The 112791-nt window shown below is 71.9% G+C and carries 106 protein-coding genes, 1 pseudogene and 1 riboswitch (1 of these 108 only partly in view); of the genes and pseudogenes, 49 read left to right on the top strand and 58 right to left on the bottom strand.

Annotation, left to right across the window (positions count from 1 at the left end; genetic code table 11):
- Together ACFHWE_RS08280 and ACFHWE_RS08275 are read left to right on the top strand one after the other, a co-directional pair.
- Positions 1-762, top strand: partial view of a hypothetical protein gene (locus ACFHWE_RS08280; protein WP_416600023.1) — the 3' portion only. Its footprint begins 150 nt before the window's first position; only the last 762 of its 912 coding nucleotides appear in the window; its start codon lies beyond the left edge, outside the window; the stop codon is at positions 760-762.
- 22 nt (positions 763-784) lie between these two features.
- Positions 785-1237 (top strand): hypothetical protein, encoded by a 453-nt coding sequence (locus tag ACFHWE_RS08275; RefSeq protein WP_416600022.1) that lies wholly within the window; start codon positions 785-787, stop codon positions 1235-1237.
- Between the two features lie 171 nt (positions 1238-1408).
- Here the strand turns inward: ACFHWE_RS08275 and ACFHWE_RS08270 are convergent, their stop codons facing one another.
- Positions 1409-1768, bottom strand: a complete 360-nt coding sequence (locus tag ACFHWE_RS08270; protein ID WP_416600021.1) for an Rv2175c family DNA-binding protein — start codon at positions 1766-1768, stop codon at positions 1409-1411.
- 126 nt (positions 1769-1894) lie between these two features.
- A riboswitch (TPP riboswitch) is annotated at positions 1895-2006 on the top strand.
- On the opposite strand from ACFHWE_RS08270, the gene thiO reads away from it, so the two are divergent.
- From thiO to thiI, 7 genes are all read left to right on the top strand, one after another.
- Complete coding sequence (gene thiO, locus ACFHWE_RS08265) at positions 2004-3182, top strand: glycine oxidase ThiO (RefSeq protein ID WP_416600020.1); 1179 nt, start codon at positions 2004-2006, stop codon at positions 3180-3182. (Overlaps the previous riboswitch by 3 nt.)
- A complete protein-coding gene (thiS, locus tag ACFHWE_RS08260; protein ID WP_416600019.1) occupies positions 3173-3388 on the top strand; it encodes a sulfur carrier protein ThiS in 216 nt (71 codons plus the stop codon). Before thiO ends, thiS begins: the two co-directional genes overlap by 10 nt.
- Positions 3389-3390: 2 nt before the next feature.
- Positions 3391-4161 carry a thiazole synthase gene (locus ACFHWE_RS08255; protein ID WP_416600018.1) on the top strand — a complete coding sequence of 257 codons (771 nt, stop codon included), beginning with the start codon at positions 3391-3393 and terminating at the stop codon, positions 4159-4161.
- A 241-nt stretch (positions 4162-4402) separates the two neighbouring features.
- Positions 4403-6376, top strand: coding sequence for a Stk1 family PASTA domain-containing Ser/Thr kinase (gene pknB / locus ACFHWE_RS08250; RefSeq protein WP_416600017.1), 1974 nt, complete (start codon positions 4403-4405; stop codon positions 6374-6376).
- A 17-nt stretch (positions 6377-6393) separates the two neighbouring features.
- Positions 6394-7062 carry a response regulator gene (locus ACFHWE_RS08245; RefSeq protein ID WP_416600016.1) on the top strand — a complete coding sequence of 223 codons (669 nt, stop codon included), beginning with the start codon at positions 6394-6396 and terminating at the stop codon, positions 7060-7062.
- A gap of 103 nt (positions 7063-7165) precedes the next feature.
- Complete coding sequence (locus tag ACFHWE_RS08240) at positions 7166-8191, top strand: 6-phosphofructokinase (protein ID WP_416600015.1); 1026 nt, start codon at positions 7166-7168, stop codon at positions 8189-8191.
- Between the two features lie 107 nt (positions 8192-8298).
- On the top strand, positions 8299-9570 hold the full coding sequence (gene thiI / locus ACFHWE_RS08235; RefSeq protein WP_416600014.1) for a tRNA uracil 4-sulfurtransferase ThiI: 1272 nt from the start codon (positions 8299-8301) through the stop codon (positions 9568-9570).
- A 24-nt stretch (positions 9571-9594) separates the two neighbouring features.
- Here thiI and aroF read toward each other — a convergent pair whose 3' ends face one another.
- A complete protein-coding gene (gene aroF, locus ACFHWE_RS08230) occupies positions 9595-10641 on the bottom strand; it encodes a 3-deoxy-7-phosphoheptulonate synthase (RefSeq protein ID WP_416600013.1) in 1047 nt (348 codons plus the stop codon).
- A 402-nt stretch (positions 10642-11043) separates the two neighbouring features.
- Between aroF and ACFHWE_RS08225 the strand changes: the two genes are divergently transcribed.
- On the top strand, positions 11044-11589 hold the full coding sequence (locus ACFHWE_RS08225) for a molybdopterin-dependent oxidoreductase (RefSeq protein ID WP_416600072.1): 546 nt from the start codon (positions 11044-11046) through the stop codon (positions 11587-11589).
- 5 nt (positions 11590-11594) lie between these two features.
- Here ACFHWE_RS08225 and macS read toward each other — a convergent pair whose 3' ends face one another.
- From macS to ACFHWE_RS08210, 3 genes are read right to left on the bottom strand one after another with little or no spacing between them, the layout of a single operon-like run.
- Positions 11595-12674 (bottom strand): MacS family sensor histidine kinase, encoded by a 1080-nt coding sequence (gene macS / locus ACFHWE_RS08220; RefSeq protein WP_416600070.1) that lies wholly within the window; start codon positions 12672-12674, stop codon positions 11595-11597.
- A gap of 57 nt (positions 12675-12731) precedes the next feature.
- A complete protein-coding gene (locus tag ACFHWE_RS08215; protein WP_416600012.1) occupies positions 12732-13544 on the bottom strand; it encodes a hypothetical protein in 813 nt (270 codons plus the stop codon).
- Positions 13541-14338 carry an alpha/beta hydrolase gene (locus ACFHWE_RS08210; protein ID WP_416600011.1) on the bottom strand — a complete coding sequence of 266 codons (798 nt, stop codon included), beginning with the start codon at positions 14336-14338 and terminating at the stop codon, positions 13541-13543. Before ACFHWE_RS08210 ends, ACFHWE_RS08215 begins: the two co-directional genes overlap by 4 nt.
- Before the next feature lie 316 nt (positions 14339-14654).
- Here ACFHWE_RS08210 and ACFHWE_RS08205 point away from each other — a divergent pair, with 316 nt between their 5' ends.
- Positions 14655-15464, top strand: a complete 810-nt coding sequence (locus ACFHWE_RS08205; RefSeq protein ID WP_416600010.1) for a lysophospholipid acyltransferase family protein — start codon at positions 14655-14657, stop codon at positions 15462-15464.
- 2 nt (positions 15465-15466) lie between these two features.
- Here ACFHWE_RS08205 and ACFHWE_RS08200 read toward each other — a convergent pair whose 3' ends face one another.
- Both ACFHWE_RS08200 and ACFHWE_RS08195 read right to left on the bottom strand, forming a co-directional pair.
- Entirely contained in the window at positions 15467-16405 is a 939-nt protein-coding gene (locus ACFHWE_RS08200) for an ROK family glucokinase (protein ID WP_416600009.1), read from the bottom strand.
- A gap of 123 nt (positions 16406-16528) precedes the next feature.
- Positions 16529-16840 (bottom strand): annotated as a pseudogene (locus ACFHWE_RS08195) (hypothetical protein); the annotation flags it as partial.
- A 323-nt stretch (positions 16841-17163) separates the two neighbouring features.
- Between ACFHWE_RS08195 and ACFHWE_RS08190 the strand changes: the two are divergent.
- Positions 17164-18954 carry an AMP-dependent synthetase/ligase gene (locus tag ACFHWE_RS08190; RefSeq protein ID WP_416600008.1) on the top strand — a complete coding sequence of 597 codons (1791 nt, stop codon included), beginning with the start codon at positions 17164-17166 and terminating at the stop codon, positions 18952-18954.
- Positions 18955-19118: 164 nt separating this feature from the next.
- Here ACFHWE_RS08190 and ACFHWE_RS08185 read toward each other — a convergent pair whose 3' ends face one another.
- The 4 genes from ACFHWE_RS08185 to ACFHWE_RS08170 form a co-directional block, all read right to left on the bottom strand.
- A complete protein-coding gene (locus tag ACFHWE_RS08185) occupies positions 19119-20759 on the bottom strand; it encodes a cytochrome b (protein ID WP_416600007.1) in 1641 nt (546 codons plus the stop codon).
- Between the two features lie 3 nt (positions 20760-20762).
- Positions 20763-21902: a Rieske 2Fe-2S domain-containing protein gene (locus tag ACFHWE_RS08180; protein ID WP_416600006.1), complete on the bottom strand. Its 1140-nt coding sequence runs from the start codon at positions 21900-21902 to the stop codon at positions 20763-20765.
- A complete protein-coding gene (locus ACFHWE_RS08175; RefSeq protein ID WP_416600068.1) occupies positions 21895-22788 on the bottom strand; it encodes a cytochrome c in 894 nt (297 codons plus the stop codon). The genes ACFHWE_RS08180 and ACFHWE_RS08175 overlap by 8 nt, the downstream gene beginning before the upstream one ends.
- A 95-nt stretch (positions 22789-22883) precedes the next feature.
- Positions 22884-23438 carry a cytochrome c oxidase subunit 3 gene (locus tag ACFHWE_RS08170; RefSeq protein WP_416600005.1) on the bottom strand — a complete coding sequence of 185 codons (555 nt, stop codon included), beginning with the start codon at positions 23436-23438 and terminating at the stop codon, positions 22884-22886.
- 534 nt (positions 23439-23972) lie between these two features.
- Here ACFHWE_RS08170 and ACFHWE_RS08165 point away from each other — a divergent pair.
- Both ACFHWE_RS08165 and trpD read left to right on the top strand, forming a co-directional pair.
- Positions 23973-24410: a hypothetical protein gene (locus tag ACFHWE_RS08165; RefSeq protein WP_416600004.1), complete on the top strand. Its 438-nt coding sequence runs from the start codon at positions 23973-23975 to the stop codon at positions 24408-24410.
- An 80-nt stretch (positions 24411-24490) separates the two neighbouring features.
- On the top strand, positions 24491-25567 hold the full coding sequence (gene trpD, locus ACFHWE_RS08160; protein ID WP_416600003.1) for an anthranilate phosphoribosyltransferase: 1077 nt from the start codon (positions 24491-24493) through the stop codon (positions 25565-25567).
- Between the two features lie 246 nt (positions 25568-25813).
- Here the strand turns inward: trpD and ACFHWE_RS08155 are convergent, their stop codons facing one another.
- Genes ACFHWE_RS08155 through ACFHWE_RS08145 form a run of 3 tightly spaced genes read right to left on the bottom strand, consistent with a single transcriptional unit; the run spans position 25814 to position 28673 of the window.
- A complete protein-coding gene (locus ACFHWE_RS08155) occupies positions 25814-26089 on the bottom strand; it encodes an Lrp/AsnC family transcriptional regulator (protein ID WP_416600066.1) in 276 nt (91 codons plus the stop codon).
- 54 nt (positions 26090-26143) lie between these two features.
- Positions 26144-26908: a rhomboid family intramembrane serine protease gene (locus ACFHWE_RS08150; RefSeq protein WP_416600002.1), complete on the bottom strand. Its 765-nt coding sequence runs from the start codon at positions 26906-26908 to the stop codon at positions 26144-26146.
- Complete coding sequence (locus tag ACFHWE_RS08145) at positions 26886-28673, bottom strand: DEDD exonuclease domain-containing protein (protein WP_416600001.1); 1788 nt, start codon at positions 28671-28673, stop codon at positions 26886-26888. Before ACFHWE_RS08145 ends, ACFHWE_RS08150 begins: the two co-directional genes overlap by 23 nt.
- A 69-nt stretch (positions 28674-28742) precedes the next feature.
- Here ACFHWE_RS08145 and ACFHWE_RS08140 point away from each other — a divergent pair, with 69 nt between their 5' ends.
- The 5 genes from ACFHWE_RS08140 to ACFHWE_RS08120 all read left to right on the top strand — a co-directional run bounded on the left by ACFHWE_RS08140 (position 28743) and on the right by ACFHWE_RS08120 (position 34315).
- Positions 28743-29024, top strand: coding sequence for a hypothetical protein (locus tag ACFHWE_RS08140; protein WP_416600000.1), 282 nt, complete (start codon positions 28743-28745; stop codon positions 29022-29024).
- Positions 29021-30388, top strand: a complete 1368-nt coding sequence (locus ACFHWE_RS08135) for an NYN domain-containing protein (protein ID WP_416599999.1) — start codon at positions 29021-29023, stop codon at positions 30386-30388. The genes ACFHWE_RS08140 and ACFHWE_RS08135 overlap by 4 nt, the downstream gene beginning before the upstream one ends.
- Positions 30389-30682: 294 nt before the next feature.
- A complete protein-coding gene (locus ACFHWE_RS08130) occupies positions 30683-31684 on the top strand; it encodes an NlpC/P60 family protein (RefSeq protein WP_416599998.1) in 1002 nt (333 codons plus the stop codon).
- A 333-nt stretch (positions 31685-32017) separates the two neighbouring features.
- Entirely contained in the window at positions 32018-33040 is a 1023-nt protein-coding gene (locus ACFHWE_RS08125) for an NlpC/P60 family protein (RefSeq protein WP_416599997.1), read from the top strand.
- A gap of 141 nt (positions 33041-33181) precedes the next feature.
- A complete protein-coding gene (locus ACFHWE_RS08120; protein WP_416599996.1) occupies positions 33182-34315 on the top strand; it encodes a glycosyltransferase family 4 protein in 1134 nt (377 codons plus the stop codon).
- A 110-nt stretch (positions 34316-34425) separates the two neighbouring features.
- On the opposite strand, the gene ACFHWE_RS08115 is transcribed toward ACFHWE_RS08120, so the two are convergent.
- From ACFHWE_RS08115 to coxB, 3 genes are read right to left on the bottom strand one after another with little or no spacing between them, the layout of a single operon-like run.
- Positions 34426-34851, bottom strand: a complete 426-nt coding sequence (locus ACFHWE_RS08115; RefSeq protein ID WP_028649665.1) for a cytochrome c oxidase subunit 4 — start codon at positions 34849-34851, stop codon at positions 34426-34428.
- A gap of 12 nt (positions 34852-34863) precedes the next feature.
- A complete protein-coding gene (gene ctaD / locus ACFHWE_RS08110) occupies positions 34864-36537 on the bottom strand; it encodes a cytochrome c oxidase subunit I (protein WP_416599995.1) in 1674 nt (557 codons plus the stop codon).
- Positions 36537-37265 (bottom strand): cytochrome c oxidase subunit II, encoded by a 729-nt coding sequence (gene coxB / locus ACFHWE_RS08105; protein WP_416600064.1) that lies wholly within the window; start codon positions 37263-37265, stop codon positions 36537-36539. Before coxB ends, ctaD begins: the two co-directional genes overlap by 1 nt.
- Before the next feature lie 550 nt (positions 37266-37815).
- Between coxB and ACFHWE_RS08100 the strand changes: the two genes are divergently transcribed.
- Positions 37816-38064 carry a sulfurtransferase TusA family protein gene (locus tag ACFHWE_RS08100; RefSeq protein WP_416599994.1) on the top strand — a complete coding sequence of 83 codons (249 nt, stop codon included), beginning with the start codon at positions 37816-37818 and terminating at the stop codon, positions 38062-38064.
- Between the two features lie 126 nt (positions 38065-38190).
- Here ACFHWE_RS08100 and rpsD read toward each other — a convergent pair whose 3' ends face one another.
- From rpsD to ACFHWE_RS08065, 7 genes are all read right to left on the bottom strand, one after another.
- A complete protein-coding gene (gene rpsD, locus ACFHWE_RS08095; protein ID WP_028649668.1) occupies positions 38191-38802 on the bottom strand; it encodes a 30S ribosomal protein S4 in 612 nt (203 codons plus the stop codon).
- 325 nt (positions 38803-39127) lie between these two features.
- Positions 39128-40099: a carbohydrate kinase family protein gene (locus ACFHWE_RS08090; RefSeq protein ID WP_416599993.1), complete on the bottom strand. Its 972-nt coding sequence runs from the start codon at positions 40097-40099 to the stop codon at positions 39128-39130.
- Positions 40100-40304: 205 nt separating this feature from the next.
- A complete protein-coding gene (locus ACFHWE_RS08085; RefSeq protein ID WP_028649670.1) occupies positions 40305-40652 on the bottom strand; it encodes a HesB/IscA family protein in 348 nt (115 codons plus the stop codon).
- Positions 40653-40909: 257 nt separating this feature from the next.
- A complete protein-coding gene (gene pspAB / locus ACFHWE_RS08080; RefSeq protein ID WP_416600062.1) occupies positions 40910-41503 on the bottom strand; it encodes a PspA-associated protein PspAB in 594 nt (197 codons plus the stop codon).
- Positions 41504-41527: 24 nt separating this feature from the next.
- Positions 41528-42454, bottom strand: a complete 927-nt coding sequence (htpX, locus tag ACFHWE_RS08075) for a zinc metalloprotease HtpX (RefSeq protein WP_416599992.1) — start codon at positions 42452-42454, stop codon at positions 41528-41530.
- Between the two features lie 135 nt (positions 42455-42589).
- Complete coding sequence (gene pspAA, locus ACFHWE_RS08070; RefSeq protein WP_028649673.1) at positions 42590-42868, bottom strand: PspA-associated protein PspAA; 279 nt, start codon at positions 42866-42868, stop codon at positions 42590-42592.
- Positions 42865-43620 carry a PspA/IM30 family protein gene (locus ACFHWE_RS08065; protein WP_416599991.1) on the bottom strand — a complete coding sequence of 252 codons (756 nt, stop codon included), beginning with the start codon at positions 43618-43620 and terminating at the stop codon, positions 42865-42867. The genes pspAA and ACFHWE_RS08065 overlap by 4 nt, the downstream gene beginning before the upstream one ends.
- A gap of 117 nt (positions 43621-43737) precedes the next feature.
- On the opposite strand from ACFHWE_RS08065, the gene ACFHWE_RS08060 reads away from it, so the two are divergent.
- Together ACFHWE_RS08060 and ACFHWE_RS08055 are read left to right on the top strand one after the other, a co-directional pair.
- Positions 43738-44397, top strand: a complete 660-nt coding sequence (locus tag ACFHWE_RS08060) for a DUF3043 domain-containing protein (protein ID WP_416599990.1) — start codon at positions 43738-43740, stop codon at positions 44395-44397.
- 123 nt (positions 44398-44520) lie between these two features.
- Positions 44521-45528: an aldo/keto reductase family protein gene (locus tag ACFHWE_RS08055; protein ID WP_416599989.1), complete on the top strand. Its 1008-nt coding sequence runs from the start codon at positions 44521-44523 to the stop codon at positions 45526-45528.
- 42 nt (positions 45529-45570) lie between these two features.
- Here the strand turns inward: ACFHWE_RS08055 and ACFHWE_RS08050 are convergent, their stop codons facing one another.
- Complete coding sequence (locus ACFHWE_RS08050) at positions 45571-45777, bottom strand: hypothetical protein (RefSeq protein WP_416599988.1); 207 nt, start codon at positions 45775-45777, stop codon at positions 45571-45573.
- A 206-nt stretch (positions 45778-45983) separates the two neighbouring features.
- Here ACFHWE_RS08050 and ACFHWE_RS08045 point away from each other — a divergent pair, with 206 nt between their 5' ends.
- The 8 genes from ACFHWE_RS08045 to ACFHWE_RS08010 all read left to right on the top strand — a co-directional run bounded on the left by ACFHWE_RS08045 (position 45984) and on the right by ACFHWE_RS08010 (position 56055).
- Entirely contained in the window at positions 45984-46979 is a 996-nt protein-coding gene (locus ACFHWE_RS08045; RefSeq protein ID WP_416600061.1) for a bifunctional adenosylcobinamide kinase/adenosylcobinamide-phosphate guanylyltransferase, read from the top strand.
- Positions 46980-47005: 26 nt separating this feature from the next.
- The gene (locus ACFHWE_RS08040) at positions 47006-47764 is read left to right on the top strand and encodes an adenosylcobinamide-GDP ribazoletransferase (RefSeq protein ID WP_416600060.1); all 759 of its coding nucleotides are present in this window, start codon (positions 47006-47008) and stop codon (positions 47762-47764) included.
- Positions 47765-48057: 293 nt separating this feature from the next.
- Positions 48058-49572, top strand: coding sequence for a leucyl aminopeptidase (locus tag ACFHWE_RS08035; RefSeq protein ID WP_416599987.1), 1515 nt, complete (start codon positions 48058-48060; stop codon positions 49570-49572).
- A 143-nt stretch (positions 49573-49715) separates the two neighbouring features.
- Positions 49716-51092 (top strand): dihydrolipoyl dehydrogenase, encoded by a 1377-nt coding sequence (lpdA, locus tag ACFHWE_RS08030; RefSeq protein WP_416599986.1) that lies wholly within the window; start codon positions 49716-49718, stop codon positions 51090-51092.
- 105 nt (positions 51093-51197) lie between these two features.
- On the top strand, positions 51198-52949 hold the full coding sequence (gene sucB, locus ACFHWE_RS08025; protein WP_416599985.1) for a 2-oxoglutarate dehydrogenase, E2 component, dihydrolipoamide succinyltransferase: 1752 nt from the start codon (positions 51198-51200) through the stop codon (positions 52947-52949).
- Between the two features lie 433 nt (positions 52950-53382).
- Complete coding sequence (gene lipB / locus ACFHWE_RS08020; protein WP_416599984.1) at positions 53383-54081, top strand: lipoyl(octanoyl) transferase LipB; 699 nt, start codon at positions 53383-53385, stop codon at positions 54079-54081.
- A 102-nt stretch (positions 54082-54183) separates the two neighbouring features.
- The gene (gene lipA, locus ACFHWE_RS08015) at positions 54184-55140 is read left to right on the top strand and encodes a lipoyl synthase (protein WP_416599983.1); all 957 of its coding nucleotides are present in this window, start codon (positions 54184-54186) and stop codon (positions 55138-55140) included.
- Positions 55141-55353: 213 nt separating this feature from the next.
- Complete coding sequence (locus ACFHWE_RS08010) at positions 55354-56055, top strand: DUF4191 domain-containing protein (RefSeq protein ID WP_416599982.1); 702 nt, start codon at positions 55354-55356, stop codon at positions 56053-56055.
- 69 nt (positions 56056-56124) lie between these two features.
- On the opposite strand, the gene ACFHWE_RS08005 is transcribed toward ACFHWE_RS08010, so the two are convergent.
- From ACFHWE_RS08005 to ACFHWE_RS07990, 4 genes are all read right to left on the bottom strand, one after another.
- On the bottom strand, positions 56125-57261 hold the full coding sequence (locus ACFHWE_RS08005; protein ID WP_416599981.1) for an LCP family protein: 1137 nt from the start codon (positions 57259-57261) through the stop codon (positions 56125-56127).
- Positions 57262-57496: 235 nt separating this feature from the next.
- Entirely contained in the window at positions 57497-58672 is a 1176-nt protein-coding gene (locus tag ACFHWE_RS08000; RefSeq protein ID WP_416599980.1) for a macrolide family glycosyltransferase, read from the bottom strand.
- Between the two features lie 252 nt (positions 58673-58924).
- Entirely contained in the window at positions 58925-60340 is a 1416-nt protein-coding gene (locus ACFHWE_RS07995) for an LCP family protein (RefSeq protein WP_416599979.1), read from the bottom strand.
- Positions 60341-60490: 150 nt separating this feature from the next.
- Positions 60491-60967 (bottom strand): RDD family protein, encoded by a 477-nt coding sequence (locus tag ACFHWE_RS07990; protein WP_416599978.1) that lies wholly within the window; start codon positions 60965-60967, stop codon positions 60491-60493.
- Positions 60968-61303: 336 nt separating this feature from the next.
- Here ACFHWE_RS07990 and glnA point away from each other — a divergent pair, with 336 nt between their 5' ends.
- Together glnA and ACFHWE_RS07980 are read left to right on the top strand one after the other, a co-directional pair.
- The gene (gene glnA / locus ACFHWE_RS07985) at positions 61304-62728 is read left to right on the top strand and encodes a type I glutamate--ammonia ligase (RefSeq protein WP_416599977.1); all 1425 of its coding nucleotides are present in this window, start codon (positions 61304-61306) and stop codon (positions 62726-62728) included.
- 240 nt (positions 62729-62968) lie between these two features.
- Positions 62969-66022 carry a bifunctional [glutamine synthetase] adenylyltransferase/[glutamine synthetase]-adenylyl-L-tyrosine phosphorylase gene (locus ACFHWE_RS07980; protein ID WP_416599976.1) on the top strand — a complete coding sequence of 1018 codons (3054 nt, stop codon included), beginning with the start codon at positions 62969-62971 and terminating at the stop codon, positions 66020-66022.
- A gap of 110 nt (positions 66023-66132) precedes the next feature.
- On the opposite strand, the gene ACFHWE_RS07975 is transcribed toward ACFHWE_RS07980, so the two are convergent.
- The 4 genes from ACFHWE_RS07975 to ACFHWE_RS07960 form a co-directional block, all read right to left on the bottom strand.
- The gene (locus tag ACFHWE_RS07975) at positions 66133-68265 is read right to left on the bottom strand and encodes a carbohydrate-binding module family 20 domain-containing protein (RefSeq protein ID WP_416599975.1); all 2133 of its coding nucleotides are present in this window, start codon (positions 68263-68265) and stop codon (positions 66133-66135) included.
- A gap of 388 nt (positions 68266-68653) precedes the next feature.
- Positions 68654-68992, bottom strand: a complete 339-nt coding sequence (locus ACFHWE_RS07970) for a hypothetical protein (RefSeq protein ID WP_416599974.1) — start codon at positions 68990-68992, stop codon at positions 68654-68656.
- Between the two features lie 78 nt (positions 68993-69070).
- A complete protein-coding gene (locus tag ACFHWE_RS07965; RefSeq protein WP_416599973.1) occupies positions 69071-69676 on the bottom strand; it encodes a hypothetical protein in 606 nt (201 codons plus the stop codon).
- Between the two features lie 115 nt (positions 69677-69791).
- The gene (locus tag ACFHWE_RS07960) at positions 69792-70370 is read right to left on the bottom strand and encodes a TetR/AcrR family transcriptional regulator (RefSeq protein WP_416599972.1); all 579 of its coding nucleotides are present in this window, start codon (positions 70368-70370) and stop codon (positions 69792-69794) included.
- Between the two features lie 101 nt (positions 70371-70471).
- Between ACFHWE_RS07960 and ACFHWE_RS07955 the strand changes: the two genes are divergently transcribed.
- Complete coding sequence (locus tag ACFHWE_RS07955; protein WP_416599971.1) at positions 70472-71056, top strand: dihydrofolate reductase family protein; 585 nt, start codon at positions 70472-70474, stop codon at positions 71054-71056.
- Between the two features lie 36 nt (positions 71057-71092).
- On the opposite strand, the gene ACFHWE_RS07950 is transcribed toward ACFHWE_RS07955, so the two are convergent.
- Entirely contained in the window at positions 71093-72877 is a 1785-nt protein-coding gene (locus tag ACFHWE_RS07950; protein WP_416599970.1) for an NAD+ synthase, read from the bottom strand.
- A gap of 218 nt (positions 72878-73095) precedes the next feature.
- Here ACFHWE_RS07950 and ACFHWE_RS07945 point away from each other — a divergent pair, with 218 nt between their 5' ends.
- The 4 genes from ACFHWE_RS07945 (at position 73096) to ACFHWE_RS07930 (ending at position 77250) form a co-directional block, all read left to right on the top strand.
- The gene (locus tag ACFHWE_RS07945; protein WP_416599969.1) at positions 73096-74457 is read left to right on the top strand and encodes a glutamine synthetase family protein; all 1362 of its coding nucleotides are present in this window, start codon (positions 73096-73098) and stop codon (positions 74455-74457) included.
- A 166-nt stretch (positions 74458-74623) separates the two neighbouring features.
- Positions 74624-74875 carry a metal-sensitive transcriptional regulator gene (locus tag ACFHWE_RS07940; RefSeq protein WP_416600058.1) on the top strand — a complete coding sequence of 84 codons (252 nt, stop codon included), beginning with the start codon at positions 74624-74626 and terminating at the stop codon, positions 74873-74875.
- Between the two features lie 317 nt (positions 74876-75192).
- Positions 75193-76047, top strand: coding sequence for a 3-methyl-2-oxobutanoate hydroxymethyltransferase (panB, locus tag ACFHWE_RS07935; protein ID WP_416599968.1), 855 nt, complete (start codon positions 75193-75195; stop codon positions 76045-76047).
- Between the two features lie 162 nt (positions 76048-76209).
- On the top strand, positions 76210-77250 hold the full coding sequence (locus ACFHWE_RS07930) for an LLM class F420-dependent oxidoreductase (protein WP_416599967.1): 1041 nt from the start codon (positions 76210-76212) through the stop codon (positions 77248-77250).
- Between the two features lie 42 nt (positions 77251-77292).
- Here the strand turns inward: ACFHWE_RS07930 and npdG are convergent, their stop codons facing one another.
- Both npdG and ACFHWE_RS07920 read right to left on the bottom strand, forming a co-directional pair.
- A complete protein-coding gene (gene npdG / locus ACFHWE_RS07925; protein WP_416599966.1) occupies positions 77293-77988 on the bottom strand; it encodes an NADPH-dependent F420 reductase in 696 nt (231 codons plus the stop codon).
- A gap of 66 nt (positions 77989-78054) precedes the next feature.
- Entirely contained in the window at positions 78055-78237 is a 183-nt protein-coding gene (locus tag ACFHWE_RS07920) for a hypothetical protein (RefSeq protein ID WP_416600080.1), read from the bottom strand.
- Positions 78238-78360: 123 nt separating this feature from the next.
- Here ACFHWE_RS07920 and map point away from each other — a divergent pair, with 123 nt between their 5' ends.
- The 4 genes from map to ACFHWE_RS07900 all read left to right on the top strand — a co-directional run bounded on the left by map (position 78361) and on the right by ACFHWE_RS07900 (position 81606).
- Positions 78361-79212 carry a type I methionyl aminopeptidase gene (gene map, locus ACFHWE_RS07915; RefSeq protein ID WP_416599965.1) on the top strand — a complete coding sequence of 284 codons (852 nt, stop codon included), beginning with the start codon at positions 78361-78363 and terminating at the stop codon, positions 79210-79212.
- A 230-nt stretch (positions 79213-79442) separates the two neighbouring features.
- The gene (locus ACFHWE_RS07910; RefSeq protein WP_416599964.1) at positions 79443-79727 is read left to right on the top strand and encodes a hypothetical protein; all 285 of its coding nucleotides are present in this window, start codon (positions 79443-79445) and stop codon (positions 79725-79727) included.
- Positions 79728-80057: 330 nt separating this feature from the next.
- The gene (locus tag ACFHWE_RS07905) at positions 80058-80309 is read left to right on the top strand and encodes a hypothetical protein (RefSeq protein WP_416599963.1); all 252 of its coding nucleotides are present in this window, start codon (positions 80058-80060) and stop codon (positions 80307-80309) included.
- A gap of 307 nt (positions 80310-80616) precedes the next feature.
- Positions 80617-81606, top strand: a complete 990-nt coding sequence (locus tag ACFHWE_RS07900) for a S66 peptidase family protein (RefSeq protein WP_416599962.1) — start codon at positions 80617-80619, stop codon at positions 81604-81606.
- A 37-nt stretch (positions 81607-81643) separates the two neighbouring features.
- Here ACFHWE_RS07900 and ACFHWE_RS07895 read toward each other — a convergent pair whose 3' ends face one another.
- Together ACFHWE_RS07895 and ACFHWE_RS07890 are read right to left on the bottom strand one after the other, a co-directional pair.
- Positions 81644-82039, bottom strand: coding sequence for a type II toxin-antitoxin system VapC family toxin (locus tag ACFHWE_RS07895; protein WP_416599961.1), 396 nt, complete (start codon positions 82037-82039; stop codon positions 81644-81646).
- The gene (locus ACFHWE_RS07890; protein ID WP_416599960.1) at positions 82039-82311 is read right to left on the bottom strand and encodes a hypothetical protein; all 273 of its coding nucleotides are present in this window, start codon (positions 82309-82311) and stop codon (positions 82039-82041) included. The genes ACFHWE_RS07895 and ACFHWE_RS07890 overlap by 1 nt, the downstream gene beginning before the upstream one ends.
- 161 nt (positions 82312-82472) lie before the next feature.
- Here ACFHWE_RS07890 and ACFHWE_RS07885 point away from each other — a divergent pair, with 161 nt between their 5' ends.
- On the top strand, positions 82473-84443 hold the full coding sequence (locus tag ACFHWE_RS07885) for an acyl-CoA dehydrogenase (protein ID WP_416599959.1): 1971 nt from the start codon (positions 82473-82475) through the stop codon (positions 84441-84443).
- A 108-nt stretch (positions 84444-84551) separates the two neighbouring features.
- On the opposite strand, the gene ACFHWE_RS07880 is transcribed toward ACFHWE_RS07885, so the two are convergent.
- A complete protein-coding gene (locus ACFHWE_RS07880) occupies positions 84552-85106 on the bottom strand; it encodes a hypothetical protein (RefSeq protein WP_416599958.1) in 555 nt (184 codons plus the stop codon).
- 219 nt (positions 85107-85325) lie between these two features.
- Here ACFHWE_RS07880 and ACFHWE_RS07875 point away from each other — a divergent pair, with 219 nt between their 5' ends.
- The gene (locus ACFHWE_RS07875; RefSeq protein ID WP_416599957.1) at positions 85326-85793 is read left to right on the top strand and encodes a hypothetical protein; all 468 of its coding nucleotides are present in this window, start codon (positions 85326-85328) and stop codon (positions 85791-85793) included.
- 201 nt (positions 85794-85994) lie between these two features.
- Here ACFHWE_RS07875 and ACFHWE_RS07870 read toward each other — a convergent pair whose 3' ends face one another.
- Positions 85995-86597, bottom strand: coding sequence for a TetR/AcrR family transcriptional regulator (locus ACFHWE_RS07870; RefSeq protein ID WP_416599956.1), 603 nt, complete (start codon positions 86595-86597; stop codon positions 85995-85997).
- A gap of 392 nt (positions 86598-86989) precedes the next feature.
- Complete coding sequence (locus tag ACFHWE_RS07865; RefSeq protein WP_416599955.1) at positions 86990-87754, bottom strand: MBL fold metallo-hydrolase; 765 nt, start codon at positions 87752-87754, stop codon at positions 86990-86992.
- Positions 87755-87976: 222 nt separating this feature from the next.
- Between ACFHWE_RS07865 and ACFHWE_RS07860 the strand changes: the two genes are divergently transcribed.
- A complete protein-coding gene (locus tag ACFHWE_RS07860) occupies positions 87977-88252 on the top strand; it encodes a type II toxin-antitoxin system Phd/YefM family antitoxin (RefSeq protein WP_416599954.1) in 276 nt (91 codons plus the stop codon).
- Positions 88253-88609: 357 nt separating this feature from the next.
- Here ACFHWE_RS07860 and ACFHWE_RS07855 read toward each other — a convergent pair whose 3' ends face one another.
- The 6 genes from ACFHWE_RS07855 to ACFHWE_RS07830 all read right to left on the bottom strand — a co-directional run bounded on the left by ACFHWE_RS07855 (position 88610) and on the right by ACFHWE_RS07830 (position 95959).
- A complete protein-coding gene (locus ACFHWE_RS07855; protein WP_416599953.1) occupies positions 88610-89899 on the bottom strand; it encodes a thymidine phosphorylase in 1290 nt (429 codons plus the stop codon).
- 59 nt (positions 89900-89958) lie between these two features.
- Positions 89959-90369: a cytidine deaminase gene (locus ACFHWE_RS07850; RefSeq protein WP_416599952.1), complete on the bottom strand. Its 411-nt coding sequence runs from the start codon at positions 90367-90369 to the stop codon at positions 89959-89961.
- Positions 90351-91610, bottom strand: a complete 1260-nt coding sequence (locus tag ACFHWE_RS07845; protein ID WP_416599951.1) for an ABC transporter permease — start codon at positions 91608-91610, stop codon at positions 90351-90353. Before ACFHWE_RS07845 ends, ACFHWE_RS07850 begins: the two co-directional genes overlap by 19 nt.
- The gene (locus tag ACFHWE_RS07840; protein ID WP_416599950.1) at positions 91607-93163 is read right to left on the bottom strand and encodes an ABC transporter permease; all 1557 of its coding nucleotides are present in this window, start codon (positions 93161-93163) and stop codon (positions 91607-91609) included. Before ACFHWE_RS07840 ends, ACFHWE_RS07845 begins: the two co-directional genes overlap by 4 nt.
- On the bottom strand, positions 93160-94746 hold the full coding sequence (locus ACFHWE_RS07835) for an ABC transporter ATP-binding protein (RefSeq protein WP_416599949.1): 1587 nt from the start codon (positions 94744-94746) through the stop codon (positions 93160-93162). Before ACFHWE_RS07835 ends, ACFHWE_RS07840 begins: the two co-directional genes overlap by 4 nt.
- A 157-nt stretch (positions 94747-94903) precedes the next feature.
- The gene (locus ACFHWE_RS07830) at positions 94904-95959 is read right to left on the bottom strand and encodes a BMP family lipoprotein (RefSeq protein WP_416599948.1); all 1056 of its coding nucleotides are present in this window, start codon (positions 95957-95959) and stop codon (positions 94904-94906) included.
- Positions 95960-96639: 680 nt separating this feature from the next.
- On the opposite strand from ACFHWE_RS07830, the gene ACFHWE_RS07825 reads away from it, so the two are divergent.
- Complete coding sequence (locus ACFHWE_RS07825) at positions 96640-97131, top strand: Lrp/AsnC family transcriptional regulator (RefSeq protein ID WP_416599947.1); 492 nt, start codon at positions 96640-96642, stop codon at positions 97129-97131.
- A gap of 13 nt (positions 97132-97144) precedes the next feature.
- On the opposite strand, the gene ACFHWE_RS07820 is transcribed toward ACFHWE_RS07825, so the two are convergent.
- The 6 genes from ACFHWE_RS07820 to deoC all read right to left on the bottom strand — a co-directional run bounded on the left by ACFHWE_RS07820 (position 97145) and on the right by deoC (position 103615).
- Complete coding sequence (locus tag ACFHWE_RS07820; RefSeq protein WP_416599946.1) at positions 97145-98818, bottom strand: phospho-sugar mutase; 1674 nt, start codon at positions 98816-98818, stop codon at positions 97145-97147.
- An 11-nt stretch (positions 98819-98829) separates the two neighbouring features.
- Positions 98830-99627: a purine-nucleoside phosphorylase gene (locus ACFHWE_RS07815; protein WP_416599945.1), complete on the bottom strand. Its 798-nt coding sequence runs from the start codon at positions 99625-99627 to the stop codon at positions 98830-98832.
- Entirely contained in the window at positions 99624-100244 is a 621-nt protein-coding gene (locus ACFHWE_RS07810) for a GNAT family N-acetyltransferase (protein ID WP_416599944.1), read from the bottom strand. Before ACFHWE_RS07810 ends, ACFHWE_RS07815 begins: the two co-directional genes overlap by 4 nt.
- A 7-nt stretch (positions 100245-100251) precedes the next feature.
- Positions 100252-101157, bottom strand: a complete 906-nt coding sequence (locus ACFHWE_RS07805) for an aldehyde dehydrogenase family protein (protein ID WP_416600057.1) — start codon at positions 101155-101157, stop codon at positions 100252-100254.
- Between the two features lie 73 nt (positions 101158-101230).
- Positions 101231-102661, bottom strand: coding sequence for an aldehyde dehydrogenase family protein (locus tag ACFHWE_RS07800; protein WP_416599943.1), 1431 nt, complete (start codon positions 102659-102661; stop codon positions 101231-101233).
- Positions 102662-102667: 6 nt separating this feature from the next.
- Positions 102668-103615, bottom strand: coding sequence for a deoxyribose-phosphate aldolase (gene deoC, locus ACFHWE_RS07795; protein ID WP_416599942.1), 948 nt, complete (start codon positions 103613-103615; stop codon positions 102668-102670).
- A gap of 299 nt (positions 103616-103914) precedes the next feature.
- Here deoC and ACFHWE_RS07790 point away from each other — a divergent pair, with 299 nt between their 5' ends.
- On the top strand, positions 103915-104601 hold the full coding sequence (locus ACFHWE_RS07790; RefSeq protein ID WP_416599941.1) for a hypothetical protein: 687 nt from the start codon (positions 103915-103917) through the stop codon (positions 104599-104601).
- A 47-nt stretch (positions 104602-104648) separates the two neighbouring features.
- On the opposite strand, the gene ACFHWE_RS07785 is transcribed toward ACFHWE_RS07790, so the two are convergent.
- The 4 genes from ACFHWE_RS07785 to ACFHWE_RS07770 all read right to left on the bottom strand — a co-directional run bounded on the left by ACFHWE_RS07785 (position 104649) and on the right by ACFHWE_RS07770 (position 109479).
- The gene (locus ACFHWE_RS07785) at positions 104649-105911 is read right to left on the bottom strand and encodes a heparan-alpha-glucosaminide N-acetyltransferase domain-containing protein (protein ID WP_416599940.1); all 1263 of its coding nucleotides are present in this window, start codon (positions 105909-105911) and stop codon (positions 104649-104651) included.
- A 79-nt stretch (positions 105912-105990) separates the two neighbouring features.
- Positions 105991-108027 (bottom strand): acetoacetate--CoA ligase, encoded by a 2037-nt coding sequence (locus tag ACFHWE_RS07780; protein ID WP_416599939.1) that lies wholly within the window; start codon positions 108025-108027, stop codon positions 105991-105993.
- Between the two features lie 88 nt (positions 108028-108115).
- The gene (locus tag ACFHWE_RS07775) at positions 108116-108793 is read right to left on the bottom strand and encodes an HAD family hydrolase (RefSeq protein WP_416599938.1); all 678 of its coding nucleotides are present in this window, start codon (positions 108791-108793) and stop codon (positions 108116-108118) included.
- Between the two features lie 53 nt (positions 108794-108846).
- Positions 108847-109479 (bottom strand): DUF4126 domain-containing protein, encoded by a 633-nt coding sequence (locus tag ACFHWE_RS07770; RefSeq protein WP_416599937.1) that lies wholly within the window; start codon positions 109477-109479, stop codon positions 108847-108849.
- A 263-nt stretch (positions 109480-109742) separates the two neighbouring features.
- On the opposite strand from ACFHWE_RS07770, the gene ACFHWE_RS07765 reads away from it, so the two are divergent.
- Positions 109743-110069 carry a metal-sensitive transcriptional regulator gene (locus ACFHWE_RS07765; RefSeq protein ID WP_416599936.1) on the top strand — a complete coding sequence of 109 codons (327 nt, stop codon included), beginning with the start codon at positions 109743-109745 and terminating at the stop codon, positions 110067-110069.
- Positions 110070-110120: 51 nt separating this feature from the next.
- Positions 110121-110807 (top strand): metal-sensitive transcriptional repressor family protein, encoded by a 687-nt coding sequence (locus ACFHWE_RS07760; RefSeq protein WP_416599935.1) that lies wholly within the window; start codon positions 110121-110123, stop codon positions 110805-110807.
- Here ACFHWE_RS07760 and ACFHWE_RS07755 read toward each other — a convergent pair.
- Positions 110792-112168 carry an NAD(P)/FAD-dependent oxidoreductase gene (locus ACFHWE_RS07755; RefSeq protein WP_416599934.1) on the bottom strand — a complete coding sequence of 459 codons (1377 nt, stop codon included), beginning with the start codon at positions 112166-112168 and terminating at the stop codon, positions 110792-110794. The genes ACFHWE_RS07760 and ACFHWE_RS07755 overlap by 16 nt on opposite strands.
- A gap of 264 nt (positions 112169-112432) precedes the next feature.
- Here ACFHWE_RS07755 and ACFHWE_RS07750 point away from each other — a divergent pair.
- Positions 112433-112791 (top strand): hypothetical protein (locus ACFHWE_RS07750; RefSeq protein ID WP_416599933.1); only part of this gene is annotated, 359 nt, incomplete at its 3' end.

Here is a 112791-nt window from a genome sequence, read left to right as displayed (position 1 = left end):
GCTAGCGAGCCGTTCACCCGTGAGGCCGACCACCTGCACTGCGCCCACCGCGCCGGGATACGTGTTCCTCGCCTCCTGGGTGTCGTGCACGAGGCGTCAACGGTGGGGATGCTCCAGAAGGATCTGGGGCCGGGGGTGCGCGAACCCACCGACGCGGACGGGATCGCGGCAGCGCTGGCCCTGCACACCGCGTCCGTGCCCGGCCACCTTGAGGAAGGCGGTAGCGCGTGGCTCACCTGCCTGCCACAGCGAGCTCTGGACACCGTCGGTGCACTGCGCGAGCGGGGCAGGTGGGGAGACACCGAGCGGATCGCCGACCTTCTGCGCCTGGTCTCGGACGCCGCTCCGGCACGCGCCCAGGGTGCGGAACTGGCCCCCTACGGGTGGGTGCACTCAGAGTTCCACCCCACCAGTCTGATCGTCACCGGCGAAGGCGTGTCCGTCCTCGACCTGGCGCGCACCTTCCACGGGCCGGGCCTGATGGACCTGGCGTCCTGGCACGGCACCGTCGACCCCGCGGACCCAGACCTGTTGGCCGGTTTCCTGGACTCCTATGTCGAGGCGGGCGGGCCCGCACAGACCCTGAGCCGCCGGGGCGGACTGGACGCGGCCCGGTGGGCGCTGGGCTGGCACCGTGTATGGATCGTGGAGTGGTACCTGTCCCAGGCCGCCCGGTGGATGGACAACCCCGAGACCGACCCCCTGTACATCCGCGTGGTGGGCACCCATCTGGAGGAAGCCACCGCTCTGCTCGACCTTTGACAGACCGATGAGGAGCCCCGTGATGGCCGTACCAGCCCAAATCCACCCCTTCGAGCAGATGACCACCCCTGGGGGTGTGCAGGTACCCGTCGATGAGGACCTCGTCCCACTCCTGGAGCGCTTGTGGGCGCTGGGAATGCGCACGAAATCGAGTTGTCAGGACTACGGGGCCCTGCTGGCGATGTCCGCCCCCGGTCTGCCCGCAGGAGACCAGAGGTGGGTCGACTTCCACGCCGACCGCTGCTGGGTGGAGATGGACGCCGCCGATGCTGAGGAACTGGTGGGCCTGCTGTCCCGAGACGGCGAGTTGCGGATGGCCGTGTCCCAGTGGGGAACGGCCCGGTCATGGCTGTGCGTGCGCCCCCTCCTACCGGCTTTGGAGAAGACCAGCGGCCACACCGCTTCCAGCGCCCACCTGTTCTTTCCCCGGGAGCACCTGGACCGGGTACTGCACGTACTCTCTGCCGTGAGCTGAGGGCTTCCCGTACCGCACCACGCACCCGAAGCGCAGCCGGGAGGGATCACGCCGCAGGCGGCCTCTGAGAGCGGCGTCAGGCGCGGCCGTCCCGCCCCGCGGTCGAAGTTCTCCCCGGAACGAGAATCGACGCCCGTCCTCGCCGCAGAGCGCATCTCGGCCCCATGGCGACTAGAACGCCATCCCCTGGGCCCTTCGGCGCACCTCGGTCCCGCGGTTCTCGCGCATGGCCTGGATGGGGGTGCCCGGCAGCGAGTCGTCGGGGGTGAACAGCCAGCGCAGCGCCTCCTCGGTGGAGAAGCCCGCGTCGGTGAGCAGCACCAGCGTGCCCGGTAGACCCTTGACGAGGTCGGTGCCGTCGATGAACGCCGCGGGTATGGACAGTTCACCGCCCCGGACCAGCCCCATCATCCGCTTCTCACGGATCAGCGTCTTGATCCGGTTGGGGCTCACGCCCAGCGGCCCGGCCGCCTCCTTGAGCGTCAGCCACTCGCCGATCAGTGCGTCGATGTCGGGTTCGCTTCGTGTCACCCCTCCAATCTGCCACACGCGCCGCGAAGGCGCGCACCTTCGCGCCCCGGGGCGGACGTTCGCGGGGGGTGAACCGCCTCTCAGTGGTGCTCCACGGCGTGTCGACTACGATGAGGTGGCAGAACACGAACGTCCCGCGGGAGCCGGGTGGAGCCGGCTGAGAGGGAGGCCGGTCCGCCTCCGACCGCATGAACCTGATCCGGGTCATACCGGCGAAGGGAGTGGCACCGAAGCCATGCCCACCTCCGATTCCGGCGTGGTCGTGGTCGGCGGCGGCCTCATCGGGCGCGTCACGGCCTGGCGCGCCGCGCAGCGGGGCCTGCCGGTCACCGTCGTCCAGCCCGCGGCCTCCGACGCGGGCGCCGCCTCCACGGTCGCGGCGGGCATGCTCACTCCGGCCACCGAGGCGGCCTTCGGCGAGGAGCCGCTCATGGAGCTGGGCCTCCGGTCGGCGGGTCTGTACGCGGACTTCGTCGCCGAGCTGGAGGCCGCCTCGGGTGTGGAGGTGGGCTACCGCACCAGCGGGACCCTGCTGGTCGCCTTCGACCGCGACGACCTGGCCGCCCTCGCCGACCTGCACGGCCTCCAGGAGCGCCTGGGCGTGGCGGGTGAGCGCCTGACCGGCCGCGAGTGCCGCCGGCTGGAGCCGATGCTGGCGCCCTCGGTGCGCGGCGGCCTGCTCTGCCCCGATGACCACTCCGTGGACCCCCGGCGCCTGCTGCGGGCCCTGTCGGCGGCGGGCGGGCGCGCCGGTGTGTCCGAGGTGTCCGACCGCGCCGTGGGGGTCCTCTCCCCCGGCCCGGGCGGAGCCCGGCTGGGTGTGCGCCTGTCCGGGGGGCGGACCCTGCCCGCGGACCAGGTGGTCCTGGCCGCCGGGTGCTGGGGCGAACGGATCGCCGTCCCCGAACCGGTGGTGCCGGCGCTGCGCCCGGTCAAGGGCCAACTGCTGCGCATGCGCGGTCCGGAGGGGGAGCCGCCGATCGTCGGGCGGACCGTCCGGGGCCTGGTCCGGGGGTTCCCCGTCTACTTCGTCCCGCGCGAGGACGGGGAGGTGGTGGTCGGCGCCACTCAGGAGGAGCTGGGGCACGACACCGCGCTCACCGCCGGGGGACTGTGGCAGGTGCTCAGGGACGCGCGCGAACTCGTGCCCGGGGTGAGCGAGCTGGAGGTCACCGAGACGTGCGTGGGGCTGCGCCCGGGTTCGCCGGACAACGAACCGCTGCTGGGCCCCACCCGGGTCCCGGGGCTGCACCTAGCCGCCGGGCACTTCCGCCACGGCGTCCTGCTGACGCCGGTGACGGGGGAGGCGATGGCCGAGGTGCTCACCGACGGGGCGCTGCCCGGCTACGCGCGCCGGTTCGCCGCGGACCGTGTGGACGCCGGGGCTTCGACAGGGGAGGGACAGTGGAACTGATCGTCAACGGGGACCGGAGCGAGGTCCCCGAGGGTACGACCGTCGCGGACGTCGTGCGGGGCCTGACCGCCCCCGGCGGGGGCGAGGTCCCGGGCGGTATCGCCGCGGCCGTCAACGACGAGGTGGTCCGCCGGGCGGTGTGGGGGTCGACCCCGCTGTCGCCCGACGACCGCGTGGACGTGCTGACCGCCGTACAGGGGGGTTGAGGATGACCGACACGTTCGACGACCCGCTGGTGATCGCGGGCACCGCCTTCGGCTCCAGGCTGATCACCGGCACCGGCGGCGCTCCGTCGCTGGAGGTGCTGGAGGAGGCGCTCACCGTCTCCGGTACGGAGCTGACGACCGTGGCGATGCGCCGGGTCTCCCCCGGCACCCGCGGTTCGGTCTGGGACGTGCTGGAGCGCAACAAGATCCGGCCCCTGCCCAACACCGCGGGCTGTTTCACCGCGGCCGACGCAGTGCGCACGGCCCGGCTGGGCCGGGAGGCGCTGGGCACCGACTGGGTCAAGCTGGAGGTGGTGGCGGACGAGCACACTCTGCTGCCGGACCCCGTGGAGCTGCTGGAGGCCGCCGAGCTCCTGGTGGACGAGGGCTTCACCGTGCTGCCCTACACCAACGACGACCCGGTCCTGGCCCGGCGGCTGGAGCAGGCCGGGTGCGCGGCGGTGATGCCGCTGGCGGCGCCGATCGGCTCCGGCCTGGGCATCCGCAACCCGCACAACCTGGAGCTGATCGTGGAGGGCGCGGGGGTCCCGGTGATCGTGGACGCCGGGATCGGTACCGCCAGTGACGCCGCGCTGGCGATGGAGCTGGGCTGCGACGCCGTGCTGCTCGCCACCGCCGTGACCCGCGCCCAGGACCCGGTCCTAATGGCGGCGGCGATGCGTGACGCGGTCCGCGCGGGCCGGGCCGCACGCCTGGCGGGGCGGATTCCGGTGCGCCGCCACGCGCGGGCCTCCTCGCCGGCGGTGGACTGACGCCCGGCGCCTTGCGCCCGTCCTCTACCGTGGGTGGGGCGTGCGCCGCCTCGGCGGCGCACGCCCGATGACAACCCAGGCGCGAGCGCCTTCCACGAGCGTGGTTCGGGCGACGCGACCGTGATCCGCGGGGCGGACGGGTACGTGCTTTCCGCTATCGTGTCCGTTCGACACCCGGTGTCGTGTACGCGCCTTCGGGACGCGACCGCCCGTGCTCCCCGCAACAAGGACACTCTCCGCCGTGGACATGACGACTTCCGATCCCCTCGTAGGCGCGACGCTGGACCGACGCTACTTCGTCGAGTCCAGGATCGCCGGTGGCGGGATGGCGACCGTCTACGTCGCCCACGACCTGAGGCTCGACCGGCGACTGGCGCTGAAGGTCATGCACGCGTCGCTCGCCCAGGATCCGACGTTCGTCCAGCGCTTCATCAACGAGGCGCACTCCGTCGCCAAGCTCTCCCACCCCAACGTCGTCCAGGTCTTCGACCAGGGTGAGGACCGGGGGCACGTCTTCCTGGCCATGGAGTACGTTCCGGGACTGACCCTGCGCGAGCACCTGAGGTCGCGCGGCCGCCTGCCGGCGCGCGAGGCGCTCCAGGTGATGGCCCCGGTGCTGGCGGCCCTGGGCGCCGCCCACCAGGCCGGGATGATCCACCGCGACGTCAAGCCGGAGAACGTGCTCATCACCGAGGACGGCCGGGTGAAGGTGGCCGACTTCGGTCTGGCCCGCGCGGTGGAGCAGTCGCAGCAGGGCCTCACCCGCACCGGCACCCTGATGGGCACGGCCGCCTACCTTGCGCCCGAGCAGATCGAACAGGGTGTGGCCGACGCGCGCACCGACGTCTACTCCGCGGGCATCATGCTCTACGAGCTGCTCACCGGTACGCAGCCGCACACCGGTGAGACGCCGATCGCCATCGCCTACCAGCACGTGAACGAGGACGTCCCGCGCCCGTCGCAGTACCTGCCACGACTGTCGCCGGACGTCGACGACCTGGTGACCAAGGGCACCGAGCGCGATCCGCGGTACCGGCCGAGCAACGCGGGCCAGTACCTGGCCAAGCTCCTAGAGGTGCTCGGCCGCATGCCGGAGCGGTCCGAGCCCGCCGCGGGCCCGATGCCGCCGGTGGGCCGGGCCGGGGCGACGGGGTCCTCGATCACCGCGCCCGAGCTGATCGCGGGAGGTGCCGGGCCCGGTACGGAGAACGCCACGATGGTGGTGGACATGGGCGCGGTCCCCCCTTCCGACGACTACGGCGACGGCTACGACGAGGAGGCCGACGAGAGCCTGCGGCGGCGGCGCAACCTCCTGCTCGGTATCGGCGGCGCGATCGTGGCGATCGTGGTGTTCGTCGCCGGGTGGTGGCTGTTCCTCGGCCGCTTCGAGCAGGTCCCGGACGTGACGGGGTCGACGCTCAACTCCGCGCGGGAGCAGGTCCGCACCGAGGGCCTGGTGCTGGTGGAGGCCGAGGAGCGGGTCTACAGCGACGGTGTCGAGGCGGGGCGGGTCGCCCGGACCGAGCCCGCGGCCGAGGAGCGGATGCTGCCGGGCGAGGAGGTCACGGCCTACGTCTCCCTGGGTCCGCGGGTCGTGGAGATGCCCGACCTGGAGGGCGAGGACATCGTGGACGCCCTCGCCGAACTGGAGGACCTGGGCTTCGGCGAGGACGCCGTCGAACAGGTGGACCAGGACGCCGAGGGGGTGACCCCCGGTGAGGTGATCTCCACCGAGCCCGCGCCCGGCGAGGATGCCGACCGGGAGGAGGGCGTCACCGTCACGATCAGCCGCGGCATCGAGGTGCCCCCGCTGGTCGGCCAGGAGCAGGAGGAGGCCGAGCGCACGCTGCGCCAGCTCGACCTGAACGTCGAGGTCGTGGAGCAGGACAGCGAGGAGGTCGAGAAGGGCCTGGTGATCAGCCAGAGCCCCGACTCCGGCCGCACGGTGGGTGCCGCGGGCACCGTCACCATCACCGTCTCCACCGGCCCGCCCGGGATCGAGGTGCCCGACGTGGTCGGCATGAACGTGGGCGAGGCGCGCCAGGCCCTGGAGGAGGCCGGGTTCAAGGTGAAGGTCGAGCGCATCGCGGGCGGCCGGACCGTGGTGCACCAGTCCCACGAGGACAAGGCGCCCGAGGACACCGAGATCACGATCACCGCCACGCCGGGCGGCATCGAGCTGCCCGGGATCGGCGACGACGGGGACGACGACTGACGACCGAGGGGGCCGCCGTGGTGTCGGAGGCGGTGCGGGTACTGGTGGTGGACGACCACCCGATGTGGCGCGACGCGGTCGCCCGCGACCTGGAGGAGGCGGGGCTCGACGTGGTCGCCACGGCGGGGGACGGCGCCAAGGCACTGCGCGTCGCCCCGGCGGTGCGGCCCGCCCTCGCGGTGGTGGACCTCAACCTGCCGGACATGAGCGGGGTCGAGCTCACCGCCGGGCTGCTGGCGCTGGACGCGCCGCCCCGGGTCCTGGTGCTGTCCGCGAGCGGGGCCGATGACGACGTCCTGGCGGCCGTGAAGGCGGGGGCCACCGGATACCTGGTCAAGTCCGCGAGCCGGGACGAGCTGCTGGAGGCTGTGCGCCGTGTGAACGCGGGGGAGGCCGTGTACACGCCCGGGCTGGCCGGGCTGGTCCTGGGCGAGTACCGGCGGCTGTCGGCGGCGGAGGCGCCCGCTGATCCCGAGCCCGCCGCACCGGAGCTCACGCCGCGCGAGACCGAGGTGCTGCGCCTGGTCGCCAAGGGCCTGGCCTACAAGCAGATCGCGCGGCGGCTGGAGATCTCCCACCGGACGGTGCAGAACCACGTCCAGAACACGTTCACCAAACTCCAGTTGCACAACCGGGTCGAGCTGGCGCGCTACGCGATGGAGCGGGGACTCGAAGAGGACCGGTGAATTCACCGGTTCGGGGTGGCCCCGGCCCGCCCCGGCCACTATGGTCTAGACCATATGGCGCTGTGCGCCCCGTCACCCAACACTCAACGTCGAGGAGAGTCGCATGCGAGTCGGTGTGCTGACCGGTGGAGGAGACTGTCCGGGCCTGAACGCGGTCATCCGGGCCGTGGTGCGCAAGGGGATCAAGGACCACGGGTACGAGTTCGTCGGCTTCCGGGACGGCTGGCGCGGCCCCCTGGAGGGCGACACCGTGGCACTGGACGTGGAGTCCGTCCGCGGCATCCTGCCCCGGGGCGGGACCATCCTGGGCTCCTCCCGCACCAACCTGATGAAGATCGAGGGCGGCGTCGAACGGGTCAAGGACAACATGGCCGGGCTGGGCGTGGACGCGCTCGTGGCCATCGGCGGCGAGGACACCCTCGGAGTGGCCCGCCAACTGCACGACCGCGGCGTCAAGGTCGTGGGCGTGCCCAAGACCATCGACAACGACCTCAACGCCACCGACTACACCTTCGGGTTCGACACGGCCGTCAACATCGCCATGGAGGCGATCGACCGCCTGCACACCACCGCCGAGTCGCACCACCGCGCGCTCGTGGTGGAGGTGATGGGCCGCCACGCCGGGTGGATCGCCCTGCACTCGGGCATGGCCGCGGGCGCCAACGTCATCCTCGTCCCCGAGCGCCCCTTCGACATCGAAGAGGTGGTGGGGCACGTCGAGAGCCGGTTCCGCACCCAGTACGCGCCGATCATCGTCGTCGCCGAGGGCGCCCACCCCAAGGAGGGCCAGATGGAGCTGGCCACCGGGGAGACGGACTCCTTCGGGCACGTGCGCCTGGGCGGTATCGGCCAGCGCCTGGCCGACGAGATCGAGCAGCGCACCGGCAAGGAGGCCCGTTCGGTGGTGCTCGGCCACGTCCAGCGGGGCGGCACCCCCTCGGCCTTCGACCGGGTCCTGGCGACCCGTCTGGGCCTGCACGCGATCGACGCCGTCGCCGACGGGGACTTCGGGCGGATGGTCGGTCTCCAGGGCACCGAGATCGTCCGCGTCGACCTGGCCGAGGCCACGGACACCCTCAAGACCGTCCCCGCCGGGCGGTACCAGGAGGCGGAGACCTTCTTCGGCTGAGCGCGTCCGGAGCGGTGGGCCCGGTGCTCGATACTGGAGGGTGCGGCGCGCGAACGGCGCCGCCGCACCCTCACCCGCACCGGACCCCACCACCGGAGGTAGCCGCCATGTCCGCGCCGCTCGAATCCGTGCCGCCGCCCCAGGACCGGGACGGAGCCGGTTCCGGGCTGGGTGAGCTCTGCGTCCTGATGAAGCTCGGGGAGATCGTCCTCAAGGGCTCCAACCGCAAGCTGTTCGAACGGCGCCTGCACAACAACATCCGCAACTCCGTGCGGGACCTGGGGCAGATCCGCCTCTCCCAGCGCGGTTCGGGCGTGATCATCGTGCGCCGGCCCGGCGCCTCCGACGTGGAGGTGGCTCGGATTGCCGAGCGCATGGCCGACGTCATGGGCGTGGTGTGGGTCCACCTGGTGCGCCGGGTGGACAAGGACCTGGACACGATCACCGACGTGGCCGTGCGGTCCATGGCCGACCTGGAGGGCTCGTTCGCGGTCCGGGCCCGCCGCCGCGACAAGCGGTTCGCGATGACCTCCTCGGAGCTGGCCGGGCACCTGGGGTCGAGGATCGTCGAGGCGTACGGGTACCCGGTGCGCCTCAAGCGGCCCGACCACACCCTGTACGTGGAGGTGGACAAGGACGAGGCGTTCGTGTTCACCGACGGCACCCCCGGCCAGGGCGGGCTGCCGGCGGGGATGAGCGGCCGCGGGCTGGTGCTGATGTCGGGCGGGATCGACTCCCCCGTCGCCGCGCACCGGATGATCCGACGCGGGCTCAAGGTGGACTTCCTGCACTTCTCCGGGATGCCCTTCACCGGCCCCGAGTCCATCTACAAGGCCTACAGCCTGGTGCGCCAGCTCGACCGGTTCCAGGTGGGCTCGCGCCTGTTCGTGATCCCCTTCGGCAAGGCGCAGCAGCAGTTGAAGAGCTCGGGGGCCGAGCGCCTGCAGATCGTCGCCCAGCGCCGCCTGATGCTCAGGACCGCTGAGGCCCTCGCCGACGACCTGGGGTCGGAGTGCCTGGTCACCGGGGACGCGCTGGGCCAGGTGTCGAGCCAGACGATGGCCAACATCACCGCCCTGGACGACGCGGTGGACCTGCCGATCCTGCGTCCGCTCATCGGCATGGACAAGACCGAGATCATGGACCAGGCGCGCAGGATCGGCACTCTGGCCATCTCGGAGCTGCCGGACGAGGACTGCTGCACCATGCTGACCCCACGCCAGGTGGAGACCTCGGCCAAGATCGGCGACCTGCGCCAGATCGATCGGCGCCTGGACGCCGACGAGCTGGCCGAACACCTGGTCACCACGGCCCAGGTGCACAAGCCCAGCTTCCTGGGCGAGGCGGCCCCCGCCGACGTCCGCGCCGCCGGGGCCTGAGCGGCCCCGCGGCGCGGACGCGCCCTACAGGGCCGCCGGTACGCGTTCGGGCGCGGGGGTGAGGGTACGGCCGCCCAGTGTGGCCAGGGTGCCCGCCAGGTCCCGCAGTTCGTCCAGGTCCTCCTCGACCAGGGCCTGGGGGCCGTCGCACAGGGCGCTGCCGGGGTCGGGGTGCACGTCCACGATCACGCCGTCCGCGCCCACCGCGACGGCCGCGCGCGAGAGCGGCAGGACGAGGGAGCGCTTGCCGCCCGAGTGGGAGGGGTCCACGATCACGGGCAGGTGCGACAGGTTCTGGGCGACCGGCACCGCACTGATGTCGAGGGTGTTGCGGGTGGCCTTCTCGAAGGTGCGGATGCCGCGCTCGCACAGGACGATGTCGAGGTTGCCGCGCTGGGCGATGTACTCGGCGGCCATCAGCCACTCCTCGATGGTGGCGCTCATGCCGCGCTTGAGCAGTACCGGCTTGCCCACGTCACCCGCCGCCTGCAGCAGGGCGAAGTTCTGCATGTTGCGGGTGCCGATCTGGAGCATGTCCGCGTAGGAGGCGACCAGGTCGACGTCGGCGGCGTCCACGACCTCGGTGACGATCGGCAGGCCGGTCTCCTCGCGCACGTCGGCGAGGATCCTCAGGCCATGCTCGCCCAGCCCCTGGAAGGCGTACGGGGAGGTGCGGGGCTTGTAGGCGCCGCCCCTCAGCAGCGCGGCGCCGGCCCTGGCCGCCATTCGGGCGGCCTCCAGCGTCTGCTCGGGCGTCTCCACGGCGCACGGGCCGGCGATGACCGTCACGTGGTCGCCGCCGATCGGCACGCCGCGCACACTCACCACGGAGCGGCTGTGGTGGTTCTCCCGGCTCACGAGTTTGTAGGGGGCGGAGATGCGCAGGACGTCGGCGACGCCGGGCCTGGCGGCCAGGCCGAGGCCCTGGAAGCGCTCCACGTCCCCCACCAGGCCGATGATGGTGCGGCTCACACCGCGTGTCACGTAGGCCTCCCCGCCCGCGGAGGAGACGAGTTCGACGAGAGCGTCGATGTTGTCGGCTGTGGCGTCCGGCGCCATCACGATGACCATGTGTGCAGTCCCTGTTCCTCGGTGTGCGGCGGAGCCGCCGGACCGGGACGGTCGGGCCGGGGAACGACAGGAGCCCCGGGCCGTCCGGCCCGGGGCTCCTGGGAAGTCGTCCTTGTCAGCGCAGCACTGGCGAGGCGACCGTCCGGGAATCGGGCCGGTAGCCATAGAAAAAGCGCCAGGTGTTTCGCTGCATGGGGGCGACTATAGCGCACCGGTGCCGCGCCGTCACGCACCCGGGGTCCGTGATCTGTCTCATGCCGCACCTGACAGGATGTCCCAATGCCGATCTTTCCCAGACGAGCGGGAGGCGCGTTGTCCTACGGAACGGGGAGCGGTGAGGGAAAAGGCGCCGACCGGGCACGGCTGCCTCCGGGGCAGGCCCTGCGCCACGAGCACAAGGCGCTGCACTACGGCCCGGTGCCGACCTTCCGCCCGCACCGGTGGGACTTCCGGGTCATGGGGGTCACGGAGAGCCTGGGAACACACCGGTGGACCTGGGAGGAGTTCGAGGAGCTGCCCAGGAGCGACTCGGTGAGCGACTTCCACTGCGTGATGCGCTTCAGCGTGCCCGACGTGCGCTGGAGCGGCGTACGAGCGGTGGACCTGGTGCGCGCCGCGCCGCCCTCACCCGAGGTGACCCACGTGATGGCCTGGGGCGAGTACGGGTACAGCGCCAACCTGCCCCTGGAGACCTTCCTGTCGGAGGAGGTCGTCCTGGCCACCCACCGCGGCGGGGAGCCGCTGACCCCCGAGCACGGCTTCCCGCTGCGGCTCGTGGTGCCCCGGCTGTACGGCTGGAAGAGTGTGAAGTGGCTGCGCGCGGTGGAGTACATGACCGCGGACCGGCGGGGCTTCTGGGAGGAGCGCGGCTACCACAACCGCGCCGACCCCTGGAGCGAGCAGCGCTTCTCCCACCAGGAGGAGCCGGGCCACGGCCCGCCCCTGTGACCACCTCAGGGGCGCGCCCTGGGCAGTCTCAGCTCCACCTCGGTGCCCTCCCCGGGCAGGCTCGTGACCTCGGCGGTGCCCCCCAGGTCCCTCAACCGCCCCTGGAGTGACTGGACGACCCCCAGGCGGCCCTCGCGCCGGGCCTCCGCCAGGCGGCCGGGCGGGATGCCGGGCCCCTCGTCGCGGACGGAGACGGTCACCGCGTCGCCCTCGTCCTCCACCAGGATCCACACGGGGGTGCCCTCGGGGCAGTGCCGGGAGACGTTGTCGAGTGCGGCCGAGGCCGCGGCGGTGAGACCGGCCGCGGCGGGCGCGGGCAGCAGGACGGGGGTGGCGGGGGCGGCCAACGACACGTGCACCGACTCCAGGCGCCGGAGCCCCTCTCGCAGGTCGGTCCCCTCCCCCGGCCCGGGCGGTCCGGGACCGTCGGGGAGCCCGCCGCCGATGAGGGCGCGCAGCCGCACCTCCTGCTCCCCCGCCATCCGCCCCAGTTCGGCCGCCTCCCCCCCGGCTTCAGCGCCGCGCCTGCTCACCAGGGAGAGCACCTGGAGGACGGAGTCGTGGATGGACCGCGCCAACCGTTCGCGCTCGCGGATCCGTGCCTCCAGTGCCACGGCCCGCGCGAACCTGTGCTCGGCCCGCTCGGCGACCCCGGCCATGTACCCGACGGCCAGGCCCGCCAACAGCAGGAGCACCACGCCCCGGGCGGTCGCCGAGGTGACGGGGACACCCATCGACGAGCGCAGGACGATGTCGGCGCAGCCGTAGAGGAGGGCGACCGTGACCGCGCCACGGCGCCCCCAGACGATGCCGGCCGACAGCGCGGCCCCGGCGAACCAGTAGCCGCTCAGCGGAGGCGCCTGGGAGAGGTAGAAGGGCGTGGCGGCAGCGGCCGTGGCGAACAGGCAGGCGAAGGCCGCACCGAGGTCGGCGGCCACGAAGGGGCCGGTGCGCCATCGGGGGCGGGCGTAGGCGCAGGCGGTGAGGGCGGTCCACGCACCCATGGCCACGAGCACGGTCCAGACCAGCCAGGGCCTGGCCAGGTGCTCCTGGTGCTGGGCGGCCAGAACGAGGGAGTAGGCCAGGGAGGCCGCGCGGAAGACGGCGACGGCACGCCAGAGGGGGACGTCGAAACCCAGGGCTCAGACCACCGCCCCGTCGTCGGGGCCGTCTCCGTCGGAGCCGCCGTCGGCCATCCGCAGGATCAGCACCACGAATCCGGCCAGGAACGCCACGGTCACCAGGAGCATCAGCCAGCCGGGCAGGGGGATACCCGCGAAGAAGGAGCCGAAGACCAGGGCCGGCGCCCCCAGGGTCCCGCACCATGCGGCGATGCCCACGCGGTCCCCTTGGAGCAGCGGCGGAGGAGGGGGCGGTTCGTAGTGTCCCTCCTGCTCGGCCTCGGACCTGCGGCGCGCCTCCTCGGCGGCGCGGTCGCGGTCCTCGGGCCCGCCGCCGGGCGGACCGTCGGCGAGCAGGTCGCCGCCGTGGACGCCCTCCTCGGACGGACCGAGGTTCTCCGCGTCGGGCCAGTGGACGCGCCCGCGCTCGGCTGCGGTGTCGCCGTAGAAGCGGGCGACCAGGTCGTTGAAGACCTCGTCCTCGGCTAGGTGGCCGGCGGGGCCCTCCAGCAGGTCCCCGCCGGACGGCGGGCCGGGGCGGGGCGCCTCCCCGTCCGGGGCGAGGAGGTCGGAGGCGCCGTCGGGGCCGGGCAGTTCCGTTCCCAGGAGCCGCTCGGCGGCGGTCCGCTCCTCGGCGTCCACGTACAGGTGGTCGGTGGGGGGGTCCTCGGCCCCGCCGGACGGCTCCAGGACGTCCTCCTCCAGGGGGACGGCGTAGGCGGCGATCCCGCTGCGCCGCAGCGCCTCCAGCATCCAGTCGGCCTGCCCGGGCGCGAGCATGGCCAGAGGGACGTAGGCATCGGCGAGCAGCCCGTTGCCCCGGCGTCGTTTCATCGGACGGCCCCTTCCCCGCTCCTCCTCCACTCTCGTACGAAGGCGAGGCTTCCGTCGAGGATCACGTCCGCGTCGTGGTCGAGGGTGGCCACGTGGTAACTGCGGTGCAGGGGATGGACCACCACCCGGGTGGCGACGGCCCCGCGGACGAGCAGGCGCAGGCTCCGAGGGCCGACGACGTGGTCCTCCAGGCTCCGGTAGGCCAGGACCGGGGCCCGCAGGGCGGGCAGGCCCGCGCGCACGGCGCGCCACAGCTTCGGGAGCGTGGCCGCGGCGGCGGTGGGCACCCGCGAGTACCCGCCCTCGACCACCCCGGCCTTGGCGACGTCGCTGCTCAGGCCGGGGGTGGAGGGCAGGATCCGCGCGACCAGCTTCCGGACCGGCGCGATCAGGGGGAGCCTGGGGTCCTCCAGTGCCAGCGACGGGTTGACGACCACGACGCCGCGCACGAGGTCGGGGTACTCCTGGGCCGCGCGGAGCGCGAGGGCGCCGCCCATGGACAGCCCCATGACGAACACCTCGTCGCACCGCGAGGCCAGTTCCATCAGCGCCAGTTCCACCGCCTCGTACCAGTCGTCGCTGGTCGTGAGGTTCATGTCCCGCCACTGGGTGCCGTGCCCGGGAAGAAGTGGCACCTCCACGCTGTACCCGGCCGCGGCCAGGTGTTCGGCCCAGGGGCGCATGGAGTGCGGGGAACCGGTGAACCCGTGGCAGAGCAGGACACCGACCTCGGAGCCCCGGTGGCTGTAGGGCTCCGCGCCGGGGATCAGGGTGGTGTCGGCGGTCGGTCTCACTGAGCGGCTCCAGGGACTCGGGGCTGTGCGGGCGCGGGTGGCGGCGGTCCCGGCTCCAGGCGTGAGGTTAGCCGTTCGGAGGGGCCGTTGGCCATCACGCCCCCAGGGGTGCGGGCGGGTGCCGCGCACCCGACCCCGCCGACCGAACGGTATCCTCTACAGGTGCCGGGCGCGGCCGTCCGCGGGGGGCGCTTCGGCGGCCGCCCTCGTACGATGCGAGGATGCGGGGTGTCCGCGATGTTGTCGACCAAGCGGGACAGTGAGGCGTGGCAGACCCTGCCCAGATCTCCCCGCACGTGCAGGGGTGAACCGAGCAATGTTCTACTGGGTGGTCAAGGCGATCCTCGGGCCGATCATCGCGGTCCTGTGGCAGCCGCGCGCCGAGGGCGTGGAGAACGTGCCCAGGCGCGGTCCGGCGATCCTGGTCGGCAACCACCTGTCCTTCTCCGACCACTTCTTCGGGCCCCTGCCGCTGCCGCGCAAGATCACCTTCCTGGCCAAGTCCGAGTACTTCACCGGCACCGGGGTCAAGGGGCTGGCCAGCCGGGCCTTCTTCAGCGGTGTGGGCCAGATCCCGATCGACCGCTCGGGCGGCAAGAAGAGCGAGGCGGCCCTGCGCACCGGGCTGCGCGTGCTCAAGCGGGGCGACCTCCTCGGTATCTACCCCGAGGGCACCCGCTCCCCCGACGGCAGGCTCTACCGGGGGCGCACGGGCGCGGCCCGGATGGCGCTGGAGGCGCGGGCCCCGGTGGTGCCCATGGCGATGATCAACGCCGACAAGATCATGCCGCCCGGCCGCACCGTCCCCAAGCTGGGCATCCGCCCCAAGGTCGTGTTCGGCAAGCCGCTGGACTTCTCCCGCTACTACGGGATGGAGCGCGACCCCCGGGTGCTGCGCGCCGTGACCGACGAGATCATGTACGCGCTGATGGAGCTGTCCGGCCAGGAGTACGTGGACCGCTACGCCCAGACGGTCAAGGCCGAGCTGGAGGCCGAGGCCAAGGAGGCCCGGCGCGAGCAGGCCACCAGTGACAAGGACCGCAGGCGCGCCGAGCGGGCCCGCCGCAAGGAGGAACGCCGCGCCCGCAAGGGCGGGGGGAAGGACCAGCGCTCCTCCGAGGCGTGACCTCAGCGGCGGGCGAGGTCCCCGGCGCCGACGATGCCGGCCTCGCCCCCGAGTTCGGCGAGCCGCACCCGGGCCATCCTGCGGTGGGGGCGCCCGGAGACGTGGCGGGCGAACGAGGAGCGGACCGGGTCCAGGAGTACGGACCCGGCGTCGGAGACGCCGCCGCCGATCACGAAGCACGCGGGGTCCAGGATCGCTGCGAGGTCGGCCAGGCCGAGACCCACCCACTCCCCCACTGCGGCGAAGCACTCCAGTGCTGCGGCGTCGCCCTCCAGGGCCGCCTGGGTGACGACGGGCCCTTGGACCCGTTCGGTCTCCCCCTCGGCGAGTTTGAGCATCCGCTCGGTGGCCTGGGGGTCGGTCCGGGCGCGGTCCTGGGCCTCGGCGACCAGGGCGCGGCCGCTGGCGTACTGCTCCCAGCAGCCGTGGTTGCCGCACGCGCAGCGGCGTCCGTAGGGGACGACGCGGTAGTGGCCCACCTCGGCGGCGGCTCCGAAGTGCCCGCGGTACAGCTCCCCCGCCAGGACCACGCCGCCGCCGATACCGGTGCCGAGGGTGACGCACACGATGTGGTCGCTTCCGCGTCCGGCCCCGAACCGGGCCTCGGCCCACGCGGCGGCGTTGGCGTCGTTCTCCACGACCACCGGGAGGCCGACGCGGTCCTGGACGCTGTCCCTGAGGGGGTACCCGTGCAGGCCCAGGTTGACCGCGACCTGGACCGTGGCCCGGTCCTCGTCCACGAACCCGGCGACGCCGACGCCCACGGCCCCGCACTCGTGCCGGCCGCGCAGCTCGTGGACGGCGCGCGCGACGACGTCGGCCAGGCCCTCCGGGTCATGGGAGGGGGTGGGGTACTTGACCTTGTCCAGGATCCGACCCTCGTCGTCCACGGCACCGGCGGCGACCTTGGTCCCGCCGATGTCCACACCGATGGTCAGCATGAGGGCCTCTCCTTCGCACTTACGCCCGAACTCTGACATAAGTGTCCGGGTTCGTGACAAGTATCTTCCTAATAGGTCGATTAAACCAGGCCACGGACCCCGGAGACAGCACCGCGGCCCCTACTCCCTCCGCGTGCGTTCGAGAGAGCGCTCGAATACGTCCCACGTGCGCCCGAGCGCGGACGCCGCGGCCACCCCAGCCCGCCCGAGGTGGCCGGCGACCTCGGGCACGGCCGTGCGCACGATGTCCAAGACCTCCTCGGCCGGCGGGCGCTCCCGTCCGGACTCCAGGCGGATCGCCTCCCCCCACACGTCGTCCCTCTTCGGCGGGGCGGTGACCGATTTGACCCCGGCGGCCAGCAGCCTGCGCTGGAGGGTGTCGACCAGGCGCAGCGCGTCGTCGACGATGTCGCCGTCCTTGTTCTCTGTCGTCATGAGCAGACCTCCTGGGAATCAAGGTAACCGGCGCGCCACCGCCGGACTCCCCCTCTCAGGGAAGGACCAGGGGAGAACCAGGGAGTACCATCAAAATCAAACATTCACCCCACGGGGCACAAAAGATCACATAGTTCACTTGGATGGCGATCCCGCCAAGCGCGGGGCACGCCCTACGGTGCGCGTCCGCCCATGTCAGGGGCTGGATGCCGGTCACCGTTGGGTACCGAACGAGCCGTGACTCTACTCACAAGTAGCATGGTGTTGTTACGGTCATCACGTTTTCATCCTTCCGCAATCCGTCTATGCCCAGGAGACCCAACGTGCGCGAATACAGCTCTCCCCCCGTCACCGAGATCTCCGATGACGCGCGGCTGACCGACACGCTCTACGCGCGCGCGGCCGAGGAGCCCGACGCCGTCGCGGCCCGCCGCCAGGAGTCCGGCCAGTGGCGGGACGTCACCGCCGCGGAGCTGCACGGCGACATCGCCGCGTTCGCCAAGGCACTGATCAACGCGGGCGTCGAGCACGGCGACCGGGTCGCCCTCATGTCGCGGACCCGCTACGAGTGGACCGTCGTCGACTACGCCATCTGGTCCGTTGGCGCGGTCACCGTCCCGATCTACGAGACCTCCTCGGCCGAGCAGATCGGCTGGATCCTCTCCGACTCCGGCGCCAAGGCCGCCTTCGTGGAGACCGCCGAGCACGCCGAGCGCGTGGAGTCGGTGCGTACCCCGGACCTGGCCCACCTGTGGACGTTCGAGGGCGATCTGGAAGAGCTGCGCCCCACCGGCTCCGAGGTCTCCGACGAGACGCTGGAGGAGCGCCGTACGGCGGTCAGGGCCGACGACCTCGCCACCCTCATCTACACCTCCGGGACCACCGGGCGCCCCAAGGGCTGCAAGCTCACCCACCGCAACTTCCTCTTCATCGCCCACCAGTCGCTGGAGGGCCCCGCCCGGCAGATCCTGCGCGAGCACCCCGACCCCTCCACCCTCCTCTTCCTGCCCCTGGCCCACGTCTTCGCCCGGTTCGTCCAGGTCATGGTCCTGGAGGGCAAGGGCGTCCTCGGCCACTTCCCCTCCACCGGCCCCGAACTGATCGAGGAGTTCGCGGTCTTCCGCCCGACCTTCCTCCTCGCGGTCCCCCGCGTGTTCGAGAAGGTCTACACCAAGGCGGAGCAGAAGGCCACGGCCGAGGGCAAGGGCAGGATCTTCGCCGCCGCCGCGGACACCGCCATCGCCTACAGCAAGGCGCTGGACACGGGCCGGGTCCCCTTCGGCACCAAGCTCAAGCACACCCTGTTCGCCAAGCTCGTCTACGGCAAGCTCCTCGCCGCCCTGGGCGGGAACGCGCAGTACGCGGTCTCGGGCGGCTCGGCGCTCGGCGCCCGCCTCGGCCACTTCTTCCGGGGCATCGGCTTCACCATCGTCGAGGGCTACGGTCTGACCGAGACCACCGCGCCCAGCACGGTGAACAGCACCGACTTCAACAAGATCGGTACGGTCGGCCAGCCGCTGCCCGGCACCTCCGCGAGGATCGCCGAGGACGGCGAGGTCCTCGTCAAGGGCGACCACGTCATGGTCGGCTACTGGAACAACGAGAAGGCCACCGAGGAGGCCTTCGCCGAGGGCGGCTTCTACCGCACCGGCGACCTCGGCTCCCTGGACGAGGACGGCTTCCTGAGCATCACCGGCCGCAAGAAGGAGATCATCGTGACCGCGGGCGGCAAGAACGTCGCCCCCGCGGTGCTGGAGGACCGCATCCGGGCCAACGCCCTGGTCAGCCAGTGCATGGTCGTCGGCGACAACCGCAAGTTCATCGCCGCGCTGGTCACGATCGACCCCGACTCCTTCGAGCAGTGGCGGGAGGCCAACGGCAAGAGCGGACAGATCGCCGACCTCACCGAGGACCCCGACCTCAACGCGGAGATCCAGAAGGCCGTCGACAACGCCAACCGGGCCGTGTCCAAGGCCGAGGGCATCAAGAAGTTCCGCATCCTGTCGTCGGACTTCACCGAGGAGAACGGGGCGCTCACCGCCTCCCTCAAGGTCAAGCGCCACGTGGTGAACAAGACCTGGAGCCAGGAGATCGAGGACATCTACGCCGGCTGACCCGCACCCCCGGAGCGCCCGAAGGCCGACCACCGGCGGGTGGTCGGCCTTCGCCGTGCCGTGCGGTCCCCGGGAGCCGGACACGGCGGGCCCGGAGAGAGCGGGACGGGCCCGGACCGCTGACCGCGGCCTGGGCCCGTCCCGGTGTCGGAGCGCTCCGGCGCCTAGTGGGCGCCCGAGGTCTCGCTCTCGGAGTGGTGCAGGTGGTGGCCGCTGTGCGGCTCCACGTCGTCCACCGACACGTTGTCCTTCGTGTACCAGTGCGCCAGGGCCCTGCGGAACCTGCCCTTGGCCTTGCGGGCCTCGGGGTTCTCCACACCCTTGTCGTCGGTGTCCTCGACCAGCGCGGTGGAGGTGACGGTGGGCTTGCTCCGGAGCACGTCGACCGTGCCCTGGGAGCTCTCCTTGTGCACCTCGATGAACTCACCGCCCGACAACTGCCGGATGGTCCCGCTCTCGTACCCGTGCTCCAGGGTCTCGCGGTCGCGCCGCTGCAGGCCCAGGCAGATCCGCTTGGTGACGATGAACGCCACGATCGGACCCACGATGAAGAGCACCCGGAAGATGTAGGTGGTCAGGTACAGGTTGATGGAGAAGGTCTCCGACAGGATGTCGTTCGACCCGGCCAGCCACAGGACGCCGTAGGCGACGACCGCGGCGACGCCCAGCCCGGTGCGGACCGGGGCGTTGCGCGGACGGTCGGCGACGTTGTGCGCCCTCTTGTCCCCGGTGATCCACGCCTCCAGGAACGGCCACACGCCCATCGCGCCGAACAGCAGACCCATGGCCCCCAGCCCCGGCACGAGCACGGCGATCGGGACCGCGTACCCGAAGATCTGGAAGTCCAGGGTGTTCGGGAAGATGCGCAGCGCGCCCTCCATGAAGCCCATGTACCAGTCCGGCTGGAGGCCGGAGGTGATGGAGGTCGGTGTGAACGGACCGAACAGGTGGATCGGGTTGATCTGGACGAACGCGCTCAGCCCCGCGATGACGGCGAACGTGAAGAAGAAGAATCCGCCCGCCTTGATCGCGAAGCCCGGCCACATCGGCGTTCCCACGACCGTCTTGTCGGACCTGCCGGTCCCCGGGTACTGCGTGTGCTTCTGGTGCCACAGGATCATGAAGTGCGCCACGATCAGCGCCAGCAGGATCGCCGGGAGCAGCAGGATGTGCAGCATGTACAGGCGCGCGATGATGATGTCCCCGGGGAACTCGCCCCCGAACAGGAACATGGAGATGTAGGTCCCCACCACCGGCAGGGCCAGCATCACGCCCTGGAGGATGCGCACGCCCATACCCGAGGGCAGGTCGTCCGGCAGCGAGTAGCCGAACAGGCCCTCGACCATCGCGATGGCGAAGATCCCCACCCCGATGAGCCAGTTGATCTCGCGCGGCTTGCGGAACGCGCCCGTGAAGAACACGCGCAGCGCGTGCACCACGAGCGAGGCCACGAAGATGAGCGCGGCCCAGTGGTGGATCTGCCGGACGAGGAACCCGCCGCGCACATCGAAGTCGATGTACAGGGTGGAGGCGTAGGCCTCGCTCATCTCCACGCCCTGGAGGCGCTCGTAGGAGCCGTCGTAGACGATCTCGGCCATGCTCGGCTTGAACCACAGCGTCAGGAAGACGCCCGTGAGGAGCAGGATGATGAACGAGTACAGCGCGATCTCGCCCAGCATGAACGACCAGTGGTTCGGGAAGACCTTGCGCAGGTTCTTCTCGCCGGTCTTGGCCAGGTGGAAGCGGTCGTCGATGAAGTTCCCGACGCCGCGCAGAGCCTTGGGTGCTTGCGTGGTCTTACTCATCGACTAGTCCTTCGCATAGTCCCAGAACGTCGGACCGGGGGCTTCGGGGAAGTCACCGGTCGCGATGAGGTAGCCCTCGTCGTCGACGCCGATCGGCAACTGCGGCAGCGGCCGGTGCGCCGGGCCGAAGACCACCTTGGCGCCGTCGGCGGCGTCGAAGGTCGACTGGTGGCACGGGCACAGGATGCGGTGCGTGGTCCGCTCGTACAGGGCCGCCGGGCAGCCGACGTGGGTGCAGATCTTCGAGTAGGCGACGATCCCGTCGTAGGTCCAGTTGAGCCTCGACTGGTCGCCCTCGACGTTCTCGTTCATCCCCGGCTTGTAGTCGGCCTCGGGGATCTTGATCAGCAGGATGACGGACTTGGCCTTCTCGTTGAGGCTCAGGTGGTGGCCGCCGTCGCCGTGGCCCTCCTCCCCGCCGTGTCCGCCCGGGTCGGGCAGGGCACTGATCATGCCGTTGGGGGCGTTCTCCAGGTCCTCCGCCTTGATCTGGCGGTCGGTGCCCTCCACCACCATCCGCATGCCGTCGGCCCAGACGGTGTTCTTCAGCTTGTCGCCGGGCAGGGGGCCCGTGTCGCGCAGCAGCACGATCGGGGCCAGGCCCAGCGGCAGCATGGCCGCGATGAGCGTCCGCCGCATCAGCGGGCGCTTGGTGATGCCGCTCTCGTCGGCCCCCCGCATGAAGAAGGCGCCGAAGGAGCCCTTCTCCTCCTCACTGGAGGGCAGCTCGTCGTAGGGCGAGGAGACCTCGTAGTGGGGCATCACGTTGCGCGCCCACACGGTCATCCCGGCGCCGATACCGAACATCGCCAGGGTGAGCGATCCGCCCAGGAGCATGTTCGAGTACTGGCCGATCTGCGGGTCCGCGATCGCCGGAGCGCCCTGCGCGTTCGGGGGGAACAGGAAGTAGGAGACCAGGAACCCGACACCGCCCAGGAAGGCGAGGACGAACCACACCGCGGCGATCCGCTCGCCCCGGCGCTGCTGCTCCTCGGGGTGCGCGTGGGTCTCCGACGCGGGATAGGGGCCCTCGTGCGCGGCGTCCGCCGCGGCGACCGCCCTCTCCTCGGAGGACTCGGTAGGGGTGCCGAGCACGCGCTCGGGCCCCTCGGCCCCGTTCTTGTCGTTGCTGTTGTCAGTCATGTGCACGCTGCTTCGCGGTGATCCAGATCGCGCAGGCGACGATCAGGGCCAGACCGATGGTCCAGGAGATGAAACCCTCCGCGACCTGGCCGACACGCTCCAGGTCGAAGATGCCGCCGGCGTTGGGCTCGGCCTGCAGGGTCTTCACGTAGGAGATGAGCTCCTGCTTCTCGTCCGAGGTGATGAGCATGTCGTCGAACATCGGCATGGCGCCGGGTCCGGTGACCATGGCCTCGTAGATCTCACGGGGCGTGGCCTCGTGGATCTCGGGGGCCCACCGGCCGTCGGTGAGGGCGCCGCCGCCGCCGGACCAGCCATGGCAGTGCGCACAGTTGGTCAGGTAGAGCTGCATGCCCATCTCGGTGTCGTCGGCGCCCTCGATGTACTCGTCGTAGGCGGCCTCGTACTCGGCGAGCGCCGCCTCGTACTCGGCGTGGGCCTCTTCCTCGGCCTCGTGGAAGGCCTCGTCGGAGTCGTAGTCGGCCCGGTTGGGCTCGAAGTCCTCCGGTCGGGGGGCGGAGCCCGGGACGCCGTAGGGGACGTCGGCCCCGCTCTCGCCGTCCCTGATCTCGGCGTTGTAGTACGCGATCAGGTTGTCCAGGTCCTGCTCGGACATGACCATGTCGCGGCGCGGCATCTGGGTGTCCGGGTTCATCGACGGCATACGGCCGGTGCTGACCTGGAAGTCGATCGCGGCGGAGCCGACCTCGCGCAGGTCCGGTCCGGTCTCGGTGCCAGAGCCGTCCAGGCCGTGGCACGAGGCGCACGTCTGGTCGAAGACGGTCTTGCCCTCGGCGATGTCCACGTCGTCGGGCGACGGGGCATCAGCGGCGAGGGTCTGCGCCTGGGCCTGGTCGGAGGTGGGGGCCAGGGCGGCGTACCCCACCCCGAACAGGGTGAGCGCGAGGATGACGACGGCATACCCCGCGAGGGGATGCCGTCGCCGCGCGGTAATCCATTTCACGGTTTCCCCGTTCCGGGTTACTGGATGAAGTAGATGGTTGCGAACAGAGCGATCCAGACCACGTCGACGAAGTGCCAGTAGTAGGACACGACGATCGCACTGGTCGCCTGCTGGTGAGTGAAGCGCTTCGCGGCGTACGTGCGTCCCAGCATGATGAGGAACGCGATGAGGCCACCGATGACGTGCATCCCGTGGAAGCCCGTGGTCAGGTAGAACATCGACCCGTAGGCGCTCGACTGGAGAGTCAGCCCCTCGTGGACGATGAGCTCGTAGTACTCATAGGCCTGGCCCAAGACGAAGAACAGGCCCATGAAGAACGTCAGGAAGAACCACGCGCGCAGCTTCTTGACGTCACCGCGCTCAGCGGCCCAGACGCCGAACTGCGCGGTGAAGCTGGAAGCCACCAGGACGATGGTGATCGCGGTGGCCCAGGGCACGTTGAGGTGCGTGTCCGGCCACGCACCGAGCTCCGGGTTGCCGTTGGTCACCGATCGGATGGTGAAGTACATCGCGAACAGCGCTGCGAAGAACATGAGTTCGTTGGACAACCAGACGATGGTTCCAACGCTCACCAGGTCAGGACGCTTTGCCGCACCATGCGCTGGTGTCGGTGCTGTTTTGGGGTTCGCGGTTGCTGTCGCCACGGGAGCATTATTACGGCATCTCGCGAAGACCCGTATCCGACCCCCCGTAAGGGAGCGGATCGGTACCGGCCATTGACCGTCCAGGCCTCCGGAGCGGGGCGTTCACCGTGACCCGGGCGTTACTGTAGCGGCTCGGACTCCGCTCCCGGCCCTGTGACACGCCCACGGGCGGCGACGGGCGCGGTTTCCGGCGCGGGCACGGCGATCCCTACCCCCTCCGGGGGCACCCGAACCCAGCCCGCGTCACCCGGGGGCATCGAAAGCATCACCGTTGGGCAACGCACCCCCGAAGCGGCCGGAACACGGCTCCGAAAGGTGCTGGCATCCTTCGGAGGGCGATGCCCCGCACCGCTGTCTGGGCAGCCGGGCCGCGAGGCAATAGAGTCGTGGGAACAACAGCCGATAAGGGCCCCGGCCGCACCCCCAAACGGCCGAGGACAGACGCGATGGGACGGTTGCGCGATGGTGGACAGCGGTACGGAGACGGGTTCCAGGATGCGCGTGCTGGTCTACAGCGACAAGGCCGACACTCGCGAGCAGGTCCGGCTGGCCGTCGGCCGCCGCCCCGCCGCGGACGTGCCCAAGGTGGAGTTCGTGGAGTGCGCGACCGCCCCGGCGGCCCTGCGCCGACTGGAGTCGACCGACCGGGCCGAGCGGATCGACGTCGCCGTCCTCGACGGCGAGGCCGCCCCGGTGGGCGGCATGGGCCTGTGCCGCCAGATCAAGGACGAGATCTACCACTGCCCGCCGGTGCTGCTGCTGGTCGGCCGCCGCGACGACGGCTGGCTCGCGACCTGGTCGCAGGCCGAGCAGGTGGTGAGCCACCCGATCGACCCGGTCGCCTTGGCCGAGGCCCTGGCCGACCTCATGCGCCGGCGCACCGCGGCCCTGAGCGGCTGACCCGGCGGGCCGCCGACCCGCACCGGGCGGCCACGCGCCACCGCCCGCCCCCGTCACGCACCGTGGAGCCCGAGGAAACCATGAACACCGACCCTGCCGACGCCCCCTCCGCCGTCACCGAGCGGAGCTGGGCCGCCCTGATCACCGCCCTGTTGGACGGCGTGACGCTCAGCGCCTCCGACACCGGGTGGGCGATGAACGAGATCATGTCCGGCTCGGCGACCGACGCCCAGATCGCCGGGTTCGCCATCGCCCTGCGCTCCAAGGGGGAGAGCGTGTCCGAGGTGACCGGCCTCGCCCGCGGCATGCTCGACAACGCCGTCCGGATCTCCGTCTCGGGGCCGACCCTGGACGTCGTGGGTACCGGAGGCGACCGGGCCCACACCGTGAACGTGTCGACGATGGCCTCGATCGTGGCCTCGGCTGCGGGCGCGCGCGTGGTCAAGCACGGCAACCGGGCGTCCTCCTCCTCCTGCGGCACGGCCGACGTCCTGGAGCGGCTCGGCGTGGTCCTGGACCTGGCGCCGGAGCTGACCGCCCGGGTCGCCGAGGAGACCGGCATCACCTTCTGCTTCGCCCCGGTCTTCCACCCCTCGTTCCGCTTCACCGCCAAGCCGCGCCGCGAGCTGGCGGTCCCCACCGTCTTCAACTTCCTGGGTCCGCTGACCAACCCGGCACAGACCACCTGCGCCGCGATCGGCGTGTTCGACGCGCGTATGTGCGAGGTCATCGCGGGCGTGTTCGCCGAGCGCGGCACCTCCGCGGTGGTCTTCCGCGGCGACGACGGCCTGGACGAGCTCACCACGGCGACCACGTCGACCGTGTGGGTGGTGCGCGACGGCCGCGCCCGCAGGGAGAGCCTGGACCCGCTGGAGCTGGGCATCCCCCGTTCGGAGCCCGACGCCCTGCGCGGTGGCGACGTGGAGTTCAACGCCCAGGCGGTCCGCGACATGCTCGCGGGGCACAAGGGGCCGGTCCGGGACGCGGTACTGCTCAACGCCGGGGCGGCGCTGGCCGCCGTCGACGGTGTGGGCGGCTCCCTCACCGAGGCCGTGCGCGTCGGCTACGAGCGCGCCGCCGCCGCCGTCGACAGCGGGGCGGCCCGGCGCACACTCGACACCTGGGTGGAGACCACCCAGGGCCTGGCCAAGGGGTAGTCGTGTCCATGGTCCCTCGCAGGCTCGGGACGTGCTCGCGGCGTGGAGAACCGGCCTCTTCGTCGTCGCTACCGCCCCTGCTCGTTCCTCGCAGCGGCGGAGACTCCTCCTGCGGAGACCGGTACGCCGCTCGCGCTGCTCCCGATCGTTGGCTTTCGGCCAGACGGCTTGGGTGCGGGGCTCGCTGCTTGCTGCGGGGGGTGACTCCTCCTGCAGACACCGGGGGCGCGCGCACCGGGCAGCGGGCTACCAGCCCAGGGCGAAGGCCGACTCCAGGTCGTGCCTGGAGTAGGCCTGGAACGAGATGTGGGTGTCGGAGGAGGTCACACCCGGGACCCTGTTCACGCGGCCGGGGATCACCTCGGCCAGTTCCTCGTGGCGGCGGACCCGCACCATGGCGACGAGGTCGACGCCGCCGGTCACCGAGTACACCTCGCTGACGCCGTCGATCCCGGCGATCGCCTCGGCGACCTCGGGGATGCGGTGGACCTCGGCCTTGATCATGACGATCGCGGTGATCACTGTTTCCTCCAGGAACGGGTCTGGCACGGGCCGGTGCACCGGGCGCGGGCACGCTCAGTAGACGTCGGAGAGCCGCGTCCCGGAGCGCCATCGCAGCCGGTAGACCACAAGTCCCACGGCCACCCCGGCGACGAATCCGTACACGTGCGCGGCGTAGGCGACGTTGGACCCGCTGCCGGGGGTGTTCGACGTGGTGACGTAGAGAAGGTACTGGAAGGCGAAGTAGCTTCCCACCACCGCCCAGCCGGGCAGCCGCAGCGGGACCAGGCCGAACACCAGCGTGGTGACCCTGCTGCGGAACTGCACGACGAGGTAGGCGCCGAGCACACCGGAGATCGCACCGGAGGCCCCCACCATGGGTGCCGTGCCCTCGGTGGAGGTCAGCGCGTACCCGTAGGCCGCGGCCACCCCGGTGAGCAGGTACAGGGCCAGGAAGCGGATCCGCCCGATCCGGTCCTCCACGACGGGGCCGAACACGAACAGGTAGACCATGTTGCCCAGCAGGTGGGCGGCGCCGCCGTGCAGGAACATGGCGGTGAACACCGACAGCCACACGGCCTTGCCGTCGAGGCCGCCGCACTCGGGCGTCGGCGGGGGCGCGAGGGCGACCCGGCCGAGCATCTCGTCGGGGACCGCGCCCCAGAGCATGATGTAGTCGTCGATGGCGCAGTACCGGCCGACGACGTCGCTCGGGTACCACACGGCGGTCGTCGCCAGCGGGGACGCGAGGTAGACGAGGACGTTCACCGCGATCAGCGTGAAGGCCACCACCGGGGCGCGGCGGACCGGGTAGTCGTCATTGAGCGGAAGCGCGGCCATGCGCCCAGTGTGTCATCCGGGGGTGCGCCTCGGCGCCGCGCAACGGGCAGGTCCACTCCCCCTCGATCTCGACGAGCCGGGCCGCGGGGTGCTCAAGCCAGGCCAGCACCGCCTCGGTCTCCTCGGCGGTGGCCCGCGGGACGGGGCCGGGCCCGGCGTCCACTCGCTCGGCGGTGGCGGTGAGGGAGGCGAGGAAGGCCGCCGGGTCGGTCCCGGGGGCCAGCACGGCTGCACCCGCGAGGCGGCCGTGGCGGACCACGCACGTCTCCCAGCCCGTGGCACCGGGGCGGGAGGCCACCAGGTGCGGGACGGCGGCGATGGCCGACAGCCGCTGGGCGCGCCGTGCGCCGCGCAGGAAGGCCGCGAGCCGGTCGCGGTGGCCGGCTGCCTCCTCGTAGCGCAGGTCGGCGGAGAGCGCGGTGATGCGCTCGGTGTGGGCGGCCACGACCGGACCGGGGTCGCCGGTCATGGCCGCCCGCGCGGCCTCGGCGTGGACGGTGTAGTCCTCCAGGGACTCGGTGCCGTCGCAGGGCGCCCCGCAGCGCCCCAGTTGCGCGAGCACGCACGCCGCCACGGGTGCGTCGGCGGAGAAGGTGTGGGTGCACTGGCGCAGCGGGAAGGCGTGCAGCAGGGCCCCCTTGGCGCGTTCGGCCTCGTGGGCCGAGGTGTAGGGGCCCAGGTAGGGTGCGCCGTCGTCGTGGACCGTGCGCGCCACCGACACCCGGGGGTAGGCGTCGGCGGTGAGCTTGACCCAGAAGGCGCGCTCGGGGTAGCGCGACCTGCGGTTGAAGGGCGGTTTGCGCTCGGCGATGATCCGCAGTTCGCGGACGGAGGCCTCCAGTTCGGTGGTGCACACCAGGGGGGTGACGCCCTCCACGAGCCCGGCCATCTCCCGGATGCGCCGACGGTTCTCGGCCGCGGTGAAGTAGGAAGCCACACGGCGGCGGAGGTTGGCGCTCTTGCCGACGTAGAGGACGGCGCCGCGTGCGTCGGTGAACATGTACACGCCGGGTTTCTCCGGCAGGTCGTCGGCGAGGTGGCGCCTGGCGCGCTGGGCGCGGCTGGCGGGCTTGGTGACCGCCCGTAGCTCCTCCAGGCTGTGCACCCCCATGGGGGCGGCGCGGTCGATGAGGCCGCGCAGCACGGCCACGGTGGCGCGAGCGTCGTCCAGGGCGCGGTGGTTGGGGGCGGTGGGTGCTCCGAAGAACGCCGCGAGGGTGGCGAGCCTGTGGTTGCGCACCTGGGGCCGGACCAGCAGGGCACGGGCCAGGCGCAGGGTGTCCACGACCGTCGGGGCGGGCCACTCCAGGTCCAGGCGTTCGCAGGCGGCCTTGAGGAACCCGGTGTCGAAGGGGGCGTTGTGCGCGACGAGCGCGGTGCCGGGGCCGGCGGCCAGGAAGTCCAGCAGGCGGGGCAGTGCCTCCTCCAGGGGAGGGGCGGTGGCCACCATGGACTGGGTGATGCCGGTCAGGAGGGTGATCTCGGCGGGGATCGGGACCCCGGGGTCCACCAGGGTGGAGAACTCGCCGAGGACGTCGGCGCCGCGCACCTTGACGGCGCCGATCTCGGTGATCCGCGACCGCTGGGCGCTGGTGCCCGTGGTCTCCAGGTCCACGACCACGAAGGTCGTCTCGGCCAGCGGGGTACCGAGGTCGGTGATGCTGGTCTGGACGCCGGACGGCCCGGCGGAGTCGGCAGGCACCCGCCCAGGGTAGTCGGCGCCGGTGACCGAACGGCTGGGGATCGGGGCTGACCTGCCCGGCATGGAAAGATGAGGGCGAAGGGGCGGAAGTGTCGTTGCGTCCCGAGTTGAGCGCGATCAGAGGAGGAAGCCGTGGGGACCACGAAGCCGGGTGACGGTGAACGGTGGCGGTGCGCCGGTTGCGGGAATCTCACGCGGTTCGACGTGACCCGCACTGTCCGGTCCCGGGACTACGTCCACCAGGACCTGGCAGGCCGCGGTGTGGTGGAGGAGCACACCGTGCTCACCGAGACCGTGGAGCGGGTCGCGTGCCGCTGGTGCGGCGCCACGGACAGCGTGGAGGTCGTCGCCCGCCCCGACGCCGGGGCACCGGACTCCGGTGGCGCGGCGGAGAGCACGACGGGTCGGTCATGAGCGCCCGCCCGGAGACGGGCGGCGACTCCGAACCCGCCGGGGCCTCCGGGACGGCCGACGGCGGCGGCCCCGGTGCCGAGGGGCTGGGCCGCCCCCTGCCGGAGCAGGTGCGGGCCAGGGTGATCGAGTACGGGTCGGACGTGCTCGGCGGCATGCGCACCAATGAACTGCCCCCGCTGCTGCGCCGGGTGGCCCGGTTCGAGCCGCGCCGCCGGGCTCGGCTGGCCGGGCCCCAGATCGCCGCCCAGTTGGAGACCGACGAGGGGTTCCGGGGCCGGGTCGGGGAGCGTGTGGAGCGCGTGTGGCCCGAGCTGGCCGAGGGGCTGCGCTCGGGTGTGGTCCCCCCGGCTGCCGACCCCGTGGCCGTGGCGGCCTGCGCCTACCTGCTGCGTCCCCGGGGGTGGCCGGAGATCATCGAGGGGGTGCGCGAGGAGCTGGAGCGCCGGACCAGCGCGAAGGAGGCCGACGAGGCCGTCGAGGAGCTGGACTCGGTCCGCAGGAGGCTGGAGGAGAGCAGGCACGCCCACCGCGCCGACCTCGAACGCCTGCGCGCACGGGTCCGCGACCAGCGGGCCGAGATCACCGAGCTTCGGCGCAAGGTGCACGACGAGCGCCAGCGCGCCAAGGAGGCCAGGGAGCGGGCCCGGCGGGCACTGGATGAGACCGCCGCCCGGGAGAGCGAGTCGGTGAGCCAGGTAGGCGCTCTGGAGGCGGAGAACCGGCGGCTGCGCTCGCGGGTGGAGGCGGCCGAGGCGCAGGTGGAGAACGCGCGCCGGGCGGCGCGTACGGGGCGCAACGCCGACGAGGCCCGGCTACGTGTGCTGCTGGACGTCCTGGTCGAGGCCTCCCACGGGCTGCGCCGTGAACTGGCCCTGCCCACGTCTCTGGAGGCGCCCGCCGACCACGTGGCCGAGGCGGGGCAGCGCAGGGTGTCGCTCGGAGGGCTGCCCGACGACGATCCGGGGCTGCTGGAGCGGCTGCTGACCGTTCCCCGGGTGCACCTGCTGGTCGACGGCTACAACGTCACCAAGACGGGGTACGGGACGCTGCCCCTGGCCGACCAGCGCACCCGGCTGCTGAACTCCCTGGAGGGCCTGGCCAGCCGCACCAAGGCCGAGATCACGTGCGTGTTCGACGGCGCGGACGTGGACACCCCTCCGGCGCTGGCCGCGCCCCGCAGGGTGCGGCTGCTGTTCAGCGCGCCCGGGGAGACCGCGGACGAGCTGATCGTGCGCCTGGTGGGCGCCGAGCCGCCGGGGCGCCCCATCGCGGTGGTGACCTCGGACCGGGAGATCGTCACGGCGGTGCGCCGCGCCGGGGCACGGGCGGTGTCGTCGCCGATCTTCCTGCGGCGGCTAGAGTAGCCGCTGCCCGGCGCCGCCCTCCGCCCCTCCCGGGACCCGGGGTTATGGCCCTCCGTGACGGCGGTGGGGGCGCACGGTCCGGCGCCGTGCGCCCCCACCGCTTGAGGTGGAGGGGCCCGTCCGCTAAGTTCTACCCGAGCGTGAGTGATGTATCCGGATAGAACGGGACGGTTGTGTCTCCCGTTCCGGTACGAACCCCTCGTTCGCGCTGTGTCCGTCCTGTGGCACGGACCGCCTTGTCGACGTCCCCCGCACCCTCGCGCGGTGTCCCTACCCCAAGGAGCGTGGACCTCCATGAACGACGCCGGTGGTCGGCGCACGGCTCGCCGCCTCGCCTCGACCGGGCTCGGTGTGGCCATCGCCGGAAGCCTGGTCTCCCCCGGCACCGCCTACGCGGAGCCGACCCAGGACGAGGTCGAGGACCGCATCGCGGAACTCAACGAGGAGGCCTCCGACAAGGTCGAGGCCTACAACCAGGCGGAGGAGGACCACGAGGTCGCCCTCGCCCAGTACGAGGAGCTCGAAGAGCAGGTCGGCGACGAGGAGGAGACCTACAACGAGCTGCGCTCGCAGGTCCAGCGCTTCGCCGCCGCTGCCTACCAGTCCGGCGGCGTGGACGCGACCGCCAGCATCCTCACCTCCGACCGTCCCGAGGAGGTGCTGGAGCAGGACGCCGACATGAACTACCTGTCGGAGAGCCAGCTCGCCCAGTTGGACGAGTTCGGTGAGTCCGCCGAGCGCCTGTTCGCCCTCAAGGACGAGGCGGAGGAGGCCCTGGAGGCCGCCGAGGAGGAGCTGGAGGAGGCCGAGGAGGCCAAGGAGGAGGTCGAGGAGGCGATCGCCGAGCAGGAGGCCCTGCTGGCGCAGTTCCCCTCGTCCGACCCCACGGCGGAGGGTGCCAGCAGCGCGGGGGGCGCGGACTACACCGGGAGCGCCACCGGGAGCGCGGGCGCCGCACTGGACTTCGCCTACGCCCAGGTCGGCAAGCCCTACGTCTGGGGCGGCACCGGCCCGAACGGCTACGACTGCTCCGGCCTGGTCCAGGCCGCTTGGCGCGCCGGCGGCGTGAACCTGCCGCGCACCACCTACTCGCAGGCCAACGCGGGTCCGCGCATCTACGACATGAGCGCCCTCCAGCCCGGCGACATCATGTTCTTCTACGGCGGTCTGAGCCATGACGGCCTCTACGCGGGCAACGGCCAGATGGTCCACGCCCCGAGCAGCGGCCGCAACATCGAGATCGTGGGGCTGGCCGCTTACTGGGCGGGCCAGTTCCAGTTCGCGGTCCGTCCGTAACCGCGCTCCGCGTTCCGGGGCCGCCGCCGATCCGCTCGGTGAGCGGCCCCTTTCCGTTCCCCTCTGTTCACAGCATCCGTGAAATTTCGGACAGTTTGCTTTATGCCAACAAACGTAACGAAACAGTTGAGAGTCTGCGAAGTCATGTACTAGGGTTCAGCACCGAACGTGGCCGTTCTCCGTACACCGCCCCGTGGCGGTGGCGGCCGCGTCCGGGTCGGGCGTTCCCCACACCCCCAGCCGCCCCCGTTTCGGACGGCCCCGCGACCCACCCGGCGCAGTCCCTCGGCTCCCCCGACCTCCTCGGGCCGAGGGAAGGAAAGGTGGTACAGCGTGTCCTCTCCCCGTTCCCCCCGCAGGCGCCGCACGGCCGTCGTGGCCTCCCTGGCCGCGGGCTCGCTCCTCCTCCCCGCGTCCACGGCCTACGCCGAGCCGACGATCGACGACGTCCGCGCCGAGATCGAGGCGCTGGAGGAGGAGTACGCCTCACTCAACGCGGAGTACAACGAGGCCCAGGAGACCCACGAGGCCGCCGAGGAGAACCTGGAGGAGATCCAGGAGAACCTGGAGGAGGCCCAGGAGACCGTGGACGAGCTGGGGGCGAGCGTGCGCACCCTGGCCAACCTCACCTACACCGGTGTCGACCTGACCTCCCCCGCCCACATCATCGGCGCCACCGGCCCCGAGGACGTCCTCTCCCACCAGGCGGACCTGACCTACCTCTCCGAGCAGCAGAACGCGGGGCTGGAGCGCTACGTCGAGGAGCTGGCTCACCTGGAGAGTCTGGAGGCGGAGGCCGCTGAGACCGAGGAGGAGGCGGCCGAGGCCCTGGAGGCCGCAGAGGAGGCCGAGGAGGAGGCCGCCGACGCCATCGCTGAGCAGGAGGCCCTGCTGGCCGACCTGACCGCCGAGCAGGCGGCCGCGGCCACCGAGAACGTCTCCAACGACAGCGGCGGCACCAGCGGCGGCGGGGGCGGCGCCACCTACACCGGCCCGGCCACCGGCAGCGCGCAGACCGCCCTGAACTTCGCCTACGCCCAGGTCGGCAAGCCCTATATCTGGGGCGGCACCGGTCCGGGCGGCTACGACTGCTCCGGCCTGACCCAGGCCGCGTGGGCCGCCGCGGGCGTGAACCTGCCGCGCACCACCTACAGCCAGGTCAACGCGGGCACCCGGGTCTCCTGGGACAACATGCAGCCCGGCGACCTCATCTTCTTCTACAGCGGACCCGACCACGTCGGCATGTACGCCGGGAACAACGTGATGGTGCACGCCTCCAACTCCTCCAAGCCGATCGGCACCGTCACCCTCAACAGCTACTACCGCCAGAACTTCTACGCCGCCGTCCGCCCGTAGCCCGTTCCCGGCCCCCGCGGAGGGGGCGTAGAGCGGCGGAGCCAGGGTTCGCCCCACGGAGAACCCCGGCCGCCGCGAAACCCGGGAGCCGCGCCGCACGTGTGCGTTGAGGCCGCTCCGGGGGCCTTCTAGACTCGCCCCGTGCCGCGAACACTGATCATCACCAACGACTTCCCGCCCAAGGCCGGGGGCATCGAGTCCTTCGTGCACGAGATGGCCCTGCGCCGCCCCGAGGGGTCGGTGGTGGTGTACTGCTCCTCGCCGTCACCGCGTGAGGCCGCCGCCGATCCGGACTTCGACCTGCGCCAGCCCTTCCCCGTCGTGCGCGACGCGGCGCGCGTGCTGCTGCCCACCCGGCGCGTGGCCGCCCGGGCCCGCACCATCGCCGAACTGGAGGGGTGCGACTCAGTGCTCTACGGCGCCGCCGCACCGCTGGGGCTGCTCGCGCCCAGCCTGGGAGAGGTCGTGCGCCGGCAGGTGGCCGTCAGCCACGGGCACGAGGCCTGGTGGGCGGCGCTGCCCGGTTCCCGGCAGGCGCTGCGCCGGATCGGCGACTCCGTGGACACCGTCACCTACCTGGGCGACTACACGCGGAGCCGTCTGGCCGGAGCGCTCTCCCCCGGGGCCGCGGCCCGGATGCGCAGGCTCGCCCCGGGGGTGGACACCGACCTCTTCCGACCCGGCTGCGGCGGCGGCGAGGTACGGCGGCGGCTTGGCCTGGAGGGGCGCCCCGTGGTGGTGTGCGTGTCCCGGCTGGTGCCCCGCAAGGGGCAGGACACGCTGATCCGGGCCTGGCCGCGCGTCCTGGCCGAGGTGCCCGACGCCGCCCTGCTCGTCGTCGGCGACGGCCCGCACCGCGCGAGGCTGCTGGCGGCAGCGCGCGGCATGGACTCGGTGGTCTTCACCGGCTCCGTGCGCCACGACCGCCTGCCGCCCTACCTCGACGCCGGGGACGTCTTCGCCATGCCCTGCCGCACCCGCAGGGGCGGCCTGGAGGTGGAGGGGCTGGGCATCGTCTACCTGGAGGCCTCGGCCGTGGGACTGCCCGTGGTGGCGGGCGACTCGGGAGGGGCCCCGGACACGGTCGCCGACGGCGAGACGGGGTACGTGGTCGACGGCTCGCTGCCGGGCCCCGCCGCGCGGGCGGTCCTGCGTCTGCTGCGCGACCCGGAGCACGCCGTGAAGATGGGCGCACGCGGCCGGGAGCGGGTCGCCCGGGAGTGGACCTGGAAGAGCGCCGCCGAGCGCCTGGACGCGCTCCTGGCCGCCCCCTGAGGCCTCCGGTGCGAGGCCCCGGGAGACGGGAAGGCCCCGGCGGTCGGACCGCTCCCGTATCCACGGGAGGCGTCCGGCCGCCGGGGCCGCAGCGCTCGGGCGGGGTGCCCCTAGTGCTGGAACTCCTTGCGGTAGTACTCGAAGACCCAGCCGATGGCGGTGAGGGTCACGGCCAGGGCGCCGATGAACACCATCCACCAGCCGATCGCCACACCCACCGCCATGAAGGCGACGGCCAGGGCCACGAACATCGGCCACCAACTGTGCGGGCTGAAGAAGCCGTACTCGCCCTCGTTGTCGTCGATCTCGCCGTCGAGGCGGTCCTCCGGCGGCAGGCCGTGGAAGTGCTCGCTGCGGCGGGCGGCCTGCCAGAGCCAGAAGCCCATCATCCACCCGAAGCCGATCGCGACGATGAGCGCCGTGGAGCCGGCCCACTCGATACCGCCGGTGTCCTGGTAGGACCAGTACATGTACAGCAGGGCGGCCAGACCGAAGAAGGTCGAAACGCCCATGAACAGATAGGCCTGCATCTTCATGTGGTGTCCGCCCTATTCCTTCGTGGCGTCCGCCGGGACGGCGCCCGGGGCCGCAGCGTGCGGGTGGTTGAGGTCGAAGGCCGGACGCTCGGACCGGATCCGCGGCAGCGACGTGAAGTTGTGCCGCGGTGGCGGGCAGGAGGTCGCCCACTCCAGGGAGCAGCCGTAGCCCCACGGGTCGTCCACCGTGACCTTCGGCGCCCTCTTCGCCGTGACGTACACGTTCCAGAAGAACAGCAGCGTGGACGCGGCGAGCACGAACGAGGAGATCGAGGAGAACTGGTTGAGCCCCGTGAAGCCGTCACCCGGCAGGTAGTCGGCGTAGCGGCGGGGGAAGCCCATGGCGCCCAGCCAGTGCTGCACCAGGAACGTGCCGTGGAAGCCCAGGAAGAGCAGCCAGAAGTGGATCTTGCCCAGCCGCTCGTCGAGCATCCGCCCGGTGAACTTGGGCCACCAGAAGTAGAAGCCCGCGAACATCGCGAAGACCACGGTGCCGAACACCACGTAGTGGAAGTGGGCCACCACGAAGTAGGAGTCGGTGACGTGGAAGTCGATGGGCGGGGAGGCCAGCAGGACACCGGTGAGGCCGCCGAAGAGGAAGGTCACCATGAAGCCGATGGTGAACAGCATCGGGGTCTCGAAGCTGAGCTGGCCCCGCCACATCGTGCCGATCCAGTTGAAGAACTTCACACCGGTGGGCACCGCGATGAGGAACGTCATGAACGAGAAGAACGGCAGCAGCACCGCGCCGGTCGGGAACATGTGGTGCGCCCACACGGTCACGGACAGGCCGGCGATGGCGATCGTGGCGCCCACGAGGCTCTTGTAGCCGAAGATCGGCTTGCGGCTGAACACCGGCAGGATCTCCGTCGCGATACCGAAGAACGGCAGCGCGATGATGTACACCTCGGGGTGGCCGAAGAACCAGAACAGGTGCTGCCAGAGGATGGCGCCGCCGTGCGCGGGGTCGAACACGTGGGTGCCGACCATGCGGTCGGCGCCCAGCGCGATGAGCGCGGCGGTCAGGACCGGGAACGCGATGAGGACCAGCAGGCTGGTGAGCATCGTGTTCCAGCAGAAGATCGGCATGCGGAACATCGTCATACCGGGGGCGCGCATGCACAGGCCGGTGGTGATGAAGTTGACCGCGCCGAGGATGGTGCCCAGACCGGACACGGCCAGGCCCATGATCCACAGGTCGCCGCCCAGCCCCGGGGAGCGGACCGCGTCCGACAGGGGGGTGTAGGCGAACCAGCCGAAGCTGGCGGCGCCGCCGGGGGTGAGGAAGCCGCTGACGGCGATGAGGCTGCCGAACAGGAACAGGTAGTAGCCGAACAGGTTGATCCTGGGGAAGGCCACGTCGGGGGCGCCGATCTGCAGCGGCATGATGATGTTGGAGAACCCGACGAACAGCGGGGTCGCGAACATCAGCAGCATGATCGTGCCGTGCATGGTGAACATCTGGTTGAACTGCTCGTTGGACAGGACCTGCATGCCCGGGTAGAACAGCTCGGCCCGCATGAGCAGGGCCAGGACGCCGCCGAAGAGGAAGAAGGCGAACGAGGTGATCAGGTACATGTACCCGATGACCTTGTGGTCGGTCGACGTCAGCCAGTTGACGATGATCGACCCTTTGCGCGTCGGGGCCTGGGCACCGGCGCGGGGTTCACTGGTCGTCGTGGTCATTACGCGTCATTCTCCTCGGCTCGGGCCTCTTCGGAGGCCGCGGCCTCCTGTTCCTGGGCCCACGCCTCGTACTCGTCCTGGGGGAGGACCTCGACGTTGAAGAGCATGCGGGTGTGGTCCACACCGCACAGCTCGGCGCATCGGCCGACGTACTCACCGGCGGTGCCCTCGTCGATCCGCACCTGGAAGGCGTTGTCCCGCCCGGGGACGACGTCCATCTTGAACGCGAACGCCGGGACCCAGAACGAGTGGATGACGTCGGGCGAGTGGAGGTCGAAGTGGACGACCGAGTTCTCGGGGAGGACCAGGGTGGCCTGGGTGGAGCGGTCGGCGGTGCCGTCCGGGTTGGGGATGCCGACCTCGGAGTGGAGCACCTCGCCTCCGTCGGCCTTGGCGGCGTCCATGTAGTTGAACTGCCAGGCCCATTGGAAGGCCACGACCTCGACATGGACGTCCGCCGGCTCCTCGGTGTCGAGGAGGTACGCCTGGTCCCGGGCGGTGAAGTAGAAGAGCACCGAGATGACGACGATCGGCAGGATGGTGTAGAGCGCTTCGATGGGCATGTTGTACCGCACCTGGGGCGGCAACTGCTCAGAGCGCTTGCGGTGGAAGATGATCGACCAGATCATCAGCCCCCATACGAGAATGCCGACCGCGAAAGCCGCCACCCAGGAGCCCTGCCAGAGCGAGAGAACCCGCTCGGCCTGCTCGGTGATCGGCGCCGGCATGCCCAAACGAGTGAGCTCGTTCGACGCGCAGCCGGTCGCGGCCAGCCCCAGCACGGCGAGCGCGGCGCCGCGTGGTGCCCATCGGCGCACAGTGGAGCGCCGATTGTCTTGGCGGGTCGGACTCACGGATTGCCTTCCCAGCGGTGTAGCCCGCGGATCGCCCGCGGGCGGCCTAAGTATCCAAAGCTTGTCAGGGGGAAACATTATCGCGAACCTTCCGACGTCCCGTTCAGGGGCCGACCTGGTCAGCGTGTTGCCAGACGGCCCGGATCCGAACGCGGGGCGCCCGCGTAGAGCCGGGCCTGTCCACCCGCGCGGAGGGAAGGACCTCCCGGCTGGCGACGAGGCGCGGCCCGGCGTCCCCCGGGCTCCCGGCCGCGATGCGCGGGCCGTTCCAGCGGGGGAACGTTCCGGTATTACGGTCGGGACCAAGGCGAGCGTATCGCTGGGTTTACCGCGCCCTTAACCGGGTTCGACTTAACGGCCGTCCCAGGTCAAGATTGGGCCACGGGAGAACCGCACGACGAGGACCGCACCACGGGGAGTGACCGTGCCCGAATACCAGGACCGTCGGCCTCTGGTGACCGTCGAGGCCGTGGGACGCAAGTGCCCGATACCGATCCTCATGCTCGCCCAGCGCCTGCACGAGGTCCCCATCGGCTCGGTCATCGCGGTCACGGCCGACGATCCGGCGGCCAGGTCGGACATCCCCGCGTGGTGCCGGATGAAGATGCACGAGTTCGTCGTGGAGGAGCCCCTGGGCCGGGGCAGTGCGTACCACATCCGCCGCAGGTACTGACGCGGCGCGGGGGCACCACGCCGGGGGCGGCGGGGGCCCGGACGCGGCGCGGGGCCGCGCGGACCTCTCGGTCCGTGCGGCCCCGCGGTACACCCGGACGCCCCGGGCCGTGCGGCCCGGCGGTCCCTAGCGGGCGTAGAACTCGACGACGAGCTGCTCGTCGAACGGAACCGGGATCTGCTCGCGCTTGGGGCGGTCGACGACCGCCACACGCAGGTCCTGGTGGCTGACGGCGAGGTGGCCGGCGATCTTGTCGTCGGCGTGGACGCCCTCGGCGGCCTCGACGAACGGGACCATCTGGCGGGACTTCTCCCGCACGCTGACGATCTGGCCCGGCTTGACCTGGTACGACGGGATGTCGACCTTCTTGCCGTCCACGGTGATGTGGCCGTGGTTGATGAACTGGCGGGCGGCGTAGATGGACGCGGCCAGACCGGCGCGCAGGACCACCGTGGCCAGGCGCATCTCCAGCTCGGCGAGCATCTCCTCACCGGTGCGGCCGGAGCGCTTCTTGGAGTTCTCGTAGACGCGCAGAAGCTGCTTCTCGGTCAGGTCGTAGTACCAGCGCACCTTCTGCTTCTCCGCCTGGCGGACGGCGAAGTCGCTGCTGTTGCGGCGCACACGGCGGCCGTGCTCACCGGGCGGGTACGGACGCTTCTCGAAGTAGCTGACCGCCTTACGGGTCAGCGGGGTACCGGCGCGCCGGGACAACCGCACCTTCGGTCCGGTGTAGCGCATGCGTAGTCCTTTCTGGATGCATCAGGGAATCCCAGGTAAGGCTGGCCTAGATCTGGGAGGCGCTCAGGGCGCCCGAGTCCCACGGCCCCGTGGAAGGGGCGGGTGGAAGCGGGTTCCCCACCGCCGCGGCGACCCTGCGCGGACGGCTCGGGCTCGGTCACCGGCACGCGTTTCAGCGCACCGGGCGGCACGGGGCTCCCCGTGCTGGTCGGCGGCGCCGACCGATTCGGGCAGCGGCCCGGCCCGCGGGGGCCGGGTCGTGCGGGTCGCGACCACCTACTCTACGGCGTCCCGGGCACTGCCCGGACCAGGAGTGCCCGCGCTCTCACACGAACGGCGCGATCTCCCGTGCGGCCTCGGCGCCGTAGGAGCGCTCCAGCCGGTCGAGCAGGGACTCGGCGGTCATCCGGTACTCCTGCGGCCCGTCCGCCTCCAGGCAGTGCACCGCCGTGGCGTTGCCCACCTGGGCGGCGCGCTCCAGCGACAGGCCCCAGGAGTGCGCGGCCAGGAAACCGGCGCGGAACGCGTCACCCACGCCCGTGGGGTCGACGGGGTCGCCGACGGCGGCGGCGGGGACGTGGACGGCCGGCTCGCCGACGCGGTCGATCCGCACGCCCTTGGCTCCCAGGGTGGTGATCCGGGTGCCGACCCGGTCCAAGACCTCCGCCTCGGACCAGCCGGTCTTCTGCTCGGCGAGGGCCTTCTCGTAGTCGTTGCAGAACAGCAGGTCGGCGCCCTCGATCAGGCCGCGGACCCGGGGCCCCTCCATCCGGGCGAGCTGCTGGGAGGGGTCGGCGGCGAAGGGGGTCCCGAGGGTGCGGCACTCCTCGCTGTGGCGGACCATCGCGTCCGGGTCGTCCGCGCCGATGAGCACCAGGTCCAGGCCGCCGAGGCGGTCTGCGATCGGCTTCAGCTCGATGTTGCGCGCCTCGGCCATGGCCCCCGCGTAGAAGGAGGCGATCTGGTTCTGGTCGAGGTCGGTGGTGCAGATGAAGCGGGCGGTGTGGCGCAGTTCGGAGATGCGCACGGCCGATGTGTCGACGCCGTGGCGGTCGAGCCAGGCGCGGTACTCCTCGAAGTCGGCTCCGGCGGCGCCGACCAGGACGGGGCTGAGGCCGAGCACCCCCATGCCGAAGCAGATGTTGGCGGCCACGCCGCCGCGCCGGACGTCCAGTTCGTCGATCAGGAAGGAGAGGGACAGGCGCTGGATCTGGTCCGGGATGATCTGTTCGGCGAACCGGCCCTGGAAGGTCATCAGGTGGTCGGTGGCGATGGATCCGGCAACCGCGATACGCACGGGACGAGGGCTCCTTGCTCGGGACGCTTGGGTCGGGTCCGGCGCGGACTCGGAAGGGAACGCGGCCCGGCCTGGACCGCCCCAGGGTATCGGGGCCGCCCCGCCCCTCGGATAGAGACCGGCCGGACGCGGCGGAGGGGAGGGCGGACACCACCGCCCTCCCCTCCGAGGTGCCGTCGCCGATGCGGCGGGGCCGCCGACGCCCCTAGTTGAAGGAGTCGCCGCAGGCGCAGGAGCCGGTGGCGTTGGGGTTGTCGATGGTGAAGCCCTGCTTCTCGATGGTGTCGACGAAGTCGATGGTGGCGCCCACCAGGTAGGGGGAGCTCATCCGGTCGGTGACGACCTCCACCCCGCCGAAGTCGGAGACCACGTCACCGTCGAGGTCGCGCTCGTCGAAGTAGAGCTGGTAGCGCAGGCCCGAGCAGCCGCCGGGCTGGACGGCGACGCGCAGCCGCAGGTCGTCCCGCCCCTCCTGCTCCAGGAGGGCCCGGACCTTCGCGGACGCCTCGTCGGTGAGGATGATCCCCTCGGTGACCTCGCTCTGAACCGTCATGTTGTCAAGCTCCTCTAGAAAGGGGTAGCGGCTGCCCGGCCACCCCGGGCGGGTGGCGGGACGGACTCCGTCGCGGGGTCCGCTCCTTCTCAACGTGTGTCAACGTCCGGGGCCGGTACCGCATTCCGCCGTGCGGCCGCTGTGTTCTCCCTGCGGGTGCGGCCTTTCCGCCAAGGCGGCGGCCACCGGTCCGCACGAGCCGTTCGTGCCTTCCCAGGGTAGTGTCGCCGGGCCCGGGACGCCATCCCGACCTTCCGTCACTCCGTGCCCCTCAGCCCCGGGGCGCCGTAGACGGGGAACCATCGGGACCGGTCCCGCTCCAGCGGCAGGTCCGAGCCGATAGCCGCCTCCACCCGCAGTTCGAGCGCCGTGTCGCGCCGGTCCGCGCCCACGGGAGCGAAGGGGTAGAAGGTGCCGCGCTTGTAGAGGTAGACCAGTGCGACGGTGCGCCCCCCGGAGTCGGCGAACCCGACGAGGGAGCACAGCAGGGAGGGCCCGTAGCCGGCCGCCTCCAGGGTGGAGTTGACGGCGTGCAGGTCGGTGACCAGGCCGGTGATACCGGGTTCGGCCTCCCCTGCGGCGCGCACCACCAGCCAGGTGTAGCCGTAGTCGTCGAAGACCTGTTCCACGGGCGGCCCTTGGTCGGCGTCGAGCAGTGCGGTGATGTCGCGTTGCAGGTCGGCGAAGGCGGCGCCCTCGCTCGCGCGAAAGGCCACCGAGCCGGTGCCCGTGGGGCCGAACCCGGCCGTGGCCCGCAGTGTGACGGCCGCCGGGGGCAGGCCGAACAGGGCGTCCAGGTCGGGCCGGGCCGGTTCGGATCGGCCCAGGAGCGTGTTCCACAGGCTCTTCAACAAAGCGTCGTCCCCCTCGGTCGGTCAGGAGCCCTGGCCCAACTGACGGGAGATCTCCGACAACTGGGCCAGGCGCTGGTCGACCGGCGGGTGGGTGGCGACCAGTCGGCTCACGTTGAACCCCTTGCGCGAGAACGCGGGGGCGAAGAAGAAGGCGTTGAAGGGCTCGGCCTGGCGCAGGTCGCGCGTGGGGACGCGCGCCATGTCGCCGGTGATCTTGGTGAGGGCGCTGCCGAGCGTGGAGGGGCGACCGGTGAGGTAGGCCGCGGCGCGGTCGGCGGACAGTTCGCGATAGCGGGACAGGGCGCGGGTGAGCAGGAAGCTCAGGACCCAGGCGACGACGCTGACCAGTACGACCAGGAGGGCGATGACGGCCGGGGCCGGGCCGCCGTTGTCGCTGCGGCCTCCGGCCATCCCGCCGAAGGCGGCGAACCGCAGTCCGGCCTGGGTGAGGAAGCCCGCGACGATGCCGAGGAACCCGGCGACGGTCATGACCGCCACGTCGCGGTGCGCCACGTGGGACAGTTCGTGCGCCAGGACCGCCTCCAGCTCCGGGCCGTCCAGGCGCCGCAGCAGGCCGGTCGTGACGCAGACCACGGCGGCCTTCTCGCTGCGCCCGGTGGCGAAGGCGTTGGGCACGTCGGTGTCGGCGATGCCCACGCGGGGCTTGGCCATGTCGGCCAGGGCGCACAGGCGGTCGATCGTGCCGTGCAGCTCGGGGGCCTGTGCGGGGGACACCTCGCGGGCGCCCATGGAGAACAGGGCGATCCGGTCGGAGGTGAAGTAGGACAGCAGGGCGAAGCCGCCCACGATGGCCAGGACCAGCACGATGTTCATGCCGACCACGACCAGCGCGACCACGAACACGACGTAGACGAGGGCGAGCAGCCCCATGGTGGTGACCATGCGGGCGGTGAGCCCGCGGTCCGGTCTGAACTTCGAACCCGCCATGGCGATGCCTCCCATCCCCTGACCGAAAGTCTAGTTCGCGCAGGTCGGAATGGGTCGACCAACACCTCGGCCGCCGCGATCGCGTTCAGATCGCGGCGGCCGGGGGTCGAGCGCACACGCGGGGGCCGGGCTCGGCTAGCCGGGGATGAGGCCGTCGTCCTGGAGCATGTCCCGGACCTCTTCCATGGTGGCGTCGGCCGGGGGGAGGATGAACTGGGACGGTTCGAGGGCGTCGGCGGCCAGCGGGCTGCCGTGCTCGCGCACCTTGGCCAGCAGGTCGTGCAGCGCCTGGCGGAACGCGTCCTCGTCGCCGGACTCGATCGCCCCCTCCAGCGCGGAGTCGAAGGAGTTCAGCAGGTCGAGGTCGGCGTCGGTGAGGTCGAGCTGGCCCTCACCCATAATCCGGACGATCATGAGCCCTCCTTGGTGTTGCCGCCCTCGATCTGCCGGGTGGTGGAGGCGTCCCCCTGGCCCAGCTCCGACTTCATCCGCTCCAGCTCGGCGTCGACGCCGGTGGTGCTGGCCATGCGGTCGAGCTCGGCCTGGATGTCGTCCTTGGACTCGCCGGTGACGTCGTCCAGGGCCCCGGAGGCGAGGAGCTCGTCGACGGCACCCGCGCGGGCCTGCATCTGCGCGGTCTTGTCCTCGGCGCGCTGGACCGCCATGCCGACGTCGCCCATCTCCTCGGAGATGCCGGAGAAGGCCTCCCCGATCTGCGACTGTGCCTGGGCGGCGGTGTAGTTGGCCTTGATGGTCTCCTTGCGCGTGCGGAAGGCGTCCACCTTGGCCTGGAGGCGCTGGGCCGCCGTCGTGAGCTTCTGCTCCTCGTTCTGGAGGTTGGCGTGCTGCTCGCGCAGGCCGCTGATCTGGCTGTCGAGCCCGGAGCGGCGCGTCAGGGCCTCGCGGGCGAGGTCCTCGCGGCCCTGCTCCAGGGCGGCACGGCCCTGGTTCTGGAGCTTGTCGGACTGCTGTTCGAGCTGCTGGATCTGGAGTTCGACGCGCTTGCGGGAGGTGGCGACGTCCGCCACACCGCGGCGCACCTTCTGCAGCAGCTCAAGCTGCTTCTGGTACGAGTAGTCGAGGGTCTCCCGAGGGTCCTCGACCGAGTCCATGGCCTTGTTGGCCTTGGACTTGAAGATCATGGAAAGTCGCTGAAACACGCTCATCCGCGTGGCCGTCCCCTTCTCGGTGCGTATATCGGCTGTTCCCAGAGGGCGCTTTGCCCAACCCTACGCGGTCTGGCCCACGGTCGCCATAAAGCCGTGACCGGCTACCCTGAGGGTGTGTTCCGACGTCGCTCCACTTCCGCAGCCGCGGATTCGCCATCTTCCGAATCCGCTAGCCACGAGTCCGCTGAGGCCACCCAACCTAAGGGATACACGCCCAAGAAGGGCGTCCCGACCCCGAAGCGCAGGGAGTCCGAACCAGACCTGCGCAGGCCGCACAAGGTGCCCGAGAACCGCAAGGAGGCCTACCGGGCCTACCGCGAGCGCCTGGAGCGCCAGGGCGGGAAGGGCGGCCGGGGGGCCACGGCCCGCCGCATGCCCGGTGTCCCGCAGGGCGAGGAGAAGTACTTCCGCCAGGCCGACCTGGGGGAGGCGCGCGCCTACGCGCGCGACTTCGTCGACTCCCGCCGCAGCGCCAGTGAGTTCTTCCTTCCCTTCTCGATCCTCATCGTTGTCCTGTTGTTCGTCGAGATGCCGCTCTTCCAGATCGGTGTGGCCTACGTCCTGTGGCCGCTGATGATGGTGACGATCCTCGTCGAGGGGTTCTTCGTGGGGCGCACGGTCAAACGGCGCGCCGCCGAGTACTTCCCCGACGACCCCATGGTCAGGGGGGTGGGCATGTACGCGGCCATGCGCCAGCTCCAGTTCCGCCGCCTGCGCCTGCCCAAGCCCCGGATCAGGGTCCGCGAGGACCCCACGCCGCGCGGCGCGCGCTGAGGCGGCCCGAACGCGAGCAGGGCCGGTGCGCCGCACCGGCCCTTCGCCGTGTCGGCGGCGCCCCACCCATGGGAGCGTTCCCACACGCCGGTGTCCCGGCCGCACCCGGTTACAGTGCTGCCCATGGACTTTCGGCACCTTGGCAGCACCGGCCTGATCATCAGCGAGATCGCCTACGGCAACTGGCTCACCCACGGCTCCCAGGTCGAGGAGGAGACCGCCCTGGCCTGCGTCCGCGCCGCTCTGGACGCGGGCATCACCACGTTCGACACCGCCGACGTCTACGCCCAGGGCAGGGCGGAGGAGGTCCTGGGGCGGGCGCTCAAGGGCGAGCGCCGAGACGGACTGGAGATCTTCTCCAAGGTCTTCTGGCCCATGGGCGAGGGCAGGAACGACAAGGGCCTGTCGCGCAAGCACATCGTCAGGGGCGTGGAGGACTCCCTGCGCCGCCTGGGCACCGACTACCTGGACCTTTACCAGGCGCACCGGTTCGACTACACCACCCCGCTGGAGGAGACCATGCGGGCCTTCGAGGACCTCGTCCGCCAGGGCAAGGTCCTCTACGTCGGGGTGTCCGAGTGGCGCGCCGAGGAGATCGAGCGCGCGCTCAGGATCGCCGACGAGATGGGCTTCGACCGCATCGTCTCCAACCAGCCGCAGTACAACATGCTGTGGCGGGTCATCGAATCCGAGGTGGTCCCCCTGTGCGAGCGGGAGGGGCTCGGCCAGATCGTCTGGTCGCCCATCGCCGGCGGCGTGCTCAGCGGCAAGTACAAGCCGGGACGGGAAGCGCCGGCCGGGTCACGGGCGGCCGACCCGAAGCACGGCCACTTCGTCGCCGGGCTGACCGGGAACGAGGCACTGCTGGAGAAGGTGCAGCAGCTGGAGCCGCTGGCCGCCGAGGCGGGGCTGTCGCTGCCGCAGCTCGCCGTGGCCTGGGTCCTGCAGAACAGCAATGTGTCCGCGGCCATCATCGGCGCCTCCCGCCCCGAACAGGTGGCGGACAACGTCCAGGCGGCCGGGGTGAAGCTGGAGGCCGACCTGCTCGCCCGCATCGACGAGGTGCTGGGCGAGAGCGTCAAGCGCGACCCGGCCCTGACCGTGAGCCCGGAGAACGTCCGCGGCCGGTAGGCGCACCGGCCCTCCCGGCCGCGCGCCGGGAGGGCCGCAAGGTCACTGGACGGGTTCCAGGCTCATCTCGTAGACCTCGCGGTCGCCGTCCAGCAGGGCGACCCGGCCCACGCCGCCGTCGCTGAGCGTGCGCCAGTGCTCCCCCAGCCAGCTCTCCGCGTCGCCGCGCGAGGGGAACTGCTCCGAGGACGGCTCACCCTGAGCCGGAGCCCCTCCGTCGGCCGTGAGGTATCGCCAGGTCCACGCCATGTCCGACCGCCCTTCGTCGCGAATGTCACAGTGCCGGTCACCGCTTCGCGGTTTCGAGCTTAACGAAGGTTCGGCCTCCGATGCTGTTTACTGCTCGCGTGCGTATCCGATTCCTGGGCACGGCGGGCCAGGCCGGCTGGCCGGCCCCGCAGTGCACCTGCTCGTCCTGCAACCTGGCGCAGGCGGAGCGCCGCCTGCCCCTGCGCGTGACCGTCGACGACGGCTTCCGTATCCGCGAGGAGGGGGCCGTGGGGACGGTCCCGCCCGCCTACACGGTCACCCCCACCCCGGACGGCACCCTGGTGGAGGGGCCCAGCGGCGGCCGCCTCCTGTACGCGCGCTCCATACCGGGTCCGCTGCCCGAGACACCGCCCGTGTGGGAACGCCCCGGCGACGCCCCCGCCTCGTCCTCCGCGGCCCCGCCCCAGCAGGTGGACACGGTGATCGTCGACGCGGTCCGGCGCCCCGAGGTGATCGGTGAACTGCGCCGTTCGGGGGTGATCGGGACGACCACCGCCGTGGTGGCGGTGGGGGGCGACCACCGGGTCCGCTCCCCCGCCGAGTTCGCCCGCCGCGCCCGCCTGTGGGGCGCCTTCGCCCCCAGCGACGGCCACGTCCTCTCGTGTCCGCCCTCGGTCTGGCCCGACTCGCGGCCCCACGGCCCGCACCGCGTCCTGGTCACCGGCGGGGTCCGGTCGGGCAAGTCCACCGAGGCGGAACTGCGCCTGACCGCCGAGCCCCGGGTGGCCTACGCCGCCACGGGCCCCGCCGCCGACCCGGAGGTCGACCCCGAGTGGGCCGAGCGGGTCGCCCTGCACGTCCGGCGCCGCCCCTGGTGGTGGACGACCGAGGAGACCACCGACCTGGTGTCGCTGCTCAAGGGGGCGCGCGGCGCCGTCCTGGTGGACTGCCTGGGCACCTGGCTGACCGACGCGATGGGACGGCACGGGCTGTGGCGGGCTGCGCCCCCCTCCGACGCCGAGGAACGCCTGGAGGACGAACTGCGGGCCCTGGTGGAGGCCTGGCGGTCCACGCGGGCCTACGTGGTGGGGGTGACCAACGAGGCGGGCTCGGGCGTGGTCCCCATGACCCGCGCCGGACGGCTGTTCCGGGACCGGCTGGGCACGCTCAACCAGTGGGTGGCCGCCGAGTCCGAAGAGGTCGTGCTGACGGTGGCCGGGCGCGTGCTGGAGCTTCCGTGAGCGGCGACGCCGCCGCGGGCGCGCGGATGGCCCTGGGCACGTTCACCGTGGTGCCGGTGCGGGTGGAGCGCGTGGACCGCGCCGTGGCGGGGTGGGCGATGTTCTGGGCCGCCCCGCTGGGCGCGCTCCTGGGCGCGGTGGTCGGCGCGGTCGCGGCGGCGGGCGCGGCGGCCGGGCTGTCGGACGCGCTGGCCGCGCTGCTGGGCGTCGGTCTGGGGGCGCTGCTGACCCGGGGCCTGCACCTGGACGGGCTGGCCGACCTGGCCGACGGCCTGGGCAGCGGTCGGCCCGCCTCGGGGGCCCTGGAAGTGATGCGGCGCTCCGACATCGGCCCGTTCGGGGTGGTCACCCTGGTGGTGGTCCTGGGTGCCCAGGTGCTGGCCCTGGGGCAGATGGTCGAAGCCTCCCCGGCGGCGGCCGTCGCCGGAGCGGCCTCGGCGTGGGCGGCCGGGCGGCTGGCGGTGACCCTGGCGTGCACGCCGCGGGTGCCCTCGGCCCGCACCGACGGACTGGGGGCGATGGTGGCGGGAACGGTGCGCGCCCCGGCGGCGACGGCGGCGTGCGCGGTCACGGCGGCGGTGTGCGCGGCGGGCTGGGCGCACACGCCGTGGACGGCGGCGGCCTGCGCCGCGGGGGCGGTGGCCGCACTGGCGGTGGCGGGCGTACTGCTGCGGCGCGCGGTGCGCCGCCTGGGCGGTGTGACGGGTGATGTACTCGGGGCGCTCGCGGAGTCCGGGGGCGCGTCCGCACTGGTGGTGGCGGCCGCCGTCGCCTCCTGGAGCTGACGGGGCAGCTCCGGGACCTCACCGGGATCCGGCGGCCTCCGAGAGGAGGTGTCACCCTGGTCACATTTTTTCACAGCGCCCCCGGGTGCGGCCCGGACCGGCCGGGGACGCGTCCAGGAACCCCCTGTGGCACCCTCCACCAGCGGCCAGATCCCCCCTCGCGGGGCACGCGCGAGAGGGCCGCCCCGGGCCCCGACCGGCCTCCCCTCCCCCTCGGAGTGCCGCGCCAGGGGCCCCGGGGGCACGGGGTGCCGCGTCGCCCGCGCGTACGTGGGACGACTAGCATCGGGGATGTGAGCACGTCGTTGTCAGTAATTACGGAGTCCCCCAGTTCGCTCGACGCCGACGCGATCGTCGTCGGCTACCACTCCGGAGGCGAGACTCCGGAGCCAGCATCGGGCGCTCGTGACGTCGACGCCGCCTTCTCCGGCGGCCTCGGCACGACCCTGTCGCTCCTGGGAGCGAGCGGCGCCCCCGAGGAGGTGCACACCCTTGCCTCCCTCGGAGCCGTGACGGCCCCGGTCGTGGTCGCGGTCGGTCTCGGACCGGCCCCCCGCGACGGCGCCGTCGACTCCGAAGTCCTGTCCCGTGCCGCCGGGGCCGCCCTGCGGTCCCTGGCCGCACGCCCGGAGGGCGCGGGCCGCGTCGCGCTGGCCCTGCCCGCCGACACCGCCGCGGAGGCGGGCTCGGCGGCGCTCGGAGCACGTCTGGGCGCCTACTCCTACGACCGGTACCGCACCGCGGGGAGGACGGAGCCCGCGAGCGGACGGTACACCTCCCTGAGCGTGGTCTCGGGCGCCGACGGCGCCGCCGAGGCCGTGGAGCGCGCCGGGGTCCTGGCCGACGCGGTCTGCCTCACCCGCGACCTCGTCAACACGGCCCCCGCCGACCTGGTCCCCGAGGACCTGGCCGCCGCGGCCCAGGAGGCCGCCGCGCAGGACGGTCTGGCGATCGAGGTCCTGGACGAGCGGGCACTGGCCGAGGGCGGCTACGGCGGCCTGACCGGGGTCGGCCAGGGTTCGGTGAACCCGCCGCGCCTGGTCCGCCTGGCCCACTCCCACCCGAAGGCGACCAAGACCATCGCCTTCGTCGGCAAGGGCATCACCTTCGACTCGGGCGGCCTGTCCCTCAAGCCCGCGGGTTCGATGGACTGGATGAAGTCCGACATGGCCGGCGCTGCCGCCGTGCTCGCGGCGATGCGCGCCATCGCCGCCCTGGAGCTGAAGGTCAACGTCGTCGGCTACCTGGCCGTGGCGGAGAACATGCCCAGCGGCACCGCGCAGCGGCCCTCCGACGTCCTGAGCATCTACGGCGGCAAGACGGTGGAGGTGCTCAACACCGACGCCGAGGGGCGCCTGGTCATGGCCGACGCCCTGGTGCGCGCCCAGGAGGACGGACCGGACCTGATCGTGGACATCGCAACGCTGACCGGCGCGCAGCTCGTCGCGCTCGGGGCCCGCGTGTTCGCGGTCATGGCCAACGGCGACGAGGTGCGCGAGCAAGTCACCGCCGCGGCCGGCACCGCGGGCGAGGCCGCCTGGCCGATGCCGCTCCCGGCGGAGCTGCGCTCGGGCCTGGACTCCTCCGTCGCCGACATCGCGAACGTGTCCGCGGAGCGCTGGGGCGGCATGCTCTCCGCCGGCGTGTTCCTCAAGGAGTTCATCGAGGAGGGCGTCGCCTGGGCGCACCTCGACATCGCGGGACCGTCCTTCAACCAGGGCGGCCCCCACGGCTACACCCCCAAGGGAGGCACCGGTGCGGGCACCCGCACGCTGGTCCGCCTCGCCGAGGAGTACGCCGCCATGTGACCCCCGGGGCGGGGCGTCGCTTCCATGAGCCGGAGGACGCCCCGCCTCGGTCCCCCGCGGCCTGGGCACCGTCCCCCCGACGCCCGCTCCGGGTCCGCGTCCAACCCGGCAACCACCAGCCACTGAACAAGGAGTTCGTTCCCGTGAGTGAGAGCGGCGGCACATTCGACCTCGTCGTCCTCGGCGGCGGCAGCGGCGGCTACGCGGCCGCCCTGCGCGCCGCGGAGCTCGACATGAGCGTCGTCCTGATCGAGAAAGACAAGCTGGGCGGCACCTGCCTGCACCGCGGCTGCATCCCCACCAAGGCGCTCCTGCACTCGGCCGAGGTCGCCGACTCCGCCAAGGAGAGCGAGGCCTTCGGTGTCAAGGCCACCTTCGAGGGCATCGACATCGAGGCGGTCCACAAGTACAAGGACAAGGTGATCGGCGGTCTGTACAAGGGCCTGACCGGTCTGGTCAAGTCCCGCAAGATCACCGTGGTCGAGGGCGAGGGCAAGCTCACCGGCGCCGACGAGGTCACCGTGGACGGGGCGGTCTACAAGGGCCGCAACATCGTCCTGGCGACCGGTTCCCAGCCCAAGACCCTGGGCCTGGACATCGACGGCGAGAAGGTGATGACCAGCGACCAGGCTCTGGGCCTGGACCGCGTTCCCGGGTCCGCCATCGTCCTGGGCGGCGGTGTGATCGGTGTGGAGTTCGCCAGCGTGTGGCGCTCCTACGGCACCGACGTCACCATCGTCGAGGCCCTGCCCCACCTGGTCCCGGCCGAGGAGGAGTCCAGCTCCAAGCTGCTGGAGCGGGCCTTCCGCAAGCGCAAGATCAAGTACGAGCTGGGCACCCCCTTCGAGTCGGTCAAGACCACCGGCTCCGGTGTCACTGTCACCCTCAAGGGCGGCAAGACGCTGGAGGCCGAGATCCTGCTGGTCGCCATCGGCCGCGGCCCGGTCTCCGAGGGGCTGGGCTACGAGGAGCAGGGCATCGCGCTGGAGCGCGGCTTCGTCACGGTGGACGAGAACCTGCACACCGGTGTCGGCAACGTCTACGCCGTGGGCGACCTGATCCCGACCCTCCAGCTCGCCCACGTCGGCTTCGCCGAGGGCATCTTCGTCGCCGAGCACATCGCCGGGCAGAACCCGCCCGCGATCGACTACGACGGTGTCCCTCGCGTCACCTACTGCGAGCCCGAGGTGGCCTCGGTCGGCCTCACCACCAAGGCGGCCAAGGAGCGCGGCCACGACGTCGTCGAGATGAACTACAACCTCGCGGGCAACGGAAAGAGCCAGATCCTGCAGACGCAGGGCGCGGTGAAGGTCATCGCCGAGAAGGACGGTCCGGTCCTGGGGGTCCACATGGTCGGCAGCCGGGTCGGCGAGCTCATCGCCGAGGGCCAACTGATCTACAACTGGGAGGCGCTGCCCGCCGAGGTCGCACAGCTCCTCCACCCGCACCCGAGCCAGTCGGAGGCGCTGGGAGAGGCGCACCTGGCGCTCGCGGGCAAGCCGCTGCACGTCCACGACTGACCGCACCACCCGGGGGGCGGGCCCCGGCGGCCCGCCCCCCGCCACATTCGCGCTGCCCAGTCAAGGCGTTGGGCAGATTCCGCGCCCAGACCCAACGAGGAACCCATGCCGACTTCCGTTTCCATGCCAGCCCTGGGTGAGAGCGTCACCGAGGGCACCGTCACCCAGTGGCTGAAGAACGTGGGCGACACCGTCGAGGTAGACGAGCCGCTCCTTGAGGTCTCCACCGACAAGGTGGACACCGAGATCCCCTCCCCCGTCGCGGGCGTACTCACCAAGATCCTCGCCGAAGAGGACGAGACCGTGGAGATCGGCGCGAGGATCGCGGTCATCGGCGGCGAGGGAGAGTCCGCGGACGAGCCCGAGAGCGCCCCGGCCGCCGAGTCCGCCCCCGAGCCGGAGCCCGCCGCGGAGAAGCCCGCCGAGAAGGAGCCCGAGCCGGAGCCCGAGCCCCAGGCCGCCCCTTCCGGAGGCCCGGAGACCGAGGTCACCATGCCGGCCCTGGGTGAGAGCGTCACCGAGGGCACCGTCACCCAGTGGCTGAAGAACGTGGGCGACACCGTCGAGGTAGACGAGCCGCTCCTTGAGGTCTCCACCGACAAGGTGGACACCGAGATCCCCTCCCCCGTCGCGGGCGTACTCACCAAGATCCTCGCCGAAGAGGACGAGACCGTGGAGATCGGCGCGAGGATCGCGGTCATCGGCGGCGAGGGAGAGTCCGCGGACGAGCCCGAGAGCGCCCCGGCCGCCGAGTCCGCCCCCGAGCCGGAGCCCGCCGCGGAGAAGCCCGCCGAGAAGGAGCCCGAGCCGGAGCCCGAGCCCCAGGCCGCCCCCGAGCCGAAGGAGAGCCCCGAGGACTTCGGCGGGGCCCCCTCCGTGGACATCGAGACCCTCAGCGGAACCGGTCGCGCCTCGGGCACCGACGCCGTGACCGAGGCGTACGTGACGCCGCTGGTCCGCAAGCTGGCCGCCGAGCACCGCGTCGACCTCAGCCGCCTCCAGGGCAGCGGTGTGGGCGGACGCATCCGCAAGCAGGACGTACTCAGGGCCGCCGAGGAGCGCAAGGCCGCAGCCGCACGCGCCTCGGCCCCCGCCGCACCCTCCTCGGCCACACGCAAGGGCGCCACCGACACCTCACTGCGCGGGCGCACCGAGAAGATGAGCCGTCTGCGCCGCTACATCGCCGACCGCATGGTGGAGTCGCTCAACACGGCGGCCGAGACCACCCAGGTCATCGAGGTGGACGTCACGAAGATCGCGCGTCTGCGCGAGCAAGAGGGTCGGGCCTTCACCGAGCGCACGGGCGCCCCGCTGGACTTCTTCCCCTTCTTCGCGCTGGCCGCCGTCGAGGCGCTGCGGACCAACCCCAAGCTCAACGCGGTGGTCGAGGACGAGGAGATCAGCTACCACGACGTGGAGAACCTGGGTGTCTCGGTGGACACCGACCGGGGCCTGCTGGTCCCGGTGATCAAGGAGGCCGGCGCTCTGGGCCTCAGTGACCTGGCCCGCGGCATCCGCGCGGTAACCGAGCGCGCGCACACCGGGAACCTGACGCCGGAGGACCTGCGGGGCGGGACGTTCACCATCGCCGAGACGGGCGGCAGCGGCGCCCTGTTCGGCACGCCGATCATCAACACGCCGCAGGTGGCGATCCTGGGCACCGGCGCGGTCGTCAAGCGGCCGGTCGTGGTGGAGGACCCGGCGGTGGGCGGCGAGGTGATCGCGGTCCGCTCGATGGTGTACCTGTCGCTGTCGCACGACCACCGCCTGATCGACGCCGCCGACGCGGGCCGCTTCCTCCAGCAGGTGAAGGAGCGCCTGGAGGAGGGCGCCTTCGAGGCCGACCTGGGCCTGTAGGGACACCGCTTCCCCGTCGCAGCGGGCCGGATGCCGTGGACGGTGTCCGGCCCTTCGCGTCGGGCCGGTGTGCCCGGCTCCCGGACAACGGAGAACGGGGCGGTGCCGTGGCACCGCCCCGTTCCTTACCCCACCAATCACCATCCCCTGATGATCCCCATCATCAAAGGTCTGCGGGGAAGGCGCACTCACCACAACGGCGATCACCCAAGGTGACCTCTCGTTGACGAGGAGTTCCTTGCCCCACACACAACCTAGAAGAGCCGGAGCCCCTCCGCAGGGCTTTCGCTGAAAAAGACCGAGAAAAATCCGCAGGTGCTGCCCGAACGCCTCGGGGAGGAGGGCTATTCCCCCTTGCGTACCGGGGCCGGCAGTGCGCTATCCGACATCGCGACCCCACCGCGTTTGCGTTCCGGCGCGTAAGGTTGAGGGCGTGAGTGATCTCGTTTACGCGTGGATGGGCGATACGCCGGTCCCGTACCACCAGGGTTGGGACCTGCAGAAGCGGCTGCACGAGCGCCGTGTCGCCGACGATGTGGCCGACACGGTCCTGCTGCTGGAGCACGAGCCGGTGTACACGGCGGGCAAGCGCACCGGCGCGTGGGACCGTCCTCTGAGCGACCCGGGGGCGCCCGTCGTCGACATCGACCGCGGCGGCAAGATCACCTGGCACGGGCCGGGGCAGTTGACGGTGTACCCCATCGTCAGGCTGCGCGACCCCATCGACGTGATCGCCTACGTCCGCATGCTGGAGGAGGCCGTCATCGGCACCATCGCGGAGTTCGGCCTGGCCGGACGGCGGGTGGAGGGCCGGACCGGTGTGTGGCTGGACGCCGACCCCGGGCGCGGGCTCATCGAGCGCAAGATCGCGGCGATCGGCTGCCGTATCGCCCGCAAGGTCGGTATGCACGGGCTCGCACTGAACTGCGATAATGACTTGTCATGGTATGACCGGATTGTCCCGTGCGGGATCTCCGACGCCGACACCACGTCGATCACCGCCGAGCTCGGCCGCGACGTGCCCGTCTCCGAGGTGCGGCCACACCTCGAACGGCACCTGGCGGACGCCCTCGGCGCGAAGGGCTACAGCCACACCGACGGCGCCGGGCTGCTCGCCGGCGCCCGCGGATGACCATCCGGACCGCACGAGCCACCGGCCCCGGCCGGGGTACACACGGCCCCCACGAGGGGTGCGGGCGCCCCGGTGCGGGGCACAGAAGGGAACGGGTTCACGTTGACCATCGCTCCTGAGGGCCGCAAGCTGCTGCGCGTGGAGGCGCGCAACAGCGAGACCCCCATCGAGAAGAAGCCGCCGTGGATCAAGATCAAGGCGCACATGGGGCCGGAGTACACCGAACTCCAGTCCCTGGTGAAGAAGGAGGGCCTGCACACCGTCTGCCAGGAGGCCGGGTGCCCCAACATCTACGAGTGCTGGGAGGACCGGGAGGCCACGTTCCTCATCGGCGGCGACCAGTGCACCCGGCGCTGCGACTTCTGCCAGATCGCCACGGGCAAGCCCAGCCCGCTGGACCGCATGGAGCCGACCAAGGTCGCCGAGTCCGTCCAGGCGATGGGGCTGCGCTACGCCACGGTGACCGGTGTGGCCCGCGACGACCTGGACGACGGCGGCGCGTGGCTGTACGCCGAGACGGTGCGCAAGATCCACGAGTTCAACCCCGGCACCGGGGTCGAGCTGCTCATCCCGGACTTCAACGCCGACCCGGAGCAACTGGCCGAGGTGTTCGGAGCGCGCCCGGAGGTACTGGCCCACAACGTGGAGACCGTGCCGCGGATCTTCAAGCGCATCCGCCCCGGGTTCCGCTACGAGCGCTCCCTGGAGGTGATCACCCGCGCCCGCGAGGACGGCCTGGTCACCAAGTCCAACCTCATCCTGGGCATGGGCGAGACGACGGAGGAGGTGGTCGAGGCCATGCGCGACCTCCACGGGGCCGGGTGCGACCTGCTGACCATCACCCAGTACCTGCGCCCCTCCAAGCTGCACCACCCGATCGACCGCTGGGTGAAGCCGCAGGAGTTCGCCGAACTGGGCGAGGAGGCCGAGAGGATCGGCTTCGCCGGGGTCATGTCCGGTCCGCTCGTGCGCTCCTCCTACCGTGCCGGACGCCTGTACAAGCAGGCGCGGGAGAAGCGGGACGCCGAGGCTGCCGCTACGACGAACGCCACACTCTAGGGCATATCACCACAGTCGTAACCAAGCTGGAACGGTGGCTCCCGGGCCACCGTTCCGCACCCCCGCGAGCGGCCGCCTATCCTGGTGTGGTGAGGCGCCCGGCTCGTTGGCGCCCGATGGCGCCGCACACAGGTCGACCGCGAAGAGGAGGCAAGGCAGCCCAGGGACGCCCTTCCCCGCCGACACCGTCGGTGCACGCTGCCTGAGAGCACGATGGCGAAAAAGCAGGGTTCCGAGAAGACGGCCGACCGGCAGCCCGGACGGCTCAAGCAGATCGGCATGGTCGCCAAGGTCGTCCACCAGCAGAGCCCGCGCACGATCCCGATCGCCGCCGCGGTCGCGGTCCTCATCCTCGCGGTGTTCGTCGTGATCGGCATCTGGACCGGTTCCTGGATCATCTGGCCGCTCACCGGCATCCCGGTGGCGCTCCTGGTGGGCTTCATCATCTTCACGCGGTCGGCACAGCGCGTCCAGTACACGATGCTGGACGGCCGCCTGGGCGCCGGGATGGCGATCCTGGAGAACATGCGCGGCAACTGGACCATGGAGGCCGGTGTCGCCGCCAACAAGCAGATGGACGTGGTGCACCGCGTGGTCGGCCGGCCCGGCGTGATCCTGGTCGGCGAGGGCGACCCGAACCGGCTGCGCGGCTTGATCGCCGGGGAGAAGAAGCGGGTCTCGCGCGTGGCGCACGACATCCACATCTACGACTTCAAGGTCGGCAACGGCGAGGGCCAGGTCCCACTGGACAAGCTCCAGAGGACGCTGCTCAAGCTGCCGCGCACCCTGGACAAGTCCATGGTCGCCGAGCTCATCTACCGGCTCAAGGCACTGCCCCCGGCCATGCAGATGCCCAAGGGACCCATGCCCCGGAACGCCAAGATGCCCCGGGGGATGCGCGGCCAGGCCGGCTGACCCGCACGTTCCCCGAGCGGGGCCGCCGGTGTTCGGCGGCCCCGCTCTCCCGTGTGCGCGGACCGGGTGTCACTGGCAGGAGACGGTGTCGAGGTCGGCCGAGGCCGCCTCCAGCCCGGTCAGGAGACCGTCTGGCGCCTGCGACGGCACGGCCGGGGGCGCTTCCGAGGAGGTGGAGGGCGCGGAGGGGGTGGCGTCCCCGGCCCCGGGCAGGGCCCGCCCCGTCGCCACCGCCGTGAACAGGGCGGTCGCCGCGGGCTCGTCGAGAACGACCTTGTTCGGGTTCCAGGGGTGGTCGCGCACCGGCACCGTCACCGTGGTCATCCGGGACAGGTCGGCCTCGCGCATCGCGGCCGCCAGTTCCGCCATCGCCTCCACCGTGAGGCGGTCGTCGGTCACCATGTGGTCGGTGACCGTGTCGACGAAGGCGTACAGCGCGGCCGGGCTGGACATGACCTCGCCCTCGGCCACCTCGCGCAGGAGGGCGCCGATGAGCCGCTGCTGGGTCCGGATGCGCCCCAGGTCGCTGCCGAACTCGGTGCTGGCGCGCGAGCGGGCCAGTCCCAGCGCCTGGCGCCCGTCGAGTTCCTGCTCCCCGGCGTCGAGCCGCAGTTCGGCCCTGGGGTCGTCGATGGGCTCGGGTACGCACAGTGTGACCCCGCCCAGGGTGTCCACCATCCGCTCGAAGGCCGCGAAGTCCACCGCGACCATGTGGTCCAGGTGCACACCGGTAGCCGACTCCACCGTGCGCCCCTGGCAGTCCAGACCGCCGTAGCGCATGGCGTGGTTGATCTGGTCCTGTCCCCCGGACCAGCCGCCGTACCCCCGCACGGCCGGGCAGGGCGGGATGTCCACGACGAGGTCGCGCGGCAGGTTGACCATGGTCACGGCGCCGCGGTCGATGTCGACACCGACCAGGACCAGGACGTCGGGCCGGACACCGTGCTCACGGCTGTAGGCGGCGTGCTCCGGCGCCCTCTCGTCGGTGCCCAGCACCAGGACGGTGCGCATGCCCTCGACGCGGACGGGGCGGTCGCCCCAGGCGTCGGTGTCGACCTCCTCGGTACGGACGCCGAGGGCCGTGTAGCCCAGGTAGGCGACCAGGCCCACGGCGACGAGCACGGCGGCGACGGCGAGGGCGGCCCACCGGGCGCGGGACGCTCCGGTACCGGGTCCGGTGAGGAGGGAGAGCGTTCTGCGAGCCACGCGAGCACCTGTGATCCGGTCTGGGACGGGGAAGGGCGTCCGCCGGGGCACGGCACCGAGGGGCGGCGGACGTACCGCCGGATGTTACCCCAACGACACGTACGGTGTCAGATCGTGACCGCCAACCGCCTCTCCGACGCCCCCACCACCCGCTTCCGTGACCGCCGTCCCCGACACGACCACCGCGCCCGGGGAGGGGCGGCGCACCGCCGTGAGGGGGACGGTGCCGGGGGTGCTACGCGGTGGCTTCGGCCTCGATGAGGTCGGCCGCGTAGGAGGTGCCGCCCTCCTGGAGCCGGGAGCTGATCCCGGCCAGCCGCTCGGCCACGTCCGGGTCCGGGGCCAGTTCGAGCAGGGCCGCGCGCAGCGTCTCTGCCGTGGCGTCTTCGGTGTCGATCCGGCGCGCCACCCCGGCCTCCTGGAGGCGGTCGGCGTTGTCGAACTGGTCGACCGCCTGGGGCACCGCGATCATCGGTGTGGCCGTGTACAGGCCTTCGCTGGAGCCCCCCATCCCCGCATGGGTGACGAAGGCGTCCGCCTGCCGGAGGATGTCCAACTGCGGCACCCAGGAGTGCACCTCGACGTTGGCCGGGAGGTCCCCCAGCCCGTCGCCGCCCACGTGCTTGCCGACCTGGAGCACCACGTGCCAGCCGGGCAGGTCGCCGAAGGCCCTCAGGCACTCCCGGTAGAACCCGGGCAGGTTGGTGTAGGCCGACCCGAGGGAGACCAGGAGGACGTGCTCCGCGTCGGCGGGCCTGGTCCAGGTGCCCTGCTCCTCCCGCCGTCCGAGACAGGGGCCCACGAACGTCACGGCGTCGGAGACGGTGTCGGCGTGCGGCTGCATCTCACGCGGGATCAACGCCAGGGCCCGGTCCGGCGCCCCGGCGAAGTTCGAGTGGTCCAGGTCCGTGATCCCGTTCTCGGCCAGCCAGGCATCGAATTTGGCGTGGTACTCGGCCGCACCGGGCTGCGTGCGCAACCACTCCATGACGGTGTCGGCGTAGCCCGCCCAGGCCACGTAGGTCGGGGAGAGCTGGATGGACGGAATACCCCAGCAGATCCCCAGGACCCGGGCGGAGTAGCCGCCGATGTCGTACAGGAACACGTCGGGGCGGTCGCCGTCGTAGAAGTCGCGCAGGACCGGCAGGGAGTTGATCGCGTCGTCGAGGAAGATGTCCATCCCCTCGATCGGATCGTCGGCCCACTCCCCGTCCCCGGTGGGCAGGGTGGTCGTGAAGCGGACGAGTTCGGCACCGGTCGAGGCGATCAGCTCTCCGACACGGTCCACGGGGTCGTTGGCGTAGGTGACGCGGTGGCCGCGGTCGACCAGTTCCCGGATGATCTCCAGGCTGGGCAGGACGTGGCTCACGGCGGGGACTCCGACCATGGCGATGTGCAAGCGACGGGTCATGTGGTCTCTCCAGGGGCTGTCTACGGGTAGGACTGACGGGCGCCTGTCCTCGGCGGACGGCGCGGGGCGCCCCGGGGGCGCCGTGTTCCTAGAGGTAGATCAGGGCCTGGAAGTACATGCCTCCAAGGCAACCGGACGGCCGCCGCTCGGTCAACACGTTTTCCGTCCGGCGGACCCTGCCGGGGGAACGAGACGGCGTCCGTCCCCCTGTCGTCGACCCGGTACGGGGAAGCCGTAGGAGCCCGGTGGAGGTCAGCAGGCGCTCTGTGCCGCTTCCTCCTCGGCGGTGATCGCGCCCAGCTCCTCGGTGAGGGAGGAGTCCCCTCCGGGGTCGGTCCAGTCCGGACCGATGACGAGTTCGAGGGTGTAGGGCAGCCCTTCGGGCACCTCCTCGGTCACGGCGTCGGCCAGGCCGCCGGCCAGCAGCTCCGCGGCGGCCTCGTCCCCGGGGCCGTAGTAGACGGTGGTCACGTCGGGGAAGCGGACCTCGGGGTTGCCGGTGCTGGGAACCTGGAAGCCCTCCGCCTGGAGCTGGAGCTGAACCTGCCCGGCCAGGCCGGTGGTGCCCGTGTTGTTGCGCACGTCGACGGTGACCGTCGAGGGGTCCGGGGCGTCCCCGACCGAGTCGTCCCCCTCGGGCCCGTCCCCGTCCCCGCCGGCGAGGTCGGCCCCGGAGCTGATCGCCCCGAACAGCTCGGAGGCGGCGGGCTCGCTCAGGGCGAGCCGGTTGGGGTTCGCCGGGTGCGGGGTGTTGGGGACGGTCAGGAACTGGACGGCGCCCAGGTCGACCTCGCGCATGGAGATGGCCAGGTCGGTCATGGTGTCGACCGTCAGGCCCTCGTCGGTGGTGATCGAGTCGGTCACCGCGCTGAGGAAACCGGTGATGGCGGCGGGGCTGGTCATCACCTCGCTGCTGAGCACCTGGCGCAGCAGCGCCCCCATGAACTCCTGCTGCCGCTCGATCCGGGACAGGTCGCTGCCGTCGCCCTGGCCGTAGCGGGAGCGGACGAAGCCGAGCGACTCCTCTCCGTCGAGGGTCTGGAGTCCGGCGTCCAGTGTCAGGTGGGCCTTGGGGTCGTCGACGGGCTGGGGGATGCACATCTCCACCCCCCCGACGGCGTCCACCATGTCCTTGAACCCGCCGAAGTCCATCATGACGAAGTGGTCCAGGTGCACACCGCTGATCTGTTCGATGGCCTTCCACTGGCAGCCCACCCCGCCGAAGTTCATCGCCGAGTTGAGCTGGGCGGCCTGCGCGGCCATCCCCTCGTAGCCCTCGACGGCCTCGCAGGCGGGCAGGTCGACGACCAGGTCGCGGGGCAGGTTCACCAGGGTCGCCGACCCGCTGTCGACGTTGACGCTGGCGATGAGCATGACGTCCGGGCGCTCCCCCTCGGCGTCACCGTAGGCGGCGTTCTCCCCCGAGCGGACGTCGGATCCGAGGACGAGCAGGTTGATCACGCCCTCGACGTCGACCGGGCGGTCCCAGGCGTCGGTGTCCACCTGGGTGGTGGTGATGTTGCCGACGATCCCCTGGTACCAGCCGTACCCGCCGAGGCTGATGACGATGGACACCGCTGTGACCATGCACGCGACCCACTGTCCCGCGGACATGCGCACTCCGGCGAACGTGCGCGGCACACGGGGGGCGGAACGTCTTCCAGGCATGAGGACCTTCGCGGGGAATGGTGGGAGACCCACGGGGGCGGGCGGCGGGGAGCACCCGGCGGATCATGGGATTTCCCGAAAAAATGGGAGTGAACGGATGCTAACAGCAGTTGACAGCGGACACGCCACCCCGGTACGGGGCGAAACCCCCTAGTAACGGGTGGCGACGGTCCCGGCGGCGCGGTCGTGCAGTCCGCGCGTGTCCCGGTCGTAGACGACGGCGGGGATGACCAGGCACAGCAGCAGCGTGCGCACGGCCATCGAGACCGGCCAGGGCCAGCGGCGCTCGCCGGTCGCGGTGATCCCGACCCCGGCCATGCGTCTGCCGATCGTGGTGCCGAGGAGGGTGAGCAGCACGAGGTTCATCACGGCGAACACGGCCAGGGCCGCGGTCTGGACCAGGGGGACCGCCTCCTCGGCCGAGGCGGGGACCGGACCGGCCAGCCCGGCTCCGACGGCGGCACCGGCGATCAGCACCGAGAGGACCCAGTCCAGCGCCAGCCCCGCGAGGCGTCGGGGTACGGAGGCGACCGACCCGCTGCCGTGCTCGGGAAGGCCCAGGCGGTTTCCGCGATAGCGGAAGTCGTCCTCGGGGGCGGCCGTGCCGCTGCGCCTTTCGTCACTCATGTCCTTCACGGTATCGGCACCGCGCACCTCCCCTTCCCAGCCGTGCGGCTCCGGCCCGGCGGACACCTCCGCGGACGGGGCGGCGGAGCGGCAAGGGGCCTCCCGAAGCCCTACCGCGCCGCCCTTTTCGTCCCGGGGCGCGATGGAACCTCCTGTTAACACCGGTTGGTCTGCGACAACGTCGGAGTCCGTAACATGCAGGAAACAATAGAGACATGGTGTGGAAACCACCCACTTCTAGCTTCGATGACGAAGCCGGGAGGCGGCATGCGCCCGGGTGCCCGCGATGGAGCGGGCCGGAGCCAGCCGTCTCAGCCACCTGCACGGAGGTTCGTTTTGTTCAGCAGCGTCGACGAGGTGCTCGCTTTTATCCGGAATGAGGACGTCAAGTTCCTCGACGTCCGTTTCACGGACCTGTTCGGAGGCGTGAACCACGTCACCCTCCCGACTGAGAACGTCGACGAGTCGACGTTCACCGACGGCCAGATGTTCGACGGTTCCTCGATCCGCGGCTTCCAGGCCATCCATGAGTCCGACATGCTGCTGCTTCCGGACCTGAGCACCGGCGTCCTGGACCCGTTCCGCAAGCACAAGACGCTGAACATGACGTTCTTCGTCCACGACCCGCTCACGCTGGAGTCCTACAGCCGCGACCCGCGCAACGTCGCCCGCAAGGCCGAGGCCTACCTGCGCGGCTCCGGCGTCGCCGACACCGCCTTCTTCGGCCCCGAGGCCGAGTTCTACATCTTCGACGACGTCAAGTTCGAGACCCGGGCCAACACCGGCTTCTACGAGATCGACTCCGTCGAGGGCGCCTGGAACACCGGCTCCTCCATCGAGGGCGGCAACCGCGGCTACCGTCCGCGCTACAAGGGCGGCTACTTCCCCGTCGAGCCGGTCGACCACTACAGCGACCTGCGCTCGGACATGGTCCGCACCCTCATCGAGGCCGGCCTGGAGGTCGAGCTCCAGCACCACGAGGTCGGCACCGCCGGCCAGGCCGAGATCGGCGTCAAGTTCGGCACGCTGCTCCAGCAGGCCGACAAGGTGCAGCTCTACAAGTACATCGTGAAGAACGTCGCCAACGAGGCGGGCAAGACGGCCACGTTCATGCCCAAGCCGCTCTTCGGTGACAACGGCTCCGGCATGCACTGCCACCAGAGCCTGTGGAAGGACGGCTCGCCGCTGTTCTTCGACGAGTCCGGCTACGGCCAGCTCTCCGACACCGCCCGGTACTACATCGGCGGCCTGCTCAAGCACGCCTCGGCGCTGCTCGCCTTCACCAACCCGACGGTGAACTCCTACCACCGCCTGGTGCCCGGCTACGAGGCCCCGATCAACCTGGTCTACAGCCAGCGCAACCGCTCGGCCTGCATCCGCCTGCCGCTCACCGGTTCGAACCCGAAGGCCAAGCGCATCGAGTTCCGCGTGCCGGACCCGTCGGCCAACCCGTACCTGGCCTTCTCCGCCATGCTCATGGCCGGCATCGACGGCATCAAGAACAAGATCGAGCCGCCGGAGCCGGTCGACAAGGACCTCTACGAGCTGCCGCCGGCCGAGGCCCAGGCCATCAAGACGGTGCCCGCGTCGCTGGACGAGGCCCTGGAGGCCCTGGAGGCCGACCACGAGTTCCTGCTTGAGGGCGGTGTCTTCACCAAGGACCTGCTGGAGACCTACATCGACTTCAAGCGCACCGAGGAGATCGACTCCCTGCGCCTGCGCCCGCACCCGCGCGAGTTCGAGCTGTACTACGACATCTAAGCCCGCGACGCTCTGACGTGCTCCCCTGGGGGTCGGCCCCACCGGGCGCGCGTCAGGGCCTGCGGCGAAGGTTTCAGAGGCCATCGGCGGCGTTCCCCACGCCGCCGATGGCCTCCTTCGTTGTGTGCCGGGTCCTCCCTCCCCCGCCGAAACCGGGTGAGAGAGAGCGGCATGGCAGTCCGGTGCCTCCAGCGCCGGGCGCACTACCTTGGAAACGTGGCAAGGGACGGTAGGAGCACCATGACGGCAGGCACACTCGCCAGGCGCGGCTTCAGTGACAGCAACCGGGCACTGCGACTGTTGGCGGAGGCCGGTCTGGACTCCCAGGCCGACACCGACGTCATCTCCGCACTGGCCGAGGCCCCCGACCCCGACCAGGCCCTGCTCGGGCTGATCCGGGTCCTGGAGGCCGGCGGAGACGCCGGGGAGGTGCTCGCCGCACTGCGCGAGGACGCCGACCTGCGCACCCGGCTGTGCGCCGTGCTGGGCACCAGCACGGCGCTGACCGACCACCTGGTGCGCCACCCCGGCGACTGGCGGGAGCTGCGCGGGGCCGACGCCGCCCGCACGCCCACCCCGGAGGAGCTGCGGCGCGGCCTGCTGCACACCGTGGGCGCGGACCCGGACGCGGCGGCACCCGTCGCGGCCGTGTTCGACGGGCAGTCCCTGGACGGGCTCAAGCACGCCCTGCGCGTGGCCTACCGCAGGCGGGTGCTGCGGTTGGCGGGGAGGGACCTGTCGGGTCTGAGCCCGGTCGAGGAGGTCGCCGCCGAACTGGCCGCGCTGGCCGCGTCGACACTGGACGCCGCGCTGGCCGTAGCCCGCGCCGAGCACCCCGGTGACGCCGCGCGGTGCCGCCTGGCGGTGATCGGCATGGGCAAGTGCGGCGGACGCGAACTGAACTACGTCAGCGACGTGGACGTGGTGTTCGTGGCCGAGCCCGCCCCCGTCCCCGAGGACGGGGAGCCCGTGGAGGAGCAGACGGCGATGCGCGCCGCGACCAGGCTGGCCACCGCCATGATGCGCATCCCCTCCGAGACCGACGCCGAGGGCGTGCTGTGGGAGGTGGACCCGGCGCTGCGGCCGGAGGGCAAGAACGGGCCACTGGTGCGGCCGCTGTCGAGCCACGTCACCTACTACGAGCGCTGGGCCAAGACCTGGGAGTTCCAGGCGCTGCTCAAGGCCCGGCCGATCGCCGGGGACGCCGACCTCGGCGCCGCCTACCACAAGGCCATCTCCCCCATGGTGTGGGAGGCGGCGGGCCGCACGGACTTCGTCGAGGACGTGCAGGCGATGCGCCGCCGCGTGGTGGCGCACATCCCCGCGGGCCAGGCCGAGCGCGAACTGAAGCTGGGGCCGGGCGGGCTGCGCGACATCGAGTTCTCCGTCCAACTGCTCCAGTTGGTGCACGGGCGTACGGACGAGCGGCTGCGCTCGGGCAACACCCTGGAGGCCCTGGCGGCGCTCTCGGAACACGGGTACGTGGGCCGGCGCGACGCCGCGGGGCTGGCCGAGGCCTACCGGTTCCTGCGCCGGACCGAGCACCTGCTGCAACTGGAGAAGCTGCGGCGCACCCACCTGATGCCCGACCCGAGAAGCCCCGACGGCCCCGACCACCTGCGGCGGCTGGGCCGGGCACTCGGGTTCACGGCGGACCCGGTGCGGGAGTTCACCGAGGCGCGCAAGAAGGTCTCGGCCGAGGTGCGGCGCCTGCACGAGAAGCTCTTCTACCGGCCGCTGCTCAACGCCGTGGCCCGCCTGCCGGAGGAGGAGGTGCGGCTCACGCCCGACCAGGCGGAGGTGCGGCTGTCTGCGCTGGGCTTCGCCGACCCCTCAGGGGCGCTGCGGCACCTGAGGTCGCTGACCTCGGGGGTGTCCCGGCGGGCGGCGATCCAGCGGACGCTGCTGCCGGTGATGCTCGGCTGGTTCTCCGACTCCCCCGACCCCGACGCGGGCCTGCTCGGGTTCCGCCAGGTGAGCGACGCCCTGGGGACGACCCCCTGGTACCTGCGCCTGCTGCGCGACGACGTGCGGGTGGCCGAGCGGATGGCCTGGCTGCTGGGCACCAGCCGCTACGTCACCGAACTACTCGTACGGGCCCCCGACTCCGTCGCGACGCTGGCCGACGACGCCGACCTGGTGCGCCGCAGACCGGAGGTCCTCGCAGCGGAGGCCGACGCCGCGCTGCGCCGCTATGAGCGGGCCGAGGAGTCGGTGGCGGCGCTGCGGGCGCTGCGCCGCCGCGAACTGCTTCGGACGGCCGCCGCCGACCTGCTGGAGGTGTCGTCGGTCCAGGACGTGGGCACGGCTCTGACCGACATCGCGGCGGTGACCATCGACGCGGCGCTGAAGGCGGCCATCGGCAGAGGCGTGGCCGAGACCGGCGGCGAGCGGCTCACGCGGATGTGCGTGGTGGCGATGGGCCGGTTCGGCGGCGGCGAGCTGACCTACGCCAGCGACGCCGACGTGATGTACGTGCACGATCCGCTGCCCGGGGTGGACACCGGCGCCGCCACCCGCCAGGCCCTGGCGATCGTACGGGAGCTGGCGCGCCTGCTGGAGATGCCCGCGGCGGAGCCGCCGCTGAAGGTCGACACCGACCTGCGTCCGGAGGGCAAGAGCGGTCCGGTGGTCCGCACCCTGGACTCCTACGCCGCCTACTACGGCCGGTGGTCGCAGGTGTGGGAGAGCCAGGCGCTGCTGCGGGCCAAGACGATCGCGGGCGACGCGGACCTGTGCGCGTCGTTCACCGCGCTGATCGATCCGCTGCGCTACCCGGAGGGCGGGGTGGCGCCGTCGGCGGTGCTGGAGATCCGCAAGCTGAAGGCGCGGATGGAGGCCGAGCGGCTGCCCCGGGGAGCGGACCCGACCCTGCACACGAAGCTGGGCCGGGGCGGGCTTTCGGACGTGGAGTGGGTGGCGCAGCTCATCCAGTTGCGCCACGCCCACGAGTACCCGGACCTGCGGACGACGGGGACGCTGGAAGCCTTGGACGCGGCCGTGGCGCACGGGTTCCTGGCGGCCGACGACGGTGCCGTGCTGGACCAGGCGTGGCGGCTGGCCTCCCGGGTGCGCGGGACGGTGATGCTGGTGCGCGGGCGCGGCGGTGACTCGCTGCCCTCGGACCTGCGGGTGCGGGCGGCCCTGGCTGAGGCGATGGGGTACCGGGCCGGTGAGGGCTCCGGGGAGGCCGAGGAGGTGTCGACGGGTACCGCCGAGCAGTTGACGGAGGACTACCTGCGGACCACGCGGCGGGCCCGTGCCGTCATGGAGCGCGTCTTCTACGACGACTGAGAGACGTGGGGCACCCCCGCGCGAAAGGAGTGTGCGCGGGGGTGCCCCGACCGGGGGGAGTGGTCCCGGTCCGTCACCGGCGGCCGTGGCGGGGACGCCCGCCGGGGCGGTCAGCGCCAGTGCCCGGTGAAGACCCGTGTGCAGCCGCCTCCGCTGTCGTCACCGGTGGCGACGCGGTTGTCTCCGGACTCCCACTCGACGTTGCCGGCGCCGTCGATCTTCACGTACTTGTACTCGAACCCGGTACCGGTCGGTAGCGCGGTGGAGCCGCCCCACCGCGGGTAGTCCGCCTCGTTGGTGCCCAGCGGCAGGCCGTCGGCCGGGTTCCAGGAGCCGAGTCCGGGGATCGACCCGACGACGTACACCTCCTGGCCGTAGTAGGTCTCGGCCCGGACGTCGAACTCGGCGGTGACCGTGGTGCAGGCGGGGCCACCGCCGGTCGATCCCCAGGTCACCGTCGCGGAGGGGGGACCGGTGCGGTTGCCGCCCTCCTCCCAGACGGCGTTCCCGGAGGCATCGAGCTTGACCAGCTTCCACTCGGCTCCGGCGTCGATCGCGGGCGAGCCGGTCCACACGGGGTAGGTGTCCTCGTCGGTGGTGAGCCGCACCCCCTCCCCGGGGTTCCAGGAGCCGAGTCCGGGGGTGGAGCCGACGACGTACACCTCCTGGCCGGGGTCGGTGTGGACGGTCGCGGAGAGGGTGCCGGTCTCGCCGCCGCACTCCTCGGGGTCGTCGCACTCGCCGCCGATGTGCAGCGCGACGGCTCCGTTAGCGGGGACCGCGACAGTGACCTGTCCGCCGGAGACGGTGAACGCGCCGTCGCCGGCCGCGTTCTCGTAGGTGCCGTCGGGCAGGCCTGTGCCGGTGGTCAGGTTCCAGGTGCCGCCTCCGGCGTTGAAGGCGGCGAACCCGCGCGATCCGCGGTCGAAGGCCAGGCGGGAGCTGCCGTCGGTGGCGCGTTCGACGACGGCGGTGTCGCCCGTGGCGTTGCGGAAGGCGGCCATGCCGGCGACGGCGGGGTGGCGGTGCTCGCAGATCCAGGCGGCGCTGGCGCAGTCGGTGTCCTCGGTGATCCAGCCCGCCGGGTTGCCTGCGACCTCGCCGACGCTGGGCGGCCCCTGGGCCTCGTTGTGCCCGAACTCGTAGCTCGACATCACCTTCGGTTGCCCGTAGGGGTGGGCGAGCATGAAGGCGGTGGCCAGGTAGTAGCGGTCGCCGTCCTTGTGGGTGAGTGCGGGGGCCGAGCGCTGGGTGTCGTGGTTGTCGATGAACACCGTGGCCTGGTCGTCGGAGAGTCCGCCGTAGTCGGGCAGGCCCGCCAGCCCGGAGATGGTGCCGTCGGCGAACTTCGAGGCGATGTCGCGCTGGTAGTCGAAGTTGGTGACGCGGCCGCCGTCGAAGGTGTACTGGGTGTAGGGGATGGTGGCGTCGCCGTAGACCTCGTAGTAGACGTCCGGGCTCCCCCCGAAACCGGGCACGTCGCCCAGGCCGCCGAAGATGTCCTGGACGTGGGCCTCGGGGACGTGTTTGGCGGCGTCCACGCGGAAGCCCGCCACTCCCATGTCCACCAGGCCGTCGAGGTAGCGGCTGATCCGCTCACGGACCAGGGGGTCGGCCGTGTCGAGGTCGGACAGCTCCAGCAGGCGGCAGTTCTGCACCTGCCACTTGTCGTTCCAGTCGGAGATGGTCTCGTAGCAGGGTTCGAAGTCGGCGTAGCCGTAGGAGGCCGAACCGTCGCCGAAGAGGTCGGGGTAGTTGTGGTACTCCCATGCGGTGCCGGCGCTTCCGGTGCCGGAACCGGGGCCGGTCATGTGGTTGATGACCGCGTCGACGTAGACCTTGACCCCGTTGTCGCGGCAGGTGTCGACCATCGTCTGGAACTCCGCAGCGGTGCCCCGCCGGGTGTTGTCGATGCGGTAGGAGACCGGCTGGTAGTCCTGCCACCAGGGGTATTGGGCGCCTTCCGCCGAGGGGATGACCACGTGCTCCTGGGGCGGGGAGACCTGGACGCCGCCGAAGCCGTTCGGGCCGAGGAAGTCGGCGCACTCGGCGGCGACGGAGTCCCAGGTCCATTCGAAGAGGTGGACGATCGTCTCACCGTTGTGGTCGGCCTGGGCGGCCGGAGCCTGCGGGGGCTGCTGGGGCGTCTGCTGGGGGGCCGCCGAGGCGGGTGCCGCCGCCAGCGCGGCGCCGAGGGCGAGGGCCGCCAGGGCCCCGCCCGTCCTGTGTCGTCTTGGGCTCATACACGCTCCTTGGGGGGTTCGCGGCGGGCCGTTCCACCGCAACGTCACACTCTTGCATTCTATGCAAGAACTTGCGTGACAGTGATGAACCTAACAGAGAAGCGGTCCCCTGTGAACGGGGCCTCTCATGCGCACCCAGACCCTCGCCCTCCGCGATCGAATCCGTGCCGAAGTGCGAAAACACGGGAATCCTCTTCTCCGACCACCCATGGAGCACACAGCACGGACCCCCCTGACCTGCGGAAAGGGGTTAGCAAAACCTTGCAAGAATTCAGAAACACCGCGCTGAGGAGTCATGGTGCACAGGAAAAAGCCGGTGGCGGCGGGGTGGCCCCCGCCGCCACCGGCGACTGCGCGGATCGGTCGGCCGCAGCCGGCACGGGCCGTCCTACCAGAACACCGCCACGGCGATGTTGACGATGGCGAGGGCACCGGCGACGGTGGCCAGACGGGTGGAGGGCTTGCGCAGGTTGAGCACGCCCAGGACCACCACGGCCAGGGCGACCGTGAGCTTGACGGCGACCTTGGCGTGGTCGAGTTCGCCGATGTCGGCCATCTCGGCCACGCCGACGAGGGCGAGGCCGGTGACGAGCTGGAGGAGAGAGCTGTGCAGCAGGACCTTCGGCGACTTCTCGTTGCCGGAGATCACCTGCATGAGGAAGCCCGCGACGATGCCGGCCAGGCCGATCATGTGCAGGAAGACGAGCGCGGAGTAGAAGATGTCCATGGCGCCAGACTACTACGGCGCGTAGTACTCACCCGCGTTGATACGACACACTGACGTAACGATGCCCGGACCACCCGTTCAGCCCTGGTTCGGGGAGAACCGGCGCCACAGCAGCAGGGCCAGGACCAGGGTGAGGGCCACCGCGGCGGCCTGGAGCGTCTCGCTCTGCGCGACGAAGGCGCGGACCCTGGACAGCACTGCGGACTCGGCCACCGTGACCGCGTCACCGGCGCAGACCACCGGCTCGGCGCCGCGGCCGTAGCGCAGGCAGGCGGTGGTCTCCAGGCGCTCGCCGTCGCGCGCCCCCTCCGGCACCCGCGTGCGCAGAGTGAACACCGACTCACCGCCCTCGGGAACGTCCACCCCCCAGGAGACCACAGTGCCCTCCCGCTCGCCGTCGCCGCCGACCCCGGTCACCTCAAGTCCCTCCGGCAGGTGCTGGACGAGCACCGCCCCCCGCAGGGACGCACCGTGGGTGTTGGCGACACTGGCACGGAAGACCACCTCCTCCCCCGGCCGCGGTCTCCTCTCATCGGCGGACAGCCGCAAGCTGACGAACGCCGAGCGGTCCAGGCCCGCCCGCGCGGCGGCGCCCGTCACCCCGTCGGCCGACACCGGAGCCCCGGCCCCGGCCGCGACCATCGCCCCGGCCACTGCGACGGCGACCCTGCTCCACCAGCCCATGCCATTCCCCCCATCGCTACCCCTGGTCACAACAAGACAACTACGGGCAATGGCCGGGGGCGAGGGGACACGCCCCGGCGGCGGTTCGTCACCGAACCGAGTCCCGAGGCCGACGTCAGTCCTCGGGGGCGATCCGCTCCACTGCTGCGGCGACCAGGTCATCCACCGAGCCCTCGGGCTCCAGGACCCCGGGGAGCGTGAGGTGCTCGGTGACCAGCCAGTTGAGAGCGAGGTAGAGCAGGACCACCGTCCTGCGCCCCCCGGGCATGCCGGCACGGGCGTGGAATGCGATGTTGGCGTCCAGGTCCTCGCGGACACGGGAGGTGAGCCCCTCCCGCAGACCGGGGCGGCGCACGGCCTCCAGTTGCAGCTCCAGCAGGGCGAGGTGGACCTCGGGCGCCCGCAGCATCCGGTGCACCACGCCCCGCATGAGCTCGGTGAGCCGGGCACGGTCACGGGTGCCCTGGAGCGCCCCCTCCCATTCGGCCGGGGCGGGCATGAAGCGCTCGTAGGCGCGGACGGCGACTTCGTCCAGCAGCCCGTCCCTGTTCGCGAAGTAGTTGGAGGCCGTGCCCGTGGGCACACCCGCGCGGGCATCGACCGCGCGGAAGGTGAGCCCGCGCGCCCCCTCATCGGCGAGCACGCCAAGGGCCGCGTCCAACAGTGCGGCGCGCCGCTCAGGGTTCCTGGCCATGGACCTCTCCGTCCCCTCGAACCGCGTTGACTCAACCACTACAAGCGAAGTACTTTACGTTAACCACTTCAATCGTAGTGGTATTTGGTTCGAGGAGGACCATGCGCACACTCACCTACGTCGTCGGCGTCACCCTGGACGGTTTCGTCTGCGGCCCCGACGGCTCCTTCGGCTTCTTCCCACTCGCCGGGGACACCGCGAAGCACCTCCTGAGCGAACTCCCGGAGCTCGTACCCACCCACGCCCGGGGCCATCTGGGGCTGGCCCCCGACACCCCCAACAGGCGCTACGGCACCCTGGTCCAGGGCAGGGGCAGTTACGAGGTCGGACTGAGAGAGGGCGTCACCAGCCCCTACGCCCACATGGAGCAGTACGTCTTCTCCACGACGCTGGCAACGGACACCGATCCGGCGGTGACCGTCACCGGGGCCGACCCCGTCGAGACGGTCCGCGGGCTCAAACGCGAGGAGGACGGCCTGGACCTCTGCCTGATCGGCGGCCCGACCCTGGCCGGGGCACTGCTCCCGGAGATCGACGGGATCCTGCTCAAGCGCTACCCGGTCCTCGCCGGGGCCGGGCGTCCGCTCTTCGACGCCGAGTTCGACCCGACCGCCTTCACGCGCGTGGAGACCACCGCCTTCGACAGCGGGGCGGACTTCACCCTCTTCCGGCGCGCGGCCGCGTGAGGGGCGCGCCCTGCGGCGCGCCCGCTCCGGCACCGGTCACACGGTCCAGCGGTTGGTGATGGGCAGGCGGCGGTCCCGGCTGAGGTTGCGGGAGCTGATCTTGGTGCCGGGCGCGCTCTGGCGGCGCTTGTACTCGGCCCGGTCCACCAGCCTGATGACGCGGCGGACCAGATCGCGGTCGAACCCGGCGAAGACCAGTTCGGCCTCGCCCTTGTCGGTGCCCACGTAGGCGTCCAGGACCGCGTCGAGCACCTCGTAGTCGGGCAGCGAGTCGCTGTCGAGCTGGTCGGGGCGCAGTTCGGCGCTGGGCGGCTTGCTGATCGAGTTCTCCGGGATCGGCGGCACCTGGCCGCGGCGCTCGGCCTCGGAATTGCGCCAGCGTGCCAGGTCCCACACCAGGGTCTTCCAGCAGTCCTTGATGGGCGCGAACCCGCCCACGGAGTCGCCGTAGAGGGTGGAGTAGCCGGTGGCCGACTCACTCTTGTTGCTGGTGGCCAGGACCAGGTGGCCCTCCTGGTTGGAGACGGCCATCAGCAGGGTGCCGCGCACGCGGGCCTGGAGGTTCTCCGCGGCCAGGCCGCTCAGAGGGGTGTCGGCCGACGCCGACGCCCGCTCGAAGGCGGTCACCATCGGCGCTATGGCCACCGTGCGCGCGGCGAAACCCTGGCGCTTGGCGAGGTCCTCGGCGTCGGTGACCGAGTGCCCGCTGGAGTACTCGCTGGGCAGGAGCAGTCCGTGCACCCGGTCGGCGCCCACCGCGTCCACGGCGATCGTGGCGACCAACGCGGAGTCGATGCCGCCGGAGACGGCGACGAGCACGGACGCGAAGCCGTTCTTGACCACGTAGTCGCGCAGACCCACCACCAGTGCCTGGTACACCTCACCGGTGTCGGAGAGCGGGTCGGGGCGGGGCGTCACCGTGTTGCGCCGGGGCTCGTAGGGCGCCACCGGGGTGTCGGAGAGGGTGTGGCGGACGATGCGCAGCCCGTCGGCCCCGTCCGGGGCGGCGGCCGGACCGGGGTCGTGCGCCTCGGGCAGGTCGAGGTCTGCCACCAGGAGGTGCTCGTCGAACTGGGGGGCGCGGGCCACGAGCTCGCCCTCGGCGTCCACCACCAGCGAGTCGCCCTCGAAGACCAGGTCGTCCTGGCCACCGACCATGTTCACGTAGGCCAGGGCGGCACCGATCTCCCGGGCGCGGCGCTGGCACAGGTCCAGGCGCACGTCGTCCTTGTGGCGCTCGTAGGGGGAGCCGTTGAGGGAGAGGACGAGCCCGGCCCCGGCGACACGGGCCGCGGTGGCGGGCCCGCCCTCCTGCCACAGGTCCTCGCACACGACCAGGGCGACGTCCACGCCGTGGACGCGCACGACGGGCAGGGTGTCCCCGGGGACGAAGTTGCGGAACTCGTCGAAGACCCCGTAGTTGGGCAGGTGGTGCTTGGCCGAGGTGAGCACCACCCGGCCGCGGTGCAGGACGGCGACGGAGTTCTGGGGCGCCCCCGCGGGCTGTCCGCTGTGCCCCCCGGCGCCGGAGCGTCCCTCCCGGCGCGAGAGGAAGCCCACCACGACCGGGGTCTCCCCCAGGCCCGCGCTCTCCAGGTCGGCCGCGAGTTCGCGCGTGGCGCGCACCGAGGCAGACACGAAGGAGTTGCGCAGCGCGAGGTCCTCGACCGGGTAGCCGGTGACGACCATCTCGGGCATGACCACGAGGTGGGCGCCCTCCTCCGCGGCCCGGCGCGCGGACTCCACAACGAGGCGCCGGTTCCCGGCGAGGTCGCCGACCGTGGGATTGACCTGGGCGAGTGCGATTCTCAACTGTGCCACGCCTTCGAGGGTAGCGTTCCCGCCCTCCGGGGCCGGGGGCGCCTCCCCCGGCCCCCACCAGCGGTGACGCCGTTGTGGTGCGCGCCTCCGGGGCCGGGTGTGCGCGGAAACACTCCGGAAATATGCGCGCGGCACACTGGGTCTGGGACACTGTGCCCGACGCGGCTCCGCACGGGGCAGACCGGGATCGGACACGACCGCATCGAGGAAGGTTGAACGTGAATCGACAGCAGGAATTCGTGCTCCGCACGCTGGAGGAGCGCGACATCCGGTTCGTGAGGCTGTGGTTCACCGACGTGCTCGGGTACCTCAAGTCCGTGGCCGTGGCCCCGGCCGAGCTGGAGGCGGCCTTCAGCGAGGGCATCGGGTTCGACGGTTCGGCGATCGAGGGCTTCGCCCGGGTCTACGAGGCGGACATGCTGGTCCAGCCGGACCCGTCCACCTTCCAGGTGCTGCCCTGGCGCAACGAGCCGCACGGCACCGCGCGCATGTACTGCGACATCCTGATGCCGGACGGCTCCCCGTCGCCGGCCGACCCGCGGCACGTGCTCAAGCGCCAGCTCAGCAAGGCCTCCGACCTCGGTTTCACCTTCTACACGCACCCCGAGATCGAGTTCTACCTGCTGAAGAAGTTCCCCGAGCACGGGGAGTTCCCCGAGCCCAACGACTCGGGCGGCTACTTCGACCACACTCCGCACAACAGCGCGCACGACTTCCGGCGCAGCGCCATCAACATGCTGGAGTCCATGGGCATCTCCGTGGAGTTCAGCCACCACGAGGGCGGCCCGGGCCAGCAGGAGATCGACCTGCGCTACGCGGACGCGCTCACCACCGCCGACAACGTCATGACCTTCCGGCTCGTGATGAAGGAGGTGGCGATGGAGCAGGGCGTGTACGCCACGTTCATGCCCAAGCCCTTCACGGAGTACCCGGGTTCGGGCATGCACACGCACCTGTCGCTGTTCGAGGGCGACCGCAACGCCTTCTACGAGCCGGGCGCGGAGTTCCAGCTCTCGAAGGTGGGGCGCGGGTTCATCGCGGGGCTGCTGCGGCACGCCGACGAGATCACCGCCGTCACCAACCAGTGGGTGAACTCCTACAAGCGGCTGTGGGACGACCCTGCCGCCTCCGCCGGGGCGGGCGGCGAGGCCCCCGCCTACATCTGCTGGGGCCACAACAACCGGTCGGCGCTGGTGCGGGTACCGATGTACAAGCCGGGCAAGTCCAACTCCAGCCGGATCGAGATCCGCTCGATGGACACCGCCTGCAACCCCTACCTGGCCTACGCGGTGATCCTGGGCGCGGGCCTGAAGGGCATCGAGGAGGGCTACGAGCTGCCCCCGGGCGCCGAGGACGACGTGTGGGCGCTCACCGACGCCGAGCGCCGCGCACTGGGGATCAGGCCGCTGCCGCAGAGCCTGGACGAGGCGCTGCGGATCATGGAGAACAGCGAGCTGGTCGCCGAGACCCTCGGCGAGCACGTGTTCGACTTCTTCCTGCGCAACAAGAAGGCGGAGTGGAACTCCTACCGCCGCCAGGTGACGCCCTACGAGCTGGCGCGGTACCTGCCCACGCTCTGACCCACCGGTTCCGGTGCCCGGGGCCCGGCGGTCGCGCGACCGCCGGGCCCCGCCGCGTTCGCGGGACGGACCGGAGGGTAGTCCCCTCCCACCGAGAGCGGAATAGGTACGGGCGGGGGTATGTTGGGGACGAGCGAGGTGATGCGAAGTGGAACTCAAGCCGGAGATGATCGGCGACGCCCTCACACGGCTGCGCCGCGCCCAGGGCCAGTTGTCCGGGGTGATCTCGATGATCGAGGAGGGCGAGGACTGCGCCGACGTGCTGCAACAGCTCGCCGCCGTGTCCAAGGCCCTGGACCGGGCCGGTTTCAAGATCGTGGCCACCGGCATGCGCCACTGCGACGCGGCCCGCCAGCGCGGTGAGGAGCCGCCCATGACCGAGAAGGAACTGGAGCGGCTGTTCCTGGCCCTGGCCTGACCCCCGCCGCCTGCGTCATACTCTCCTCCGCCGCCACCGCCGCTGAAGCACATCCTGCCGCCGATGTTCGCCCCAGGGAGAACCTGGGGCCCGAGGTTCGCCTTGAGACGAACCTCGGGCCCCATCCACTCCCGCGCACCGGGGAATGCCGCACGGCCGGAAAACGGTTGTATCCCAAGGAATGCGGCATCGGACCGGCATGCGATGATGCTGACACCCGGCCCGTCCGGGCCCCTCGCGCCAGAGGCGCGAGACCCCATTCGTCCACACGTCCGGAGACACCCCAGGTGCTTCGAGACAGACGGAGGAAGACACACATGACCACCTCAGCCCAGAACTCCTCCGACGGGAAGACCCTGTACGGCGGAGTCACCAGCCGCCGCGTCACCGTCCGCGACTTGGCGCGCGCCAAGAAGCGCGGCGAGCGCTGGCCGATGCTGACCGCCTACGACGCCCTGACCGCCCGCATCTTCGACGAGGCCGGGATCCCGGTCCTGCTGGTGGGCGACTCGGCCGCCAACGTCGTCTACGGCTACGACTCCACCGTCCCGGTCACGGTGGACGAGCTGGTCCCCCTCACCGCGGCCGTGTCCCGTTCCACCAAGCGCTCCCTCGTCGTGGCGGACCTGCCCTTCGGCTCCTACCAGGGCTCGCCCCAGCAGGCACTGGAGTCGGCGAGCCGCTTCATGAAGGAGGGCGGCGCCCAGGCCGTCAAGCTGGAGGGCGGCCACACGGTGGCCCCCCAGGTGGAGACGCTCGTGGCCGCGGGCGTCCCGGTGATGGGCCACCTGGGTCTGACGCCCCAGTCCGTCAACACCCTCGGCGGCTACCGGGTGCAGGGCCGGGGCGAGGCCGCCGCCCGGCTGCTGAACGACGCCAAGGAACTGGAGCGCGCGGGCGCCTTCTCCCTCGTGCTGGAGTGCGTACCCGTCGACCTGGCCACCCAGGTGACCGCCGAGCTGACCATCCCCACCATCGGTATCGGCGCGGGCCCCGCCACGGACGCCCAGGTGCTGGTGTGGCAGGACATGGCCGGGCTCAGCCCCAAGGTGGCCAAGTTCGTCAAGACCTACGCCGACCTGGCCGGGACCCTGCGCGAGGCCGCGGCCGGCTTCGCCGACGAGGTCGTGGGCGGCACCTTCCCCGAGGAGCGCCACTCCTACGCGAGCTGACGGACGCCGTCGCCGCCGGCCGGGCACGGTCCCGGCCGGCGGCCGCGCGTCCGGGCCCGCGCCTCGCCCGGGTGTGGCCCACCCGACAAACCGAACAGAACTCGGTAGTACAGTCGCTGCGTACTCATCGCCGAAGCGGGCCGGAGCCCGCCGGGAGGACACATGCGCATCTCGATGCCGCTCCAGTACGCGGGCGACCCCAAGGCCGCCGTGGACCAGGTGGTCGAGCTGGAGAAGGCCGGTCTGGACACCGTGTGGGTGGCCGAGGTCTACGGGTTCGACAGCCCGACCCTGATGGGCTACATCGCCGCGCGCACCGAGACGGTGGAGATCGGCTCGGCCATCCTGCCGCTGTACAGCCGCACCCCGGCCCTGATGGCGATGACCGCGGCCGGACTGGACGACCTGTCCGGCGGCCGCGCCATCCTCGGCATGGGGGCCAGCGGCCCGCAGGTCATCGAGGGGTGGCACGGCGTCCCCTACACGAAGCCGCTGACGCGCACCCGCGAGACGATCGAGATCTGCCGCAAGATCTGGCGGCGCGAGGAGCGCCTCACCCACGACGGCAAGGCCTTCCAACTGCCCCTGCCCCCGGACCGGGGCACCGGCCTGGGCAAGCCGCTGAAGCTCATCAACCACCCGCACCGCGCGGACATCCCCATCTACGTCGCCGCGCTCGGTGAGAAGAACGTCGCGATGACCGCACAGATCGCCGACGGGTGGCTGCCGCACCTGTTCGTCCCGGAGAAGGCCGACCTGGTGTGGGGCGACTCCCTGGCCGCTGGGAAGGCCGAGCGAGACCCGGCCCTGGGCGAACTGGAGATCGCCGCCGGGGGCCTGCTCGCCATCGGCGAGGGCGAGCAGACCAAGAGGCTCCTGGACTTCGTGCGGCCGATGATCGCACTGTACGTGGGCGGCATGGGAGCCAAGGGCAAGAACTTCTACAACTCCGTCGCCCGCCGCTACGGCTACGAGGAGGCCGCGGAGAAGATCCAGGACCTGTACCTGGACGGGCGCAAGGAGGAGGCGGCCGCGGCCGTTCCCGAGGAGTTCGTGGAGCTGACCAACATGGTCGGCCCCGAGAGCTACGTGCGCGAGCGCGTGGAGGCCTTCCGTGCGGCGGGCGTCACCCGGCTCAACGTCACCCCCCTGGGCGGCGACCCGGTGGCCCTGGTGGAGAAGGTCAAGGGCTGGCTGTCCTGACCCGGGGCGGGGCCGCGGAGGCGCTCCGCGGCCCCGCCGCCGTCAGAGCCCGGTGACGCGCAGCGCGGCGTGCGTCTTGTAGCGGCGGTTGACCGCGATGAGGTTGGCGGTGAGCGCCTCGACCTGGTGGGCGTTGCGCAGCCTGCCGCCGAAGACCCCCCGGGCTCCGGGGACTCGGTCGGCCAGGGCGCGCACCACGTCGGTGGCGGCCCGGTCCTCGCCCAGGACGAGGACGTCGAGGTCGACCTCCTCGACCTCGGGGTCGAGCAACACCGTCGCGGACACGTGGTGGAAGGCGGCGGTGACGCGGCTCTCCGGCAGTACCTCCGCGGCCTGCTGGGCGGCGCTGCCCTCGGCGACGGGCAGCGCGTAGGGACCGCGCTTGTCGAACCCGAGCGGGTTGACGCAGTCCACGACGATCTTGCCCGCCAGGGGCTCGGCCAGGGAGACGAGCAGGTCGCGGTGGCCCTCCCAGGGCACGGCGACGATGACGATGTCGCCCTCGGCTGCGGCGGCCGCGTTGTCCGTGCCCCGGACGTCGATCTCCGTCCGCTCGGCGGCGACCAGGTCGGCGGCGGCCATCTCGGCGCGCTCGGCCTTGCGGGAGCCGATCACGACGGGGTTGCCCGCCAGGGCGAACCGGCGGGCCAGCCCGCGCCCCTGGTCGCCCGTGCCCCCGAGGACGGCGATGGTGGCGCCCGCGATGTCGACGCCCTCCGGCGTGGTGGTGTCAGTCATGCACCGAATCCTGCCAGAGCGCCCCGGGCCGGGCCGACGGGCCGCCCCGGTGCGTCGGGGCGGGCCTCAGCGGCCCCCCTCGTCCTCGGCGTCCCAGTCCTCGTTGCGCTCGGCAGCGATCGACAGTGCGCGCGCGGCCGTGGCCTCGTCCCCATAGGGGCCCATCCGCTGCTTGTTCGGACAGCCCGCGCCGTGTTCGACCCGCATGTGCTTCAGGCAGTACCACCAGTCGCCGTGAACGTCGTTCACCGTCGCCCGCCTCTCCCGTGTCCGTCAGCGGTCGTGGGAACCGTACCCGCCTCCGGGCTCCCCTCACCACCGACTCTCCGGTTGAACATGGGGGGCGCGGGAGACGAACTAGAATGTGTACCCATGACTACTCCGCTGGTTCCTGGGCGCATCTCGCCACAACGTTCGGTCCCCCCGCACATCGTCCGGCCGGAGTACGTCGGCCGCAAGCACCCGGTGGAGGGGGTTCTCGGGGACGTGCAGACGCCCGAGACGATCGAGCGGATGCGCGAGGCGGGGCGGATCGCCGCCCAGGCGCTCCAGGAGGTCGGCAAGCACGTGGAGCCGGGGGTGACCACGGACGAACTGGACCGGGTCGGCCACGAGTTCCTGCTGGACCACGGCGCCTACCCGAGCCCGCTCGGCTACAAGGGCTTCCCCAAGTCGCTGTGCTCGTCGCTCAACGAGGTGATCTGCCACGGCATCCCGGACGACACCGTGGTCTCCGACGGCGACATCGTCAACATCGACATCACCGCCTACAAGGACGGTGTGCACGGTGACACCAACGCCACGTTCCTGGCCGGGGACGTGGCCGAGGAGCACCGCCTGCTGGTGGAGCGGACCCGCGAGGCGACCATGCGCGCGATCAAGGCGTGCCGCCCGGGCCGGCGGATCAACATCATCGGCCGGGTCATCGAGTCCTACGCCAAGCGCTTCGGCTACGGGGTGGTCCGCGACTTCACCGGCCACGGCGTGGGTCCCGAGTTCCACTCGGGACTGGTGATCCCGCACTACGACGACCCGCGCGCGGACACCGTCATGGTGCCGGGGATGACCTTCACGATCGAACCGATGATCACGCTCGGCGGGGTCGACTACGACATGTGGGACGACGGCTGGACGGCCGTGACGGCCGACCGCTCGTGGACCGCCCAGTTCGAGCACACGCTCGTGGTCACCGACTCCGGCGCGGAGATCCTCACCCTGCCCTGACCCCTTCGGCCGTACCGTCGGCCCCGGGTGCCCGCCGCGCGTCCGGGGCCTTCACCGTGCCCTCCACCAGGCGGCACCACCAAAGCCCATACACATCCCATTTCGTCAATCTGGTTACAAAGCGCACATAATCGGACACGATTCGCGCATGCTCTTAGACGTGCCGCCCGAACGGGCGGGAAGCCGACCGGCAGCACCACACGCCGGCCGACACACGAGGAGAAATCCGTATGAGCATGAAGACCGTCTCGCGAGTCCTGGTCACCGCCGTCGCGGCCCCGATGCTGGCCTTCGGCCTGCCCAGCGCCGCCTTCGCGGACAGCTTCTTCGAGGCCAACGCCACGTGGGCGGGCCCGAAGGGCGCCGGCTCCCAGAGCGTCTGCAGCGCCGCCACCGACCACGGCCACCACCACGGCCTCCTCGGCTACGGCGGCGGCTACGGCAAGAAGGGCTGCGGCGACCACCACAAGCGCCCCTGGGCTCCCGGAAGCGTGACGAACGGGCTGTTCGACTAACGGGGCAGCGGGGCGCGCAGAGCGCCCGGAGCCGTGAACCGAGCGCCGGGGGGCGATCCGCCCCCCGGCGCTCCGGCGTTCTCCTCCCGAGAACGCACCACCCCCGCCCGACATGGGGCACTTCACACCCCCACACCGGACTTATCCGCACTCACTTCGTCAAGTCGGTTACAAACAGTGAATAGATGACTACTTTCTGCGCATAACCTTCGACGTGACGCTCGAACGAGCAACACCAGACCGGATGCGGGAACCGGCTGTCGGACGGGAGCACAGGGCACCCGTCGGGCCGGATCACGAACCGCCGGTCGCACACAGGGAGGAGTTCCCATGACGATGAAGACCGTCTCGCGAGTCCTGGTCACCGCCGTCGCGGCCCCGATGCTGGCCCTCGGCCTGCCCGCCGCCGCCTTCGCGGACAGCCTCTACAAGGCCAACGCCACCTTCGCCGGCCCGTACGGCGCCGGCTCGCAGAGCATCTGCAGCTTCGCGGGCGACAACCACGGCTTCGGCCACGGCTTCGGCCACGGCTTCAGCAAGAAGGGCTGCGGCGACCACCACAAGCGTCCCTGGATCCGCTAGCCGACCGGCGTCCCGGAACCCCGAGAACCGGGACCGCCACCCGGGGTCGGCGAGCGGTCGACCGCTCCGCCCCCGACACAGCGCCCCCCGCGTCCGACACCCGGACGCGGGGGGCGCCCACGTGTGCGCGCACCGCCGCTTCGAGAGCTAGAGTCACGCTGTGCGCACCCTCACCTCCCGCGATACGGGGGAACACCCGCGGCGGGCCCCTCCCCGGCGCGCCCGGTCGACGCAACCGCGATGGTTCGACGACCGTCGAACCGAGGGAGAACACCGACGAAGGGGACGGTGACGGGTGGGGGACACGATGATCGAGACGCGCACGGACGGCCTGGCCGCGGCGGGGGCCGCCGCGTACACCCGCGGCGTACGGCCCCTGGTCCGGCCACCGCGGCTGCGGGCGGGCGACCGGGTCCGTTTGGTCGCGCCGTGCAGCCCGGTCCCCGCCCCCCGGCTGAGGGCCGCCTCCGAGGTCCTGGAGGCCTGGGGGCTGCGCGTGGAACTGGCACCACACGTGCGCGCACGGCACCCGCGCCTGCCCTACCTCGCGGGCGAGGACGCCACCCGGGCCGCCGACCTCCAGCAGGCATGGTGCGACCCCGGCGTCGCGGCGGTGTTCTGCGTACGCGGCGGCGACGGCGCGCACCGGACCCTGGAGCACCTGGACTTCGACGCGATGCGCGGCGCCCCGCCCAAGGCTCTGGTGGGGTTCAGCGACATCACCGCGCTGCACGAGGCGTTCGCGGTGGAACTGGGCGTGGCCACAGTGCACGGACCGGTGGTGGGGACCAAGTACTTCGTGGGCGACACCGTCGCCCAGCAGGCCCTGCGCACGGCCCTGTTCGAGCCCGAACACGGGACCGTGCTGACCTCGCCCGGAGCGCACGCCCTGGTACCGGGGCGCGCCCGAGGGGTGACGTTCGGCGGGAACCTGAGCCTGCTCAACGACGGCCTGGCCGCCCCGTACAGCAGGCTCTCGGCGCGCGGGGGGCTGCTCATCCTGGAGGACGTCGGGGAGGACGTGGCGCGTCTGGACCGCATGCTCACCCACCTGCTGCGCACGGGGTGGCTGGAGGGGGTCGCCGGGATCGTCCTGGGTACGTGGACCGACTGCCCACCCGGCCTGGGGGTGGTCGCCGACCTGATGCGCGACCGGCTGGCGCCGCTCGGCGTCCCGGTGCTGTGGGGGCTGGAGTTCGGACACTGCGCCGCCCAGCTCACGATCCCGCTGGGGGTGCCCGCCGTGCTCGACGCCGAGGGCGGGGTGCTGGAGCTGGCCGTGCCCGGCCTGGCGTGAGCCGCCCGTCCCGCCCGGGGGGCGACACCGGCCCCGCTCACAGCAGAGTCACCTGGCAGTACCCTTCCGCCGCCTTCGCCAGACGAGCGTCTCCTGTGAACAGCGGGCAGTCGAACATCCGGGCCGAAGCGGCATAGGCGGCATCGTATCCCGTGACACGGCCACGCAGTTCCCACATCAGAGGAAAAAGACGCCGCACACCGATCAACTCGATCTCCATGTGCTCCGCCAAGTCCTCCAGAATCCCGCGTGCGCGTCCCTCGGTGATCTTTCCACCCAAACAGAGCCCCCGGACCGTGGAGAAGACCTCCACCGGCATATGCTCGGGGGCCGCCCAGGCGTGCTCCCCGGAGAGGAGCTCCCGGGCCCGCTCGCCCTCGGTTCCATCGAACGCCAGGGCGTTCACAAGAGCACTCGCGTCAACGATGACCATCAATCGCCGTCCGATTCCTCATAGATTCCATACCGTTCCGTACGATCCCGGCGTCCAGCACGGATGATCTCGGCGGCCGATACCGCTTCGCCCCTGACGCCGTCGCCGCGCCCCGCGTACCTCCGCAGTACCTGTGCGTTGCGTGAACGCCGAGCCTCGGTCTCGATCAGGTCGAGCAGATATGCCTGGAGCGACTGCCCCCGACCCTTGGCCAGACGGGCCAACTCGTCTCTGGTCTCTTCCCTGACACCTCTGATCTGCAAAGCAATCATGCATGCATTATACATGCGATCACTATCGACGGACAACACGCGACCACCGGCCGGGACCTCTGCGGTGGGGACCGCCACAGGCGTGTTCCCGACATGCCCGACCCGGGAGTGGTAGTACGAAGGTGGCCGCGTTTTCTCACCGGACACCGCAGGGGGACGAGATGACCGAACAGACACTGCGCGTGAACGAGAACGAACTGCGCCAACTCCTGGACGGGCGCTGGGCGGGCGTGCGCCAACGCGCCCGCGACCTCCTGCGCGGCGAGCGGTTCGCGCCGGTGTCGGGACTGTCGGTGGAGGAGCACCGCGCCCGCGTCCTGGACCAGCTCAAGGCGCTGGCCGCCGAGGACATCTCCGGCTACGGCTTCCCCGAGTCGGTCGGCGGCACCGACGACGTGGGCGCCTCCGTGGCCGCCTTCGAGATGCTGGTGGCCGATATGTCGCTCATGGTGAAGGTGGGCGTGCAGTGGGGGCTGTTCGGCGGGGCGATCCGCGCCCTGGGTACCGAACGCCACCACGCCGAGTACCTGCCCGGTGTGATGAGCGTCGACCTGCCCGGCTGCTTCGCGATGACCGAGACCGGCCGCGGTTCGGACGTGCAGCGCCTGCGCACCACGGCCGAGTACGATCCCGCCACCGAGGAGTTCACCGTCCACACGCCCGACGAGTCGGCGCGCAAGGACTACATCGGCAACGCCGCCCGCGACGGCCGCGTGGCGGTGGTCTTCGCCCAGTTGCGCACCGGCGGCCGCGGGCACGGCGTACACGCCCTGCTGGTGCCGATCCGCGACGCGCAGGGCGCCCCGATGCCCGGCGTGCGCATCGAGGACTGCGGGGCCAAGGCCGGGCTCAACGGCGTCGACAACGGCCGCCTGTGGTTCGACCGGGTGCGGGTGCCGCGCGCCAACCTGCTCGACCGCTACGGCGCGGTGGCCGCCGACGGCACCTACTCCAGCCCCATCGACAACGAGAACCGCCGCTTCTTCACCATGCTCGGCACACTCGTCCGGGGCAGGATCAGCGTGGCCGGGGGCGCGGGCACGGCCGCCAAGGCCGCGCTGGCGATCGCGCTGCGCTACGCCGACACCCGGCGCCAGTTCACGCGGCCCGCCGCCGACGGCGAGCCCGAACGCGAGGTCCGCGTCCTGGACTACCTCGCCCACCAGCGCAGGCTCCTGCCCGCGCTGGCCCGCAGCTACGCCCTGCACTTCGCCCAGGAGGAGCTGGTCACCCGCCTACACGAGCTGTCCCGCGCACCCGAGCGCGACGAGCGGGCCCAACGCGAACTGGAGTCGCGCGCCGCCGGGCTCAAGGCGGTCGCCACGTGGCACGCCACCGCCACCATCCAGACCTGCCGCGAGGCGTGCGGCGGCGCCGGATACCTGGCGGAGAACCGCATCCCCCAACTCAAGGCCGACTCCGACATCTTCACCACGTTCGAGGGCGACAACACGGTCCTGCTCCAGCAGCTCACCAAAGGCCTGCTCACCGACTTCCAGGAGTCCTTCGGGGACCTGGACCAGTTGGAGCTGGCACGGTTCATGGCGGGCCGGGTGTTCGGGGCCGTCATCGAGCGCACGGCGGCCGCGCCGCTCATCGAGAGCCTGGTCTCGGCACGTCCGGGCCGGAGCACCGGAGAGGACCTGTACAACCGGGGCTGGCAACTGGAGCTGTTGGAGGACCGCGAGCGGCACGTCGTCGAGGGGCTGGCGCGCCGCCTGCGCCGGGCCCGCAAGGACGGCGGCGACGCGTTCGAGGTGTTCAACCGGGCCCAGGGCCACGTGCTCGCCGCGGGCAGGGCGCACATGGACCGGGTGGTGCTGGAGGCGTTCGTGGCGGGCATCGACCGCTGCGGCGACACCTCCACGGCCAAGCTGCTCAACCGGGTGTGCGACCTGTACGTGCTCTCGGTCGTGGAGGAGGAGCGCGCCTGGTTCCTGGAGCACGAGCGGCTCTCCGCCACCAGGGCCAAGGCGGTCACCGCGGCGGTCGACGACCTGTGCCGGGGGCTGCGGCCCTACGCGGTCACACTGGTGAACGCCTTCGGTCTGCGCGACGAGTGGCTGGGGGCACCGATCGCCCTGGGCGCCGAGCACGCCCGCCAGGGCGACGCTCCCCCGGCCAGGGGCTGACCGGGGAACCCCCGGGCCGGGGGCGTGTACTCAGGCCCGGGGCCGCACCGGCCACGGGCCTCCTGCGGGGCGGGTCCGGGTCCGACGCGCCCGGGCCGGAACCGCCGGTCAGGCTCCGGCGACCGCGCCGAGGGGGCCGCTGTCGCCGGGGGCGCTCTCACCGCGCAGGCGCGCGGGCTCCCACCACCACCAGTGCGAGTCCGGCACCCAGGCGGGCACGTCCCCGTCGGCACGGGTGTCGGCGGCGGCCTCGGCCAGCGCCTCGTCGATGCGCGGCAGCGCCTCCAGGTCGCCCGGCCGGAGGAAGACCTCCCAGTCGACGAACTCCTCGCCCAGCAGTTGCAGCATGGACCGCCGCCAGCAGGCCGGGCGGTAGCCCTCGTGGCGGCCGTGCTCGGCCGCGGTCTGGCTGCGCACCACGTACAGCCCGAGGCGGTCGGGGTTGCTGCCCGAGGCCAGGAGTCCGGCGAGCCGGTCGGCGAAGTCCCGGCCGGCCGGGGAGCGGCGTTCGGGGCGCGTGGTGGCCCGGTACAGGTCCAGCAGCGCGGCGAAGGCGTCGTCGATCAGGGCGTCGCGGTCCCGGCGCCGCTGCGCGCTCTCCTCGAAGGCTTCCAGTGCCCTCCCGGCGAGGCCGGGCAGGTCCCTGTCAGCGTCCGCCCGCATGGTCGCACCACCTGTCCCATCGACTCTCCGACCGATATCCGCGCCGGGCCGGGCCCGGCCCCTTCGATGATAGACACCGGCCCGGCGGCACAGGAATCGGACCGGTTCGGGGCCTCGGCCGCCGAACCGCTGCCCCTCTGACGGAGATGGCCGGAAGCGGCCACGGAGAGTGTGCCGGGGGCCTCTGGGAACGGCGGGTTCCCGCGATAGTTTGGCGCGGTGAACACCTCCCAAGATCAGAACACGACCGACGGCCCACGCCCCGGCGCGGAAGAGACCGATACCGAAAGCCCCGGTGCGGTCGAGGAGACCGACGCCGGTGCGGCCTTCCTCAGCGGCGCGCCCGCCCCGGCCGGAACCCCCGGGGTCCTCTCCGCTGAGACCCTCAGTGTGGCCGGACTGCTGTTCCTGGCCCCCGTCCTGCTCGGCGGCCGCGTCTTCCAACTGTTCGGCTGGTTCGTCCTCACCGACACCGGGGCCGAGCAGCCGGCCCTCATCAGCGCGGAGATCGCGGTCACGGGGGGGCTCGGCGCCCTGGCCGTACTGTCGGCTGCGGTTTCCCTGGTGCTCAGCGGCACCCGCACCCGCGCCTGGGCCCGCTGGGCAGCCGCCGCGACGGTCCTTGTGGGCCTGGTGGCACTGGTGGCCTCCCTCGTCACCTTCGTGAGCGTGCCGTCCGGGGCCTGACCTGCGGCGACACCTCCGCTCGACCCGGGGATGGACCCATCCGTGCCGGTGTCCCGCCCGCCCGGATGGGGCGGAGCCGGGAGGACCGAGCCGTGCCGGGACGTGCGGCGGAGCCGTGCGGCGACGAGCGCGAGCGGGGCGTACCGGAGGGCAGGACCGCCGCTCTGGGCCGAGGTGCCGCTCACACCGGTGCCACGGGTCCTACGCCGGGGGCGACGGTGACCGCCGCAGTCCCCGGAGGAGCAGCGCGATCAGGCGGCGCGGGTCGTAGCGGGGGTCGCCGCCGTGGCCGACACAGAGGTTGCCGATGCCGCGCATCAGTGCGTAGGCCTCCGTGCCGGGCCTGATCTCCCCGGATTCGACCGCGGCGTCGAGCAGCCGCGTGCAGACGGGTACCAGGCGGTCGAGGAAGTAGTCGTGCAGCGCGGCGAAGCCGCCGCTGTCCGATCGCAGCGCGTCGGCGAGCCCGTGCTTGGTGACCAGGAAGTCGACGAAGAGGTCGACCCACTGCCGCAGGGCCTCGAACGGCGAGTCGGCGTCGGTGAGCAGTCGCGGCCCTGCCTCGGCGCAGGCCTCGACCTGGTGCCGGTAAACCGCGACGACGAGGTCGGCCCGTGTCGGGAAGTGGCGGTAGACCGTCCCCATCCCGACTCCCGCCCTGGCCGCGATCTCCCGTATCGGCGCGTCGACGCCGGAGGTGACGAACACGGCGGCGGCGGCGTCGAGCAGCTTCGCCTGGTTGCGCCGCGCGTCGGCCCGCTTGCCCCGGGCCGACGCCTCCCCTGGCCGACTCGTACCGGTCACCGTGCGCTCCCTCCTTGAGTGGCTCCTCAGCGGAACACTACTCCGCCCAGAAACGGATCACTGTTCCGAATGACGGGCGTGACCAGGGTCCACTCTGCGCGGAGACGGGCCTGGCCGGGCCCCGGGTCAGGGGCGGGGCGCCGCTCGCCGCGACCGGCGGGAGCGGTACCGCCGGCACCGAGTCCGCGGCGGAGAACGGCCCGTTGCCTCCGGACCACGGACTCCTCCCGGACGAGGGCATCCGCGCCGGGGACAGGGACACCTCCACCCGCCTCACGGTCGGAGAACCGGAGCGGTGCACGGATCCGTACATCCCGGCCCCGGCGCCCGAGCCCCCGCTCACCCTGTTCGGCGACGGGCGCGGACTCGGCGGGGTGTCCGGGTACGGGCGGCTACCAGGCCCGGGAGGCCATGGCCCGCGCGGTGTCGACCGCCTCGGCGACGGGCATGCGCGTCAGCGGACCGTGTCCGGGCAGCAGGAGATCGGCGTCCAGGCCGGTGATGGCGTCCAGGGAGGCCAGCATGGCCTCGCGGTCGTGGTGGAAGATCGACGGCAGCGGCTGGGGCCCCTCCAGCCGGGAGATGGCGTGCCCGGTGACGAGTGTGTCCCCCGTGACCACCGCGCCCGCTTCGGGCAGGTGGTAACAACTGTGGCCGGAGGTGTGGCCGGGGGTGGACACCGGCACGGGCCTGCCAGGAAGGTCCAGCGGACCCTCCTCCCGGGGGAAGGGGAGGGCCTTCACCGGCTCCTTGCTGGTACCGCCCACCTTCAGGACGTGCAGGGTCCAGGAGAGCACACCCGGCCGCCACGCCTGGGACAGGATCGTGGCGGGGGTGACCTGCTGCACGTACTCACGGGCGGCGTGCGCCACCTCGCGCCCGTCCATGTACACGGGGGTGCCGTAGCGTTCGGTGAAGCGGGGCAGCGACCCGATGTGGTCGACGTGGGCGTGGGTGACCAGGATCCCCCGCACGTCCTCGGGCCGGTGCCCGATGTGGCGGATGGACCCCTCCAGCGCGTCGATGTCGCCGGGGTAGCCGCCGTCGATGAGGGTGAGGTCCTCTCCCTCCTCCAGGATCACCCAGTTCACGTGGGCACCGCCGACGAAATGGACACCCTCGGCGGCCTCGACCACCGCACCCGAACTCGCTGACACGACTCTCCCGCCTCCGAAACCGACAGTGTGAACGGGGCCACTCGACCCCGGCACAAACGTAGCAGTAACCCCGCATTTCGGCCCGTGGGGCGTCCCGCCCCACGGGCCGCCTCGGCCCGGTCGAACCGTGCGGCCTCGTCGGCGTGCGGGGTGAACAGCGGCTCGCCTGACAGTGATGGGGAGCAACCAAGGTGTGTACACGTCTTCCTGCACACTTATCGCATGGCCGACCACACCATGAGCATCCGCGACGCCCGCGCCCACCTCGCCGGACTCGTCTCCAGGGCCGAATCCGGAGACCCCACCGTCATCACCCGCAACGGTGCCCCCGCCGCAGCGGTCGTTCCCATGGAGGACTTCGAGGCCTTGGAGGAAGCACTGGACATGCGCCTGGCCCAGCAGGCCGACCTCGACGGCGGCGGCCAGGACGACGCGCCCGTCGGCATGGCCGAGATGGTCGCGGAGATCTTCGACGAGCGCAGGAGCAGTGCCACGTGAAATGGGAGTTCGGCTTTCGACGGGTGCGCAAGGCAGATCCGCGCGCTGCCGAAAGAGGACGCGATGGACCTCCTGCGAGCGCTCACCCCGCTCGGCGAAGACCCCCGCCGCCTCGGCTCCGGCATCAGGAAACTGGTCGGTTACGAGGACCATCACCGTCTGCGTGTCGGCATGTACAGGGTGATCATCCGGCTGGTGGCGGTCGGACACCGGCGGGACATCTACCGTCGGCTCTCCCCCTGGCGACGGTGCGGTTCTCTCTCGGGAGTGCCGGAACCGTGGCGCTCCGGCGCGCGAGGGGCCGCACCGGAACCCGTCCTCCGGTACGGCCCCTCGCGCCGGGTCGGCGTCAGCGCCTCAGGCCACGCGATCGATGACCAGCGGGCCCGCCGCGAAATCCGTGTCGGCGCCGATGTCGAAGGCGCCCTCCAGCGCCGCCTCGGCCCGGTCGAACCGCGCGGCCTCGTCGGCGTGCAGGGTGAACAGCGGCTCGCCCGCCACGACCGGCTCCCCCGGTTTGGCGTGCAGCACCACTCCCGCGCCGAAGGACACCGCGTCCTCCTTGCGGGCGCGCCCGGCGCCCAGCCGCCACGCCGCGAGCCCCACCCGGTAGGCGTCCAGCCGGGTGAGGGTCCCCGTGGCGGGTGCGGGCACCGTCCGGGTCCCGGCCGCCTCGGGCAGCGGCGCGTCGGGGTCGCCGCCCTGGGCGCGGACGAGGGCCCGCCACGAGGCCAGGGCGCTGCCGTCGGCGAGCGCCTCGGCCGGGTCCTTGGTGCCGTCCCGGCCCGGGGCGAGCCCGGCCGCGGCGAGCATCTCGCGGGCCAGGGCCACGGTCAGCTCCACCACGTCGGCCGGTCCGCCGCCGGAAAGCACCTCGACGGCCTCGGCGACCTCCAAGGCGTTGCCCACGGTGCGGCCCAGCGGCGCGGCCATGTCGGTGAGCAGCGCGACGGTGCGCACGCCGTGGCCGGTGCCGATGCCGACCATCGTGCGCGCCAGCTCGCGGGCCGAGTCCAGGTCCTTCATGAACGCGCCGGAGCCGACCTTGACGTCCAGGACGAGGGCGCCGGTGCCCTCGGCGATCTTCTTGCTCATGATGGAAGCGGCGATCATCGGGATCGACTCGACGGTGCCGGTGACGTCGCGCAGCGCGTACAGCTTGCGGTCGGCTGGGGCCAGTCCGGGGCCGGCCGCGCAGATCACGCCGCCGGTGTCGGTGAGCACGGTGCGCATCTCACCGGTGGAGAGCGAGGCCCGCCAGCCGGGGATCGACTCCATCTTGTCCAGGGTGCCGCCGGTGTGCCCCAACCCCCTGCCCGACAGTTGCGGGACGGCCGCGCCGCAGGCGGCGACGGTGGGGGTCAGGGGCAGGGTGATCTTGTCGCCCACCCCGCCGGTGGAGTGCTTGTCGACGGTCGGCCGGCCCAGGCCGGTGAAGTCCAGCCGCTCCCCCGAGGCCAGCATCGCCTCGGTCCAGCGGCCCACCTCGGCACCGGTCATCCCGCGCAGCAGGACCGCCATGGCCAGGGCCGACATCTGCTCCTCGGCGACCTCGCCCCGGGTGTAGGCGCCGACCACCCAGTCGATCTGCTCGGGGGTGAGCTCTCCCCCGTCGCGCTTGGCACGGATGACGTCGACGGCGTCCATGTCGCTCCTTCCACACGGGAGGGCGGCCCCGGAAGGGCCGCCCTCGTCGGTTCCCAGGGTCACTGCGCGAGGTGCTGCGGCCCGAAGGCCTGCGGGAGGACCCGGTCCAGGGGCATGATCCCCTCGGGGGTGTCCATGAGCAGGTCCGGGCCGCCGTGCTCGTAGAGCAGTTGTCGGCAGCGCCCACACGGCATCAGGGCCCGGCCCCGGCCATCCACACAACTGAACGCGGTGAGCCTGCCCCCGCCGGAGGCGTACAGGGCGCTGACCAGGCCGCACTCTGCGCACAGGCCAAGGCCGTAGGAGGCGTTCTCCACGTTGCACCCGCTGACGGTCCGGCCGTCGTCGACCAGGGCCGCCGCCCCCACCGGGTAGTCCGAGTAGGGCGCGTAGGCGCGGGACATGGCCTCCCGCGCCTCGGCTCGCAGCAACTCCCAGTCCACACCGGTCATCAGCGGCCCGCCCTCCACTGTCTACCGATCCCGGCCGGCGCCCGGAGCCGCTGCGCCGCCAGGGACAACACCAGAAGGGTAGCGATGTGCGGGCTGTAGGTGGACAACTCGCGCGGCAGCGAGTCGGTGGTGAAGTACCAGGCCAGCAGCACGGCGGCGGAGAGCGCGGCGGCGATCGCGACGCCCTTGCGGTCACCGCGCACCTGCCAGAGGGCGACGGCGAGCAGCACCACGGCCAGGAGCAGCAGCAGGGCGTGGATGGCCTCGCCGCCGCCGCGCACCTGGAGTGCGTCGGTGTAGCCGAACAGTCCGGCACCCATGGCCAGCCCGCCGGGGCGCCAGTTGCCGAAGATCATCGCGGCCAGGCCGATGTACCCGCGGCCGCCGGTCTGCCCTTCCTGGTAGATGTCGGAGGCCTCCAGTGCCAGGAACACGCCGCCCATGCCCGCGAGGCCGCCGGAGACGACCACGGCGAGGTACTTGTAGCCCAGGACCCGCACGCCGAGGGACACGGCGGCGTCGGGGTTCTCCCCCGAGGAGCGCAGCCGCAGGCCGAAGGCGGTGCGCCACAGGACCAGGTAGCTCACCGGGATCAGGAGGATCGCGATGAGGGTCAGGGCGGACATGCTGTCGGTCAGCCCGATCACCAGGTGCGCCAGGTCACTGACCAGGAACAGGTTCCGGTCGGCGAGGGGTTGGAGCAGCCCCTCCACGCCCGGCAGGCTGACCCTGGGGAAGTCGGGGGTGGTGGGCGACTGGGCGGCGCCCGCGCCGGGCACGTCCGAGTACAGCAGGATCGACATGTAGCGCATGGCGCCGAGGGCGAGGATGTTGATGGCCACGCCGGAGACGATGTGGTCGACGGCGAAGGTCACCGTAGCCACCGCGTGCACCAGCCCGCCCAGCATGCCGCCGACCACGCCGGCGAGCAGTCCGATCCACGGGTTGTCGAAGCTCCATGCGAAGTAGGCACCGAACCAGGTGCCCAGGATCATCATGCCTTCGAGGCCGATGTTGATGATGCCCGAGCGCTCGGCCCACAGGCCGCCCAGCGCGGCGAGCCCGATGGGCACGGCGAAGGCGATCGTGGTGCGGACGGTGCCCGCGTCGGTGAGCATGTCCTGTCCGGTGACGACCCGCAGTCCGGCCAGGGCCACGAAGACCGCCCCGGCCAGGGTGAGGAAGCGCCAGCGGGCCCATCCCCGGGGGCGGATCGGCGACTGGCGCACCGCCCTGGTGACGTCGAGTTCCTGGCTCATCGTGCCTCCCCGCCGTGTTCGCCGTCGGCGGCCGGCACGGTTGCGTCCCGGCCCTGGTCGTCGGTCCCGCCCTCGGGCGGGACCGGCGCGGACTCCGCGCCGGACCCGGTGGCCGTGCCGAGATGTCTGCCGATCTGCTGCTGCTGGTAGCGGCGGCCCCAGCGGTGCACGACCTCGTAGACCACGACGACCGTGAGCACGATGGTGGCCTGGGCGATGACCGCGATCTCCTGTGGGATGCTGTCGAAGGGCAGGATGCCCGACGCCTGGGTGAGGAAGGACCAGAACAGGGCGGCGAAGGCGACGCCCACGGGGTGGTTGCGGCCCAGCAGGGCGATGGCGATGCCGGTGAAGCCGATCCCCGTGGGGAAGTCGAGGGCGTAGTGGTGGGAGTGCCCAAGTAGTTGGGGCAGGCCCACCAGTCCGGCAACCACGCCGGAGAAGACCATGGCCAGGAAGACCATCTTCCTGACGTTGACGCCGCTGGCCTCGGCCGCCGTCTTGGACTGCCCGGTGGCCCGCAGTTCGAAGCCGAAGCGGGTGCGGTTGAGCATCACCCAGTAGGCGACGCCGACCGCGACGGCCAGGAACACGAAGCCGAAGATCCTCTCGTCCGAGCCGAGGAAGGACGCCGGGATGCCCGGAACCCACGCCGACTCGGGCATCGGCGGGGTGCCGATGTTGTTGGTGCTGATCTCCACCGCGATGCGGTCGGTGCTGAGCAGGTAGGCGGTGATGCCGGTGGCGATCGCGTTGAGCATGATCGTGGAGATCACCTCGGACACGCCGCGGGTGACCTTCAGGTATCCGGCTATACCCGCCCAGAATCCGCCGACGACGACCGCCGTCAGGACCAGGACGATCTGGCTGATGACCGGCGGCAGGACGAGGTAGCCGCCCACGGTCGCCGCCATCAGGGCGGCGAGCCGGTACTGCCCGTCGACACCGATGTTGAACAGCTTCATCTGGAAGCCGATCGCCACCGCGACGGCCGCCAGGTAGTAGGTGGTGCTGTCGTTGATGATCTGCACCATGCTGTCGGGCCGGGTGCCGTACTCCAACATCCGGGCGAACGTGTGCAGGGGGTCGATGCCGCTGGCCAGGAGCACGAGCGCGGTCACGGCGATCGCGATGGCGCCCGCGGCGAACACCGCGGCGAAGGACAGCGCCAGCATCCCCGACAGGTGGCGCAGCAGCAGGAGGGCCAGGAGGGAGCCGAGGGCCCCGCCCATCAGGGCCGCGACCGGTTCGATCAGGCTCAGGTCCAGCAGCCAGGCGGCCAGCAGGCCGCCGGCCACCGACAGCACCAGGGCCGTGGGGACGACCAGCACGCCGTGCAGGACGCCCCGGTCCTGCTGGAAGGCGTCCCCGCCGGCCGCCGCGAACCGGTCCGCGGCGAAGACGAACGCGAACGCCGCCACCACGCCGATCATCAGCGCGGCCCACCACAGCAGCACCAGGTCGAGGCCGAAGGTCAGGCCCGTGCCCAGTACCACCGCGAGGGCCGGGCGCGCCGGTCCGGAGAGCACTCTGTCAACGAGGGCGTCGCTCATGCCCGGCCCCCGTTCTCGTCGTCGGCACCGGTGTCGCCTTCCGTAGGGCCGTCCAGTCCGGCGCCGGTCATGGCGGAGCCGAGCTGTTCGGGGGTGACGGTGGTCGGGTCGGCCTGTGCGACCAGGCGGCCGCGCAGGATCACGTGGATGCGGTCGGACATGCCGATGAGCTCGTCGAGGTCGGCGGAGACCAGCAGGACCGCGAGTCCGGCCGCGCGGGCGTCGCGCAGCTGCTCCCAGATGGCGGCCTGGGCGCCCACGTCCACACCGCGGGTGGGGTGGGCGGCGACGAGGAAGCGCGGTGCGCCGCTCATCTCCCGGCCGATGATGAACTTCTGCTGGTTGCCGCCGGACAGGGCGTCGGCGATGACGTCGATACCGGGGGTGCGCACGTCGTACTCGGAGACGATGCGCGCGGCGTCGGCGCGCGCGCCGGACCGGTCGATCCAGGGGCCGCGCACGCTGGGCGGCTTGGTCTGGTGGCCGAGGATGCGGTTCTCCCACAGGGGGGACTCCAGCAGGACGCCGTGCCGGTGGCGGTCCTCGGGGATGTAGCCGACCCCGGCCTCGCGCAGGCGCAGCGTGGACCAGCCGGTGACGTCGCTCTCCTCCAGGCGGACACGGCCGGAGGCGAGGGGGCGCATGCCCATGACCGCCTCGATCAGCTCGGACTGGCCGTTGCCCTCCACCCCGGCGATGCCGACGATCTCGCCCCGGTGGATATCGGCGCTGACGCCGTCCACCACGGTGCGCCCGCCGGGTGCTCGGACGGTGACCCCCTCCAGGGAGAGCACGACGTGGTCGGTGACGGTGGACTCGCGCAGTTCGGGGACGGGCAGTTCCCCGCCGACCATCATCGTGGCCAGGTCCCGCGCGGTGGTGGCGGCCGGGTCGACGGTGCCCACGGTGGTGCCCCTGCGGATCACCGTGATCTCGTCGGCCACGGACAGGACCTCGTCGAGCTTGTGCGAGATGAAGATGACGGTGAGGCCCTCGCGCTTGAGTTCGCGCAGGTTGTCGAAGAGCTCGTCGACCTCCTGCGGGACCAGGACGGCGGTCGGTTCGTCGAGGATGATCGTCTCGGCGCCGCGGTAGAGGACCTTGAGGATCTCCACGCGCTGGCGGTCGCCGACTCCGAGCTCCTCCATGAGGCGGTCGGGGATGATGCCGAGCCCGTACTGCTCCGACAGCTCCCGGACGCGCGCACGGGCGCGCCTGCCGATACCGAAGCGGCGCTCGGCGCCCAGGACCACGTTCTCCAGGACGGTGAGGTTGTCGGCGAGCATGAAGTGCTGGTGCACCATGCCGATGCCGTGCTTGATGGCGTCGGAGGGCGAGTGGAACCGCACCTCCCGGCCCTTGACGTAGACGTGGCCCTCGTCCGGCCGGTGCATGCCGTAGAGGGTCTTCATCAGGGTGGACTTGCCCGCGCCGTTCTCGCCGACGATGGCGTGCACGGTACCGGGGGCCACGGTGATGTCGATGTCGTGGTTGGCCACGACGCCGGGAAAACGCTTGGTGATCCCGTGCAGCTCGACGGCGGGGGGTGGGGTGGTCCCGCCGCCCGATGAGGTGCTGCTCATCAGTCTCCTCGGGGAACGGGCGGCGGAGCCGCCGGGCCGGGGGCCGGCCGCGGGCGCCGTCGCCTGCGACAGTCGGCGGCGGCACCGGAACGGGGTGCCCGCTCCGGTGCCGCCGCCGGTGGGGTGCCGCGGGGCGCGCCCGGGCACCGGATGCGCCTTAGGGCTCGGTCGGAACCTCGATCTCGCCGTCGATGATCTGCTGCTTGATCTCGTCGAGCTGCGCGGTCAGCGGGTCGATCAGCTCGGAGTTGGTCTGGGTGTAGTCCACACCGCCCGAGGCCAGGTCGAAGCGCTGGACGCCGCCCTCGGCCCCGCCGTCGACCGCCGCCTGGATGAGTTCGAACACCGACACGTCCACCTGCTTGATGGCGGAGGTGAGGACGAAGGGCTTCTGCTCCTCCTCGGCGTTCTCGTACTGGTCGCTGTCGACGCCGATGAACAGGAACTCGTTCTCCACGGCGGACTGGAGCACGCCATTGCCGGAGGCGCCGGCGGCGTGGTAGATGACGTCGGCGCCGCGGTCGTACTGGGCCTGGGCGGTCTCGCGGCCCGCGGCGGGGTCGCTGAAGCCGCTGAAGTCCGGCGGCTGGCTGATGTAGTCGATCTCGACCTCGACGTCCTCGCTGATGTGCTGGACGCCGGCGACGTACCCGGCCTCGAACTTCTGGATCAGCGGGTTCTCGACACCGCCGATGAAGCCGACGTGGTCCTCCTCGGTGGTCAGCGCGGCGGCGGCGCCGGCCAGGAAGGAGGCCTGCTCCTCGGAGAAGACGAGGCTGGTGACGTTGTCGACGTCGGCGATCTCGGAGTCCACGATCGCGAAGTGGACGTCGGGGTACTCCGGGGCGACGGCCCGGACGGCGCCGTCGTAGGCGAACCCGACGGCGATGACGACGTCGAAGCCCTCCTCGGCCATGGTGGACAGGCGCTCCTCCTTGGCGGAGTCGGCCTCACCGTCGGCGGGCTCGAAGTCGCGGGTCTCGACGTCGAGTTCCTCCGCGGCCTGGCTCAGGCCGCGGTAGGCCGAGTCGTTGAACGAGCGGTCGCCGCGGCCGCCGACGTCGTAGGCCAGGCCCACGCGGAGGGCGGTGCTCTCCTCGCTGCTCCCGCTGTCGCCCTCGGCGGATTCCCCGGCCCCGCTGTCACAGGCGGTGAGGGCCAGCGCGCTCGCCGCCGCGACGGCGGCGAACTTCACTGCGTTGCTGCGCTTCACTTCGGTCGCTCTCCCCTTCGACGTCTCAACCGCCCGCAATAGCGCGGACGGCTTGAGTTCTGCTGCCGGACGATATCCCGTGTCCGAATAGTCATGAAACACACAGACTGAGTTGTTATGAAGGCGAGAGCAGAGCGACATGAAATGCTCAGAAAAGTTACAAAGAACACATTACGCAGCGCCCGGGCTCGGGATCCGACCGTCCCGGCCGACCCCCCCAGGCAGGGGCGGAGCACCGCACCGGAGGCGGCCCGCCCCGTGGATCCGCGTCCTGGGGCGGGCGGCCGCTCCTCCCTGGTTTCACGCCCGCGACACCTTCGGCACCCGTGGTTCTCGGTGATCCGCACAGGGAAATCGGCGGCCCCGGATCGGAGATTCCTATAAAGACCGGCCCGCCCCCGGTTTCAGACCCGCCACCGGGACCGCCGCCCCCGCGAGCCGGGGGCTTCGTCCGGATTCTTCGGATTCGGACGTAGTTACCCGCCAGTCGGGGAAACCCGCCGCCCGCCTACCGCGTCCACCTGGGTACAGTCGGGCCTCCCCCGGTCGGCCCGCCCCGCCCCGTGGTCTCGCCCACTGAGACCACCGTGGACGGGCACCACCTCCACCTGGTAGTTCGGTATCCCCGATCAATGGCGAAAGGGGCCGGACACTGAGACAAGAGCGCAAGGAGTACCCACATGGCCATGGGCGGGCAGCACAGGAGCGGCCGACGGCCGGACGCCACTGACCAGACCATCCTGAGCGCGCTCGCCAAGGACGCGCGGACCGGGATCACCGAGATCGCCGCGCTGGCCAACGTCTCCCGCGCTACGGCCTACAACAGGATCAAGCGGCTCACCGACGAGGGGGTCATCCGCGGCTACTCCGTGGTGACCGACCACGCCAAGATGGGACTGGGCGTCACCGCGCTCGTCCTCGTCTCCGGAAGCCAGCCGGACTGGCGCGCCAACCGCGAGATCCTCTCCTCCTACCCCGAGGTCGAGTACTGCTGGTACGTGGTGGGCACGGTCGACATCGCCCTCCTGGTACGCGTCTCCGACACCCACCGGTTGCGCGACCTGATCCTCACCCGGCTCCAGTCGCTTCCCGGCGTGACCTCCACCCAGACGCTCACCGTGATAGACGAGGTCGTGCACCGCCCGGTCGTGGAACCGGCCCCGGAGGGGTGAGGCGCGGGGCGGCCTACCTCACCGCCTCGGCGACCGACGCCATGAGTTCGGCGAGCAGCCCCCTGCCCTGCGCACGCGCCGACCCCGTATCACCCTCCGCATCGAGCACCACCTCGGCATAGGCCTTCAGCTTGGGCTCGGTCCCCGAGGGCCGCAGCGTCACACGCCCCCAGACGCTCCCCTCCAGCCGGAAGCGCAGTGCGTCGGTCGGCGCCAGAGCGCCCAGCCCCTCGGCGAAGTCCTCCACCCCGGTCACCGCCAGGGGCCCGAACACGGCCGGCGGCCGCTCGCGCAGACGGCGCATCACCTCGGAGATCACCGACACGTCCTCGACCCGCACCGAAAGCTGATCGCTCAGGTGCAGGCCGTGGCGGCGCGCCTGATCGTCCAACAGGTCGACCAGGGTGCGCCGCTCCCGCTTGGCGCGGGCGGCCAGGGCCGCCACGACCAGGGCCGCCCCGATCCCGTCCTTGTCGGCCACCGGCCGGCCCCCGTCACCGCCGACGCAGTACCCCAGCGCCTCCTCGTAGGCGAAGACCGGGCGCAGCCCGGGCAGGCCGGCCCTGGCCAGCCACTTGAACCCGGTCAGGGTCTCCTCGTAGTGCACACCCCGGTCGCGGGCGATCTCGGCCAGCAGAACGGAGGAGACGATGGAGGCGGCCACCACGCGGTCGGCGCCCGAGGTCTCCCCCAGCACGTACTCCGCCATCAAGCCGCCGACCTCGTCGCCGGTGAGCAGCCCGTACCCCGGAACGGCGACGGCGAGGCGGTCGGCGTCGGGATCGTTGGCCAGCACCAAGTCGGCCCCCGCGTCCTCCCCCGCCGCGAACGCCAGGTCCATGGCCCCGGGCTCCTCAGGGTTGGGGAACTCCACCGTGGGGAAGTCGGGATCGGGGTCGAACTGGGCGGCGACCACGGCGGGGCGTGCGAACCCGGCCCGCTCCATGGCCCGAACCAGGAGCCGCCCGCCCACACCGTGCATGGCGGTGTAGACGACGGACAGGTCGCGATCGGTGCCCAGCGGCAGGGAGGTGACCGCCGCCAGGTAGCGCTCCACCGCCTCCTCGCCCAGGACCGTCCACTCCGAGCCCAGCGGCAGGGAGGTGACCGGCCCGGTCCGGGCGATGGCGGCGGAGATCTCGGCGTCCACCGGGGCGACGATCTGCGCTCCGGCGGCGGCCCCGGTCCCGCCGACGTAGACCTTGTAGCCGTTGTCCCCGGGCGGGTTGTGGCTGGCGGTCACCATGATCCCCGCGTCCGCGCCCAGGTCGCGGACGGTGTGGGCCAGCACCGGGGTGGGCAGCGGCCGGGGCAGCAGCGACACCCGGTGGCCCGCCCCGGTGAGCACGGCGGCACTGTCCTCGGCGAAGTCCGCGGACCTGTGGCGGGCGTCGTAGCCGACGACGACGTGCCCCGCGGAGCCGAGCCAGGCAGCGATCCCGGCGGCGGCGCGCATGACCACGACCCGGTTCATCCGGTTGGGCCCCGCGCCCAGGGCGCCGCGCAGTCCGGCGGTGCCGAACTCCAGGTCGGCGGCGAACCGGTCGCTGAGGTCGGCCAGGGCCACGGGGTGACCGGACTCGGCCCGCGCCAGCAGCCCCTCCAGCTCCCGGCGGGTGGCCGGGTCGGGGTCCTGGGCGAGCCACTGCCGGGCCCGGTCGGTGAGGTGGGCGGGGACGGCGGTCATCGGGGCTTCCTCTAGAACTGGGTGACGATGTCGGCGAGCAGGCGGCCGACCCTGTCCGCGGCACCGCGTCCGGCGGCCAGCACCTCCTCATGGTCCAGGTTGGCCCCGTCCAGCCCCGCGGCGATGTTGGTGACCAGGGACATTCCCAGGACCCGGGCGCCGAGGGCGCGTGCGGCGATGGCCTCCATGACGGTGGACATGCCCACCAGGTCGGCGCCCAGCACGCGCAGCATCCGGATCTCGGCGGGCGTCTCGAAGTGCGGACCGGGCATGGCCGCGTAGACGCCCTCGGGCAGGTCGGGGGCGACCTTGCGGGCCGCCTCCCTCAGGGAGGGGCTGTAGGTCTCGGTGAGGTCGACGAACCCGGCTCCGCTGAGCGGCGAGCGCGCGGTCAGGTTGATGTGGTCGGCGATGAGCACGGGCGTGCCGACGGCGTAGGCGGGGTTGATACCGCCGGCGGCGTTGGTGAGTACCACCGTCTTGGCGCCTGCGGCGACGGCGGTGCGCACGTTGTGTACGACGGCGTCGGTGCCGTGGCCCTCGTACAGATGGGTGCGGCCCAGGAAGGCGAGCAGGTTCCGGTCGCCGTCGCGGATCGAGCGCACGGTGCCGCTGTGGCCCTCCACCGCCGGGGGCAGGAAGCCCGGTAGTTCGGAGGTGGTGATCTCGTGTGTGGACTCGCCGAGCAGGTCGGCGGCGGGCGCCCAGCCCGAGCCCATGACCAGGGCGGTGTCGTAGGAGTCCGTGCCGGTGCGCGAGAGCAGTTCCGCTGCGGCCCTCTCGGCGATCTCCTGGGGTGTGCGTGTCACCGCGTGTTCTCCGTTCGCTTCGGCCGCCGGGTGGGCGGACAGTGGGCTCCCGTGCGTACCGGCCGGGCCATGACCGTCTGCGGTCCGGCCCCGCCGTCGAGGTAGCGGCGGCCCGTGGGTGAGAACCCCGCGGCGGTGTAGGCGCGCCGCCCGGCCTCGTTGGCCTCGTTGACGCACAGCACGATCTCCTCGGCCCGGGGCGCCACCCCGGCCACGAGCAAGTCCAGCAGAGGTGCGGAGCAGGCGCCGCTGCCCGCGCCGCGGCCCTGCCACTCGGGGACGATGTAGAAGGCCCGCAGCAGCACCGAGCGCTCGGGGTCGTCGGCCACCTCGCGCAGCGGATGGCCGGACCCGTCGATGATCCCGAACCCGACACAGGCCCGGCGCGCGGTATCCGCGCACGCGAGGTCGGCGCCCGTGCGTACGACGGCGAACGGGAAGCGCCCGGGGTCGGCGTCGGCGCTGGGCAGGGTCCGCACGGGCAGTCCGGCGTACCTGGACTGCCCGGGGGCCAGCCGGTGGCCGAGCACGGCCCCGCGCAGGACGGCGGTCTCCGGTGTGGTCCGGTCGAGCCGGACCAGGCGCAGTCCGCGGACGCGGGTGTTCGCCTCGTTCACGGGCCGCTCACGCCCCGACCGGGTGCCAGACCGTCTTGGTCTCCAGGAAGGGGCGCATGCGCGAGGTGCCGGGGTCGGTGCCCCGCCAGGCGTCCTCGCCTCCGTCGGCCCCGGGTCCGGGCCGCAGGACCCGGGTGAGGGTGGCGGCGGCGGCCTCCTCCAGCTCTACGGCCGACTCTCCCGCACCGGTCAGGTCGAGCGCGTCGACGTCGGCGTGCGCGGCCAGGTGCGGTCCGATCTCGGCCGCCCTGCCGGTGAGCACGTTGACCACGCCGCCGGGCAGGTCGGAGGTGGCCAGCACCTCGGCGAGGTCGATCGAGGGCAGGGGCGCGCGCTCGGAGGAGACCACCACCGCCGTGTTGCCGGTGGCGATGACCGGGGCGAGTACGGAGGTCAGGCCGAGCAGCGGGGCGCCCTGCGGCGCGAACACGGCCACCACACCCACCGGTTCGGGGGTGGACTGGTTGTGGAAGGGGCCGGCCACCGGGTTGGCCCCGCCCAGCACCTGGGCGAACTTGTCGGTCCATCCGGCGTAGTAGACCCACCGGTCGACGGCGGCGCCGACTGTGGCGGCGGCGTCCGCGCGCGACAGGCCGAGGGCGTCGGTGAGAGCGGCGGCGAACTGTTCCCGCCGCCCCTCCAGGACCTCGGCGACCCGGTAGAGGATCTGGCCCCGGTTGTAGGCGGTGCGCGCCGACCAGCCGCCGAAGGCCTTGCGGGCGGCGGCGACGGCGTCGCGCGCGTCCTTGCGGGAGGCCAGCGACACGTTGGCCAGGTGTGCGCCGTCGGAGGAGGTCACCGGAGAGCACCTGCCCGATTCCGAGCGGGGGAACGCCCCGCCCAGGTAGAGCTTGTAGGTCTTGCGGACCGCCAGGCGCGGGGCCGGGCGGCCCTGGCCCGCCTTCGCGGTCACGGCGGACTCGGGGTCCTTGGCCGTCTTGGCGGTCTTGGCCGCTCCGGGGCCCTTGTTCTTCGGCTTGTGCCCGTCAGCCAAGGTAGGCCTCCAATCCGTGCCGGCCGCCCTCGCGGCCGTACCCCGACTCCTTGTAGCCGCCGAAGGGGCTGGCCGGGTCGAACCTGTTGAACGTGTTGGACCAGACGACCCCGGCCCGCAGCCGCTGGGCCGTCCACATCATGCGCGAGCCCTTCTCCGTCCACACCCCGGCGGACAGGCCGTAGGGGGTGTTGTTGGCCTTGGCCACGGCCTCCTCCGGGGTGCGGAAGGTGAGCACGGACAGCACGGGGCCGAAGATCTCCTCTCGGGCCACCCGGTGGGCCTGGCTGACCCCGGTGAGGATGGTGGGCGCGAACCAGTAGCCGCTCGCGGGCAGGTCGCAGGGGGCGGACCAGCGCTCGGCCCCCTCCCGCTCGCCCACGGCGGTCAGGTCCCGGATACGCTCCAGTTGCGCGGCGGAGTTGATCGCACCGATGTCGGTGTTCTTGTCCAGCGGGTCGCCCAGGCGCAGCAGAGATACGCGGTCCCTGAGCCGGGGCAGCAGTTCGTCGGCGATCGACTCCTGCACCAGCAGGCGCGACCCGGCGCAGCACACGTGGCCCTGGTTGAAGAAGATGCCCGAGACGATCCCCTCGACGGCCTGGTCGAGGGCGGCGTCGTCGTAGACGATGTTGGCGCCCTTGCCCCCCAGTTCGAGGGTGAGGCGCTTGCCGGTGCCGGCCACCGACCGGGCGATGGAGCGGCCGACCTCGGTGGAGCCGGTGAAGGCGACCTTGTCGGCACCGGGGTGCTCCACCAGCGCGCGGCCGGTCTCCCCGGCGCCGGTGACGATGTTGACCACGCCCGGCGGCAGGTCGGCCTCCTGGCAGATCTCGGCGAAGACCAGGGCGGTCAGCGGCGTGGTCTCGGCGGGTTTGAGCACCACGGTGTTGCCGGTGGCCAGGGCCGGGGCGACCTTCCACGCGAGCATGAGCAGCGGGAAGTTCCAGGGGATCACCTGGGCGGCGACGCCGAGCGGCCGGGGGTCGGGCCCCAGGCCCGCGTGGGCGAGCTTGTCGGCCCAGCCCGCGTGGTAGAAGAAGTGCGCGGCGACCAGCGGCAGGTCGACGTCGCGGGTCTCCTTGATGGGCTTGCCGTTGTCGAGGGACTCCAGCACGGCCAGTTCGCGCGAGCGCTCCTGGATGATCCGGGCGATGCGGAACAGGTACTTGCCGCGCTCGGCCCCGGGCATGGGGCCCCACACGTCCTCGTGGGCGCGGCGGGCGGCGGCCACGGCACGGTCGACGTCGGCGGATCCGGCCACGGCGAAGCGGGCGAGCTCGGTCTCGTCGGCCGGGTTGAGCGTGGTGAGGTGCTCCCCGCTCTCGGCAGGGGTGAACTCGCCGTCGACGAACAGGTCGTAGTTGGGGCGCAGGGCGACGACGGAGCGGGACTCCGGCGCGGGCGCGTAGTCGAGGTTCACGGAAATCTAGTCCAGCGTGTAGTAGTCGGGGCCCGGGTAGGTGCCGGTGGTCAGCCTGGTCCGCTGCATGAGCAGGTCGTTGAGCAGGCTGGAGGCGCCGATGCGGAACAGGTCCGGGGTCAGCCACGCCGGGCCGGCGACCTCGTTGACCAGTACGAGCTGGCGGATGGCGTCCTTGGTGGTGCGGATGCCGCCGGCGGGCTTGACGCCCACCCGGGCGCCGGTGGCGGCGTGGTGGTCGCGGACCGCCTGGAGCATGACCAGGACGACGGGCGGGGTCGCGGCGGGCGACACCTTGCCCGTGGAGGTCTTGATGAAGTCGGCGCCGGCGAGGATGGCCAGGTGGGAGGCGCGGCGCACGTTGTCGTAGGTGGCCAGTTCGCCGGTCTCCAGGATGACTTTGAGGTGCGCGCCGCCGCAGGCCTCCCTGACCGCCGTGATCTCGTCGTGGACCTTCTTGTAGTCCCCGGCCAGGAACGCCCCGCGGTCGATGACCATGTCGATCTCGGCGGCGCCGTCGGCCACGGCGCGCCGGGTGTCGGCGAGCTTGGCTTCCAGGGGCGCGCGCCCGGCGGGGAAGGCAGTGGCGACCGAGGCGACGCCGATCCCGGTGCCGTGCAGGGCCGCGACGGCGGTCGCGACCAGGTCGGAGTAGACGCACACCGCGCCGACGCGGGGCACGGACCGGTCCGCCGGGTCGGGCAGCGCGGCTTTGGCGCACAGCGCGCGGACCTTGCCGGGCGTGTCGGCGCCCTCCAGGGTGGTCAGGTCCACCATGGAAATGGCTAGGTCGATGGCCTGCGCCTTGGCGGTGGTCTTGACCGACCGGGTGGCCAGGTCCTGGGCGCGGGCGCGCGCGCCGACCTCGTCGACGCCCGGCAGGCCGTGCAGGAAGGCCCGGAGCGCGCGGTTGGACGCGGCCTCGGGCGCGGTTGCGGTGTGGGGCACGGGCACCTTCAGCTCGGTGGGACGGTGTGCGGCCGACGCGGGCCGACCGGCGATCACCATAACGCCGGACGGGGTGGCGGCCGGTACCGGCACGGGCGCGGACGCCGAAGGTTGGAGGAGCCTCCAACAGGACATCCGCTGATCATTAGTCGATACCTCCAGTTCCCCTCATGGAACCGCAGAAAACCACCGGAAGGAAGCATCGGCCGCCCGGGCCCGCGAACCCACCGGTCCATACCGGCCCGCGGCGGTCGGCGCGCACCGCGGTGGGCGTCCGCCGCCCGCGCACTCACTAGGGTGGGGGCATGGCCGAGTTCCGGATCAGCACCGACGACGACCGTGTCGACCTGCGCAGGCTCGCGACGGCCCTGGCCGAGTCGCAGGGGTGGGCGCGCGAGGAGCTCAGCGTCTGGGACAACCGGCGCGGCGAGGTACGCGTGGAGGTTCCCGACCGACTGCTGCACCCGCCCGAGACCGACCCCCTGCACCGGACCCGCCACACGCCCCGCGACATCCACGAGGCCTGTGAGCGGCTGCGGCGCGAGGACCCCTCACTGCGCGGGGTGGACTTCGCCGAGCTGCGCGGTGCGGCGTCGCGGTTCTTCTCCGCCGGGTGGACCCTCGCCGACCTGCGGCACGCGCTCGACCACCGCCCCGACCACGCGCCGTGGCCGAGCGGCCCCGAGCACTCGGGCACAGGGTGGCTGCGCACCCGGCTGAAGGCGTGGCGCACCCCCGACGGCGACATCCGGCCCTCGCGGTCCCAGGAGGAGGCCCAGTTGCGCGTGATCAGCCGCGCCGGCCTGCCGATGGACCTCGGGCTGCCCGAGGACGCCGAGATCGCCCACCGCCCGGTCGCCCGTCCCGAAGTGGCGCGGTCGGCCGCCGACGACGCGCGCCGGCTCATGCGGGAGAACACCCGCACCACGACGGACGCGCTCGCGCACCGGGACCGGACCGCCGGGCACATCCGCCGCCCCGAGCGGGGTTGACGCGCCCTCTGGGAAGGCAGAACCGTTTCCGGGTCCGGGCCGCCCGGTCAACGGGTCCCGCGCTCGCGCAGGGCCTCCTCCACGCTGGTATCCGCGCCGTCGGCGATCGCCCCCACCACGAACTCCATGGGCCCCCGCCCCACGGTGACCCTCCACAGCACGGCGAACACGACCGCGCCGAGCACGAACCCCTCCATGAGCCAGGGAGCGCGCCAGGGCATGCCCGGGTCGGCGAGGGCCATGACGACGACGATCGCGAACAGGTGCCCCGAGTAGACCGTCAGCGGCATCCGGCCGACCGACGAGAGCGGGTACATCAGCAGGCGGAAGCGCTCGGCCAGCCACACGCACGCCACGATGACGACCAGGGCCTGGCCCACCGCCTGCGCGATCTCGAACGTGGTGCCGGTGTGCGGCGCGGCCGTGGCCAGCCACCACCAACTGTCCGTGGGCACCTGACCCGAGACGGAGTCCATGTCCTGCTCCGCCCCGGCCCGCAGCGCCTCCAGCAGGGCCGGGTCGCCCGTCGGGGCGGACGGACCGTAGAAGCCGGGTGCGTCGGCGGCGGCGATCCGGTCGATGCCGCCCAACGGGTACAGCAGCAGCCAGGAGCCGGCGTAGGAGAACACGGTCAGGGCCGCCCCGGCGGCCAGCAGCCGCAGCCGCACTGCGGTGGAGGCCAGGTCGAGGCGGCCCACGGCCATGCCCGCGCAGACGAAGGCCATGAAGGTGACCGCCGGATAGTAGCCGGTCAGCAGGAACTCGGTGAGCGAACCGAGTGAGGAGACGCGCGGCGGGAACGGGCCCAGCGCCTCGCGCAGAGCGTAGGACAGTCCCGGGCCGAGTAGGGCGAGCGCCCCGGACACCGACCACAGTGCGGCCGGCCCCAGCCGGGAGAGCGGCAGGGCCAGGACGAAGTAGCCCGCGTAGTAGGTGAGGATGATCGCCACCGGCGTGCCCAGGAAGTCCAGGAACACGCCGAGCAGTCCGATGATCAGGGCGCGCGTGAGGATGCGCACGGCGGCACGGCGCCACGGGTCGCCGGACAGCGGGGCGGTCCGCCCCGTCATGAACGCCAGCGACAGGCCCGCCAGGAGCGCGAACAGCGCGGAGGAGTTGCCGCGCAGCAGGGTGTGCAGGTGCTCGGCGCCCTCCTGCGGCAGGAGGCCGAAGGAGTCCACCCCCAGGTGGACCGTGAACATGCCGATGACCGCGAGGGCGCGGGCCGCGTCGACACCGTCGATTCGGGGGCGGCGGGCCGCGGGGCCTGCGGCGGCCGCGGTGCCGTCGTCGGGTTGCTGGTGTGCCACGGATGTCACCCTATGCCCGGGCCGGGAAAGGCCCGACCGCCCGGAGCGCGTGCGCCGCTGCGCCCCGGGCGGCCCGTCCTCACCCCTGGTCGGCGAGGCGGGTGAAGTAGTCGAGCGCCTCGGGGTTGGCCAGGGAGTCGCGGCTGACGACCTTGTCGGGCCGCTCCCCCATGAGGATGCGCTTGACGGGGACCTCCAGCGCCTTGCCCGACAGGGTGCGCGGAACGGCGGCGATCGCCCGCACGCGGTCGGGCACGTGCCGGGGCGAGCAGTCGGTGCGCACGCGGCGGGCGATCTCCTTGGGCAGGTCGCCCTCCAGGTCCGCGCCGGGGCGCAGCACGGTGAACAGTTCGATCGCCGAGGACCCGTCCTCCTGCGGTACGTCCACCACCAGCGCGTCGACCACCTCGTCCAGGGCGAGGACGGCACGGTAGATCTCACTGGTGCCCATGCGCACGCCGCCACGGTTGATCGTGGAGTCCGACCGGCCGTAGATGATCGCGGTGCCGCGGTCGGTGATCTCGATCCAGTCGCCGTGCCGCCAGGTCCCCGGATAGACGGAGAAGTAGCTGTCGCGCAGCCGCTCCCCGTCGGGGTCGCCCCAGAAGAAGACGGGCATGGACGGCGCGGGCTGGGTGACCACGAGTTCGCCGACCTCCCCCACCAGTTCCCGGCCCTCGGGGTCCCAGGAGGCCACGGCCATGCCCAGGGCCCGGGACTGGATCTCGCCCTCGTAGACGGGCAGGACGGGGGTACCGCCCACCAGGCAACTGCACACGTCGGTGCCGCCGCTGGTGGAGAACAGCCACAGGGAGTCGCCGAACTCCTCATAGACCCAGGCGAAGGCCTCCGGGCTCAGCGGGGAGCCGGTGGAGCCGATCCCCCGCAGTGCGGACAGGTCGCGCCCCTGCCGGGGGTGCAGGCCCTCCTTCATACAGGTGGACAGGAACCCGGCGCTGGTGCCGAACACGGTGACGCCCGCCTCCGCCGCCAGGTCCCACAGCGCACCCAGGCCGGCGGAGGGTTCCGCGGCCGGAGGCCGACCTTTGAGGGCGGTGGCGGGTGACGGGCTGCCGTCGTAGAGCACGATGGAGGCCTCGGTCAGCAGCACGCTCACCAGGAAGTTCCACATCATCCAGCCCGTGGTGGTGAACCAGAAGACGCGGTCGCCCTCGCGGGCGTCCAGGTGCAGGTGCAGGTTCTTGAGCTGTTCGAGGAGGATGCCGCCGTGGCCGTGCACGATCGCCTTGGGCAGGCCGGTGGTCCCGGAGGAGTAGAGCACCCACAGCGGGTGGTCGAAGGGGACCGGGGTGAAGTCGAGTCCGGCCCCGGCGCCGGAGCGCTCCAGTTCGGCCCAGGGCAGGGCGCCCTCCAGTTCCGCTCCGGGGTCGAGGTAGCCGAGGAGGACCGTGTGCTCGACGGTGGGCAGGGCGGCGCGCAACTCCTCCACCACCGGGCGGCGGTCGAAGTCCCTGCCGTTGTAGCGGTAGCCGTCCACGGCCAGGAGCACGGTGGGCTCGATCTGGGCGAAGCGGTCGATGACGCTGCGCACCCCGAAGTCGGGTGAGCAGGAGGACCACACCGCGCCCAGGGAGGCCACCGCGTAGAAGGCGGCGACGGTCTCGGGCAGGTTGGGCAGGTAGGCGACCACCCGGTCGCCGGGGCCCACCCCGCGTGCGCGCAGGCCCGCGGCGATCGCTGCGGTGCGCCGGCGCAGTTCGCCCCAGGTCCACTCCCCGAGGGGGCGCAGCTCGCTGGCGTGGCGCAGGGCCACCCGGTCGTCGTCGCGCCCCTCGAAGACGTGGCGGGCGTAGTTGAGCGTCGAACCGGGGAACCAGCGCGCGCCGGGCATGACGCGTTCGGCCAGGACGGTGTCGTAGGGGGTGTCGGCCCGGACGCCGTAGTACTCCCAGACCGCTTCCCAGAAGTCCTCGATTTCGGTGACCGACCAGCGCCAGAGCGCTTCGTGGTCGAAGTTCCGGGCGGTGGGCTCCTTCCCTCCGAAGGCGCGCACCCCCTTGTGCTCGGCCGCCCACCGGGCGAACGCGACGATGTTGGCGGACTCGACTGCGGTCTCGTCCGGTTCCCAGAGCAACCGGGGAACACTCTCCGTCATGGGACCGCCTTTCCGTTCACGTGGCTGTGTGCGACCCACTATCCAACAGCAGGTCGCGCATGGTGGAAGGCGCCCCGGGCCTGTCGCCTCAGCGGCCGCGCAAGGCGTCGACGGCGGCGACCGGCGAGTCGACGACCGGGGCGCCGGTGGCCTCCAAGCGGTCCCGTGCCATGAGCCCGGTGGCGACCAGGAGCGCGTTGGCCCCGGCCTCGTGGGCGGCGCGCGCGTCGTCGTCGATGTCGCCGATCAGCACGACCCCGGCGGGGTCGATCCCCTGCTGGTCGAGGTGGCGGACGAGGTGTTCGGCCTTGGAGTCGCGCTCCGTGGCGAACCTGCGCCCGTCGATCCGGGTGAAGTGCTCGCTGAGCCCCCGCTCGGCGACCAGGGGGACCAGGTGGTCGTGGCCGGCCATCGACAGCAGGGACTGGGTGCCGCCGTGGCCGCTCCAGTCGTGCAGCACGTCTGGGACGCCGTCGGTGAGGGCGCAGGTGTGCAGGTGTTCGAGGTAGCTGCTGTCGTAGAGCCGTTCGACGCCCTCCCACTCGTCGGCCTCCAGTGAGCGGCCGAGCAACTCCTCGTAGCAGGGGACGAGGGGGCGCCGGAACACGGAGCGCCAGTACTCCATCTCCACCGGGGCGCGACCGAAACCGGCGCACACCGCGTTGACCGCGGCGAGGTTGGCGTGGTTGTCGTCCAGGAGCGTGCCGTTCCAGTCCCAGACGATGTGGGTGATGTCTTTTCGGTCAAGAAATGTCGTGTCAGCCATCAAAGAGCACTTTACGGGCAGCGGACCGGCAAGGGAACGGGTTTTCCCGCACGTCAGGGCGCGTCCGCCCCGTTTCCGATCCGGGTGCGCCGCTCCGCCCGCCTGCGCCTGCCGCGCCGCACGGCCCAGACTCCGGAGACCAGCATGAGGGGGAACACCACGACGATCAGGAGCGGCAGCACGATCGCCAGGAACGAGGTGAGGGCGCTGGCGACGTCCTCGGCGACGGAGACCACCGGTCCGCCGGTCCCCACGGTCGCGGTGTTGATCACCGGCCGTGCACCGGCCTTGATGACGTGGAAGACGAGCGCGACGACCACGCCCGCGATGACCGCGCCCCAGTCGACCCCGCCGCCGGAGGCCGCGACTGCCTCGGCGGGAACGATGTCGGCCAGGTCGACGGAATCGGCGCCGGCGCCGAACGTGATGCCTCCGGCGGTGGGCCTGACCACGGTCTGGACCACGTCGTTGATCGAGTCGACGGCGGGGACCTTGTCGGCGACCAGTTCCAGGACCAGGAGCAGGCCGACCACGACGAGGGTGGCCGGGTGCTCCAGCCAGGCCCAGGCCGAGCCGAGGTCGACGAGGTCGGTGTAGCGGGCGAGCAGCCCGATCATGAGCAGGGGGATGTAGGCGTTCAGTCCCGCGGCCGAGGACAGCCCCAGGCCGGTGAGGGTGGCGATCATCTGCGTCCTTACGTGCGTCCGTGGCAGGGGGGCGGGTGCGCGCCCCGGCGCCGTATACCCGTGTTGACGCGCGCGCGGGTGCCCGGGTTGCGGTTCGTACGGTTGCGTCCGGAAAACGGAACGCTGCGGGGCCGGGGCGGGCCACGCTCCGACCGGGCGCCGGTTCTGGGAAACTCACCTTGGGCCGGTTTCGGCGACACACGCGCACACCGGCGGAATGCCCCGCGATCCGCCGCGGTTTCCTACCTCAAGGGGGTATCAGGATGTCTTCCGAACAGGGGCGGCACGAAAGCGGCGCCGAGCCGGCCGCACACGGCTACAGCGGCGACAAACAGAGCCACATCAACCGGCTCCGCCGTATCGAGGGCCAGATCCGCGGCCTCCAGCGCATGGTGGAGGACGACCAGTACTGCATCGACATCCTCACCCAGACATCGGCGGCCAACAAGGCGCTGCGCTCCTTCGCGCTGTCCATGCTCGACGAACACCTCAAGCACTGTGTGGCCCACGCCGTCGCCAACGGCGGCGCGGAGGCGGAGGAGAAGGTCCGCGAGGCCTCCGACGCGATCGCCCGCCTGGTGCGTTCCTGAAACCCGGACCGAACCTCCCCCGCGGGCGGAACGCCGACTAACGTTTGCGGTATGTCCCCCGACACGTCCCCCTCCTCCCCTCCCGAGAACGCACTGTCCGCCACGGTGGAGCGCCGCCTGGCCATCCCCGTCCTCATCTCCGCCCTCGTCTCCGTGCCCGCCATGTTCCTCGACATGTGGGGGCAGGGCGCGTGGGCCTCACTCGGCCGCGCGGTCGGCTGGATCGCCGGGATCATGCTCTGGATCGAGTGGGCCCTGCTCTTCGCCCTGGCCGACAACCGGCGCGCGTGGCTGCGCCGGAACTGGTGGCTGACGGTCGTCGCCGGGGTGACGGTGCCGGCCGTCGTCTTCGCGATCGGCCCGTCCCAGGTCCTGCGCCTGGTCCGCCTGGTGGGAACGCTGCGGCTGCTGCGGGTCACCCGGATCATCCAGGCCGGCGGCATGATGCGGGAACGGCTCGGCCTGAAGGGCCCGTGGGGCACCGCCGTGGTGGTCGTCTCCACGGGACTGGCCGCGGTGTTCGTCACCGCGGTCCTGTCCGACCCGACCTCGGCCACCCGGCAGCTCCTGGAAGGAACGATCGAGCAGTACGGGTGGTGGCCGACGGCCCTGGCCGGTGCCCTCACCCTGGGTGCGGGCGCCGTGGTGGTCCGGAACCGCTGGCACCGCGTCCGGGACCTGCGCCGGGAGAAGCGGGGCACCGGAAGCTCCCCGGAGGACTCTCAATCGTCGCCGTAGCGCTCCCGGAGGTTGTCCATGAGTCGCGCGCCCTCCCTGCGTGAGGACTCGGCGTCCAGGTAGTCGAACGCCTCCTGGTCCACGAACGAGGACGGGCGGCCGTTGTCGGCGAACCCCAGACGCGCCACCTCGCCCCCGGTGAGCTCCCGGATGGTCCAGTTGGCCAGGATCCGCGCCCGGGCGGTCAGGGAGGGCACCGACAGCAGGTGGTAGCCGCGCGTGGCCGCCAGCGCGGCCGGACCGGTCAGGTCGAACCTGAGCACGCGGGCCAGCGCGTCCCTTCCGCTGAAGTCCACGGCCAGCCCGAGGTCCGTGTGCTTGAACTCGGCCATGGGCCGCCCCAGGATGGAGGCGACGACGTTGTCGGCGGCGGTGGCGGCCTGCCGCGTGGCGTACTGGGCCGTAGGGGGGCAGTAGGCCCCCTCCCCGTCTGCCAGGTGGGGGACGGCCGCGGCGTCGCCCAGCGCGAACACGTCGTCCAGGCCGGGGACCCGCAGGTCGGTGCCGACTTCCAGGCGGCCGCGCTGCGTGGGTTTGCCGAGCGTCTCCATGAGCGGGCTCGGTGAGACGCCGGCGGCCCAGATGAGCGTGCGGCACGGCAGGGCCCGCCCGTCGGTGAGGACCACCTTGTCAGGGGTCACCTCGCGGACGGTCACCTTGAGCTTGACCTCGATCCCCAGACCGCGGAGCAGGTCGAGCGCCCTGCGCCCCAGGCGCTCGCCCAGTTCGGGCAGGACCCGTGGGGCGATGTCGACCAGGTGCCAGCGGATCACCGAGCGCAGCTCGGGGTAGCGCTTGGCGGCCTCCTCGCACAGCCGCATCAGTGAGGCGGCGGTCTCCACTCCGGTGTAGCCGCCGCCGACGACGATGAAGCGGCAGCGCTCCTCGCGTTCGGCCGGGTCGCGGCTGTCGTGGGCCAGTTCGAGCTGAGCGAGCACGTGGTCGCGCAGCAGGACGGCCTCGGCGAGCGTCTTGGCGCCGTAGGCGTGCTCGCCCAGGCCCGGGATGTCGAAGGATCGGGTCAGGCCGCCCGGGGCGAGCACCAGCCGGTCGTAGGGGCAGGGGATGAGCTCTCCGCTGGAGCGCCGCACGACCACCGTGCGGTCGGCGGTGTCGACCCCGACCGCGTGTCCGGGGACGAGCCGTGTCTGGTGGGTGAGGCGGTGCACGGACATCGCCACCGACTGGGGCGTGAGCAGGCCGGAGGCCACCTGGGGCAGCAGCGGACTGTAGAGCATGTAGTCGTGCGGTGCGACGAGGGCGAGGTCCGCCATCCCCCGGGGGATCCGGCGTTCGAGGTGGCGCAGGGTGTGGAGGCCGCCGAAACCCGCGCCGACGACCACGATGCGAGGCCGAGCCATCAGTTCACCGTTTCCTTGTCTCGTGATCTGGCCGCCAGCGAACGCGGGCGTGCCCGTCCGCCGCCGACCGTACGGCGCGGTGTGCGCCGGGCACCGCTCCCACACGAGACACAGCCGGGACTTTGTGGCCCTTTGCTTCCCCCTGGAAAAGGCATACGCGCGCTTCAGGCCCATGTAACCGGAGCATGACCTGCGAAGGAGAACAATCGTCACGGAGAGTTGTCAAGCAAGAGCCGTAAGCACCGAAAGGAGCTGGGGACACGTATGCGCGCGTTCACCAGGATCGCCGCCGCCTCGACGCTGGCCGGAGGGCTGACCATCGCCGGGATCGGGGGCGCCCTCGCACAACCCGCGGACGACCATGTGGAGACCGACACCGCGCAGGACGCCGTGCCCTCCGCGGGCTCCGCCGAGGAGGCGACCGCGCTGGAGGGTGTCCCGGTGGAGGCCGCTGAAGAGGCCGCGCCGCCCGCCGCCCCCGCCACCGAGGAGGCCGGAGGGCTTCTCGGCGGTGCGGCCGAGGCCCCGGGCGCGGCCGACACCGTCGGCAGCGCGACCGGGGACGCCCCGGACACGGCCGTACAGGACACCGTGGAGGGCGCGACCGGCGAGGTCCCCGCGAC

This window comes from Nocardiopsis sp. LOL_012 (genome assembly GCF_048060475.1).
Taxonomy (GTDB): Bacteria; Actinomycetota; Actinomycetes; order Streptosporangiales; family Streptosporangiaceae; genus Nocardiopsis.
Note: the sequence above shows the minus strand (reverse complement) of the source record. Positions and strands in the feature narration are given on the sequence as shown.

Coding starts and splice junctions, on each gene's coding strand:
- ACFHWE_RS07820 (WP_416599946.1), bottom strand. CDS start 98,818: ATGACCGCCGTCCCCGCCCACCTCACCGACCGGGCCCGGCAGTGGCTC.
- ACFHWE_RS07940 (WP_416600058.1), top strand. CDS start 74,624: ATGATCGGCGACGCCCTCACACGGCTGCGCCGCGCCCAGGGCCAGTTG.
- ACFHWE_RS08275 (WP_416600022.1), top strand. CDS start 785: ATGGCCGTACCAGCCCAAATCCACCCCTTCGAGCAGATGACCACCCCT.
- ACFHWE_RS07895 (WP_416599961.1), bottom strand. CDS start 82,039: ATGGTCATCGTTGACGCGAGTGCTCTTGTGAACGCCCTGGCGTTCGAT.
- ACFHWE_RS08085 (WP_028649670.1), bottom strand. CDS start 40,652: ATGACGGTTCAGAGCGAGGTCACCGAGGGGATCATCCTCACCGACGAG.
- ACFHWE_RS08115 (WP_028649665.1), bottom strand. CDS start 34,851: ATGAAGATGCAGGCCTATCTGTTCATGGGCGTTTCGACCTTCTTCGGT.
- ACFHWE_RS08180 (WP_416600006.1), bottom strand. CDS start 21,902: ATGACTGACAACAGCAACGACAAGAACGGGGCCGAGGGGCCCGAGCGC.
- ACFHWE_RS08200 (WP_416600009.1), bottom strand. CDS start 16,405: ATGCTGACCATCGGTGTGGACATCGGCGGGACCAAGGTCGCCGCCGGT.
- map (WP_416599965.1), top strand. CDS start 78,361: ATGACTACTCCGCTGGTTCCTGGGCGCATCTCGCCACAACGTTCGGTC.
- ACFHWE_RS07995 (WP_416599979.1), bottom strand. CDS start 60,340: ATGCCTGGAAGACGTTCCGCCCCCCGTGTGCCGCGCACGTTCGCCGGA.
- panB (WP_416599968.1), top strand. CDS start 75,193: ATGACCACCTCAGCCCAGAACTCCTCCGACGGGAAGACCCTGTACGGC.
- ACFHWE_RS07780 (WP_416599939.1), bottom strand. CDS start 108,027: ATGACGGAGAGTGTTCCCCGGTTGCTCTGGGAACCGGACGAGACCGCA.
- ACFHWE_RS08010 (WP_416599982.1), top strand. CDS start 55,354: ATGGCGAAAAAGCAGGGTTCCGAGAAGACGGCCGACCGGCAGCCCGGA.
- ACFHWE_RS07970 (WP_416599974.1), bottom strand. CDS start 68,992: ATGGACATCTTCTACTCCGCGCTCGTCTTCCTGCACATGATCGGCCTG.
- ACFHWE_RS07790 (WP_416599941.1), top strand. CDS start 103,915: ATGGCCGAGTTCCGGATCAGCACCGACGACGACCGTGTCGACCTGCGC.
- ACFHWE_RS08255 (WP_416600018.1), top strand. CDS start 3,391: ATGACCGACACGTTCGACGACCCGCTGGTGATCGCGGGCACCGCCTTC.
- htpX (WP_416599992.1), bottom strand. CDS start 42,454: ATGGCGGGTTCGAAGTTCAGACCGGACCGCGGGCTCACCGCCCGCATG.
- ACFHWE_RS07845 (WP_416599951.1), bottom strand. CDS start 91,610: ATGAGCCAGGAACTCGACGTCACCAGGGCGGTGCGCCAGTCGCCGATC.
- ACFHWE_RS07960 (WP_416599972.1), bottom strand. CDS start 70,370: ATGGCCAGGAACCCTGAGCGGCGCGCCGCACTGTTGGACGCGGCCCTT.
- ACFHWE_RS07840 (WP_416599950.1), bottom strand. CDS start 93,163: ATGAGCGACGCCCTCGTTGACAGAGTGCTCTCCGGACCGGCGCGCCCG.
- ACFHWE_RS08065 (WP_416599991.1), bottom strand. CDS start 43,620: ATGAGCGTGTTTCAGCGACTTTCCATGATCTTCAAGTCCAAGGCCAAC.
- ACFHWE_RS08215 (WP_416600012.1), bottom strand. CDS start 13,544: ATGAAACGACGCCGGGGCAACGGGCTGCTCGCCGATGCCTACGTCCCT.
- coxB (WP_416600064.1), bottom strand. CDS start 37,265: ATGCCGGCGCCGATCACCGAGCAGGCCGAGCGGGTTCTCTCGCTCTGG.
- ACFHWE_RS07880 (WP_416599958.1), bottom strand. CDS start 85,106: ATGCGGGCGGACGCTGACAGGGACCTGCCCGGCCTCGCCGGGAGGGCA.
- ACFHWE_RS08205 (WP_416600010.1), top strand. CDS start 14,655: ATGTTCTACTGGGTGGTCAAGGCGATCCTCGGGCCGATCATCGCGGTC.
- ACFHWE_RS07965 (WP_416599973.1), bottom strand. CDS start 69,676: ATGGGCTGGTGGAGCAGGGTCGCCGTCGCAGTGGCCGGGGCGATGGTC.
- npdG (WP_416599966.1), bottom strand. CDS start 77,988: ATGACTGACACCACCACGCCGGAGGGCGTCGACATCGCGGGCGCCACC.
- ACFHWE_RS08000 (WP_416599980.1), bottom strand. CDS start 58,672: ATGACCCGTCGCTTGCACATCGCCATGGTCGGAGTCCCCGCCGTGAGC.
- ctaD (WP_416599995.1), bottom strand. CDS start 36,537: ATGACCACGACGACCAGTGAACCCCGCGCCGGTGCCCAGGCCCCGACG.
- thiO (WP_416600020.1), top strand. CDS start 2,004: ATGCCCACCTCCGATTCCGGCGTGGTCGTGGTCGGCGGCGGCCTCATC.
- ACFHWE_RS07860 (WP_416599954.1), top strand. CDS start 87,977: ATGGCCGACCACACCATGAGCATCCGCGACGCCCGCGCCCACCTCGCC.
- ACFHWE_RS08040 (WP_416600060.1), top strand. CDS start 47,006: ATGGCCCTGGGCACGTTCACCGTGGTGCCGGTGCGGGTGGAGCGCGTG.
- aroF (WP_416600013.1), bottom strand. CDS start 10,641: ATGGTCATCGTGATGGCGCCGGACGCCACAGCCGACAACATCGACGCT.
- ACFHWE_RS07755 (WP_416599934.1), bottom strand. CDS start 112,168: ATGGCTCGGCCTCGCATCGTGGTCGTCGGCGCGGGTTTCGGCGGCCTC.
- ACFHWE_RS07765 (WP_416599936.1), top strand. CDS start 109,743: ATGTCTTCCGAACAGGGGCGGCACGAAAGCGGCGCCGAGCCGGCCGCA.
- ACFHWE_RS07990 (WP_416599978.1), bottom strand. CDS start 60,967: ATGAGTGACGAAAGGCGCAGCGGCACGGCCGCCCCCGAGGACGACTTC.
- sucB (WP_416599985.1), top strand. CDS start 51,198: ATGCCGACTTCCGTTTCCATGCCAGCCCTGGGTGAGAGCGTCACCGAG.
- ACFHWE_RS08150 (WP_416600002.1), bottom strand. CDS start 26,908: ATGGCCGCGCTTCCGCTCAATGACGACTACCCGGTCCGCCGCGCCCCG.
- ACFHWE_RS08240 (WP_416600015.1), top strand. CDS start 7,166: ATGCGAGTCGGTGTGCTGACCGGTGGAGGAGACTGTCCGGGCCTGAAC.
- ACFHWE_RS08130 (WP_416599998.1), top strand. CDS start 30,683: ATGAACGACGCCGGTGGTCGGCGCACGGCTCGCCGCCTCGCCTCGACC.
- ACFHWE_RS08055 (WP_416599989.1), top strand. CDS start 44,521: ATGGACTTTCGGCACCTTGGCAGCACCGGCCTGATCATCAGCGAGATC.
- ACFHWE_RS07885 (WP_416599959.1), top strand. CDS start 82,473: ATGACCGAACAGACACTGCGCGTGAACGAGAACGAACTGCGCCAACTC.
- ACFHWE_RS07855 (WP_416599953.1), bottom strand. CDS start 89,899: ATGGACGCCGTCGACGTCATCCGTGCCAAGCGCGACGGGGGAGAGCTC.
- ACFHWE_RS07975 (WP_416599975.1), bottom strand. CDS start 68,265: ATGAGCCCAAGACGACACAGGACGGGCGGGGCCCTGGCGGCCCTCGCC.
- ACFHWE_RS07775 (WP_416599938.1), bottom strand. CDS start 108,793: ATGGCTGACACGACATTTCTTGACCGAAAAGACATCACCCACATCGTC.
- ACFHWE_RS07825 (WP_416599947.1), top strand. CDS start 96,640: ATGGCCATGGGCGGGCAGCACAGGAGCGGCCGACGGCCGGACGCCACT.
- ACFHWE_RS07930 (WP_416599967.1), top strand. CDS start 76,210: ATGCGCATCTCGATGCCGCTCCAGTACGCGGGCGACCCCAAGGCCGCC.
- ACFHWE_RS07910 (WP_416599964.1), top strand. CDS start 79,443: ATGAGCATGAAGACCGTCTCGCGAGTCCTGGTCACCGCCGTCGCGGCC.
- ACFHWE_RS07905 (WP_416599963.1), top strand. CDS start 80,058: ATGACGATGAAGACCGTCTCGCGAGTCCTGGTCACCGCCGTCGCGGCC.
- ACFHWE_RS08135 (WP_416599999.1), top strand. CDS start 29,021: ATGAGCGCCCGCCCGGAGACGGGCGGCGACTCCGAACCCGCCGGGGCC.
- pspAA (WP_028649673.1), bottom strand. CDS start 42,868: ATGATCGTCCGGATTATGGGTGAGGGCCAGCTCGACCTCACCGACGCC.
- ACFHWE_RS07980 (WP_416599976.1), top strand. CDS start 62,969: ATGACGGCAGGCACACTCGCCAGGCGCGGCTTCAGTGACAGCAACCGG.
- thiI (WP_416600014.1), top strand. CDS start 8,299: ATGTCCGCGCCGCTCGAATCCGTGCCGCCGCCCCAGGACCGGGACGGA.
- trpD (WP_416600003.1), top strand. CDS start 24,491: ATGAACACCGACCCTGCCGACGCCCCCTCCGCCGTCACCGAGCGGAGC.
- ACFHWE_RS07760 (WP_416599935.1), top strand. CDS start 110,121: ATGTCCCCCGACACGTCCCCCTCCTCCCCTCCCGAGAACGCACTGTCC.
- ACFHWE_RS07835 (WP_416599949.1), bottom strand. CDS start 94,746: ATGAGCAGCACCTCATCGGGCGGCGGGACCACCCCACCCCCCGCCGTC.
- ACFHWE_RS08050 (WP_416599988.1), bottom strand. CDS start 45,777: ATGGCGTGGACCTGGCGATACCTCACGGCCGACGGAGGGGCTCCGGCT.
- ACFHWE_RS08185 (WP_416600007.1), bottom strand. CDS start 20,759: ATGAGTAAGACCACGCAAGCACCCAAGGCTCTGCGCGGCGTCGGGAAC.
- ACFHWE_RS07900 (WP_416599962.1), top strand. CDS start 80,617: ATGATCGAGACGCGCACGGACGGCCTGGCCGCGGCGGGGGCCGCCGCG.
- ACFHWE_RS07890 (WP_416599960.1), bottom strand. CDS start 82,311: ATGATTGCTTTGCAGATCAGAGGTGTCAGGGAAGAGACCAGAGACGAG.
- ACFHWE_RS08165 (WP_416600004.1), top strand. CDS start 23,973: ATGGTGGACAGCGGTACGGAGACGGGTTCCAGGATGCGCGTGCTGGTC.
- ACFHWE_RS08145 (WP_416600001.1), bottom strand. CDS start 28,673: ATGCCGGGCAGGTCAGCCCCGATCCCCAGCCGTTCGGTCACCGGCGCC.
- ACFHWE_RS07955 (WP_416599971.1), top strand. CDS start 70,472: ATGCGCACACTCACCTACGTCGTCGGCGTCACCCTGGACGGTTTCGTC.
- ACFHWE_RS07770 (WP_416599937.1), bottom strand. CDS start 109,479: ATGATCGCCACCCTCACCGGCCTGGGGCTGTCCTCGGCCGCGGGACTG.
- rpsD (WP_028649668.1), bottom strand. CDS start 38,802: ATGCGCTACACCGGACCGAAGGTGCGGTTGTCCCGGCGCGCCGGTACC.